Origin of the sequence: Bradyrhizobium sp. PUT101, assembly GCF_052043945.1 — a bacterium.
In the GTDB taxonomy this organism is placed as follows: domain Bacteria; phylum Pseudomonadota; class Alphaproteobacteria; order Rhizobiales; family Xanthobacteraceae; genus Bradyrhizobium.
In genome coordinates this window covers 6,001,476-6,113,963 of sequence record NZ_CP197207.1, presented here as the reverse complement: position 1 = coordinate 6,113,963, position 112,488 = coordinate 6,001,476, and the positions used below count along the sequence as shown (strand labels likewise).

Annotated in this window: 109 protein-coding genes, 1 tRNA gene, 2 pseudogenes and 1 riboswitch (1 of these 113 cut by a window edge); of the genes and pseudogenes, 55 read left to right on the top strand and 57 right to left on the bottom strand. The window is 64.7% G+C overall.

Annotation, left to right across the window (positions count from 1 at the left end):
- Positions 1–86: 86 nt before the first annotated feature.
- Positions 87–1,496, bottom strand: a complete 1,410-nt coding sequence (locus ACSHT2_RS29335; protein ID WP_440638256.1) for a Do family serine endopeptidase — start codon at positions 1,494–1,496, stop codon at positions 87–89.
- Positions 1,497–2,420: 924 nt separating this feature from the next.
- On the opposite strand from ACSHT2_RS29335, the gene ACSHT2_RS29330 reads away from it, so the two are divergent.
- The 4 genes from ACSHT2_RS29330 to ACSHT2_RS29315 are packed head-to-tail and all read left to right on the top strand — an operon-like array spanning position 2,421 to position 6,735.
- Entirely contained in the window at positions 2,421–3,668 is a 1,248-nt protein-coding gene (locus ACSHT2_RS29330; protein ID WP_440638254.1) for an efflux RND transporter periplasmic adaptor subunit, read from the top strand.
- Positions 3,665–4,396 (top strand): ABC transporter ATP-binding protein, encoded by a 732-nt coding sequence (locus tag ACSHT2_RS29325; protein WP_440638252.1) that lies wholly within the window; start codon positions 3,665–3,667, stop codon positions 4,394–4,396. Before ACSHT2_RS29330 ends, ACSHT2_RS29325 begins: the two co-directional genes overlap by 4 nt.
- A gap of 9 nt (positions 4,397–4,405) precedes the next feature.
- Positions 4,406–5,566 (top strand): ABC transporter permease, encoded by a 1,161-nt coding sequence (locus ACSHT2_RS29320; protein WP_440638251.1) that lies wholly within the window; start codon positions 4,406–4,408, stop codon positions 5,564–5,566.
- A gap of 2 nt (positions 5,567–5,568) precedes the next feature.
- Positions 5,569–6,735 (top strand): ABC transporter permease, encoded by a 1,167-nt coding sequence (locus tag ACSHT2_RS29315; protein WP_440638250.1) that lies wholly within the window; start codon positions 5,569–5,571, stop codon positions 6,733–6,735.
- 54 nt (positions 6,736–6,789) lie between these two features.
- Here the strand turns inward: ACSHT2_RS29315 and ACSHT2_RS29310 are convergent, their stop codons facing one another.
- The 6 genes from ACSHT2_RS29310 to ACSHT2_RS29285 form a co-directional block, all read right to left on the bottom strand.
- The gene (locus ACSHT2_RS29310) at positions 6,790–8,169 is read right to left on the bottom strand and encodes a hypothetical protein (protein ID WP_440638249.1); all 1,380 of its coding nucleotides are present in this window, start codon (positions 8,167–8,169) and stop codon (positions 6,790–6,792) included.
- Positions 8,170–8,278: 109 nt separating this feature from the next.
- Positions 8,279–9,667, bottom strand: coding sequence for a hypothetical protein (locus tag ACSHT2_RS29305; protein WP_440638248.1), 1,389 nt, complete (start codon positions 9,665–9,667; stop codon positions 8,279–8,281).
- Positions 9,660–11,054, bottom strand: a complete 1,395-nt coding sequence (locus ACSHT2_RS29300) for a hypothetical protein (RefSeq protein ID WP_440638246.1) — start codon at positions 11,052–11,054, stop codon at positions 9,660–9,662. The genes ACSHT2_RS29305 and ACSHT2_RS29300 overlap by 8 nt, the downstream gene beginning before the upstream one ends.
- Complete coding sequence (locus tag ACSHT2_RS29295; RefSeq protein ID WP_440638244.1) at positions 11,051–12,469, bottom strand: condensation domain-containing protein; 1,419 nt, start codon at positions 12,467–12,469, stop codon at positions 11,051–11,053. The genes ACSHT2_RS29300 and ACSHT2_RS29295 overlap by 4 nt, the downstream gene beginning before the upstream one ends.
- Positions 12,462–18,737, bottom strand: a complete 6,276-nt coding sequence (pks2, locus tag ACSHT2_RS29290; protein ID WP_440638242.1) for a sulfolipid-1 biosynthesis phthioceranic/hydroxyphthioceranic acid synthase — start codon at positions 18,735–18,737, stop codon at positions 12,462–12,464. Before pks2 ends, ACSHT2_RS29295 begins: the two co-directional genes overlap by 8 nt.
- A gap of 361 nt (positions 18,738–19,098) precedes the next feature.
- Positions 19,099–19,317 (bottom strand): hypothetical protein, encoded by a 219-nt coding sequence (locus tag ACSHT2_RS29285; protein ID WP_440638241.1) that lies wholly within the window; start codon positions 19,315–19,317, stop codon positions 19,099–19,101.
- An 80-nt stretch (positions 19,318–19,397) separates the two neighbouring features.
- Here ACSHT2_RS29285 and ACSHT2_RS29280 point away from each other — a divergent pair, with 80 nt between their 5' ends.
- Positions 19,398–19,580: a hypothetical protein gene (locus ACSHT2_RS29280; RefSeq protein ID WP_440638239.1), complete on the top strand. Its 183-nt coding sequence runs from the start codon at positions 19,398–19,400 to the stop codon at positions 19,578–19,580.
- 136 nt (positions 19,581–19,716) lie between these two features.
- On the opposite strand, the gene ACSHT2_RS29275 is transcribed toward ACSHT2_RS29280, so the two are convergent.
- A tRNA-Gln gene (locus tag ACSHT2_RS29275) sits at positions 19,717–19,791 on the bottom strand.
- A gap of 262 nt (positions 19,792–20,053) precedes the next feature.
- Here ACSHT2_RS29275 and ACSHT2_RS29270 point away from each other — a divergent pair.
- Positions 20,054–21,832 carry an acyl-CoA dehydrogenase gene (locus ACSHT2_RS29270; protein ID WP_440638238.1) on the top strand — a complete coding sequence of 593 codons (1,779 nt, stop codon included), beginning with the start codon at positions 20,054–20,056 and terminating at the stop codon, positions 21,830–21,832.
- Between the two features lie 48 nt (positions 21,833–21,880).
- Here ACSHT2_RS29270 and ACSHT2_RS29265 read toward each other — a convergent pair whose 3' ends face one another.
- Positions 21,881–23,122 (bottom strand): MFS transporter, encoded by a 1,242-nt coding sequence (locus tag ACSHT2_RS29265; protein ID WP_440638237.1) that lies wholly within the window; start codon positions 23,120–23,122, stop codon positions 21,881–21,883.
- Between the two features lie 332 nt (positions 23,123–23,454).
- On the opposite strand from ACSHT2_RS29265, the gene ACSHT2_RS29260 reads away from it, so the two are divergent.
- From ACSHT2_RS29260 to ACSHT2_RS29225, 8 genes are all read left to right on the top strand, one after another.
- Complete coding sequence (locus ACSHT2_RS29260; RefSeq protein WP_440642955.1) at positions 23,455–25,110, top strand: bifunctional metallophosphatase/5'-nucleotidase; 1,656 nt, start codon at positions 23,455–23,457, stop codon at positions 25,108–25,110.
- Between the two features lie 121 nt (positions 25,111–25,231).
- Entirely contained in the window at positions 25,232–26,161 is a 930-nt protein-coding gene (locus ACSHT2_RS29255; protein ID WP_440638235.1) for a histone deacetylase family protein, read from the top strand.
- Positions 26,162–26,235: 74 nt separating this feature from the next.
- The gene (locus tag ACSHT2_RS29250) at positions 26,236–26,487 is read left to right on the top strand and encodes an exodeoxyribonuclease VII small subunit (protein ID WP_008132970.1); all 252 of its coding nucleotides are present in this window, start codon (positions 26,236–26,238) and stop codon (positions 26,485–26,487) included.
- A gap of 586 nt (positions 26,488–27,073) precedes the next feature.
- On the top strand, positions 27,074–29,002 hold the full coding sequence (gene dxs, locus ACSHT2_RS29245) for a 1-deoxy-D-xylulose-5-phosphate synthase (RefSeq protein WP_440638232.1): 1,929 nt from the start codon (positions 27,074–27,076) through the stop codon (positions 29,000–29,002).
- Positions 29,003–29,190: 188 nt separating this feature from the next.
- Positions 29,191–29,745 carry a nucleoside 2-deoxyribosyltransferase gene (locus ACSHT2_RS29240; RefSeq protein ID WP_440638231.1) on the top strand — a complete coding sequence of 185 codons (555 nt, stop codon included), beginning with the start codon at positions 29,191–29,193 and terminating at the stop codon, positions 29,743–29,745.
- Between the two features lie 27 nt (positions 29,746–29,772).
- Complete coding sequence (locus ACSHT2_RS29235; protein WP_440638229.1) at positions 29,773–30,507, top strand: TlyA family RNA methyltransferase; 735 nt, start codon at positions 29,773–29,775, stop codon at positions 30,505–30,507.
- Positions 30,500–31,747, top strand: coding sequence for a class I SAM-dependent RNA methyltransferase (locus ACSHT2_RS29230; protein ID WP_440642954.1), 1,248 nt, complete (start codon positions 30,500–30,502; stop codon positions 31,745–31,747). Before ACSHT2_RS29235 ends, ACSHT2_RS29230 begins: the two co-directional genes overlap by 8 nt.
- Positions 31,748–32,004: 257 nt before the next feature.
- Positions 32,005–32,931 carry an Acg family FMN-binding oxidoreductase gene (locus tag ACSHT2_RS29225; RefSeq protein ID WP_440638227.1) on the top strand — a complete coding sequence of 309 codons (927 nt, stop codon included), beginning with the start codon at positions 32,005–32,007 and terminating at the stop codon, positions 32,929–32,931.
- Here ACSHT2_RS29225 and ACSHT2_RS29220 read toward each other — a convergent pair.
- Complete coding sequence (locus ACSHT2_RS29220; protein WP_440638226.1) at positions 32,928–33,527, bottom strand: hypothetical protein; 600 nt, start codon at positions 33,525–33,527, stop codon at positions 32,928–32,930. The two genes, ACSHT2_RS29225 and ACSHT2_RS29220, sit on opposite strands and share 4 nt — an antisense overlap.
- 125 nt (positions 33,528–33,652) lie before the next feature.
- On the opposite strand from ACSHT2_RS29220, the gene ACSHT2_RS29215 reads away from it, so the two are divergent.
- Entirely contained in the window at positions 33,653–34,483 is an 831-nt protein-coding gene (locus ACSHT2_RS29215) for a nucleotidyltransferase domain-containing protein (RefSeq protein ID WP_440638224.1), read from the top strand.
- Between the two features lie 4 nt (positions 34,484–34,487).
- Here the strand turns inward: ACSHT2_RS29215 and ACSHT2_RS29210 are convergent, their stop codons facing one another.
- Positions 34,488–35,123 (bottom strand): hypothetical protein, encoded by a 636-nt coding sequence (locus tag ACSHT2_RS29210; RefSeq protein ID WP_440638223.1) that lies wholly within the window; start codon positions 35,121–35,123, stop codon positions 34,488–34,490.
- A gap of 165 nt (positions 35,124–35,288) precedes the next feature.
- Entirely contained in the window at positions 35,289–36,158 is an 870-nt protein-coding gene (locus ACSHT2_RS29205; RefSeq protein ID WP_440638221.1) for a DUF1194 domain-containing protein, read from the bottom strand.
- 255 nt (positions 36,159–36,413) lie between these two features.
- Positions 36,414–36,491: riboswitch (Fluoride riboswitch) on the top strand.
- A 122-nt stretch (positions 36,492–36,613) separates the two neighbouring features.
- On the opposite strand from ACSHT2_RS29205, the gene ACSHT2_RS29200 reads away from it, so the two are divergent.
- The 6 genes from ACSHT2_RS29200 (at position 36,614) to ACSHT2_RS29175 (ending at position 40,193) form a co-directional block, all read left to right on the top strand.
- The gene (locus tag ACSHT2_RS29200) at positions 36,614–37,819 is read left to right on the top strand and encodes an MFS transporter (protein WP_440642953.1); all 1,206 of its coding nucleotides are present in this window, start codon (positions 36,614–36,616) and stop codon (positions 37,817–37,819) included.
- 16 nt (positions 37,820–37,835) lie between these two features.
- Positions 37,836–38,225, top strand: coding sequence for a fluoride efflux transporter CrcB (crcB, locus tag ACSHT2_RS29195; RefSeq protein WP_440638219.1), 390 nt, complete (start codon positions 37,836–37,838; stop codon positions 38,223–38,225).
- Positions 38,226–38,231: 6 nt separating this feature from the next.
- Positions 38,232–38,660 carry a fluoride efflux transporter CrcB gene (gene crcB / locus ACSHT2_RS29190; protein ID WP_440638218.1) on the top strand — a complete coding sequence of 143 codons (429 nt, stop codon included), beginning with the start codon at positions 38,232–38,234 and terminating at the stop codon, positions 38,658–38,660.
- Between the two features lie 2 nt (positions 38,661–38,662).
- On the top strand, positions 38,663–39,004 hold the full coding sequence (locus ACSHT2_RS29185; RefSeq protein ID WP_440638216.1) for a DUF190 domain-containing protein: 342 nt from the start codon (positions 38,663–38,665) through the stop codon (positions 39,002–39,004).
- A gap of 44 nt (positions 39,005–39,048) precedes the next feature.
- On the top strand, positions 39,049–39,354 hold the full coding sequence (gene clpS, locus ACSHT2_RS29180) for an ATP-dependent Clp protease adapter ClpS (protein WP_440638214.1): 306 nt from the start codon (positions 39,049–39,051) through the stop codon (positions 39,352–39,354).
- A 77-nt stretch (positions 39,355–39,431) separates the two neighbouring features.
- Entirely contained in the window at positions 39,432–40,193 is a 762-nt protein-coding gene (locus ACSHT2_RS29175; RefSeq protein WP_440638212.1) for a hypothetical protein, read from the top strand.
- Between the two features lie 21 nt (positions 40,194–40,214).
- Here ACSHT2_RS29175 and ACSHT2_RS29170 read toward each other — a convergent pair whose 3' ends face one another.
- The 4 genes from ACSHT2_RS29170 to fabI all read right to left on the bottom strand — a co-directional run bounded on the left by ACSHT2_RS29170 (position 40,215) and on the right by fabI (position 44,180).
- Positions 40,215–41,405 (bottom strand): adenylate/guanylate cyclase domain-containing protein, encoded by a 1,191-nt coding sequence (locus ACSHT2_RS29170; protein WP_440638210.1) that lies wholly within the window; start codon positions 41,403–41,405, stop codon positions 40,215–40,217.
- A gap of 62 nt (positions 41,406–41,467) precedes the next feature.
- Positions 41,468–42,556 (bottom strand): chorismate synthase, encoded by a 1,089-nt coding sequence (gene aroC, locus ACSHT2_RS29165; RefSeq protein WP_440638208.1) that lies wholly within the window; start codon positions 42,554–42,556, stop codon positions 41,468–41,470.
- Between the two features lie 195 nt (positions 42,557–42,751).
- Positions 42,752–43,351, bottom strand: a complete 600-nt coding sequence (locus tag ACSHT2_RS29160; RefSeq protein WP_440638207.1) for a histidine phosphatase family protein — start codon at positions 43,349–43,351, stop codon at positions 42,752–42,754.
- 13 nt (positions 43,352–43,364) lie between these two features.
- A complete protein-coding gene (gene fabI, locus ACSHT2_RS29155; RefSeq protein ID WP_124159677.1) occupies positions 43,365–44,180 on the bottom strand; it encodes an enoyl-ACP reductase FabI in 816 nt (271 codons plus the stop codon).
- Positions 44,181–44,352: 172 nt separating this feature from the next.
- On the opposite strand from fabI, the gene ACSHT2_RS29150 reads away from it, so the two are divergent.
- The gene (locus ACSHT2_RS29150; protein WP_124159678.1) at positions 44,353–44,841 is read left to right on the top strand and encodes an RNA polymerase sigma factor; all 489 of its coding nucleotides are present in this window, start codon (positions 44,353–44,355) and stop codon (positions 44,839–44,841) included.
- Positions 44,842–44,946: 105 nt separating this feature from the next.
- Complete coding sequence (locus tag ACSHT2_RS29145) at positions 44,947–45,717, top strand: anti-sigma factor family protein (protein WP_440638204.1); 771 nt, start codon at positions 44,947–44,949, stop codon at positions 45,715–45,717.
- A 314-nt stretch (positions 45,718–46,031) separates the two neighbouring features.
- Here the strand turns inward: ACSHT2_RS29145 and ACSHT2_RS29140 are convergent, their stop codons facing one another.
- Both ACSHT2_RS29140 and ACSHT2_RS29135 read right to left on the bottom strand, forming a co-directional pair.
- Entirely contained in the window at positions 46,032–46,997 is a 966-nt protein-coding gene (locus tag ACSHT2_RS29140; RefSeq protein WP_440638202.1) for a DnaJ C-terminal domain-containing protein, read from the bottom strand.
- Between the two features lie 106 nt (positions 46,998–47,103).
- On the bottom strand, positions 47,104–47,511 hold the full coding sequence (locus tag ACSHT2_RS29135; RefSeq protein ID WP_440638200.1) for an RT0821/Lpp0805 family surface protein: 408 nt from the start codon (positions 47,509–47,511) through the stop codon (positions 47,104–47,106).
- 113 nt (positions 47,512–47,624) lie between these two features.
- On the opposite strand from ACSHT2_RS29135, the gene pdxH reads away from it, so the two are divergent.
- Positions 47,625–48,266, top strand: coding sequence for a pyridoxamine 5'-phosphate oxidase (gene pdxH, locus ACSHT2_RS29130; protein WP_440638199.1), 642 nt, complete (start codon positions 47,625–47,627; stop codon positions 48,264–48,266).
- Positions 48,267–48,316: 50 nt separating this feature from the next.
- Entirely contained in the window at positions 48,317–49,069 is a 753-nt protein-coding gene (locus ACSHT2_RS29125) for an SDR family NAD(P)-dependent oxidoreductase (RefSeq protein WP_440638198.1), read from the top strand.
- A 608-nt stretch (positions 49,070–49,677) separates the two neighbouring features.
- Here ACSHT2_RS29125 and ACSHT2_RS29120 read toward each other — a convergent pair.
- Positions 49,678–50,655, bottom strand: coding sequence for a magnesium transporter CorA family protein (locus ACSHT2_RS29120; RefSeq protein ID WP_440638196.1), 978 nt, complete (start codon positions 50,653–50,655; stop codon positions 49,678–49,680).
- Positions 50,656–50,987: 332 nt separating this feature from the next.
- Between ACSHT2_RS29120 and ACSHT2_RS29115 the strand changes: the two genes are divergently transcribed.
- On the top strand, positions 50,988–51,674 hold the full coding sequence (locus ACSHT2_RS29115) for a L,D-transpeptidase (protein ID WP_271530197.1): 687 nt from the start codon (positions 50,988–50,990) through the stop codon (positions 51,672–51,674).
- A gap of 36 nt (positions 51,675–51,710) precedes the next feature.
- On the opposite strand, the gene ACSHT2_RS29110 is transcribed toward ACSHT2_RS29115, so the two are convergent.
- Positions 51,711–52,793: an extensin family protein gene (locus ACSHT2_RS29110; protein ID WP_440638194.1), complete on the bottom strand. Its 1,083-nt coding sequence runs from the start codon at positions 52,791–52,793 to the stop codon at positions 51,711–51,713.
- Between the two features lie 65 nt (positions 52,794–52,858).
- Here ACSHT2_RS29110 and ACSHT2_RS29105 point away from each other — a divergent pair, with 65 nt between their 5' ends.
- Together ACSHT2_RS29105 and ACSHT2_RS29100 are read left to right on the top strand one after the other, a co-directional pair.
- Positions 52,859–54,487, top strand: a complete 1,629-nt coding sequence (locus tag ACSHT2_RS29105) for a fatty-acid--CoA ligase (RefSeq protein WP_440638192.1) — start codon at positions 52,859–52,861, stop codon at positions 54,485–54,487.
- Positions 54,488–54,771: 284 nt separating this feature from the next.
- Positions 54,772–55,626 carry a DUF1499 domain-containing protein gene (locus ACSHT2_RS29100; RefSeq protein WP_440638190.1) on the top strand — a complete coding sequence of 285 codons (855 nt, stop codon included), beginning with the start codon at positions 54,772–54,774 and terminating at the stop codon, positions 55,624–55,626.
- Positions 55,627–55,699: 73 nt separating this feature from the next.
- Here the strand turns inward: ACSHT2_RS29100 and ACSHT2_RS29095 are convergent, their stop codons facing one another.
- The 4 genes from ACSHT2_RS29095 to ACSHT2_RS29080 all read right to left on the bottom strand — a co-directional run bounded on the left by ACSHT2_RS29095 (position 55,700) and on the right by ACSHT2_RS29080 (position 61,097).
- Complete coding sequence (locus ACSHT2_RS29095; protein WP_440638188.1) at positions 55,700–56,617, bottom strand: MBL fold metallo-hydrolase; 918 nt, start codon at positions 56,615–56,617, stop codon at positions 55,700–55,702.
- Positions 56,618–56,756: 139 nt separating this feature from the next.
- Positions 56,757–57,971: an acyl-CoA dehydrogenase gene (locus tag ACSHT2_RS29090; RefSeq protein ID WP_440638186.1), complete on the bottom strand. Its 1,215-nt coding sequence runs from the start codon at positions 57,969–57,971 to the stop codon at positions 56,757–56,759.
- Positions 57,972–58,102: 131 nt separating this feature from the next.
- A complete protein-coding gene (gene ribB / locus ACSHT2_RS29085) occupies positions 58,103–59,179 on the bottom strand; it encodes a 3,4-dihydroxy-2-butanone-4-phosphate synthase (RefSeq protein ID WP_124159691.1) in 1,077 nt (358 codons plus the stop codon).
- Positions 59,180–59,369: 190 nt separating this feature from the next.
- A complete protein-coding gene (locus ACSHT2_RS29080; RefSeq protein ID WP_319331782.1) occupies positions 59,370–61,097 on the bottom strand; it encodes a cation:proton antiporter in 1,728 nt (575 codons plus the stop codon).
- Positions 61,098–61,164: 67 nt separating this feature from the next.
- Between ACSHT2_RS29080 and ACSHT2_RS29075 the strand changes: the two genes are divergently transcribed.
- The gene (locus ACSHT2_RS29075) at positions 61,165–61,692 is read left to right on the top strand and encodes a DUF3124 domain-containing protein (protein ID WP_440638184.1); all 528 of its coding nucleotides are present in this window, start codon (positions 61,165–61,167) and stop codon (positions 61,690–61,692) included.
- Positions 61,693–61,744: 52 nt separating this feature from the next.
- Positions 61,745–62,977 carry a PLP-dependent aminotransferase family protein gene (locus tag ACSHT2_RS29070; RefSeq protein ID WP_440638182.1) on the top strand — a complete coding sequence of 411 codons (1,233 nt, stop codon included), beginning with the start codon at positions 61,745–61,747 and terminating at the stop codon, positions 62,975–62,977.
- Between the two features lie 10 nt (positions 62,978–62,987).
- Here the strand turns inward: ACSHT2_RS29070 and hpaD are convergent, their stop codons facing one another.
- Entirely contained in the window at positions 62,988–63,842 is an 855-nt protein-coding gene (hpaD, locus tag ACSHT2_RS29065; RefSeq protein WP_440638181.1) for a 3,4-dihydroxyphenylacetate 2,3-dioxygenase, read from the bottom strand.
- Between the two features lie 18 nt (positions 63,843–63,860).
- Positions 63,861–64,133, bottom strand: a complete 273-nt coding sequence (locus ACSHT2_RS29060) for a helix-turn-helix domain-containing protein (RefSeq protein ID WP_239621971.1) — start codon at positions 64,131–64,133, stop codon at positions 63,861–63,863.
- A 158-nt stretch (positions 64,134–64,291) separates the two neighbouring features.
- Here ACSHT2_RS29060 and ACSHT2_RS29055 point away from each other — a divergent pair, with 158 nt between their 5' ends.
- Complete coding sequence (locus ACSHT2_RS29055) at positions 64,292–64,744, top strand: hypothetical protein (protein WP_440638179.1); 453 nt, start codon at positions 64,292–64,294, stop codon at positions 64,742–64,744.
- 174 nt (positions 64,745–64,918) lie between these two features.
- Positions 64,919–65,149, top strand: a complete 231-nt coding sequence (locus ACSHT2_RS29050) for a hypothetical protein (RefSeq protein ID WP_028176979.1) — start codon at positions 64,919–64,921, stop codon at positions 65,147–65,149.
- 66 nt (positions 65,150–65,215) lie between these two features.
- Here ACSHT2_RS29050 and ACSHT2_RS29045 read toward each other — a convergent pair whose 3' ends face one another.
- From ACSHT2_RS29045 to ACSHT2_RS29025, 5 genes are all read right to left on the bottom strand, one after another.
- Positions 65,216–66,034, bottom strand: a complete 819-nt coding sequence (locus ACSHT2_RS29045) for an aldo/keto reductase (RefSeq protein ID WP_440638177.1) — start codon at positions 66,032–66,034, stop codon at positions 65,216–65,218.
- Positions 66,035–66,181: 147 nt separating this feature from the next.
- Positions 66,182–67,747 (bottom strand): alkaline phosphatase D family protein, encoded by a 1,566-nt coding sequence (locus ACSHT2_RS29040; RefSeq protein WP_440638175.1) that lies wholly within the window; start codon positions 67,745–67,747, stop codon positions 66,182–66,184.
- A 118-nt stretch (positions 67,748–67,865) separates the two neighbouring features.
- Positions 67,866–68,285, bottom strand: a complete 420-nt coding sequence (locus tag ACSHT2_RS29035; protein WP_440638174.1) for a hypothetical protein — start codon at positions 68,283–68,285, stop codon at positions 67,866–67,868.
- 109 nt (positions 68,286–68,394) lie between these two features.
- Entirely contained in the window at positions 68,395–69,396 is a 1,002-nt protein-coding gene (locus ACSHT2_RS29030; RefSeq protein WP_440638172.1) for an NAD(P)H-dependent flavin oxidoreductase, read from the bottom strand.
- 62 nt (positions 69,397–69,458) lie between these two features.
- On the bottom strand, positions 69,459–70,196 hold the full coding sequence (locus tag ACSHT2_RS29025; RefSeq protein ID WP_440638170.1) for an SDR family oxidoreductase: 738 nt from the start codon (positions 70,194–70,196) through the stop codon (positions 69,459–69,461).
- Between the two features lie 172 nt (positions 70,197–70,368).
- On the opposite strand from ACSHT2_RS29025, the gene ACSHT2_RS29020 reads away from it, so the two are divergent.
- The gene (locus ACSHT2_RS29020; RefSeq protein WP_440638168.1) at positions 70,369–70,827 is read left to right on the top strand and encodes a winged helix-turn-helix transcriptional regulator; all 459 of its coding nucleotides are present in this window, start codon (positions 70,369–70,371) and stop codon (positions 70,825–70,827) included.
- Positions 70,828–70,974: 147 nt separating this feature from the next.
- On the opposite strand, the gene ACSHT2_RS29015 is transcribed toward ACSHT2_RS29020, so the two are convergent.
- Positions 70,975–71,133, bottom strand: a complete 159-nt coding sequence (locus tag ACSHT2_RS29015) for a hypothetical protein (protein WP_018321727.1) — start codon at positions 71,131–71,133, stop codon at positions 70,975–70,977.
- Positions 71,134–71,154: 21 nt separating this feature from the next.
- A complete protein-coding gene (locus tag ACSHT2_RS29010) occupies positions 71,155–71,529 on the bottom strand; it encodes a PRC-barrel domain-containing protein (protein WP_440638166.1) in 375 nt (124 codons plus the stop codon).
- Positions 71,530–71,693: 164 nt separating this feature from the next.
- On the opposite strand from ACSHT2_RS29010, the pseudogene ACSHT2_RS29005 reads away from it, so the two are divergent.
- The 8 genes and pseudogenes from ACSHT2_RS29005 to ACSHT2_RS28970 form a co-directional block, all read left to right on the top strand.
- Positions 71,694–71,939, top strand: a pseudogene (locus ACSHT2_RS29005) (thiamine pyrophosphate-requiring protein); the annotation flags it as partial.
- A gap of 8 nt (positions 71,940–71,947) precedes the next feature.
- Positions 71,948–72,175, top strand: a complete 228-nt coding sequence (locus tag ACSHT2_RS29000; RefSeq protein ID WP_440638164.1) for a hypothetical protein — start codon at positions 71,948–71,950, stop codon at positions 72,173–72,175.
- Positions 72,176–72,261: 86 nt separating this feature from the next.
- A complete protein-coding gene (locus ACSHT2_RS28995) occupies positions 72,262–72,813 on the top strand; it encodes a DUF4142 domain-containing protein (protein ID WP_440638163.1) in 552 nt (183 codons plus the stop codon).
- A gap of 243 nt (positions 72,814–73,056) precedes the next feature.
- Positions 73,057–73,205 (top strand): annotated as a pseudogene (locus tag ACSHT2_RS28990) (SDR family oxidoreductase); the annotation flags it as partial.
- Between the two features lie 98 nt (positions 73,206–73,303).
- Complete coding sequence (locus ACSHT2_RS28985; RefSeq protein WP_440638161.1) at positions 73,304–73,891, top strand: phosphatase PAP2 family protein; 588 nt, start codon at positions 73,304–73,306, stop codon at positions 73,889–73,891.
- Positions 73,888–74,235 (top strand): DUF3147 family protein, encoded by a 348-nt coding sequence (locus tag ACSHT2_RS28980; protein WP_028176968.1) that lies wholly within the window; start codon positions 73,888–73,890, stop codon positions 74,233–74,235. The genes ACSHT2_RS28985 and ACSHT2_RS28980 overlap by 4 nt, the downstream gene beginning before the upstream one ends.
- Complete coding sequence (locus ACSHT2_RS28975) at positions 74,235–74,708, top strand: hypothetical protein (RefSeq protein ID WP_440638159.1); 474 nt, start codon at positions 74,235–74,237, stop codon at positions 74,706–74,708. The genes ACSHT2_RS28980 and ACSHT2_RS28975 overlap by 1 nt, the downstream gene beginning before the upstream one ends.
- 336 nt (positions 74,709–75,044) lie before the next feature.
- On the top strand, positions 75,045–75,293 hold the full coding sequence (locus ACSHT2_RS28970; protein ID WP_440638157.1) for a hypothetical protein: 249 nt from the start codon (positions 75,045–75,047) through the stop codon (positions 75,291–75,293).
- Positions 75,294–75,426: 133 nt separating this feature from the next.
- On the opposite strand, the gene ACSHT2_RS28965 is transcribed toward ACSHT2_RS28970, so the two are convergent.
- From ACSHT2_RS28965 to ACSHT2_RS28955, 3 genes are all read right to left on the bottom strand, one after another.
- On the bottom strand, positions 75,427–75,630 hold the full coding sequence (locus tag ACSHT2_RS28965) for a hypothetical protein (RefSeq protein ID WP_440638156.1): 204 nt from the start codon (positions 75,628–75,630) through the stop codon (positions 75,427–75,429).
- A 72-nt stretch (positions 75,631–75,702) separates the two neighbouring features.
- A complete protein-coding gene (locus ACSHT2_RS28960; protein ID WP_256439311.1) occupies positions 75,703–75,834 on the bottom strand; it encodes a hypothetical protein in 132 nt (43 codons plus the stop codon).
- Positions 75,835–75,952: 118 nt separating this feature from the next.
- On the bottom strand, positions 75,953–76,147 hold the full coding sequence (locus ACSHT2_RS28955; protein ID WP_440638155.1) for a hypothetical protein: 195 nt from the start codon (positions 76,145–76,147) through the stop codon (positions 75,953–75,955).
- A gap of 93 nt (positions 76,148–76,240) precedes the next feature.
- Here ACSHT2_RS28955 and ACSHT2_RS28950 point away from each other — a divergent pair, with 93 nt between their 5' ends.
- Complete coding sequence (locus ACSHT2_RS28950) at positions 76,241–76,753, top strand: DUF4142 domain-containing protein (protein ID WP_440638153.1); 513 nt, start codon at positions 76,241–76,243, stop codon at positions 76,751–76,753.
- 6 nt (positions 76,754–76,759) lie between these two features.
- On the opposite strand, the gene ACSHT2_RS28945 is transcribed toward ACSHT2_RS28950, so the two are convergent.
- Positions 76,760–76,966, bottom strand: coding sequence for a hypothetical protein (locus ACSHT2_RS28945; RefSeq protein ID WP_440638152.1), 207 nt, complete (start codon positions 76,964–76,966; stop codon positions 76,760–76,762).
- Between the two features lie 381 nt (positions 76,967–77,347).
- Between ACSHT2_RS28945 and ACSHT2_RS28940 the strand changes: the two genes are divergently transcribed.
- Entirely contained in the window at positions 77,348–83,644 is a 6,297-nt protein-coding gene (locus tag ACSHT2_RS28940) for a HAMP domain-containing protein (RefSeq protein ID WP_440638150.1), read from the top strand.
- A gap of 13 nt (positions 83,645–83,657) precedes the next feature.
- Positions 83,658–85,145 (top strand): HWE histidine kinase domain-containing protein, encoded by a 1,488-nt coding sequence (locus tag ACSHT2_RS28935; protein ID WP_440638149.1) that lies wholly within the window; start codon positions 83,658–83,660, stop codon positions 85,143–85,145.
- On the opposite strand, the gene ACSHT2_RS28930 is transcribed toward ACSHT2_RS28935, so the two are convergent.
- On the bottom strand, positions 85,142–85,363 hold the full coding sequence (locus ACSHT2_RS28930; RefSeq protein ID WP_440638147.1) for a hypothetical protein: 222 nt from the start codon (positions 85,361–85,363) through the stop codon (positions 85,142–85,144). The genes ACSHT2_RS28935 and ACSHT2_RS28930 overlap by 4 nt on opposite strands.
- Positions 85,364–85,504: 141 nt before the next feature.
- Here ACSHT2_RS28930 and ACSHT2_RS28925 point away from each other — a divergent pair, with 141 nt between their 5' ends.
- Both ACSHT2_RS28925 and ACSHT2_RS28920 read left to right on the top strand, forming a co-directional pair.
- Positions 85,505–85,762, top strand: a complete 258-nt coding sequence (locus tag ACSHT2_RS28925; RefSeq protein ID WP_440638146.1) for a hypothetical protein — start codon at positions 85,505–85,507, stop codon at positions 85,760–85,762.
- A gap of 95 nt (positions 85,763–85,857) precedes the next feature.
- Positions 85,858–86,100, top strand: coding sequence for a hypothetical protein (locus ACSHT2_RS28920; RefSeq protein WP_440638145.1), 243 nt, complete (start codon positions 85,858–85,860; stop codon positions 86,098–86,100).
- 119 nt (positions 86,101–86,219) lie between these two features.
- On the opposite strand, the gene ACSHT2_RS28915 is transcribed toward ACSHT2_RS28920, so the two are convergent.
- Positions 86,220–86,492, bottom strand: coding sequence for a hypothetical protein (locus ACSHT2_RS28915; protein WP_440643046.1), 273 nt, complete (start codon positions 86,490–86,492; stop codon positions 86,220–86,222).
- 113 nt (positions 86,493–86,605) lie between these two features.
- Between ACSHT2_RS28915 and ACSHT2_RS28910 the strand changes: the two genes are divergently transcribed.
- Positions 86,606–86,800, top strand: a complete 195-nt coding sequence (locus tag ACSHT2_RS28910; protein WP_440638144.1) for a DUF3072 domain-containing protein — start codon at positions 86,606–86,608, stop codon at positions 86,798–86,800.
- A gap of 91 nt (positions 86,801–86,891) precedes the next feature.
- On the top strand, positions 86,892–87,164 hold the full coding sequence (locus tag ACSHT2_RS28905; RefSeq protein WP_124159724.1) for a DUF6496 domain-containing protein: 273 nt from the start codon (positions 86,892–86,894) through the stop codon (positions 87,162–87,164).
- A 12-nt stretch (positions 87,165–87,176) separates the two neighbouring features.
- Here ACSHT2_RS28905 and ACSHT2_RS28900 read toward each other — a convergent pair whose 3' ends face one another.
- Positions 87,177–87,539 carry a hypothetical protein gene (locus tag ACSHT2_RS28900; RefSeq protein ID WP_440638143.1) on the bottom strand — a complete coding sequence of 121 codons (363 nt, stop codon included), beginning with the start codon at positions 87,537–87,539 and terminating at the stop codon, positions 87,177–87,179.
- Between the two features lie 268 nt (positions 87,540–87,807).
- The gene (locus tag ACSHT2_RS28895; RefSeq protein ID WP_440638141.1) at positions 87,808–89,355 is read right to left on the bottom strand and encodes a Do family serine endopeptidase; all 1,548 of its coding nucleotides are present in this window, start codon (positions 89,353–89,355) and stop codon (positions 87,808–87,810) included.
- A gap of 206 nt (positions 89,356–89,561) precedes the next feature.
- On the opposite strand from ACSHT2_RS28895, the gene ACSHT2_RS28890 reads away from it, so the two are divergent.
- Complete coding sequence (locus ACSHT2_RS28890) at positions 89,562–90,398, top strand: universal stress protein (RefSeq protein WP_440638139.1); 837 nt, start codon at positions 89,562–89,564, stop codon at positions 90,396–90,398.
- A 20-nt stretch (positions 90,399–90,418) separates the two neighbouring features.
- Here ACSHT2_RS28890 and ACSHT2_RS28885 read toward each other — a convergent pair whose 3' ends face one another.
- From ACSHT2_RS28885 to ACSHT2_RS28845, 9 genes are all read right to left on the bottom strand, one after another.
- A complete protein-coding gene (locus ACSHT2_RS28885) occupies positions 90,419–90,631 on the bottom strand; it encodes a hypothetical protein (protein ID WP_440638138.1) in 213 nt (70 codons plus the stop codon).
- A gap of 176 nt (positions 90,632–90,807) precedes the next feature.
- Positions 90,808–91,545, bottom strand: coding sequence for a ribulose-phosphate 3-epimerase (gene rpe / locus ACSHT2_RS28880; protein ID WP_440638137.1), 738 nt, complete (start codon positions 91,543–91,545; stop codon positions 90,808–90,810).
- The gene (gene cbbX / locus ACSHT2_RS28875; protein WP_440638136.1) at positions 91,542–92,474 is read right to left on the bottom strand and encodes a CbbX protein; all 933 of its coding nucleotides are present in this window, start codon (positions 92,472–92,474) and stop codon (positions 91,542–91,544) included. Before cbbX ends, rpe begins: the two co-directional genes overlap by 4 nt.
- Positions 92,475–92,570: 96 nt before the next feature.
- Positions 92,571–92,978, bottom strand: a complete 408-nt coding sequence (locus tag ACSHT2_RS28870; RefSeq protein WP_440638135.1) for a ribulose bisphosphate carboxylase small subunit — start codon at positions 92,976–92,978, stop codon at positions 92,571–92,573.
- Positions 92,979–92,989: 11 nt separating this feature from the next.
- Complete coding sequence (locus ACSHT2_RS28865; protein WP_440638133.1) at positions 92,990–94,450, bottom strand: form I ribulose bisphosphate carboxylase large subunit; 1,461 nt, start codon at positions 94,448–94,450, stop codon at positions 92,990–92,992.
- Between the two features lie 38 nt (positions 94,451–94,488).
- Positions 94,489–95,574: a class II fructose-bisphosphate aldolase gene (fba, locus tag ACSHT2_RS28860; protein WP_440638132.1), complete on the bottom strand. Its 1,086-nt coding sequence runs from the start codon at positions 95,572–95,574 to the stop codon at positions 94,489–94,491.
- A 12-nt stretch (positions 95,575–95,586) separates the two neighbouring features.
- A complete protein-coding gene (tkt, locus tag ACSHT2_RS28855) occupies positions 95,587–97,605 on the bottom strand; it encodes a transketolase (protein WP_440638131.1) in 2,019 nt (672 codons plus the stop codon).
- Positions 97,606–97,621: 16 nt separating this feature from the next.
- Positions 97,622–98,497 (bottom strand): phosphoribulokinase, encoded by an 876-nt coding sequence (locus tag ACSHT2_RS28850; protein ID WP_440638129.1) that lies wholly within the window; start codon positions 98,495–98,497, stop codon positions 97,622–97,624.
- 12 nt (positions 98,498–98,509) lie between these two features.
- Positions 98,510–99,547, bottom strand: a complete 1,038-nt coding sequence (locus ACSHT2_RS28845; RefSeq protein ID WP_440638128.1) for a class 1 fructose-bisphosphatase — start codon at positions 99,545–99,547, stop codon at positions 98,510–98,512.
- A 118-nt stretch (positions 99,548–99,665) separates the two neighbouring features.
- On the opposite strand from ACSHT2_RS28845, the gene ACSHT2_RS28840 reads away from it, so the two are divergent.
- Complete coding sequence (locus ACSHT2_RS28840) at positions 99,666–100,643, top strand: LysR family transcriptional regulator (protein WP_440638126.1); 978 nt, start codon at positions 99,666–99,668, stop codon at positions 100,641–100,643.
- 242 nt (positions 100,644–100,885) lie between these two features.
- Here ACSHT2_RS28840 and ACSHT2_RS28835 read toward each other — a convergent pair whose 3' ends face one another.
- The 5 genes from ACSHT2_RS28835 to ACSHT2_RS28815 all read right to left on the bottom strand — a co-directional run bounded on the left by ACSHT2_RS28835 (position 100,886) and on the right by ACSHT2_RS28815 (position 105,106).
- Positions 100,886–101,083 carry a hypothetical protein gene (locus tag ACSHT2_RS28835; RefSeq protein ID WP_027570913.1) on the bottom strand — a complete coding sequence of 66 codons (198 nt, stop codon included), beginning with the start codon at positions 101,081–101,083 and terminating at the stop codon, positions 100,886–100,888.
- Positions 101,084–101,221: 138 nt separating this feature from the next.
- Entirely contained in the window at positions 101,222–101,641 is a 420-nt protein-coding gene (locus ACSHT2_RS28830; RefSeq protein WP_440638125.1) for a DUF4118 domain-containing protein, read from the bottom strand.
- 159 nt (positions 101,642–101,800) lie between these two features.
- Positions 101,801–102,994, bottom strand: coding sequence for an MFS transporter (locus ACSHT2_RS28825; protein WP_440638124.1), 1,194 nt, complete (start codon positions 102,992–102,994; stop codon positions 101,801–101,803).
- A 56-nt stretch (positions 102,995–103,050) separates the two neighbouring features.
- Positions 103,051–103,605: a TetR/AcrR family transcriptional regulator gene (locus ACSHT2_RS28820; RefSeq protein ID WP_440638123.1), complete on the bottom strand. Its 555-nt coding sequence runs from the start codon at positions 103,603–103,605 to the stop codon at positions 103,051–103,053.
- Positions 103,606–104,701: 1,096 nt separating this feature from the next.
- The gene (locus ACSHT2_RS28815) at positions 104,702–105,106 is read right to left on the bottom strand and encodes a hypothetical protein (protein WP_440638121.1); all 405 of its coding nucleotides are present in this window, start codon (positions 105,104–105,106) and stop codon (positions 104,702–104,704) included.
- Positions 105,107–105,399: 293 nt separating this feature from the next.
- On the opposite strand from ACSHT2_RS28815, the gene ACSHT2_RS28810 reads away from it, so the two are divergent.
- Positions 105,400–105,651: a DUF2798 domain-containing protein gene (locus ACSHT2_RS28810; protein ID WP_008565736.1), complete on the top strand. Its 252-nt coding sequence runs from the start codon at positions 105,400–105,402 to the stop codon at positions 105,649–105,651.
- A gap of 7 nt (positions 105,652–105,658) precedes the next feature.
- Here ACSHT2_RS28810 and ACSHT2_RS28805 read toward each other — a convergent pair whose 3' ends face one another.
- Both ACSHT2_RS28805 and ACSHT2_RS28800 read right to left on the bottom strand, forming a co-directional pair.
- A complete protein-coding gene (locus ACSHT2_RS28805; protein ID WP_440638119.1) occupies positions 105,659–107,446 on the bottom strand; it encodes a chloride channel protein in 1,788 nt (595 codons plus the stop codon).
- Between the two features lie 13 nt (positions 107,447–107,459).
- Positions 107,460–108,113: an L-fuculose-phosphate aldolase gene (locus ACSHT2_RS28800; RefSeq protein ID WP_440638118.1), complete on the bottom strand. Its 654-nt coding sequence runs from the start codon at positions 108,111–108,113 to the stop codon at positions 107,460–107,462.
- Positions 108,114–108,776: 663 nt separating this feature from the next.
- On the opposite strand from ACSHT2_RS28800, the gene ACSHT2_RS28795 reads away from it, so the two are divergent.
- The 4 genes from ACSHT2_RS28795 to lon form a co-directional block, all read left to right on the top strand.
- Positions 108,777–108,983 (top strand): hypothetical protein, encoded by a 207-nt coding sequence (locus ACSHT2_RS28795; protein ID WP_440638117.1) that lies wholly within the window; start codon positions 108,777–108,779, stop codon positions 108,981–108,983.
- A gap of 110 nt (positions 108,984–109,093) precedes the next feature.
- Positions 109,094–109,660, top strand: a complete 567-nt coding sequence (locus ACSHT2_RS28790; RefSeq protein WP_440638115.1) for a YciE/YciF ferroxidase family protein — start codon at positions 109,094–109,096, stop codon at positions 109,658–109,660.
- A 155-nt stretch (positions 109,661–109,815) separates the two neighbouring features.
- On the top strand, positions 109,816–110,199 hold the full coding sequence (locus ACSHT2_RS28785; protein WP_028180878.1) for an Hsp20/alpha crystallin family protein: 384 nt from the start codon (positions 109,816–109,818) through the stop codon (positions 110,197–110,199).
- 8 nt (positions 110,200–110,207) lie between these two features.
- Positions 110,208–112,488, top strand: the 5' portion of a protein-coding gene (gene lon, locus ACSHT2_RS28780; RefSeq protein ID WP_440638113.1) for an endopeptidase La. It continues 101 nt past the right edge of the window; the window shows 2,281 of its 2,382 coding nt (coding positions 1–2,281); the start codon lies at positions 110,208–110,210; the stop codon falls past the right edge of the window.

The window sequence follows — 112,488 nt, the reverse complement described above, 5'->3', positions numbered from 1 at the left end:
GGGCGAATGGCGCCTGGCGGGCTGGCGAACGGCTATGCCGATTGCGGTGTCGGGCGCGTGTCCTGCAGAAGTGACCCGCGTACCAATCAGGTGATCGGAACGGCCACGAAGCTCATCGTTCCGGCGCGCTTGATGCGGACCAGGATCGTGCGCTTGGCTCGCGCTCGCGCTTCGTCAACCATGCTGTTCAGGTCAGCTGCGGTACTGATGCCCCGACCACTGACGGCGAGAATGATGTCACCGACCTGAAGGCCGCCATCCAGCGCACCGCGGCCCGGTTTGACGTCGAGAATCACCACACCTTCGTCACCGGCGCCTGAGATGGAGCGTGCCGGTGCAAGCGTAAGCCCGAGCGCGGACTTCTCTCCCGGCTCCGGCTGCTTTTCCGAGCGAGCGCTCGCGGTGCGTGACTGTTCACCCACGGTCACATCAATCGACATCTCCTGCGCATTTCTCAGGAGGCGAAGATTGATGACGGTACCGGGAGCGATCGCCGCCACCGTCCTGGCGAAATCGCGGGGATTCTTGAGCTCATGATCGTTCACGAATGTGATCACGTCACCAGCCTCGACACCCTGCCTGGCTGCCGGTCCTTCGTCCAGCTGCGCAACGAGGGCACCCCGGGTGTTCTTCAGATCCAGCGCGTCAGCAATCCCTGGCGTGACCTCCTGGAGGTAGACGCCAACCCAGCCTCGCGTGACGTGACCTTTCTCTCGAAGCTGGTGAACGACGGACCTCACGGTTTCCGCCGGAACATCGAACGCCACCCCCATTGAGCCGCCCGAAGACGAGTAAATGGCGGTGTTGACCCCGATGACCTCCCCCCTCACGTTGAACGTTGGCCCGCCGGAATTGCCCTTGTTGACCGGAGCGTCGATCTGAATGAAATCGTTGTAGGGTTCTTCGCCGATGTCGCGACCGCGTGCCGAGACAATCCCGGCGGTGACCGTGCCGCCCAGCCCGAATGGATTTCCGATCGCCAGCACCCATTCGCCTATCCGGGGCTCCGCCGCGGCGAAACGCACGTAAGGCAAATCGTCCGGCGCGGAGATTCTGATGAGCGCGAGATCGGTCTGCGGATCCCCGCCGATGAGCTTGGCGGAATGGACCTTGCCATCGTCCATCGTCACCTCGATGTCGATGCCACCCGCAATCACATGCTCGTTCGTGACGATATAGCCGTCCCCGGAAACGAGAAAGCCCGACCCAACGGTCACGTCGGACCCGGGAGCAGGATCTCCGGGAATTTGTACGCCGAACTGCTTGAAGAACCGATCCAGCAGCGATCCCGGCGGGATCGATTGCCGGCGCTCGACATCAAGCCCCCTCTGATCGGTCTTCACACGGATGCCGACGACGGCCGGCCTCACCCGTTCGATGACCTCGGCAAATCCGACCGGAGCGCTGGCGCCGACCGCATCGACCTCGGCGGCGAGCGCTCGCTTCGTTCCCACCGGCGCGAGCGACGCTCCGATGATTGCGGTGAACAGGGCCAAGACCATCGCTCTACCGGCGCGAGCGGCCATAACACGCGCGCCAAGGGGTCCAGGGATCACTCTCGCACCTCATCCTCGTAAGCAAATGCTTGAGGAACTTGACCGGCTTTCACATCATCATCTTGATTTGCGTCAATCGCTGAGCTTGCGGACGATCAGCTCGAGGTCGGCCGTTGGGGCTCCTTTCGCACCTACGGGCGAGCAGGCCCCTCGCATCGGGACTGCCATATGCGAACGTTCGACCCGGCGCTTCGCGCCGTGGACGCGCATGCTGATGATGCAAAGCGCACTTTCACGCCATACGTACCGGGTAAGCGAAACCGGACCGCACGGAGGCCCGCCACGCGGCTTTGCGCGACACCTGCTGCGACATATGCCTCCCGCAAAAGCCCTGGTCCGAGCGTCAGGAGCAACTGACCGGGCACGATCGCCGTACCTCCGTCCAGTACGCGGCTGGCGCGCTCCGCAGCAGTCGCTCGGACCTTGAACCAGTCGTGGAAAACCTCCGCCTCCGGTTGCTGCTGGGAGTCCGGGCCGTAAGAATTCAAGGGAAATAAACTAGCCGACTCGGCGAACCGACGAGATTGGGAGGCACGGCCATACCGGCTTCAAGACCGCGGCGCGGCAACTCGCGTGCAGCGCAGCCGCAGGTTCGATGTCCTCCTCGTGTCCCGTGCACTGCGACGGTGAACTTTATGCTCCCGCTCCGGTTTTAGCGGCCTCAAAGCTATGGCAATCGCTTTGGTGTGGGTGCCGTCGGCTTTATTTCAGAGTTTGGATAAGATTGGAGAATACGAAATCGTGGATGTCAAGAGTCGCCTTTAATGCTAATTGACAGTCCTCAAGTGCATGGCTTACGGCTTTCGCAACGAGATATTTACTTCAAGATTTGCGCTGCATTGCTCGGAAATTCATGATGAAACTATGACTCTGCCCCAAGCCCTGAGCGATGGCGTACCCGCCACTTCCGATCTATCTGCGCTTGCGATCGACCGTAGCGCTGACTCGCGGCGTCGTAGACAATTGCGCCGCGTCCTGGTGCGGGTCCTTTTGCTCACCATGATCGTCGGCATCGGAGGCGCAGCGTGGGTGTGGCGTCGGCATGCGCAGATCGTCGTCGAGACGGCGGTCGTCTACTCTGTCTATCCGTCTCAGGCGCTGACACTGCTGAATGCGACCGGGTACGTCGTTGCGCAACGCAAGGCGTCCGTTGCCTCGAAGGCGACAGGCCGTCTCGAATGGCTGGGTGTACTCGAAGGCAGCAAGGTGCATGAGGGTGAGGTGATCGCCCGGCTTGAGAGCAACGACACGCAGGCAATGCGCGACCAGGCTGCCGCTAACGTGCAGGTTGCGGAAGCCAATCTCGCCCAGGGGCGGGCGGAGCTCACGCAAGCGGAAATCGCGTTCAGGCGCTCAGAGGCCCTCGGCGAGAAGAACATCATAAGCGATTCGATGCGCGAATCTGCCGAGGCACGCCTCGCCAAGGCGCGAGCGGCGTTTGCTGGATACGGGGCTGCAATCGCCGCTGCACAGGCTAATCTCCGCGTGTCCGAAGTTGCCGTCGGCCAGACACTTATCCGAGCGCCCTTCGACGGAGTTGTCCTCACGCGGCACGCCAACGTAGGCGACACGATCACACCGTTCTCGCAGGCGGTCGACACCAAGGGGGCGGTCGTCACCATCGCCGACATGGACTCGCTGGAAGTGGAAGCCGACGTGGCGGAGTCGTCGTACCTGAGCATCCACCTGGGACAACCGGTGGAGATCCAGCTGGACGCGATCCCTGGCGAGCGCTTCGAGGGTGTGGTTAGCCGAATGGTACCGACCGTGGATCGCGCCAAGGCGTCTACCCTCGTGAAAATCCGGTTCGCGCAACGCGACGCGCGGATGCTTCCGGACATGAGCTCCAAGGTGGCCTTCCTCGAGCGTGAGGTAGCTGAATCAGAGCGCAAGCCGGTTCTTGCAGTGCCGATGGCGGCCGTCTTCGACGTGGGTGGACAGCAGCACGTCTACGTCGTCGAGAATGGCAAAGCTCGTCTGCGGCCAGTGGATCTCGGCGCGAAGGTGGGCGACCAGATCGAGGTACGCGACCTCAAAGCCGGCACGCGCGTGGTGATCCGGCCGCCGGAAGATCTTGCTGACGGGCACGCTGTCAAGCAGGCCGCGAAGTGACCGTGCTTCGCCTCTCCGACGCGCCGACCGGGGAAGACGTGCTTATCGCGCTGAGCGACGTGAGCAAGAGTTACCGACGCGGCGCGCAGATCGTCCCAGTCCTTTCCAAACTCACCTTCGACATCCGTCGTAAGGAGTTCCTCGCGCTGATGGGCCCGTCGGGGTCGGGCAAGTCGACCCTGCTCAACCTGATCGCCGGCATCGATAGCCCAGATCACGGCTCCATCAAGGTGGGCGGCGAAGACATCACGCGCCTCACGGAAGCCGATCTTGCCGACTGGCGCGCAGCGAATGTGGGCTTCATATTCCAGTTCTACAATCTGATGCCCGTGCTCACGGCGCTGGAGAACGTGGAGCTGCCTCTCACGCTCACGAGCCTCAAGCGCCGCGAACGCCGGGACCGCGCGCAACTCGCGCTCAGTCTCGTTGGCCTGAGCGATCGCGTCAAACACCTGCCTTCGGAGCTCTCCGGCGGACAGCAGCAACGCGTGGCGATCGCGCGGGCGATCGTCACCGACCCGACGATGCTGGTGGCCGACGAGCCGACGGGCGACCTCGACCGGCAGTCCGCGGAGGAGGTGCTCGAGATCATGCAGCGGTTGAACCGCGACATGGGCAAGACGATCGTGATGGTGACACATGATCGCCGCGCGGCGGCGCGTGCGAAGCGCATCATGCATCTGGAGAAAGGCGATCTTTCCTATCTGGTGGAGCAGCGCCCTGAGTGAGTGCCCGTCATGAGCCAATGGCTGACGCTCGTGGCGCGCAACGTCTTACGCCAACGGCTCCGCACGTCTCTGACGCTGGTCGGCCTCGTTGTTTCAATCCTGGCCTTCGGTGTGCTCCAGACCGTGGTCAAAACGTGGTACGCGGGGGTGGATGGCGCCGTACCTTCGCGACTGCTCACCCGCAACGCCGTCTCTTTCACGCTGCCGCTGCCGCAGGCATATTACAAGCGCATCGGCGCTGTCGAAGGCGTGCGGCGTGTCACCTACATGACGTGGTTCGGCGGAGTCTACAAGGATCCGAAGAATTTCTTTCCCCAGTTCGCGATCGATGCCGCGAGCTATCTCGACATCTTCCCCGAGATCCTCGTTTCGGACGAGGTGCGGCGCGCCTTCCTGCGCGACCGCCGCGGCGCGATAGTCGGGCGCAGACTCGCCAAACGCTTTGGCTTCAAGCCAGGCGATGTCGTTCAACTGCGCGGGACAATTTTTCCGGGCAACTGGGACTTCGTGATCTGCGGCGTGTTCGACGGCCGCGACGCCAAAACCGATACCTCGCAGCTTTTCTTCCGCTGGGACTACTTGAACGAAACATTGCGTGTGCGCTCCAAGGCACAAGCTGACCAGGTTGGCTTCTACGCCGTGGACGTTGGCAGCATCAATCAGGTCGCGGAAGTCAGTCAGGCAATCGACGAGGTGTTCCGAAATTCGCGCGCCGAGACACTCACCGAGACTGAGCGCGCGTTCCAGATCGGTTTCGTGAAGCAGACCGAAGCGATCCTCATTTCCATTCGCGTGGTCTCGTTTGTGGTCATCTTCATCATCCTGGCGGTCATGGCCAACACCATGGCGATGACGGCACGCGAACGACTCCGCGAATATGCCACGCTGAAGGCCATCGGCTTCAGCCCGGGCTACGTAGCACGATTGATCCTGGGAGAGTCCGTCGCGATCGCATCGATCGGGGGTGCCATCGCCATCGGGCTCACCCCCCCGGTTGCCGCGCGACTTGCCGAGCTCTCCGCGACGCTGTTCCCGTCGCTGATCGTGAGCGTCAACACTGTGTTGCTGCAGGCACTTTCGGCGTTGGCGGTCGGGATCCTCGCCGCGGTCTTGCCGATGCGCCAGGCCGCCCGTGTCAGCATCGTCAATGGTCTTCGGGCGTTGGGCTGACCATGCCGTTGCTGCTCGCCTACAGCCTGCGTAACCTGTACGTGCGCAAACTCACCAATTTGCTCACCGCGACAGGCATGGCCCTCGTGGTGTTCGTCTACGCTGCCGTGCTCATGCTCGACTCCGGACTCAAGCAGACGCTCGTGGCAACCGGCGAGGAAACGAACGTCATCTTCGTACGCCGCTCTGCGGAAGTCGAGATCCAGAGCCTGATCGACCGTCGGCAGGCCAGGATCATCGAAAGCCAGCCCGAGGTCGTTATTGGGGCGGAAGGCGCGCCGCTTGTATCGAAGGAAGCGGCCGTGCTCATCGCGCAGCCAAGACGCAAGACCAAGCAGGCGAGCAACCTCTTGATCCGCGGCGTTGGTCCAGCCGCTCTGGCCGTGCGTCCGCGGGTGCGGCTGGCCGAGGGGCGCATGTTTCGCCCGGGATCGAACGAGATCGTCATCGGCCGAGCGCTCGCGGGGCGTTTCGAAGACATCGAGATTGGATCCAGCCTGAGGTTTGCGCACCGGGAGTGGAAGATCGTGGGCCGGTTCGACGCGGGCGGCAGCGGGTTCGATTCCGAGATCTGGGCCGATAGCGAGCAGCTCATGCAGTCGTTCCGGCGAGACTTTTTCTCTTCCGTCACGGTGCGGCTCGCTGATCGCTCCGGCTTTGACGCGCTCAAGGCGCGCCTCGAAGCGGACCCCCGGCTTACCATCGAGGCCAAGCGCGAGCGCGTCTTCTACGAGGAGCAATCGCGCCTGCTCTCCGGGTTCATTCAGATCCTGGGCATCACGCTCTCGGTGATGTTCTCGCTCGGCGCGGTGATCGGCGCGACGATAACCATGTACGCGGCGGTGGCCAGCCGCATGATGGAGGTGGGGGTCCTGCGCGCGCTCGGATTTCGGCGCTCGCGGATCCTCGGTGCTTTCCTCGTCGAGGCGCTGCTGCTCGCGCTCGTCGGCTGGGTCATCGGGCTTTTGTTCGCATCGCTCATGACGCAGGTGAAGATCACCACGCTGAACTGGACCTCGCTCTCCGAGCTCGCATTCCGGTTCGTGCTGACGCCCGGGATCATGCTGCAATCGCTCGTCTTCGCGCTGGTGATGGGCCTGCTCGGCGGTTTTCTGCCTGCTGTGCGTGCTGCCCGCATGAAGATCGTCGACGCGCTACGCGTCGCTTGAGCGTTCGACAGCCGTCTTGGCCGGCGCCCCGTGCGCCGTGCCGGTCGGTTCTCGTCAACTGACCGCCCCGCAAAGACCCATATCCACGAGTGCGTCGCGCACGATTGGTGTCAACTCGGCGCGGGTCGTCACGCGATCTGGCACGTAGCCGGACACAGTAGCGAACAGCCGTTCGCCGACACGGTAGCACAAGATGAATAGCAGGCCGTCCAACCGTTCGAGCTCTGCGGCTGTATAGCGCTCCAGAGGGGAGATCTGTAGAAGCGACGCCTCGCCGCAAGGGCGGTTCACGTCCAGCGGCAATTCGCCGGCGAGGCTGCATCCAACGGGCAGGTCCGCCCCGAGCGCCGTCCGCTCCAGATGACGCGCCAGCCACAGCGGCACATACGGAATCAGCGGCAGCATCGGCGACAAGTCATCGCCGTGACGGATCAGCGAGGCCAGCGCAGCCTTGATATCTCGCTGTAAAGCGTGCGGATGGTTGCGGCAGGCATCGGGATCCGCCATCACCGCAATCGACCGCAGCGCGTTGCCGCGGCGGTCGCCTGAACGGCGATCGCTGACCGGCAACACCAGCTTCACGCGCCCCGAAGCGTCCACGCGGCCCATCCGGAGAGCGAGCCGTGCTGTGAACGCCATGATCAGCGTGTTGCTTGCCACACCCAGATCCGACGCACGCCGTTGGCACGCTCCTGCGTCCATGACCACCCGCACGAGCGGCACATCCACTGCCGGCTCGAGCCGGTCGCGGCTGCTTCGAGCGCGGGGACTCGAACGCGACACGCCCGCCCTCCCCTTGCGCGACCGCCGCACGAGAGCCACCAGAGCGCGCCACACGTCAGGCAGAGCGCGCCAGCTCTCGACGCTGTCGCGCGCCAGCATCACTGGAGACCATCGCCAGGATGGGGCCGGGAATCCATGGTCAAGACATCGACCAGCCACGGCGTCAGCGATGGCCTGACTTGTGGCTTGCGTGTCAGCGATCGTGTGCGAGACCAGCATCGTCAGCGCGCAGCCGCCGCCCTCCAGCGGCTGGACTGCCAGCCGCCAGCCTGGTCCGTGCTCGGGATCGACAGGTAGATCGAGCAGCTCACGTCGCAATTGGGGCAGACACTCATCCGGGAGCGGGTCGCGAAACCACGTCACTGGCCCCGGCACAGGATTGGCCACCCAACGGTGCCGCCCCCATGGCAACGGCGAACGCTGCAAGAGACGTCCCAGCAATCCCCCTGTTAGGCGCTCGCTGAACTGTCTCACGGCGGCTTCATCGAGAGCGTGCGGATACAACCAGGTCAGATGCAGCGCTGGCCCCCGGCCGAGCGCGCGCAATCCGACGAATGAGCCTTGGTCCAGATAGCACAACACGTCGTCTGCGCCGGGGTCGCTCGCCCCGGCGCGGCGTCGGTGCAGTTTGTTGGCAGACGAAGGGCTCACCGCTCAAGCTCCCAGGATCTTTGCTACGCGATGCGACCGCCGTCCATCGCCGCTCGCGACCCGCAGACGAATGTGGGGACGACGGCGAGCGTCGCCCGTTCCGTTGAGATCAGGCGTCAATGATCGCGTCCAGTCCGAAGTCGGCGAGTGTTCGCGAGACCAACAGGCGAAGATTGTCAGGCGTGGTTGGTGTGGGTCCCAGCTGGCAGGCCTCGATGCAGAGGGAAATCGTCTGGCCGTAGCGGGAGGCTACGACCACGAGATGGCCGTGGGAGCGCTCCAGGTCCTGGCGCGTGACGTTGACATCCACAGCTCGTGTCAGCACCTGGCGGCACGGCGCGCCGTCAATGCGCGCGAACCCATCCGGCAGCATACCAAGGTCGGAACAACTCGCTGGCAGCTCACCGGCATAATTGAACAGCCGGTCCACGAGCGTCTTCGCGGCGGAGCGCGGCATCCAGGCGATGGCAGGCAGGAACGAAGCCAGTGGACCGGTCTGATTTTTCCTCGCACCGCGAACCAGTGCCTCCAGCGACGCATTCACGGGGCGCAGGTTCGTGTCCAAGCCTGCAGGCGCGACATTCATCGTGTGGAATTCAATCGCCAGCGCCCGTTCGTCATCCAGCCCACGCCTCCGGTTTATTGGGACAAGCAGGCTGATAGCGCCATCGGAGAGACGGCGGCGGCCCAGGCGCGATGCGAGGGACGCGACGAAGCCTGGCAGCAGCGTATTCGAGCCACCACCAAGCCGCTGCTGGCAGGCGAGCCAGGCATGCGATTCAACAGTGGCCGCAACAGCCGGAAGCTCCACGATCGTTGATGGCTCGTGGCCTGCTTCGGCGGCTGTAGCGGCCGACCTCGGCACTGGGACGGCGGGCTTGTACCAGTTCGCGTTCGCGATCCGGGCGAGCGCGGCGACCGTACGTGGAGCGTCGGCGAGGACCTGCCACGCGTCCGACACGCACCCGGACAGCCGCCCTCGGGCGCCTTTAACCGCGTATGGACTCGGGACGCCGGTGCCGTTTACGGCCGCCGCGATGGCGCGCACGGCTCCCAGCCCGTCGAGCAGCAGATGCGACCCAACCAGGCTCACGGCTGTGCTGCCATCGTCGAACGGCTGGATGGCCATTCGCACGGCCGGACCGATGACAGGGTCGACGGGCGCGCGCGCGTGCTGGTTAGCCCAGTGCAGCAGCCGCGATCGTGGCAGCAGGTCCGCACTCTGCTCAAGCGGAATGGCTGTCACGGCTGGCGTCACCCAACGAGGCCTTCCCCACGGCAGGGGCGACGGCTCGATGAGCCGATTGAAGGACAGCGCGGCGAATCGCTCCTTTGTTTGCACCAGCGCGGCGAGGTTCAGGTCACGGTCATAGAGCCAGAGGCATTGCATCAACTGGCTCCGACCCGTGACCCTGAACAATTCGTAAGCCAGTTGGTCCAGCCAGGCGAGGCGGTGCCGCGCGTATGCAGGGGCTCCGGGCGTGCTCGTCTCAGGCATCGAAAAACTCGCCAACGAGTTCGTAGTCAGCCAAGAGCCGTTCGACGAGCGCGCGAAGATGCTGAGGCTCCGTCACCACGCCAGGCTGATAGGTCACGAAGCTCAGGTTCAGAAAACCGGGTACGGCGCCGGCGAAGAGAGTGGCCACACCTTGACGCGCCTCGATCGCGCGACGCGCGACCGGGCGGTCGATGCCGCGAAAGCAGATTCGATCAGCAGCGCCGCCTTCGATCTGGAGCACGTCCTTCGGCAAGTCGCCCAAACTCGAACAGGTGACCGGCAGGTCAGCGAGCGCACCAAGCGCCAGATGGCCGGCAGCCGAAAATGCGCGCTTGGGCACAAAGGGTACCAGGGGCAGCAGTGTGGCAAGTCGATTGGGTTCTCGTCTCGTCCGCAGCAGCGTGGCCCGCAGACGCCGCTGCAACGTATGCAGGCGCCCGCGCGGTTCGTCGACACGCACCTTCAATGTGGTAAGCGCGACGCCGTTCCCGCCGGTGTGCGACAGACCCTCCCGCTGATTCACGGGAATCAACAAGGTCACATCATCGTCACGGACGCGGCCGAGCGCCTCGGCAAACGCCGCGGTTACCGCGGTCAGGAGCGTGAGACGGCTTGCGCCGAGGCTCCGTGCTCTGGCGTCCCAGACCGACGTGGGCACGCGTATGAAGGCCGACGGAAACACGACCGTCCGGTCATCTGCGATTGTCGCGACTGGTGATGCGGCGGGTGTGTTGCACCTGGCGCGCGAGGCGTATGCTGTACGGGCCAATTGGGCGAGCGCCCGGAGCGTCGCTGGCGCGTCCCGCACAATGCATTGGAGCTCGGCCCTCAGCGTCGTCGCGGCGCGGTGCGCTGACCAGACTGACCATGCGGGAGAGACTGGGGGCCGCCGCTCTCCACGCACGGCTTCCCTCACGGCGATTGCGGTCGTCAGTCCGTCCGCGATGCAATGCGACACCACGAGCGAGACCACCGTGGAGCCGTCGGTGAAGGTTTGGACCGTCAAGGTCCATGCTGGTCCGCGCACAGGATCCAATGGAAGCTCCACCTGAGCGTCGGCCCACGCCCGCATCGCCTCAGGAGCAAGCGGCGCCTCCGCGACTGCTAGAGCCGCCGTCGGGGGTGGCGCGCTGACCCATTGGTGCCGTCCGAACGGAAGCAGCGCCGGCCGGATCAGCCGCGCCAGATGACCGTGCGCGAGATTGTCACGGAACCGTGTCAGCGCGTCCAGGTCTACAGGCCGCAGATAGCGCCACAGCACCTGAATGACCGCATGCTGCCCAAGTGAAGTATGCGCAAGGTATATGCTTTGATCGGCGAAGGACACGAAGGGCGGCGACATGCTCGACGCGTTCTCCGGGTGAGACATCGCATGCGTCATCGTCAACGACCGACATCGGAGTAGATCGGCATCAAAGCGTCGGCGGCGCGGCGGCATGCGCCCGCAAGCGCGTTGACATAGCGGTGCATCGAGGCGCGGGCTGTCCCGTTTGCCGGATAAGCCGCCGTAACCGAGAGCCCGCGTTGCGTACGGAACAACCAGAGCGCAACCTGCGCAGCGACGCCCTGGTTGATATAGACCCGCCCATTCCCCTGATGCCATTCGCGCGCGATCTGCGCACTGAGCGGAGGAACGTTCACGTCCATATAGGATAGCATGACGCCACCCGTGGCGACGGATCGAATGGTCGGCAGCCCGGCGGCCAGTTCAAGTACGAGCTCGATTGGCACGTTGGCAAGGCATAGCCGTTCGTCAAAGTTACGTTGGGCGGTGAAGGCGAGCTCGGGAAAGGTTCGTTCTTGGACGTCGAAGTCGATCGGCACCACTCCCACGCACCAGCCGCTCGTCCTGAAAGCCTGTGGCGATCCTCGCGTCGTCGTGGGGGTGACGACACTGTAGCGCGAGCGACCGGCCAATTCCCGTTCGGTCAGGGCCGCGCAGGCCAGCAGGCCGCCGATGACCCGCGCGCCGGAAGCATGGCACGCGGACTCGAACGCGGCCATGACGGCATCATCGAGGATATCCGCGTGCACATACTCGGCGTGATATCGATCCTCCAGCACACCGAGCGGCAGCGCGAAAGAGGGTATCCTCCCGTTGTTGCGGTGCAGGAACCCGATCCACTGCTTCACCTCAGGATCCGCCAACGTTGTCACGGCTGCCCGCTGGCGCTGACTGGTGCAGTAATCCAGATAGCTCCCCGGCCATCCGAGTCGAAGCGGCGTCTCGCCGTCGAGCACAGCGCGGTACGCTGAGCGGATCTCTGCCATCAGGAACGCGATGACGGTCGCGTCGGCGTGCAAGTGGTCAATGCTTGCGAAGCAAGTGAACCCAGTCGCGCGCTGGAGAACGCCAAACCGAAAGCAATCCCATGCGAACGGTGTAGGTGTTGCCATGACATGTTCTTGCCAATCCTCCGCGCTCACCTCGCCGAGCGTCGAAGACTCCATCTGGATGGCCGCAGGGTCGGCAAGTACGTGCCGTACGATTGCTTCGCCGCGCTCCTCGAACCAGCTGTGATAAGTGTCGTGCCTGCGTAAATGCGCGTTCACCACATGAGTCATGGCCCTGAGGTCACACCGCCCGGGTTCGTCCCACACGACGACAAGCAGCCGCGCCATCGCCTCGTGCCGTTGCTCACACGCGCGGAAGGCGCGCAGGTGCTGTTCCTGTTCGTAGCTCGGTAACGCGGGCGACACCGGTGCGCGTTTCGCGCTTTCTATCGACGCTGGGGATGGACGCCAGAGAGTCAGCGTCGCGGGAGGCCCTGACCAGTCGTGCAGCGGACGCAGATCAGTCAAGGGCATCTGCTCCGGCTGGCTGCAATTCCTGCATCGCCCCACTCAGTGTGTCGGCCAGTGCACGCACAGTCGTCACGTCCACGGCGCGGAGCCGGATGCCGGTCTCGGCTTCGAGCGCGATCAGCAGTTGGAGCGTCCCGAGTGAGTCGAGGCCGTAATCGAAAAATGAGCGGTCTGGATTGACTGTGCGGCGCAAAATGACACCGAGATGCTCGATGATCAGACGCCGCAACAGGGCCGGCCGCTCGTCGGGCGGCGTGCGTCTGAACTCCACCCGCAGGCGGCGCGCCGGGTCGCCCGCGGCCTCCGGAGCCTGCGCCATGGCCGCTCCGAACGGACTCCGCGCGGACAGCGCCGTCAGCCACGGTGCGCCGTCGAGATGGGCGTATGCGGCAAAACCGCGGTCGTGCCGCAGCAGCGTCTCGAATGCGTAGACACCCTCGCGTGGCTCGATCATTCGTGCATCGCCGCGTGCCGAGAGATGCGCGCCGGCGCCGATGTCCGCCCACGCGGCCCAGGCGATTGCCGAGGACGGCAGCCCCTGCGCGCGCCGCCACTGCGTGAACGTGTCGAGCCAGCTGTTGGCGGCGGCGTACGCGGACTGCCCAGGCGAACCAAAGAGCGCCGCGACCGAAGAGAAACAGCAGAACCAGTCGAGTTGCTGCTTCAGCGTCGCCCTATGCAAATGCCAGGCGCCTTCCGCCTTGGGTGCCCAGTTCCGATGTAGCCTCTCCTCGGTGACCGAGGGGAGGATGCCGTCCTCGACGACGGCTGCGCCGTGCAGGACACCGCGCAACGGAAGGCCCGTCGCCGTGGCCGCTTCGACAAGGCGCCGCGCGGTCGATGGCTCCGCGATATCCGCGCTTATCACTTCGACCTCTGTGCCCCGCGCTCTCATCGCGACCAGCATGCTCGTGGCCGCGTCGGTGGGCTTGGAGCGCGCGTTGAGGATCACACGGCCGGCCCCCGCGGCGGACATCGCATCGGCGAGGAACAGGCCGAGGCCGCCGAGGCCGCCGGTGACGATGTACGCGCCATCGCGCCTGAACGGCGTGAAGCGCTCCGGCGCCTCCGGCACGCGGTATTGGCCGGTCCTCGGAACGGTGAGCACGAGCTTGCCGGTGTGACCGGCGCCGCTGACAACGCGGATGGCGCAAGCCGCGTCGTCGAGGGGATAGCTGGCGATGTCTGGCAGGGTCAGCCGCTCCTCATCGGCAAGGCGCATGACGCGCGACAGCAGCGCCTGCACGCGCGTCGGAGCGGTAACACACATCTGCGCCAGGTCGACGGCGAAGAACGAAAGGTTACGCTTGAACGGAGACAGCCCCAGCCACGTGCCCCCATAGATGTCTTTCTTGCCGATCTCAATGAACCGCCCGCCCGTCGCGAGGAGCCCCAGGCCGGCGCGCTGCGACGCGCCCGTGAGCGAGTTGAGGATGATGTCCACGCCGTAACCCGCCGTGTCCCGCCGGATCTGCTCGGCGAATGCCACGCTCCGAGAGTCGTACACGTGGCTGATTCCGTCGGCGCGCAGCAGCTCTCGCCGCGCCTCGGAGCCCGCTGTTGCAAATATCTCTGCACCGGCCGCGCGCGCAATGGCCACAGCCGCCTGCCCGACGCCGCCGGTCGCCGAGTGGATGAGCACCTTGTCGCCGGGGCCGATCCGCGCCAGATCCGCGAGGCTGTACCACGCCGTGGCAGTCGTCGTGAGAATGGCGGCCGCTTCGGTATCCGCGAGCGTGCGGGGTATCGCGACAAGCAGGCGTGCATCGCAAGTGAGATACGTGCCCCAAGCGCCCCCACAGCAGAGCCCGGCCACGCGGTCGCCGACGCGAAACGGCGAGAGGCCCGGCCCGACCGCGGTGACAATGCCGGCAAAGTCCAGGCCAAGCTCCTGCGCACGGCCATCAAATGAGGGATAACGGCCAAGGGCAACGAGCACGTCGGCGAAATTGATACTCGTGGCATGGACGGCCACCTCCACCTCGCCCGCCTCCGGCGCGCGCCGCTCGAACGCCGCCATCTCCAGGCTCTGCAGGTCACCGGGCACGCGGATTGCTACGCGAAGACCATCGCGCGCCACGTCGCGGTCCACCGTACGGCGATCTGCGTGACCAAGGGGGCTTCGCTGCAGTCGTGCGACATACGCGTTCGCTCCGCGCAGCGCCGTTTCGTCTTCGTCCGAGCCGCTCAGCAGCTGACGCTGAAGCAACGGCACGTCCGCCTTTGGGTTCACGTCGATCTGGGTGGGGTGGAGTGCGGGAAACTCGGCGCCGATGGCGCGCAGCCACCCGCGCACACCGGCGTGCGCGAGCTGAACGGTGTCGTCCGGCAGTACGCATTGGGCCATGCAGGTGACGACGAAGAGGCGGGGCCGCCGCTCGCAGTCCGCCAGCGCGTTGGTCACGTGCAGCAGGCTATTTATGTTCGCCCGAGTTGCGTCCGGGGTCGCTGGCTCGTTGCTGCGCGGCAATACCACCACCACAGCCCCGGGACGTTGCTGATGCAGAACGTCTTCGATCTGTTCACGCCATACGCCCCCCTCTCCGGCCCCGGCGCTGCTGAGGATGCGCGTCTTGAACCCTTGCTCGCGCAGGCTTCCCTCCAACTCCATCATCAGCCGGTGCCCCGCATCATCGGCGTCGAGCAGCAACCAGGCGCCGTCGCCCGGCTTGACCGTGGCACGCGGGATGTCCCATGCCTCCCAGGCTACGTCGAGCAGGCGCGCGTTGCACGCGACGGCATCGGCATGCTGTCCGGCCGCACCGCTACCCATCGTCAACCCATCGACACTGAGCAGCACGCGGCCGGATGCGTCGAGCAGATCAATGTCCACCTCAACGTGCAGTGCGTCCATCGCGACAAAGCGGGTAATGCAATGCGCGGCGTCAGCGTCTGCGCGGTGAAGACGGAGGCTTCTCACCGAGAGTGGCAGCAGCAGGCGCCCATTTGTCCCCGAAACGACCTGGGCGAAAGCGCCAACGGATTGGAAGCACGCGTCAAGCAGCACGGGATGCACTGTATAGCCACGCGCGCCCGTTCGGAGCGACGCCGGGAGCCGAAAATCTGCAAAGAGCGAGGCGCCGTCACTAGACAAGGCCAAGGTAGGGGCCAGTGCGCGAAATGATTGTCCGAACTGGATGCCTTGCGAGTCGAACCACCGCCACACCTCATCCGCGGCAACAGGCGTAGCGTGAGCGGCGCGTAGCGCGGTTATGTCGTACGCGGCAGGCGGCTTCGCAGAGGCAGCCGCAGAGAGCCGAGCGCTTGCATGGACCTGCGCCTCGCTTTCTGCCTGGCTCTCGAGCCTGAAGTTCAGCTCACCCGGTCGGTCCAGCACTGCGGTGCAGACGATCGGCATCGTCGGTTCCAACCGGAGCGCATGGTCGAACGTCATCGCCTGCACTTCGACGAGCGATGTACCAAGGGCCGTGCGCGCGGCAGCAAGCGCCATTTCGCAGAAGCCGGCGCCCGGGAAAAGCGGCATTCCGTTCACCCGGTGGTCCGCAAGCCACGGGTGGGCGTCGAGGCCAACCTCCGACGCCCAGACGTGGCGTTCCGGCTCCTCGTGCAGTGCGCGGTGGACATTCAAGAGCGGGTGCGTCGACAGAACGTGATGCGCACCTGCGGCTGGCGTAGCCGGCGCAAGGAACAGGGGATAGTGCGTCCAGGCCGGCAAAGGGAGGTCAAGCAGCGGGCCATCCGGATACAGGACACTGAAATCGATCGCCGCGCCGGCGACATAGATGGCGCCAACCAAGTCCAGAAGCCCGCTGTGCATGGGCTCGCCGCGCGTCATCGACGGAAGCGCGCGGACGCCAAAGTCCATCGCTGCAGCATTCTGCAACACCGCGGGGGTCACGATCGGATGCGGCGAAAGCTCGACAAATACGCGGTGCCCGTCTTCGAGCGCCGCCTGCACGGCGGGACGGAAGCGAACCGAGTGTCGAAGGTTATCGACCCAGTAAGCGCCATCGCAAACGGGAGATTCACGCGGATCAAGCAGGACGGTGGAGTAGATCGGCGTGTGCGGCGTGTGCGCAGTCACTCCTCCGAGTCGCTCCGACAGCTGCGCGAGGATCGGCTCGACTTGGGAAGTGTGCGAGGCCACATCGACCGCGACCTCGCGGGCGAACAGACCTTCAGCCTGCCAGGCCGCGACGAGGCGTTGCACGGCCTCGACAGGGCCCCCGACGACCGTTGATGCCGGGGCCGCCAGTACGGCAATCTCCACGTCGTCAATCAGTCGGCGCGTGAGATCTTCGCGGAGCGCCGCCGGCGCCATCCCGACAACTGCCATTGCACCGGAACCAGCGAGCGTCTGGCACAGCATGGCGCGATGACAGATCACCCGTACGCCATCTTCGAGCGAGAGTGCGCCGGCCACAACCGCCGCCGACACTTCGCCCATCGAATGGCCGATCACCGCCGACGGCACCACACCCTGGGCCTTCAGGGACGCCGCCAACGCGACCTGTACGGTGAAAATGGCGGGCTGGACACGTTCGATGCCGTTGAGCTGTTCGGGCTGACGCAGGGTATCGGTCACCGAGAAGCCGCTGAGGGTCTGAATCAGAGGCTCTATGGCGGCAACCACCTCGGCGAAGACCGCGTCGATGTCGAGCAGCGCCGCTCCCATCGACTCCCACTGCGAACCGTGGCCAGAGAATACGAAGACGGGCCCGCGGCCATTGTCGTCGGCCCAATCTGCATCGATCGACGCATCGGCTGCGAGCCCCCGCAATTGCGCAGTCAAATCCTGGAGCGTTTTCGCAATGAGCGCGTGCCGGACTGGCCGGTGCCCGCGTCTACAGGCGAGGGTCCGCGCTACGTCGCTCGGGCGATGACTGCCGGCGGTCGCGTCCAGCCAGGACGCAAGGCGCCCGGCCGAGGCGCGAAGCGCCTCTGGCGAGGTGGAAGAAACTGGAAACAGCCACGGCGGTTCGTGTGTTCCGGTGCTCGCCCGCGGAAGACGTGGGGCAGGCGCCTGAGGAGCCTGTTCGAGCACGACATGCGCGTTCGTGCCGGACATGCCGTAGGACGATACGGCTGCACGGCGGAGTCCGTCCGCGCCGGTCGAGGGCCAGGGCAAGGTATCGGTCGGGACGAAGAGTCGCGTCTCGATTGTCTGGAGATGCGCAGGCAGCCGATGGAAGTGGAGTGATCGCGGTACCACGCCGTGCGCGAGTGCGAGCGTCGCCTTGATCAGACCAAGGACGCCCGCCGCCGATTCCGCGTGGCCTAAATTGCTTTTGAGCGAGCCGAGGGCGCAGGGCGACCGTCGTCCATACTGCGTCGAGAGGCTGTGGAACTCCTCAGTGTCGCCCACCGGCGTACCGGTGCCGTGCGCCTCGATCATGCCGACGGACGAGGGGTCAACCTGCGCTTCGGAAAGGGCACGATCGATCACCCCGATCTGCGCCGCGCGGGAAGGTGCCAGTATGTTGTGCGTGCGTCCGTCCTGGTTGACGGCGCTACCGCGGATAACGGCGAGCACTCGGTCGTCGTCGCGCAGGGCGTCGCTCAGCAGCTTGAGCATCACTACGCCGCAGCCTTCGGCCCGCACGAAGCCATCGGCACGCTCGTCAAACGCATGACACCGCCCCGTAGGCGACAGCATGCCGAGCCCCGACGCCGAGGCGAATGTCGTGGGCGAGAACATCAACATTGCCCCGCCGGCGAATGCAATGTTGCACTCGCGCGCAAGCAGGCTTCGCCGAGCCGCATGCACGGCGACGAGGCTGGACGAGCAGGCCGTGTCCATGGTGATAGCTGGACCCGTGAGGCCCATCGCATGAGCAACCCGCCCTGACGCCATGCTGAAGGGCGTTCCCGTGAAAGTGTAGGCCTGGCTCATCGCGCCCGCGTCACGCGTGACCTGCATGTAGTCCTGATGCGAAAGGCCGAAGAACACGCCGGCGTCGGACCCGAACAGGCATCGCGGATCGCGACCGGAATGCTCGGCGGCTTCCCAAGTGACCTCGAGCAACAGCCGGTGCTGCGGGTCCATGGCGCGGGCCTCGGGTTCGCCGATGCCGAAAAAGCGGTGGTCGAAGCCCGATGGGTCGTTAAGGAACGCGCCCCAGCGTGAGACCGAGCTGCCCGGCGCGCCCGCCACGGGCACGTAGGAGTCGTCGGCATTCCAGCGCTGCTGCGGGATATCCGTAACGAAGTCGATGCCTGCCAGCAGCGCGCCCCACAAGGCTTCCGGCGAATCGATATCTCCCGGTAGTCTGCAGCCAATGCCGACAACAGCAATCGCAGTCACAATGGAGACCTTCTTTTGGGAGAATACTTTCGATCCAAATGCAATACTAAACTATTGATCCTCTGATCAAACGTCCAGCACGCTGGTTGCTGGAGGTCAGAAGGCAGGACGACGAGCACGGCGCGGATGGTCGCTTGGCCGCCTCTTGCGATCTGGCGTTCCGCGGCCTCGCGACTGCCCTGTGCACGCTCGGGCGCGATAAGCCCTTGGCGCGGTGCCTCTGCACTATCGCTCCCTTCAGGTGGCACGAGGTCGGCGATCATTGTTGACGCTCATTGGACCTTGCGTCGGTGCCGCTCCTCGAAGCTCGTACCGGCGGACCTGCGTAGCCAACGGCGGCTCCTCAAAGCTGCCATCGCAGTCAAGTCGTCACCGTCGATCTCGCCCGGATGCAAGGTGACGATTGAGGGTGTCGCCGGCGATGCCGCGATCCTTCGGATCGCGCGCGCGTAGCGTTAGCGCGCAGCTTGCCGTCGTTTTTGGAGAGCTCCGATCGCATCAAATCGACGAAGTTGCCGACATAGTGCTGGTCCAGCGTGTTCAAGTCGTCGACATGCAGGTCCTGCAGCATGAACTTCATGAACACGTTCGAGATGCTCCAACGGCGCGGCTGCCGCCATAGCGGTCGGTCTCGGCCAAGTGCAAGCTTGATTCCCGGAAATGCGTTCCCTGCGCCAGGTCAATGTTCATCGCGGTCGGGGCGGCGCCTACTGCGCCGATCATCCGCCCGAGGATATGCTGATTGATCGGGACAATGTCCTGGAAGCGGAGCGTCGTCAGATGATGCACGGCGTCGAGATCGGCATCTTGGCAAGCGCACGCGGCGGTCGAGGGCGCCAGTAGGACACGGCATCCCGGCGAAAAATGTGGACAGCCATTGCAAGGCACACCCTGTGCAACAGCAGTAGGTCGCAGCGCTGTGCAGCAGCGCCGCAGCCAGGCCGGTTTCGTGAGGCAATTCAGGCGGAGCGGGCAAATCTGGCTGGGGCGGGAGGGATCGAACCTCCGAATGGCGGAATCAAAATCCGCTGCCTTACCGCTTGGCTACGCCCCATCAGGTCCTCGGGGAACGGCGGAGGCACGGGCTACCGCAAATTCCCTCGGGTGGTGCCGGTCTATAGGGAGAGGCGCGGCATTTCAACCGCCTGCAGAGGCAAAATACCACGGGTGCCGGCTTGGGGCGGCATCGCGCTCCATCAGGCCCGGCATTGGACGCCGGCGAACGCACCGTTTCGGACGCTCCCAATCGCACCCAGTTGAGACCGCCCCCGTTTCGTGAGAATACGGCGCCAATATCTGTCCCCCGGGAGTGAGCCATGACCTACCGCGCGCCGATTTCTGACATGCTGCTGTCGCTCAACCATGGCGCGGGCCTCAAGGCCGCCGTCGAGGCTGGCCATTATGGCGATTTCGACGCCGACCTCGCGGCCGCCGTGCTGGAGGAAGCCGGCAAGTTCGCAGCCGACGTGCTGGCGCCGCTCAACAAGGTCGGCGACGAGCACGGCATCAAGCTCGACGACGGCAAGGTCACGACCGCGCCGGGCTGGCCGGACGCCTACAAGCGCTGGACCGAGGGCGGCTGGAACGCGGTGTCCGGCCCGGAAGATTTCGGCGGCCAGGGCCTGCCGATCGCGATCAACGCCGCCTGCACCGAGATCTGGAGCGCCGCCAACGTCGCCTTCGGCCTCTGCCCGCTGCTGACGGCCTCTGCGATCGAGGCGCTGGACGCCCATGGCAGCGCCGAGCTGAAGAGGATCTATCTCGAAAAGCTCGTCTCCGGCGAATGGACCGGCACGATGCAGCTGACCGAGCCGCAGGCCGGCTCCGACGTCGGCGCGCTGCGCACCCGGGCCGACCGGCAGGCCGACGGCACCTATCGCATCAAGGGGACGAAGATCTTCATCACCTATGGCGAGCACGACATGACCGACAACATCGTGCATTTCGTGCTGGCGCGTCTGCCGGATGCGCCCGCCGGCACCAAGGGCATCTCGCTCTTTCTCGTTCCCAAGTTCATGGTCAATGCAGACGGCTCGCTGGGTGAGCGCAACGACATCTATGCCTCCGGCGTCGAGCACAAGCTCGGCATGCACGCCTCCCCGACCTGCACCATGACCATGGGCGACCATGGCGGCGCGATCGGCTTCCTCATCGGCGAAGAGAACCAGGGCATGCGCTGCATGTTCACGATGATGAACCAGGCCCGCCTCGGCGTCGGCCTGGAGGGCGTCGGCGTTGCCGACCGCGCCTACCAGCAGGCCTTGTCGTATGCGCAGGAGCGCAAGCAGGGCCGCGCGGTCGGCAAGAAGGGCGACGGCTCCGATGCGATCTTCGTGCATCCCGACGTCAAGCGCATGCTGATGCGGATGCGGGCGCAGACTGCGGCCGCGCGCACCATCTGCTATGCGACCGCCGTCGCGATCGACGTCTCGACGCGCGCCAAGGACGCGAAGGTGCGCACTGAAGCGGCCGCACGCGCGGCGCTGCTCACGCCGATGGCCAAGGCCTATTCCACCGATATCGGCAACGAGGTCGCCTATCTCGGCGTGCAGGTGCATGGCGGCATGGGCTTCATCGAGGAGACCGGCGCGGCTCAGCACTACCGCGATGCCCGCATCACCGCGATCTACGAGGGCACCAACGGCATCCAGGCGATCGATCTCGTCACGCGCAAGCTCGCGGCCAATGGCGGCGCGTCGGTGTGGTCGCTGCTCAACGAGCTCGCAGCAACCGTCAGCCAGGTCGAGGCCTCCAACGATCCCGGCTTCGGCACCACGGGTGCAAAGCTGCGCGAGGCGATTGAGTCGCTCACGCGCACCAGCAAATGGCTCCTGGAGCGCGTTGCCTCCGCACCGAACGAGGCGCTTGCGGGCGCTACGCCCTATCTGCAGCAGTTCGGCGCCACGCTCGGCGGCTGCCTGCTCGCCTCCGAGGCGCTCGCCGCCAAGACCGAAGGCAATGCAGGCGCTGCGCGCTACGTCGCGCTAGCGCGCTTCTTTGCCGAGAACATCACGGTGCAGGCGCCCGCACTCGAACGCACGGTCACGGAAAGCGCAGAGTCGGTCGCGGCGGCGGATGCGGTGCTGCTGGGATAAGTCGGATCTGCTCGCCAAGATATCGAATATCTTGCGCGGGCTTTCTCCCTAGCTTGCGGAGATTCGGGCTACGCTCTTCCCCGGCCGCCACAGCACGATGCCCGCCGCGACGAGATCGAGCACGACGCACAGCGCGAACGCCGTGCTGTAATTGCCCGTAAAGCTCCGCACGACCCCGACGATGCCGGGGCCGAAGGCGCTGACGACGCCGCTGATCGATGTGCCCAACCCCATCGCGGCGGCGAAGGCGGTAGGGCCAATCTCGCGCTGGATGATCAAGGGCGGAAACGTGATCATGTTGCCGATCGAGAAGCCGTAGACGGCGCAGCATGCCAGCAGCACCGTCGGGTTCGTGCTTTGGAGAAGCACGAACAGCGCCGCCGCCTGGCTCGTCATCGACGCCGCGCAGGCGAGCCGCGGATCGAGCCGGTCGACGAACAGGCCAAGCGACAGGCGCCCGACCACAGCCATCGCCGCCATGATGGTGACCGCGAGCCCTGCCGCGGAGCGGCCGACCAGCGGCTCGAGAAACGTCACCTGGTGGATGATGAAGCCCATCTGCGCCAGCAGCGCCATCGCGATCGGAAGCACCATGGTCCAGAACGCCGCATTGGCGAGCAGCGCCTTGCGGGACTGGCTTGGCGCGACCGCACCGCCAGCGGCCGGACGTCCGCCCGATGCCGGTGACATCCCGGCGGGCCAGCCGATGAAGGTCACGACCACCGGAAGCACCAGCACCATCATCGCGAGCGTGGCCGCCAGCATGGCGGAACGGAAGCCAATGCTGCCGGTCAGCAACAGCAGCAGCGGGACGAGGATGATGCCGCCGCAGGTCGCGCCGTTGAAGGCAAGGCTGAGCGCGAGCCCGCGGCGTCGCTCGAACCAGGAATTCAGCACGGTCGCGATCACCACGGTCCCCATGCCGGTCCAGCCGACCGACATCAGTGCATAGGCGAGATAAAGCTGCCAAGGCGTCTGCATCAACGCCAGCAGCACGGTCGAAGCGCCGAGCGCCGTCAACCCGCACAGGATCAGCGAGCGCAGCCCGATACGGGCAAGCAGATCATCGGTGAAGATGACGAGGACGGAAGTCAGGAGAAACGAGAAGGTACTGGCCGCGGAGACCAGCGTGCCGGGCCAGCCGTGGGCGCGCTGAAGCTCGGCGAGATAAACGCTCTGGCCGTAGAGACCGAAGCCAAACATGAAGAAGGCCATCAGGAAGCAGGCCAGCACGACACGCCAGCCACGATAATGCAGCGAGGATTCGTCGATAGCGGTTGCGGCAATCATCAATCGGGCGGTCGGCCATGGAACGGCGCGAGATCATGCACCACAACCAAAGGTAATTCAAATGAAACATTGTAGCTAATTGTTGCGACGCGTGACGGCATCGGGTGCCATGCATCACACTTATGGGAAGTCGGCGCCGAAATGGTCGAGCGAGAAAGAGGCGGTGAGGCGCTGGCCGGCGCCAAGCCATTCGCTGACATTCCGGGCGCGACGAAGTCGCGAGCCGTGAATTCATCAGGCCGTAGAGTCTTTGGACGAATGGCCTCCGGCGCCGCGGAATGACGGCGAGAACTTTCGTGAAATTTTCGCGGGGAGCGACTAGTCTTGGTTCCATGCGATACCGATCCATCCTTGCCGCACTCGCGCTGACCTGTGCCCTCCCTGCCTCGGCCCAGACCGCCGCTCCAGTCGAACTGCGCGTGCTCGCGATCAACGATTTCCACGGCAATCTGCGGCCGCCACCGGGCGGCATCCGCATCAATGACCCTGAAGACAAGAGCAAGAAGGTGATGGTGGCGGCCGGTGGAGCCGAGTACTTGGCGACGCTGGTGAAGCAGTTGCGGGAGGGGCGCAAGAACACCATCTTCGTCGCCGCCGGCGATCTGATCGGCGCGAGCCCCTTCCTGTCGGCGATGTTCCACGACGAGCCCTCGATCGAGTCGCTCTCGATGATGGGCCTTGCGATCAGCTCGGTCGGCAATCACGAATTCGACGAGGGCAAAACCGAGCTCCTGCGAATGCAGAACGGCGGCTGTCATCCCGTCGACGGCTGCCAGGGCCCGCATCCCTTCACGGGCGCCAAATTCCGCTATCTCGCGGCCTCCACAATCGAGACCGCGACCGGCAAGAGCGTGCTGCCGCCCTACGAGATCAGGGAATTCAACGGCGTTCCCGTCGCCTTCATCGGCCTGACCTTGAGGGAGACCGCCGGCATCGTCTCGCCATCGGGCATTGCCGGGCTCGAATTCCGCGACGAGGCCGAGACGGTGAACGCGCTCGTGCCGCAGCTGAAGGCGCGTGGCGTCGAAGCGATCGTGGTGTTGATCCACCAGGGCGGCGAGCCCGCCGGCGACTACAATGAATGCCCGGGCATTGCAGGGCCAATCGTCGACATCGTCAACAAATTCGATCGTGCCGTCGACGTCGTGGTCAGCGGCCACACCCACCGCGCCTATGTCTGCGATATCGACGGGCGGCTCGTCACCAGCGGCGACAAATACGGCACGCTGGTCACCGCGATCGACCTCAAGCTCGATCCCGCAACGCGCGACATCATCAGTGCCAAAGCCGAGAATGTGATCGTCGCCAATGCTTCGCTGGCCAGGGATCCCGAGCAGACCGCATTGATCGACGCCTACGACAAGCTATCTGCGCCGATCGCCAACCGGCCGGCCGGCTCGGTGACGCAGACGCTGTCGCGCGTGCCGAACGAGGCCGGCGAGAGCGCGCTGGGCAATGTCATTGCCGACGCGCAATTGCTCGCAACCCGGTCCGCGAAGGATGGCAGCGCTGTCATCGCGCTCACCAATCCCGGCGGTATCCGCACCGACATCGTTCCGAAGGAGAACGGCGCGATCACGTTCGGCGATGTCTTCGCCAGCCAGCCGTTCCGCAACCGGCTGGTCACGATGACGCTGACGGGCAGCCAGCTCAAGGACATGCTCGAGCAGCAATGGCTCGATCCGAAGCGCCCGCGAATTCTCCAGGTCTCGAACGGGTTCAGCTATACTTGGGATGCATCAAAGCCATTCGGCGAGCGCGTCGTTCCCGCGAAGATGACGCTCAATGGCAGGCTGATCGAACCTGGAAACGGCTACCGCGTCACGCTCAACGATTACCTCGCCGTCGGCGGAGACGGCTTTAGCATCGCAAAACAGGGCACGGCGCCGCAATATGGCGGCTACGACGCGGACGCGCTGTTCGCGTTCTTCCGGGCGCACGGGCCGGTCGGTCCGCTGCCGCCCATCCGCATCCTGCGCGTGAATTGATCCGGATCAAACAGCCGGCACTTTGCCATTCCCGGCCAAGCGCTTAGATTGGTTTTGCATTGCGTTTTGGCGCTGGATGCGCCAACGACGTCAAAAGTCCGCATCCGATGAGGCCGACCTGATGAGCACGCTTCTCCTTTCCCACAAGGCCTGCCTCGACCATGTCACGCCGCCGGGACACCCTGAGAGGCCGGATCGTCTGCGCGCGGTGGAAGAAGCCCTGTCGCATGAGCGTTTCCAGTTCCTGGTGCGCGAGGAGGCGCCGGAGGGCGATCTCGACCTCGTCACGCTATGCCACAACGAGCATTACGTCACCGAGCTGCGCCACATCGTCCCGTCCAGCGGGCAGATCTATATCGACGGCGACACCTCGATGTCGCCGGGCACGTGGGAAGCGGTGATGCGCGGTGTCGGCGGCGCAGTCGCGGCGACCGAGGCGGTGATGGCGGGCGAGCACCGCAACGCCTTCGTCGCGATCCGGCCGCCCGGTCATCACGCCGAGATCGGCAAGCCGATGGGCTTCTGCTTCTTCGATAACGTCGCGATCGCAGCGCGCCACGCGCAGCGTAAATACGGCATCAAGCGCGCGGCCATCGTCGATTTCGACGTGCATCACGGCAACGGCACGCAGGACATCTTCTGGTCGGACCCGACCGTGATGTACTGCTCGACGCACCAGATGCCGCTGTTTCCAGGCACCGGCGCGACGAGCGAGCGCGGCGATCACGACACCATCGTCAATGCGCCTCTCGCTTCCGAAGACGGCGGGCCGGAATTCCGCTCCGCGTTCGAGAACTTGATCCTGCCGCAGCTGACGACATTCGGCCCCGAGCTTCTGATCATCTCCGCCGGCTTCGACGCGCATTACCGCGATCCGCTGGCTTCACTGAACTTGCGCGCAGAGGACTATGCCTGGGTGACGCGCAAGCTGATGGACCTCGCCGACAAGACCGCCGGTGGCCGCATTGTTTCCGTGCTCGAGGGCGGCTATGACCTGCAAGGACTGAAAGAATCTGTTACGGCGCATGTCGGCGCCCTGATGGGCGCCTGATGGCGCCCGCCACATTAAGCCCGCAAAACCCGCCTTCACTGTAGAGCAAGCGAATCGGGCAATCGGAAACGGATATGGCCGAAAATACTCAAGTCGACGTCTCCAGGCTCACCTTCGAGCGCGCGATCGAGGAACTCGAAACGATCGTGAAGCGGCTCGAAGACGGCAAGGTCCCGCTCGAGGAATCCGTGACGATCTATGAACGCGGCGAGGCCCTGAAGCGGCGCTGCGAGGAGTTGCTGCGCCAGGCCGAGGCGCGCGTCGACAAGATCACCACCGATGCCAGCGGCCAGGCCACCGGCACTGCGCCGCTCGACGTCCAGTAAGTTAAGCCGGGAACTATCCCGCTCGGTCCCCTGACGACGCACGGGCCCGCATCGCTTTCATGATCGCACGGGGCTGTTCCACCAAGCACCGCGGTTTTGTGCGGGCGGGCCGATGCCATCCCCGTCCCAGCTTCGGCCGCCAAGGGCGAAAAAGCTCTCATTCAGGCGAAAAAAGCCTGCCGCGGACCGAGCGAGGCCGGAACTCATCCTCCCGGGCCAAGGTTAACCAATCCGGCCCGCCAGTTGCACCTGCATACCCCTCATCGGTCCGCCGGGTTGGCTTTGGCCCAAGCTTTGGTGTAAAGCTGCGCGGAGTGTGGCTTTTTGCAAGCCTTGCGGGGGCACCGATTGCCGACGACAAGCGCTTCAAACTGCTAATGAAATTGGCTGGGACGGACGAAGCCGATCTAAGTGACAGGGATCACAGAGACTGAACCGGAGCGCACCTAAGCTTACCTAAGCTTGAAGACGGGGCCTTGCCCCATGCAGGTGGCTCCGACGGTTTGAGGACTCGCGCTGCGCCGATATTGTGCAAACCCATCGCGCGCCGGAATGACCTTCCGGCGCTGACAAATTGGAAATCGCCGTGAACGCATACAGTAAGACGCCGCTTCTCGACACCATCCGGACGCCGGAAGACCTGCGCAAGCTCAAGGTCGAGCAGGTTCGCCAGGTCGCCGACGAGCTGCGGCAGGAGACCATCGATGCCGTTTCGGTGACCGGCGGTCATTTCGGCGCTGGCCTCGGCGTGGTCGAGCTCACCACCGCGATCCACTACGTCTTTGACACGCCGCGCGACCGGCTGATCTGGGACGTCGGCCACCAGGCCTATCCGCACAAGATCCTCACCGGCCGGCGCGACCGCATCCGCACGCTGCGCACCGGCGGCGGCCTGTCCGGCTTCACCAAGCGCAGCGAGAGCGACTACGATCCGTTCGGGGCGGCGCATTCCTCAACCTCGATCTCCGCCGGCCTCGGCATGGCAGTGGCGCGCGACCTCTCCGGCGGCACCAACAACGTTATCGCCGTGATCGGTGACGGCGCGATGTCGGCCGGCATGGCCTATGAGGCCATGAACAATGCGGGTGCGATGAACTCGCGCCTGATCGTCATCCTCAACGACAACGACATGTCGATCGCGCCGCCGGTCGGCGCCATGAGCGCCTATCTGTCGCGCCTCTACTCCGGCAAAACCTATCGCACGCTCCGCGATGCGGCCAAGCAGATCAACAAGCGCCTGCCCAAGATCCTCGCCAATCGCGCCAACCGCGTCGAGGAATATTCCCGCGGCTTCATGATGGACGGCGGCACGCTGTTCGAGGAGCTCGGCTTCTACTATGTCGGCCCGATCGACGGCCACAACCTCGACCATCTTCTGCCGGTGCTCAAGAACGTCCGCGACATGGAAGAAGGCCCCATCCTGGTCCACGTCGTGACGCAGAAGGGCAAGGGCTACGGCCCGGCGGAAGCTTCCGCCGACAAGTACCACGCCGTCGTCAAGTTCGACGTCGCGACCGGCACCCAGGCCAAAGCCAAGCCGAATGCGCCGGCCTACCAGAACGTGTTCGGCCAGAGCCTCGTCAAGGAAGCGCAGAAGGACGACAAGATCGTCGCCATCACCGCGGCGATGCCGTCGGGCACCGGCGTCGACATCTTCAACAAGGCCTTCCCCGACCGCACCTTCGACGTTGGCATCGCCGAGCAGCACGCGGTGACCTTTGCCGCCGGTCTTGCGACCGAAGGCTACAAGCCGTTCTGCGCGATCTACTCGACCTTCCTGCAACGCGGCTACGACCAGATCGTGCATGACGTCGCGATCCAGAGCCTGCCCGTCCGCTTCGCGATCGACCGCGCCGGCCTCGTCGGCGCCGACGGCGCGACCCATGCCGGCTCGTTCGACAACGCCTATCTCGGCTGCCTGCCCAACATGGTGATCATGGCGGCGGCGGATGAGGCCGAACTCGTGCACATGGTGGCGACCCAGGTCGCGATCGACGACCGTCCGAGCTCGCTGCGCTATCCGCGCGGCGAAGGCCGCGGCGTCGAGATGCCCGATGTCGGCGTTCCGCTCGAGATCGGCAAGGGCCGCATGATCCGTCAGGGCAGCAAGATCGCCCTGCTCTCCTTCGGCACGCGTCTCGCCGAATGCGAGAAGGCCGCCGACGAGCTTGCCGCCCTCGGGCTGTCGACCACGATCGCGGATGCGCGATTCATGAAGCCGCTGGATACCGAGCTGGTGCTCAAGCTGGCGCGCGACCATGAGATCCTGATCACGATCGAGGAAGGCTCGATCGGTGGCTTCGGCTCGCATGTCGCGCAGTACCTGACCGATCAGGGCGCGCTCGACACCGGCATGCTCAAGTTCCGCGCGATGGTGCTGCCCGACGTGTTCCAGGACCACGACACGCCCGCCGCGATGTACGCCCGCGCCGGTCTCGATGCCAAGGGCATCGTCGCCAAGGTGTTCGAGGCGCTCGGCAAGGACGTCAAGGCCGAGACGGTCAAGCTGGCTTGATCGGCTTCACCTCTCCCGCTTGTGCTTGCGGGAGAGGTCGGATCGCGAAGCGATCCCGGTGAGGACTTCTTCCTCCGGGGTTTCTCGATTGCGGAGACACCTCTCCCCGCCCTCCCCCGCAGGCGGGGAGGCAGCGCAGTCTTCGCCGCGGCTTGCAGCTCGTCCGATTACATCAGAGCAGTCACGTCATGAAAATCTACCTGGCAGGCCCCGACGTGTTCCTGCCGGACGCGGCCGAGATCGGCCGGCAGAAGGTCGCGATCTGCGCCGCGCACGGGCTCACCGGCCTCTATCCCCTCGACAATGAGATCGACCTTTCCGCGCCCGACGTTTCACGCCAGATCTTTTGCGGCAACGAGGCAATGATGGAGGCGGCCGACGCCATCATCGCCAATCTCACGCCGTTCCGGGGCGCCGGCGCCGATCCCGGTACCGTCTACGAGCTCGGCTACATGGCCGGGCGCCACAAATTCTGCCTCGCCTATTCCAACGACGGTGCCGTCTATTCCGACCGCGTCGGCCGCTTCATGGCCGTGACGTCCGAGGACGGACAGCTGGTCGATGCACAGGGGCTGATCGTGGAGGACTTTGGCCTCGTCGACAACCTGATGATGATCCATGCGCTGGAGCTGCGCGGCTGCCCGCTGGTAACACCGGCCACGATGCCGATCGACGTCTGGCACGATCTCGCCGCGTTCGAGGCTTGCGTCCGGATGGCGGCCGCGCGATTGATCGCTACATAAGCTCTTCAGTCGTCGTTCGGAGATCCGATGTCCCCTCCCCGCAAGCGCGCGGATGTCCTGCTGGTCGAGCGCGGCTTGTTCGAGAGCCGGGCGAGGGCACGCGCGGCCATCGAAGCCGGGCTCGTCACGGCCGACGACAAGCAGGTTTCAAAGCCATCGGAGGCGATCGCCGAGGATGCGGTGATCCAGGCCGAGCCTGCGCATCCCTACGTCTCCCGCGGCGGCGTCAAGCTCGCCGGGGCGCTGGAGCGTTACCCGATCGAAATCGAGGACCATGTCTGCCTCGACGTCGGCGCCTCCACCGGAGGCTTCACCGAGGTGCTGCTGGCGAACGGTGCGAGCCTGGTGTTCGCGATCGATGTCGGCAGCAGCCAGCTGCACCCCTCGCTGCGCGATCATCCCAGGATCGTGTCGATGGAAGAGACCGATATCCGCAGCTATGAGGGCAAGCGCCTGCCGGCGCGGCCCGACGTCGTCGTGATCGACGTCAGCTTCATCTCGCTGAAGGCGGTGCTGCCGGTGGCGCTGTCGCTGGCGGCCGCACCGATGAACCTGCTGGCGCTGATCAAGCCGCAATTCGAGGCGGACCGGAAGCACAACAAGAAGGGGATCATCCGCGACGCCGCCGTGCACCAGGAGATCTGCGACGACATCGCGGCCTTTGCCGCTTCGCTCGGCTGCACCGACATTGAGATATTCCCCTCGCCGATCACCGGCGGCGACGGCAATGTCGAATTCTTTCTGGGCGCGCGCCGTGGTTGAGCGCCTGACCATCGACCATGTCGGCCATCGCGGCGACGGTGTCTCGCTCGCGACAGGCGAGGCGATCTATGTGCCCTACACGCTTGGCGGCGAGACCGTCGAGGTCGATCATGTCGTGGGCCACCATCCCGACCGCCGCAAGCTGCTCGCGGTGGACGTGGCAAGCTCCGAACGGATCGAGCCGTTCTGTCCGCATTTCGGCGTCTGTGGCGGCTGCGCCATTCAGCATTGGGCGACTGAGCCGTATCGCGCCTGGAAACGCAACATCGTGGTGGAATCGCTGGCGCAGGCCGGCATTGATTGCAAGGTGGCGCCGCTGGTCGACGCCCATGGTGCCGGGCGCAGGCGCATCACGCTGCACGGCCGGTTCGGCACGCATGACATCCTCAAGGTCGGTTTCGCCGCCACGAGCTCGCACGACGTCATCCCGATTCATCGTTGCCCGATCCTTGATCCCGGGCTCGAGGGTGCGCTCGATGCGGCCTGGGCGCTGGCCGAGCCGCTGACTTCCAGGATGCCGGTGACGAAGCCATTGGACATCCAGGTCACCGCGACCGCCAACGGCCTCGATGTCGACGTGCGCGGCTCCGGCCCGCTGCCGACGCCGCTGGTGACTGTGCTGTCGCGTGTCGCCGAGCAGCACCGCCTGGCGCGGCTGACGCGGCACGGCGAATTGGTGCTGCAGCGCCTGCCGCCGACGGTGAAGATGGGCCGCGCGGAGGTGACGCTGCCGCCCGGCTCGTTCCTGCAGGCGACGGTGGCGGGCGAAGAAGCGCTCGCCAGACTGGTCGCCGAGCGCATCGGCAAGGCCAAGGAGGTCGCCGATCTCTTCTGCGGTGTCGGCCCATTCGCCCTGCGGCTTGCCGAGAAGGCCCGCGTCACGGCCTATGACAGCGACGCCGGCGCCATCGCGGCCCTCGCGAAGGCCGCGCGCATACCGGGCCTGAAACCGATCAAGGCCGAGCCGCGCGACCTGTTCCGCCGCCCCCTGGTGCCGCCGGAGCTGCGCGACTTCGACACCGTGGTGTTCGACCCGCCGCGCCAGGGCGCGCAGGCTCAGGCACTCAAGCTCGCCGCGAGCAAGGTGCCCGTCGTGATCGCGGTGTCCTGCAACGCCGCGACCTTCGCCCGCGACGCGCGGCTGCTGATCGACGGCGGCTATCGGCTGGAGGCGGTGGTGCCGGTCGATCAGTTCCGCCACACGCCGCATGTGGAGCTGGTGGCGCGGTTCGCGCGATAGGCCGCGAACTCCCAATCGAGCCGGCAATCTTGATACCAGTCAATCGCTCTGCCGTCCGCTGACGCTAAAAGCGTCCTGTGCAATTGAATGCGGAGCGGACGTTCGTGCTTGACCGACGACAATTCATCGCGACTGCGCTCGGGCTTTCCGCGACGGCCGTCACAGGCCCTTCTGCCGCGGCGGCGGCAAAAACCTATGACGAAGCGGTAAAGTCGTCACGGGTTCCGCTGCAAGCTGTGCCGAGGGATCGCGAGCTCGTGCGCTTTGCCACCCTCGCAGCCAACAGCCACAACACCCAGCCGTGGATCTTCTCGGTCCGCAGCAACGTCATCGCGATTGCGCCTGACTTCAAGCGCCGCTGTCCGGCCGTCGATCCGGACGATCATCATCTCTTCGTCAGTCTCGGCTGTGCCGCCGAAAACCTCATCCTCGCCGCGTCCACGCTGGGCTGGCACGCCGATGCGGCCGTCGACGGCGACCGCATCGTGATCACGCTCGACGAGGCCCCACAGGACACATCGGCATTGGCGGCCGCGATTCCGATCAGGCAATGCACCCGCGCTGCGTTCGACGGCAGGCCGGCCGCACCGGAGACATTGCGTCGGCTCGAAGATGCCTGTCGCGAACCGAACGTCGCTGCGATCCTGATGACCGAACGCACCGCGATCGCTAGGGTTACCGACTACGTACTCGAAGGAAACTCGGCGCAAATGCGCGACAAGGCGTTCATGCGCGAGCTCGTCAGCTGGATTCGCTTCAACGAGGCGGAGGCACTCGCGACCATGGACGGGCTGTTCTCGCCCGCGTCCGGAAACCCCTCGCTGCCCTCGTGGGCGGCGCGGCCGCTTCTCAAGCTCTTCTTCACCGAGAGCGGGGAGAACAAGAAATACCGCGAAGAACTCGACAGCTCTGCGGGCGTCGTCGTGCTCGCTGCCGATCGCAGCGACAAGTCGCACTGGATCGCAGTCGGCCGCGCCTGCCAGCGCTTCGGATTGCAGGCGACCGCACTGGGACTCAAATATTCCTTCATCAACCAGCCGGTCGAGGTGGCGGCGCTGAGGCAGCAATTCGGGGCCTCACTCGGCCTCGGCGAACGGCGTCCCGATATCGTGATGCGTTTCGGAACCGGTCCAGACCTGCCGAGATCGCTGCGGCGTCCGCCGGAGCTGGTGATGCAATCCTAGCGCCGAAGGCCGCCCAGCGCAGGAGACTCGCCGGGCAGCATCGACGAGTTGATGTCACTGTCCATGAGTCCCGATTGCTGCTGGATGAACCCGGCCCCGAACGACAGGCTGAGGTTGGAGGTCGGCTTGAATTCGACACCCGCAAACCCGCCATAGCCGGGCGCAGCGCTGGAGGTGAGCGGCGCCAGCGAGCTGCCGATACCGTTGCCGAACTTCAGCGTGTTGAATCCGGCGAAGAACGTGACGGGCATGCCACCCGCAGTCTTCATGTTATAGCCGAACTGCGTGCTGTCATAAGAGAGCGCGCTGAAATTGCCGATCGAGCCCGCCTGACTGAAGCCGCTCAGACCAAGATTGCCGTGTTGGCTGCCGACGAAGAAACCGTTCGCAGAACTGCTGCGCCAATCGGCATCGCCGGCGTTGAAGCTCGCGAAGTTGCCGTAGGTGTCGGAACTCTGGCCGGCACCACCACTGAGGCCGAAAGGTCCGCCGGGAATCCAGTATCTCAGCGGCGCGACTTGCGCATGAACCGGCTCTCCGCCGAGGCAGAGCACTGCGAGAGCTGCAAGAGCACATGAAAGTGCAAGCTTGAACATTCAGATTACCGTCAACAATCTTACAAATTATACTCCTCGAACATCGTCAATGCCAGCGGAGTGACGGCGCCGGATGTCGCGGCTGCAGGCCTCCCGGGGAACTGCACCTGATGCCGCACGATCCGTTGCTCGCCCGCCTGATATCCGTTCTTGCCGAGGTACCGGGCGTTCAGGCCGTCGCGCTCGGCGGCTCACGCGCGCGGGGCAGCGCGCATCCCTCGTCCGACTACGACATCGGGCTGTATAGTTCGAGCGCGGGCCCGCTCGATACGGATCGACTCCTGACCGTCGTGAAGGAAATCGCCGACGATCCCGGCGCTGCGACCGTAACGAGATATGGCGAATGGGGTCCATGGATCGTCGGCGGCGCATGGCTGTCGGTCGAGCGACAGAAGGTCGATCTGCTCTACCGTCACGCCGACGATGTCGAGCGAGTCATGATGGACTGCCGAAACGGTACAGTCCTCATGGCCTACCAGCCCGGCCATCCACATGGCTTCTGCTCGGCAATCTGGATGGGCGAGATCGCATATTGTCAGCCTCTGCACGATCCGAAAGGCCTGATCGCGCGGCTCAAGACAATCGCGCTCCCCTATCCGGAGGATCTGGGCCGCGCCTTGTTGCGGCGCTTTCAGTGGGAAATCCTGTTCAGCATCGAAAATGCGGAACTTGCGACAGCTCGCAACGAGCGAACCCACGTCGCGGGCTGCGTCTACAGAGCGCTCGCGTGCATCGCGCAGGTGCTATTTGCACTGAACCGTCGATATCTCATCAACGAAAAGGGCGCACTCCTGGAGACGGCCCGCTTGCCCCTGACGATTCCCCATCTGGTGGAACAGTCCGACGAAATCTGGCGGCTGATCGGGGATGGCGGTTTGGCACAGGCCTGCGCGATCCTGCGGCAGGTCGACCTGCAATTGAAGGCGCTGACACGATCCGGCGGGACGCCGCTGTGAACGGCTATGCCGTCTTGTCGAGGGAGGACGACGAATCCGCTGGCGGATATTTCGTCACCGGCACCGCGAATGATTTCGTGCCGACCTGGTAGATGACCTTGCCGTTCTTGCCGTCGTCGGTCGCGATCTGCGTCTGTCCGAACATGATGACGTTCTTATAGACGATGCCGGTGCCCTGGCGGGTGATGCCGTCGGTGGTGACGCTGACCTGGGCTTCCTTGCCGTTGACCGAGAGCACCTTGAAGCTCGCGCTCTTGCCGTTGTCGCTCGAATAGCCGCCCCAGCTTCCCATGAGGCGGCTGTCGGAGGCCGGCGGCTCCTGCTTCTCGAGATTCGCGGTCTGCTTGCCAGCGCCCCCTACTGAGAACAGCAGCACCATACTCTTCCCGTCCTTGGTGCCGACAGTGACCCCGCCAAAGGTGATAAGCGTGCCATTGACCTCGCCAAAGCCGCGCTCGGTGCGACCGTTATGGGTGTACTCGACCTGCGCCCGGGCACCGCGGATGTTCACGACCTTGAAGCCGACGGGCTGGTTGTTGCCCACCCAATTGCCCTTCCAGTCACCGACCAGAGCACTCTGGCGATACATCCGCTCGTTGGCGGGCGAAATCTGGTTGGTGCTCGAGGTGACGATGGCCATGGTTTGCTCAAAGGCAGGTCGGACAACCCGCTTTCGTTCGTTCCAGCAATGTCGGGACGCTCGCTGGAAATGGAAGGAAACAGTCTGATTAGGGCCATGCACCAGTTAACGAGCAGTTAATTCAACTGCCGGTTGGGATGGGCAAAAGGTCTCAGCGCGGAGACGTTAACGTCCCCAGCGGTCGGACCAGATCTTCTCGCCAATCAGGCAGTTGACGCGCGGCTCCTTGTCGGCAACGCGCATCACGGGGCGCTCCGGCGTGCGGCCGGCGACCTCCATCAGCAGCTTGGTGCGGATCGCTTCCTTGAACTTGTCGCGATCCTTGATCGTGATGACGAAGGAGCCGGGACCTCCGATGACGCAATCCTCGTAGTAGAAATCGAGATTATCGATATCCATGGTCGAATAGGACGGCTCCTTGACCATGATCGGCAGGCCATTGATGACGATGCCCTTCTCCAGGGCGGCATCGCGCGCGATCGTGACCGGACCGCCATTGTTGTTGGGACCGTCGCCGGAAATGTCGATGACGCGGCGCAAGCCCCGATAGGGATCCTCGTCGAACAGCGGCATCGCGAACGCGATTGCACCGGAGATCGAGGTCCGCGAGGCGCGCCGGATCGGCGTTTTCATGATCTCGGCGGCGACCGCGTCCGCCGTCTCCGGTCCGTCGACCAGGCGCCAGGGGATGATGATCTTCTGGTCGCTGGAGGCAGCCCACTCGAAATAGGTCACCGCGATCCGGCCATTCGGGCCTAACTTCAGCGCCTGCAGAAACTCCTTCGACTGGATTGCCTGCGCATAGCCCTCGCGCTGGACCGCGAGCTCGTCAATGTCCATGGAGTAGGACACGTCGACCGCGAGGATCAGCTCGACATCGACCGTCTGCGCGTCCTTGTCGGCGGCAAGCCGCTGCGATTGAGCTCGACTCTTGGGCGATTCGAATTTGGGTCCTGGTGCCGCGATGCCCGCGACGTCCCCTCCGGCAAACATGCCGGCCACCAGCACAGCCCCGATCGAGAACAGCAAACGCATCGCGGTCTCCCGTCGTATGACGCGATGGTGACATGCAATTGCCTTGCCGCAAAGGCCGAAGATCGCTTGCGCTTCACATTCGAGTTAGGAATTTGCGTGCCGGCGCGAAACCGCCGCCGTGTTGCCGCGCCCGCGCCGCAGGAACACGGCCGATGCCGCGCAGCCTCGGGCTCGCGACGCGAGAACCGAAAACGACCGGTCGCGGGACAGAGCGCCCCGCCCACTTGTCCGGCACGATTTCCATGCTAGGTTGGTCGCAGAGATGGGGATGGAGTCCCCCGACAACCGCCCGGCGGTCGATGACCGTGGTGGGCTGATGACTCCTGCTCGAGGAGAGGCAATCTCAAGGCCTCTGCCTTTGGCGGGAGCATGGACATACCCGCCGATGGCGGGTTTTTTGTTGCCTTGTGACGAACGCCAGCCGGCGAAGGCCAGGAGAAGACGAAGACGTGACGATGCCGACACCGAATGCTGCGCGCACGCCGCTGCCCAGAGGAATCTGGGTGCTCGGATTCGTCTCGATGCTGATGGACGTCTCTTCCGAGATGATCCATGCGCTGCTGCCGATCTATCTCGTCACCGTGCTCGGCGCCTCCACACTCACCGTCGGATTCATCGAGGGCATTGCGGAGGCCACCGCCTCGATCACCAAGATCTTCTCCGGCGCACTGTCGGACTGGCTCGGCCGCCGCAAGCTGCTCGCCGCGCTCGGCTATGGGTTGGCCGCCTTCACCAAGCCGCTGTTTCCGCTCGCGCCCAGCGTCGGATGGCTGGTGGCCGCGCGCTTCATCGACCGCGTCGGCAAGGGGATTCGCGGCGCGCCGCGCGATGCGCTGATTGCCGATATCGCCCCGGTCGGCCTGCGCGGCGCGAGCTTTGGCCTGCGGCAGTCGCTCGACACCATCGGCGCCTTCGTCGGGCCGCTCGCGGCGATCGGCCTGATGTGGTGGACGGCGGACAATTTTACGATCGTGTTCTGGGTGGCGGTGCTGCCGGCGTTCTTGTCGTTTGGACTGATCGCCTTCGCTGTGAACGAGCCAGAGCCGGACCCGAGCCGGGAGCCTGCGAAGAATCCGCTCAATCTTGCCGCAATGCGGCAACTCGGAACGGTGTACTGGCGCGTCGTCGCGGTCGGCATCGTCTTCACGCTCGCGCGCTTCAGTGAGGCCTTCCTGATCCTGCGCGCACAGAACATCGGACTCAACGCGATGTGGGTGCCGGCGGTGCTGGTGCTGATGAACATCGTCTATGCCCTGTCGGCCTATCCGGCCGGCGTGCTGTCGGACCGCATCAACCGGACCGGCCTGCTCGCGCTTGGTCTGGTCTTCCTCGCCTGCGCCGACCTCGCGCTGGCGCTGCTGCCGAATCTGGCTGGCCTCGCGCTCGGGGTCGCGCTGTGGGGGCTGCATATGGGATTAACGCAAGGACTGCTCTCCGCCCTCGTCGCCGACGCAGCGCCACCGAGCCTGCGCGGCACCGCATTCGGCTATTTCAACCTGTTCACCGGGCTTGCCCTTCTGGCGGCGAGCGTGATCGCGGGCGCCTTGTGGGACGCCTATGGCCCGACAGGCACGTTCCTGGCTGGGCTCGGCTTCGCGCTTGTGTCGCTCGCGGGGCTGCTTGGCATCGGCAACGGACTGGCAACGGAGGACAACCGATGACGGGAGGCGGTTCATCGTGCTGAGCGGAGTGCTTGCGATCGTGATCGGCAGTGCCCTGGGCGGCTGCGCGCGCTATTTTGTCTCCGGTGCGATCGCGCGGCGGCTGGGCGAGACGTTTCCGTGGGGCACCATGACCATCAACGTCACGGGCGCCTTCCTGATCGGCGTTTTGGGCGCGCTGGCGACCCATCCGGGCTCGGTCTTCGCCTCACCCAATCCCTGGCTGTTCGCGGTGACCGGGTTTCTCGGCTGCTACACCACCGTGTCCTCGTTCAGCCTGCAAACGCTGACACTCGCGCGGAGCGGCGAGCCGCTCTCGGCGCTCGGCAATGTCGTATTCTCGGTCGGGCTGGGCCTCGCTGCCGTCAGCTGCGGCTTCCTCGTCGCCGACAGCTTTGGAGGGTAGAGGCGAATGAACGCTCCGTCCTCCGCCGATCGCTGGCGTAGCGCGATGCTCTACGCCTGGGTTGCCGCCGGCAGCGTCGTCGGCGGGCTGACGCGCTATCTGGTCGGGCTCGCGCTCGACACCGGGCCGGGCTTTCCCTTCGCAACCCTGTTCATCAATGCGACGGGCTCGCTGATCATCGGCTTCTACGCGACCCTGACAGGGCCCGACGGCCGCATGCTGGCGCGGCCCGAGCACCGACAATTCGTCATGACGGGGTTCTGCGGCGGCTACACTACGTTCTCGACCTTCAGCCTGGAGACCTTCCGCCTGCTCCACGGCGGCCTGAAGTACACGGCGCTCGTCTATGTCGCGGCGTCCGTCATCTGCTGGCTGGTATCGGTATGGGCAGGGCATATGATGGCGAGCCGCTACAATCGGTTGACAAGGAGCTGAGCATGCAAATCCCCAATCAGGCAGTATCGCTCCGGATCTTCATCGGCGAGAGCGACCATTTCGACGGCAAGCCGCTCTATGAGGCGATCGTAATGACGGCGCGCGAGCGACATCTGGCCGGCGCCACGGTGTTGCGCGGACCGATGGGCTTCGGCAAGTCGAGCCGGCTGCACACCTCGAAGATCCTGCGACTGTCGGAAGACCTGCCGCTGCTGATCGAGATCGTCGACAGCGAGGACAACATCAATGCATTCCTGCCCATCCTCGATGGCATGATGTCGAGCGGGCTGATCACCTTGGAGAAGGTGCGGGTCCTGCAATATGGTGCGAAGGCCACGAGCTGATCACTCGGGCAGGGAACCCAAGCCCGCCGTGTCCAGGAGGCGGAATGAACGACACCGTCGCCAAGCCGAAAACCAGGACCAGGACCAAGGTCGAGCGGCCGCGGCTGCACAAGGTCATCCTGATCAACGACGACTACACGCCGCGCGAGTTCGTCACCTTGGTGCTGAAGGCCGAATTCCGCATGACCGAGGATCAGGCCTATAAGGTGATGATTACCGCCCACAAGCTCGGCGCCTGCGTCGTCGCCGTATTCACCAAGGATGTCGCCGAGACCAAGGCCACGCGCGCCACCGACGCCGGCCGCGCCAAGGGCTATCCGTTGCTGTTCACGACGGAGCCGGAGGAATAGGCGCCGCCTGCCGGCTTCGGGGCAATTTTAGCGATCCGCGCTACCGCAGGTTTAATCTCCTGTGTCACCACAATGCGATGACAGTCGCATTGCGCAAACAGCTCGAGCTCAAGCCGGCCCGCCCCGAAACCTCGTTCGGTCCGTTCAGGCTCCTGCACGCCCTGCCCTGGCTGATTCTGGCGGCCGCGATGCGGGTGATCGCGTTTGGCGGCGGCGCCGTGGCCTTGCCGGCAATTGTCGTTGCCGACATTTCGGTGCTGCTGGCGTTCTTTGCCACCGCACACCAATCGATCGAGGCGGCCGGGGGCCAATCCTCTCTCGGTGAGTTGAAACTGGGCGAGCAATTCAAGCTCTCCTTCTCGATCCTGTGGCGGATCATGCTCGTGATGATCGTCGCGGCGCTCGGCGCCGCAGCGATCGGCTATGAGGCTTCGTATCATCTGATGGCGGGCCTCGACGGCATGGCGTTCGACCAGTTCACCCATCCCGGGCGATTCTGGAGCGCATGGATCGCCGCGCTCGTGCTGCTCATGATCGTCCGCGCCGCGCGCGACGACGGCAAGGTCGCCCTGTTTGCGGCGATCGGCGAATTCGCGCGACGCGGGCTGTGGCTCGGCGCCGCCGTCATCCTACTCGGCACCATCAACGTCGTCCTCGCCTATGGCCAGGAAGCGGTGCGCACCGCGATCTGGACTTTCTGGCAGACTTCGTCGGCGACGCAGTTCACCAAGAACCTGATCTATTTCGTGTTCATCTTCAGCTTCGCCATGCTGCGGCTGTGGATCACCCTGAGGATCATAACGCTGGGCCTGAAGCAGTCCTATGTTCGCGGCGGCTAGCGCCGCCGACCGCACCTTCCGCTAGGCGATTGCGGCCGGCGTTTCTTCGGCGAGCCCGTACACGCGTTGCGCCTTGGAAAATCCCGCAATCGGGAATTCACCGAGCTTCTGCCAATCGTATTGGCAGACATTGGCAAAACCTTCCGAGGCGACGACGGTGCGCCCCAGGCGGCCCGTGATCTTCTCCAGCCGCGCGGCGAGGTTGACGGCCGGGCCGATGCAGGTGAAGTCGAGCCGGTTGCCGCCGCCGATATTGCCGTAGAGGATGTTTCCGACATGCAGCGCGACGCCGAAGCGGAAGCGTTCGACGACGTCGCCGACTGGAAAGGCGAGCGCCTCGACGCTGGCGCGGGATTCGCGCGCAGCCTCCAGCACGCGCGCGCAGACTTGGGTGGCATCGCCGACATACTCGTCGATCGGAAACACCGCGAGCAGTCCGTCGCCCATGAACTTCAGCACCTCGCCGCCGTGGTTGCGGATCGCGGCGACCTGACAGTCGAAATAGTGATTGAGGATCTCGACCACGGTCTCGGCCGGCAGCCGGTCCGACAGCGCGGTGAAGCCGCGTAGATCCGAGAGCCAGATTGCGGCCTGCATGGTGTCGTTGTGGCCGCGCCGGATCTGGCCGCCGAGGATACGCGCGCCGGCGCGATTGCCGACATAGGTATCGAGCAGCATCTCGGCAGTGCGACGCAGGCTGATGATCTCGCTGACGCGCGCGAGCGGCGCTGTGATGGTTCGGATCGCCGCGATGTCGTCGTCGCCGAAGCCGCCGGGATGGCGCGTGGTCCAGCTCGTCGCGTGGGTCGAGCCGTCGAGAAACGGCATCGGCATCGCGACATAGTCGGTCACGCCTTCGGCGCGCATGTCGTCGAGGAACGGAAACCGCCTGCTGTCGGGATCGTCCATGCGCCCCCTGACCTCCAGCCCTTGCTCGAAAACGACTCGCAGCGGACTTCTGGCGAATTCAGGCGTGTCGAGGACTTCGAAATCGACGCTGCCGATTTCGACCTGCCCGCCTTGCCGCCAGATGAAATTGCGGCCGAATATCTCGGGATGCAGCGTGCGAATGAAGATGCCGAACCGCCACAACGGCAGGCCGGCCGCGACCAGACGCTCGCAGAAATCGGCGATCATTTCGTCCGGCTCGATCGACGCCCATGCGCCGTCGATCAGCCAGTTGGAGACGCGCTGAAGCTCGGAGCTGTTCATGGCCGCATTTGCGGATGAAGTTATGGGCTCGTCAAGCTGCGCGGTGGGCTCGTACCGCGGCGTCAGCGTCCAACCTGCCCGCGATCGCGCAGGAAGTGATCGGCCAGCACGCAGGCCATCATGGCTTCGCCCACGGGAACTGCGCGGATGCCCACGCAGGGGTCGTGGCGGCCCTTGGTGAAGATCTCGGTATCAGTGCCCCTGCGATCGACAGTGAGACGCGGCTGCAGGATCGACGAGGTCGGCTTTACCGCGAAGCGAACCACCACCGGCTGTCCGGTGGAGATGCCGCCCAGCACGCCGCCGGCATGGTTGGACAGGAAGCGCGTGCCGTCATTGCCGGTGCGCATCTCGTCCGCGTTCTCCTCGCCGGTGAGTTCTGCCGCGCCAAAGCCGGCACCGATCTCGACGCCCTTCACCGCGTTGATACTCATCATCGCGGCCGCGAGATCGGAATCGAGCTTGGCGTAGATCGGCGCGCCTAGCCCTGCCGGCACGCCTTCGGCGACGACCTCGATCACCGCGCCGATGGAGGATCCGCTCTTGCGGATGCCGTCGAGATAGGTCTCGAAGAATGCGGCCTTGTCCTTGTCGGGACAGAAGAACGGATTCTTGGCGACCTCGTCCCAGTCCCACTTGCCGCGATCGATCTTGTACGGGCCGATCTGCACCAGCGCGCCGCGCACCTTCACGTCGGGCAGGACTTTTCGCGCGATCGCGCCGGCGGCAACGCGCATCGCGGTCTCGCGCGCGGAGGAGCGACCGCCGCCGCGATAGTCGCGCAGGCCGTATTTGGCTTCATACGTGAAGTCGGCATGGCCCGGACGAAACTTGTCCTTGATCTCGGAATAATCCTTGGAGCGCTGGTCGGTGTTCTCGATCAGGAGCCCGATCGGCGTGCCCGTCGTCACCTGCGCGCCGGTTTCCGGATGCGCCATCACGCCGGACAGGATTTTCACCTGATCCGGCTCCTGGCGTTGGGTGGTGAAGCGCGACTGTCCTGGCCGGCGGCGGTCGAGGTCCTTCTGGATGTCGGCCTCGGTGAGCGGGATCATGGGCGGGCAGCCGTCGACCACGCAGCCGATCGCCACCCCGTGGCTCTCGCCGAAGGTGGTGACGCGGAACATGTGGCCGAAGGTGTTGAAGGACATGCCGAACTGCCGCCTAATGTTGACTTGCAACGCCTATGAAAATTGTCAACGTGACGTAACGCGATCTGAATGGGGGGTCAAATGGCCCCCAATCGTCATGGCCGGGCTTGTCCCGGCCATCCACGTCCCTGGGTGCTGCGAGCAAGTCCATAGCCGCCCGGGCATGACGGCGGAGGGGCATGGTGACCCGTCGGACTAGCTAAACTTCTCGAGTCGCCCATCGCGGAACACATAGACGGCGCCCTGCTCGATAAAGAGTTCGGCGGCGCTGGCAGGGGTCTCGATGCCCAGGGCCACCATCAATGCCCTGCAGGTGCCACCATGGGCGACCGCAACGGTGTCGACCAGGAGCGACTCGTACCAGTCCAGCATGCGCAGCTGCACCGCCGCGTAGGTCTCGCCACCTGCGGGCGCGACCGTCCATTTGTCGGCGAGACGCCTCGCATAGACATCGGGATCGGAGGCCTCGCTCTCGGCAAGCGTCAGACCTTCCCAGGTGCCGTAGCCGATCTCGCGCAGGCGATCATCGAGCGAATAGTCCGAAGGAGGCAATTCGAGCTTGGCGCGCGCGAGTTCCATGGTTTGGCGCGCGCGGCCGAGCGGGCTCGATACGTAAGGCAGCGCCGCCCTGTCCCTTCCCTCACGCTTGAACAGATCGGCCAGAATGCTGGCCGCCTGCGCGGCCTGGGCCCGGCCACGCGCATTCAGCGGGACGTCCCTGGTGCCCTGGAGTCGCCCGAGCGCGTTCCATTCGGTCTCGCCATGGCGCAGGAAGTAGATCGTGGGCACGGCCATTCCAAATTCGAGGCTAGTCCTTCCCGCCCAGCGAGATGTCCGGCGCGTCGGGCCGCTTCATGCCGAGCACGTGATAACCGGAATCGACATGATGCACCTCGCCGGTGACGCCGCGCGAGAGGTCAGAGAGGAAATACAGCGCGCTGTTGCCGACGTCCTCAGTGGAGACGTTGCGCCGCATCGGCGCGTTGTATTCGTTCCACTTCAGGATATAGCGGAAGTCGCCAATGCCGGACGCGGCGAGCGTCTTGATCGGACCTGCCGAGATGGCGTTGACGCGGATGTTCTTCTCGCCGAGATCGGCGGCGAGATAGCGCACGCTGGCCTCCAGCGCCGCCTTCGCCACGCCCATGACGTTGTAGTGCGGCATCCACTTCTCGGCGCCGTAATAGCTGAGCGTGATCAGCGAGCCGCCATCCGTCATCAGCTTCTCGGCGCGCTGCGCCACGGCCGTGAAAGAGTAGCAGGAGATCAACATCGACTTCGAGAAATTCTCCTGCGTGGTGTCGACGTAGCGGCCGTCGAGCTGCTCGCCATAGGCGATCGCGTGCACCAGGAAGTCGATCTTGCCCCACTTCTCCTTCAGCACGGCAAAGGCGGCATCGATGGTCGCGGCATCCGTCACGTCGCAATGGCCGAGCACGAGACCACCGATCTCGGCGGCAAGCGGCTCGACGCGCTTCTTCAGCGCATCGCCCTGATAGGTGAAGGCGAGCTCGGCACCGGCCGCGTGGCATGCCTTGGCGATGCCCCAGGCGATCGAGCGGTTGTTGGCAACGCCGAGGATCACCCCGCGCTTGCCTTGCATCAGACCTGAATTCTGCGCCATTTTTGAACGTCCCGTCGAACTCTCGTTGAGGTCTGGAGGTACACCAGCCCTCCCCTGCGGTACAGCCCTAATACGCGGCGTTAACGCTGTTTCAAGTGCCGGAATAGCCGTTCCGCTCGGGTGTTATGATCGTTGAGGCGCTCGCGCCGAACGTTGGGACTTCAAGACCGCAATGAATGCGTTTCGCCAGAGTGTGGAAGTCATGATCCCGGCGTTGCGCCGCTACGCCCGCGGGCTCACGCGCGATGCGGATGCGGCCGACGATCTGGTGCAGGATACATTGGTGCGCGCGCTGCGTTCGGAACGCCTGTTTCTCGGAGGCGATGTCAGGAGCTGGCTCTATACGATCCTGACCAACCTCAACAAGAACCGGCGGCGCTCACTGGCAAGGCGGCCGCAATTCATGCCGCTGACGGAGAACAACCCGGATGCCAGCGGGACCGAGGCCGAAGGACGTGACATCGAGAGGGCGCTGGCCACCCTCGTCGAGGAACAGCGTTCGGTGCTGCTCCTGGTGATGCTGGAAGGCATGAGCTATCGCGAAGTCGCCGACATCCAGGGCGTGCCGATCGGCACCGTGATGTCGCGCCTGGCACGCGCAAGGGCCCACGTTAAAGCCTCGCTGGAGGGTGAGCGCCCGGCGCTCAGGCGGGTGAAATGAGGACAGCGTGATGCATCTCACATCGTGCGCCCGCAGCCTGCCGAGGGCGCGAGCGAAGTTGAGCCACGAACGATTTTTTGGGCCGCAGAGCCAGAGACGACCGATATGAACGACCGCAACATTCCAATCACCGAAGACGAGCTGCACGCCTATGTCGACGGCGAACTGCCGGCGGAACGTCGCGCCGACGTCGAGGCCTGGCTCGCCGCCCACCCTGACGATGCCGAGCGGGTCCAATCCTGGCGGACCATGGCCGAGATGCTGCACGCCCGCTACGATTCCGTCGCGCAGGAGCCGGTGCCGGCGCGGCTGGAACTGGAGCGGCTGGAACGCCGCCCGCGGCAATGGCTCTATGGCGCCGCCGCGGCGGCGTTGGTGGCCTTCGTCGCCGGCGGCACGGCCGGCTGGGTGGCACATGGCGCCGCCAACGCGCCCTCCACGTTCCAGAGCCTTACGGCAGACGCGCTCGATGCCCACCGCCTCTATGTCGTCGAGGTCCGCCATCCCGTCGAAGTCGGCGGCAACGAGCGTGACCATCTTCAGGCCTGGCTGACCCGGCGCTGCGGCTGGACGGTGTTCGCTCCGAACCTGGAGGCGAGCGGTCTGAAGCTCGTCGGCGGCCGGCTTCTGCCCGGGCCAAACGGTCCGGCGTCGTTCCTGATGTATGAGGGCGCCTCGGGTGAGCGGTACACGATCTACACCGCCAAGACCGACAATGGCGCGACGCAGATGCACTACGCCAAAACGGACAAGGATGGAGCGCTGTTCTGGGCCGAACGCGGCGTTGGCTACGTCGTCAGCGGCGGCGGTGATCGCGAGCGGCTGACCAAGGTGGCGCAGGCCGTGTACGACCAGGCAGAGAAAAACGGCACCTGACAGCAGCGCCATGGCCGAAGCTACGCCTTGGGCGTGCTCGAAACGCATGCCTCGATTCCGACATTGAAAATTTGGAATCAAGACATCGGCGCGTCTCATTATCGCACCGGATGATCACGCGAAAATGAGCAGCGTTCGATCCGCCGATCGACGCGGGCGGCCTCGATTGGGGCTTTTGGTACCGCGCTGGTCCCCCTCTCGAGGCCGCACCTTATTCTCGGCTGCCCGCCGGACAGCCGATACGCCTTGAAGTCAGCATCGACGCGCGATGCGCGCTTCATGCTCCGATCGTCGAGGTGGCCCCGGATAGCGCGCTAGCCGAGCCCGCTCCGCGGATTGTAGGGGTGGTGGTCCCGCCACTTCTCCATCAATGCTTCGAGCTCGGCGTCGTTCCCGTCCGGTAGCACAATCCTGATGGTCACGAAGAGATCTCCGGTTCCACCAGCTTTCGACAAGCCCTTGCCCTTGAGGCGGAAGGTCCGGCCGCTGGAGGTGTTCTTCGGAACCGAAAGCTCCACGGCATTGCCCAGGGTGGGCACGCGCACCTTACCGCCAAGCACAGCCTCATACAGCGTCACCGGCAGGTCGATCCTGAGGTCAGCGCCCTCGACCTTGAAGAACGGGTGCGGCGCGATGTTGATGGTGATCAGGAGATCGCCGGGCGGATGGCCCTGTGCGCTCTCGCCCTGCCCCCGGAGCCGAATCTGCTGGCCCTCGGTGACGCCGGCCGGAATCTTGACGTTGAGCTCCTTGCCCGTCGGCAGCCGGACGCGCTTCTCGCCACCCTTGGCCGACTCTTCGAGCGAGACGGACATGGCGACATTCACATCGAGATCGAGCCCGATGCCGCCGGTATCGAATTCGAACTGGGCTCCGCCGCCGGCCCCAGGGCGGGCGCCGCGCGCCCCGCCGCCGAACATGCTGTTGAGGATATCCTCGAACGCGCCGGCGCCCGCGCCGCCACCTGCCCCGCCGCTCCGGAACGTATAGCTTTCGAACCCGCCGGGACCCGCGCGGCCGCGCGGCCCCCCGCCGCCAGGAAAACCCTGGAAGCGCGGCTTGCCCTCGGCATCGATCTCGCCGCGGTCAAACTGCTTGCGCTTGTCCTCGTCGCCGAGGATCTCGTTGGCCGAGTTGATCTCGGCGAAGCGCTCGGCAGCATTCGGATCACCCTTGTTGCTGTCCGGATGGTGCTTCTTGGCCAGCTTGCGATAGGCGCTCTTGATCGCGGCAGCGCTGGCGCCCCGCGGCACCCCCAAGACCTCATAGGGGTCGCGCATTCGTCACGTCTCCTTCAAGAAATCGAATTGTTCAAAGGGCTCCCCGCCCCGCCTGCGGATCATGTGGGAAGAGAGTGGCATTTTTGCAACTAGGAGCGCAGTGAACCTAGCTCCGCCACGGCTTTAGCGTATGAATCTGCCAACGGCCACGGCTGCTTTGGCAGCCGGCGCCCTGGAGCCAGCTTTCGGTGCTGCCGTTGACGTAGCTCGCCAGGAAGTCGCGGCATCTGCGTCCGTCCTCGGCGGCATAGGACTGGGCGATCGGCGTCACCGAGCCGCGCGCCCCGGTCTCGGGATTCTCCCAGTGCTGGCTGGAATCCTTGTCGCCCTTGCTGAGGACGTCGGAGGCGGCATTGCGCGCGAAGGCGAGATCGGTCTCGGTGGGCGCCGCGTCTCTCGCCGGCCCCGCGATCGAGCCGGTGAGATCGCTGTCGTCAGTCTTGGCGTAGGCACTCGTGTCGTTGCGGGAGAAGCTGCAGCCGCCGGTGCCGAGCCCGATCAGAATCATCGTCATGACGAGGCCGGAGGGCCGGATCGCCGATAGGCCAACGCGTTCCCATGCCCTATATAGGGCGGTAGCGGACAACAACGTATTTTGGGCCGCGGGACGCAACTCGGACTCCAGACATGACCGACACGACCTCGATGAAACACCAGACACCCTTAACATCCGGTGATTTCACCGCCGCCGACGAGCCATTTGCGCTGTTCGAGGCCTGGTTGAACGAAGCGATCAAGAGCGAGCCGAACGATCCGAATGCCATGGCGCTCGCAACCGTCGACCCTGACGGGCTGCCTGACGTCCGTATGGTGCTGATGAAGGGCTTCGATACCGAGGGTTTCGTCTTCTACAGCCACATCGCCAGCCAGAAGGGCCGCGAACTCGCCGCAAATCCTAAGGCAGCGTTACTGTTTCACTGGAAGTCGCTGCGCCGTCAGGTCCGCATCCGCGGCAACGTGACGCCGGTGACCGACGCTGAAGCCGACGCCTATTTCGCCACCCGCCCCAAGCAGGCCCAGATCGGTGCCTGGGCGAGCAAGCAGTCGCAGGAGCTGGAGAGCCGCTTCGCCTTCGAGCAGGCCATCGCCAAGGTCGCGGCCAGATATGTCATCGGCGAAGTGCCGCGGCCGCCGGGCTGGAGCGGCTGGCGCATCACGCCGCTGCGCATCGAATTCTGGCACGACCGCCCCTTCCGTCTGCACGACCGCATCGAATTTCGCCGTGACGCCGCCGACCAGAAATGGTCCAAGACGCGGATGTACCCTTGATCCCCATCTTGAATCTTGCCTCGAGCTTTGGGCCGACCTGAAAGATGTCCATGCCGCATTCGTCCAACGCGCCGCGTCGTACGCTGCTCCTGACCGGAGCAAGCCGCGGCATCGGCCACGCCACCGTGATCCGCTTTTCCTCGGCGGGATGGCGCGTCATCACCTGCTCGCGGCATCCCTTCCCGGAGGACTGCCCGTGGGACGCGGGGCCCGAGGACCACATCCAGGTTGACCTTGGCAATCCCCAGGACACTGCGCGCGCGATCTCCGAAATCCGCAACCGGCTCGAGGGCGGCACGCTGCATGCGCTGGTCAACAACGCTGCGATCTCGCCGAAGGGCCCGGGCGGCTCCCGACTCGGCTCCGTCGACACCGACCTCGACACCTGGACGCATGTCTTCCATGTCAACTTCTTCGCGCCGATCATGATGGCACGCGGGCTGATCGAGGAATTGAAGGCGGCCAGGGGCTCGGTCGTCAACGTCACCTCGATCGCCGGCTCGCGCGTGCACCCCTTCGCGGGCGCCGCCTACGCCACCTCGAAGGCGGCGCTCGCCTCGCTGACGCGCGAGATGGCCTCCGACTTCGGCCGCGTCGGCGTGCGAGTCAACGCAATCGCCCCGGGCGAGATCGACACCTCGATCCTGTCGCCAGGCACCGAGAAGATCGTCGAGCAGCAGATCCCGATGCACCGCCTCGGCACGCCCGACGAAGTGGCAAAAATCATCTACGTGCTGTGCACGGACACCAGCTCTTACGTCAACGGCGCCGAAATCCACATCAACGGCGGCCAGCACGTGTAGCGGCCCGGTCATTCCGGGGCGACGCAAAGCATCGGGCCCGGAATCCCGAGCTTCGGGTTCGATTGCGGACCGCCCGGAACGACGAACGCAATTGCACAGTTGAGCTTGGTCGCAGCTTACGGCCGGAAGTAGGCGATCCAGACAACGCCGCCGCAAGGCCTGGATCGCCCTTACCTTCCGTTCCTCAATCGAGTCGAATCCGACGCGACCTCTCGCGCGGCCGCGGAGCGGCCGTGCTGAATGCAGTCGAGCAGTCGTCGTCGTTCTCACCATCGAGCAGCGGAGCACCACAGTGCCGGCACATGCGTGCCGACATCGACGGCGCCTTGCCGCTCGCCACGACCTGACGATAGTTCGCCAGATCGATGACGTTGCGGGGCGACGTTATGTGTTTTTCAACCATGGCTGTTCCTCGCGGCTACGCACTGCTTATCGCAGACAAATTTCGCGCAAACGTTCAGCCCACCGCTCAAATTTTACCGGAGGAATTGCGGCACGATGCGGACATCACCGCGCCGCCTCAATCCCGATCTATTCTGCGACACGATCTACCGTGTCTCTGCGAGCGGCGTAAGGTCTCGGTAGGGATCTTTGCTCGAGCACGACTCCTACAGCCACTTCTTCCACTTGAAGATCCAGTACGGGACGATGGCGGCGATCAGCATCATCACCAGCGCCATCGGATAGCCGTGCACCCATTCGAGTTCCGGCATCGCCTTGAAGTTCATGCCGTAGACCGAGGCGATCAGCGTCGGCGGCATCAGGACGACGGCCATCACCGAGAACAGCTTGATGATGTTGTTCTGCTCGAGATTGACGACGCCGAGCATGGCGTCGAGCACGAAGGTGATCTTGTTGGAGAGATAGGAGGCATGGTCGGTCAGCGAGGCGACGTCGCGCTGCATGGTCTTGAGCTGCTCGCGCATGTCCTTCGACCATTTCACGCCCTCGACCACCGCGGACAGGAACGTCACGACGCGACCGATCGACACCAGACTCTCGCGAACCTTCGAGGTCAAATCGCCTTTGCGGCCGATCGAGATCAGGATCTGGGAGTACCTCTTCGCCTGCCCATGGCGCTCGCTCTCGGGCTCGAAGATGTCATGCGAGACCTGATCGATCTCGGCGCCGCAACGCTCCAGAATATCGGCGCAGCGGTCGATCACCGCATCCAGCAGCTCCATCAGCACCATCTCGCCCGTCACGGAAGGCGTGCAGGAGCGGGAGAGCTTGGCCTCGACCAGCGCGAACGGCTTCGGCTGGTCATACCGCACCGTCACCAGGCGGTGGTCGCCGAGGATGAACGTCACCGCCGTGGTCCTGGGCATGTCGGTATCGGAGTGGCACATCAGCGTCGCAGTCATGTAGCGCGCGCCGTTCTCCATATAGAGGCGGCTGGAGATCTCGATCTCCTGCATGTCTTCCCGGGTCGGGATGGCGATGCCCGCGAGCCGCTCCACCGCCTTGTCCTCAGCCGCGCTCGGATTGACCAGGTCGATCCAGACGGCGTTCTCCGGCACGGCCGCAAGATCCTCGATGACAGCCTTCTTGAGGGCGGACTCGGAGGGAACAAACACCGAAAACATGAAAAGCTCCAGAGATCCTGCGACAGCCAGCCCCTTAGCGCGATTCTGGCAGGTTCACGATGACAACAACAATAACGGAGCGTTTGGACTTGTGGCGATCCGAGGCTCAACTGTGGCACGGAATCGACAGTTCGGCGTATCCAGCCGAAAAACCCGCACAACACCGCAAAATTTGCGGCAGAAAAGCCACAGCTGGGCTCTCGTAGCGCGGGAAAAGCCCTTCAGAGCTGGAATTGTGGCGGATTTCAGCGATAATGGGATTAACGGGTTCGAGGAACTTGAGCGCCAAGCCCAAGCCTTCCGTGCGGTATTGTTTTGATTGGAACCAAACCATGTCGTCGCTGAAAGTTATGTTGGGGATTTTGGCCGCCGGCCTGATGCTGTCGGGCTGCATGCAGGCCACTCACTATGAGGCGACCGACACCAAGGCCTTCAAGCCGAAGGACAAGGAACTCCTCGCCAAGGTCAAATACGAGAACACCCCGGTCGCAGAGCCGTTCCGCCGCGCCATCGTCGAATACCACCGCAAGGAATCGCCGGGCTCGATCGTGGTCGATTCCGACAACCATTACCTCTATTACGTGCTCGAGGGCGGCAAGGCGATCCGCTACGGCATCACCGTTGGCGAAGAGGCCATGGCCTGGTCGGGCATTGCCAAGGTGGGCAGCAAGACCGAGTGGCCGGCTTGGCACCCCACCCCCGGTGAAATTTCGCGTCTGGGCGTGCCGACCTATGTCGCCCCCGGCCCGGACAATCCGATGGGCTCCCGCGCGCTGTACCTCTATTCGGGCGGCAAGGACACGCTGTTCCGCATCCACGGCACCAACCAGCCGGAATATATCGGCGCCTCGATCTCGTCAGGCTGCATCCGCCTGACCAACGAGGACGCGATCGATCTCTATGATCGCGTCAAGGTTGGCACCCTGGTCGTGGTGCTCGAGCCCAAGCACGGCGACTCGCCGTACAATTCGCGGTTGGCGCTCGGCAACAGCCAAACCGGCCAGGCGGCCAGCTACTGATCGCCTCCGACCTCTGGACAACAAAAGGCGCCGGTTTTACCGGCGCTTTTTTGTTGCCTGCTTGGACGATTGAGACTTCTTGGCGGGGAGCGATTTCTCTTCAGGTGAAGACGATTTCTCCGCCGGCTCGTCGTCAGCACCTTCCTTCGCCTCAGGCTTGGCCGCGACCTCGCGCGGCGGCGCCTCCTCGGGACGTTCCGCCGGCAGCAGCGGGGCGACCTGCGGCAGAGGATCCCAGACGTTCCACTGGCAGATGCGGTAGTCGTTGCGGCGCTGCGCCAGATCGAGATGGATGTGGTCCTCATGGTACCAGTCCGACCCAGGACCGAGCACGGTGGAAAAGCGCGCGCAGACCGAGTGCAGCACGCGCTCGCGAACGTCGCGCGACAGGGTGCGGTCGGTAAGGCCGATCGACTGCCCATTGGCGAGCTTGATGGCGCGGATGTCGATGGCATTGGCCTTGCCGTGCTCGGACAGCAGCGCGCCAGCGACGCGGTTGCGACCGCGGCACTCGAAGGAATCGAAATTGTCGAGGTCGCTGATGGGCGAGCCGAGGCTGGTGGCCAGCGGCACCACGTCCTTGCGCAGCCAATCGGCGATCGCAGACGCCATGGTGCAGCGAAGGATGGCCGCCGGCTTGACCGTCACCTTGCGCTTGTCCGGCAGCACGACGGCTTCCAGCCGCACCAGATCCTCGCCGCCGCAGGCGCCGGGGCCGCTGATATCCGGGATCGAGGGCGCGATCGCAATGTCCTCGGTCAGCGCGAGGCGGCAGGCTGAGGCCTGTTTCTGGGGGGGCGATGCAGCCTCGGCAGGTTTTCCGGCGCTCGGCTGATCGGAAGACGGCTTTCCCGCTGCCTCCGCCGGAGCCTCGTCCGGAGCTGTCGGCGCCTCCTCGGGACGGGGTCTCGGTAATGGGATCTTGACGGAATGAACCACCGCACGCGGCCGTGGTGCGATAATGCCAAAGATGTCCAGCGGCGGAGCATGTTTTCGCGCCTCTGCCCTCTCGGCGGGCACAAGCAACAGCCCGAGCGCGGCGGTAACCATTGCCGCGCCAGCAGACATATAGCCGCGACAAGACCATTTGCGGCGAAAGTCCGGCACGCTAATAGTCATGACAAGTCTTTGGCCCAATGCTGAGAGCGACAACGCGCCCAGCGACTTTTCGGAGGAACGTCGGAATGCTCGGTTTGATGCAAGATTGGCCCCTGCTCTGCCACCGGATCATCGAACACGCCGCCAGGATTCATGGCAAGCAGGAGGTGGTCACACGCTCGGTCGAGGGACCGATCCACCGCACCAACTACGCCGAGATCCACAAGCGCGCCCTCAAGGTCTCGCAGATGCTGGAACGCGACGGCATCAAGTTCGGCGACCGTGTCGCAACGATCGCCTGGAACACCTGGCGCCATCTCGAGGTCTGGTACGGCATCATGGGGATCGGTGCCATCTGCCACACGGTCAATCCGCGCCTTTTCCCGGAGCAGATCGCCTGGATCATCAATCATGCGCAGGATCGCATCGTGATGACCGACATCACCTTCGTTCCGATCCTGGAGAAGATCGCCGACAAGCTGCCAAGCGTGGAGCGCTACATCGTGCTCACCGACAAGGCGCATATGCCTGAGACCACGCTGAAGAATGTGGTCGCCTACGAGGACTGGATCGCCGAGGCCGACGGCAAATTCAAATGGAAGGAGTTTGACGAGAACACGGCAGCGGCAATGTGTTACACCTCCGGCACGACCGGCGATCCCAAGGGTGTGCTGTACTCGCATCGCTCCAACGTGTTGCACGCGCTGATGGCCAACAATGTCGACGCGCTCGGCACGAGCGCGTCCGAGACAATGCTGCCGGTGGTTCCGCTGTTCCATGCCAACAGCTGGGGCATCGCCTTTTCCGCGCCCTCGCAGGGCACCAAGCTGGTCATGCCCGGCGCCAAGCTCGACGGCGCCTCGGTCTATGAGCTGCTCTCGACCGAGAAGGTGACGCACACCGCCGGCGTGCCGACCGTGTGGCTGATGCTGCTCCAGCACATGGCTGCCAATAATCTCAAGCTGCCGGATCTGAAGATGGTGATCTGCGGCGGATCGGCGATGCCGCGCTCGATGATCAAGGCCTTCCTCGACATGGGCTCGAGCGTCCGTCACGCCTGGGGCATGACCGAGATGAGCCCGATCGGCAGCGTCGCGGCGCTGAAGCCTCCGTTCCACAATGCGACGGGCGATGCCAAGCTCGACGTGCTCCAGATGCAGGGTTATGCGCCCTTCGCCGTGCAGATGAAGATCACCGACGATGCCGGCAAGGAGCTGCCCTGGGACGGCAAGACCTTCGGTCGCCTCAAGGTCTCCGGCCCTGCCGTGGCCAAGGCCTATTACCGGGTCGACACCAACATCCTCGACGAGGAAGGCTTCTTCGACACAGGCGACGTCTCGACCATCGACGAGGACGGCTACATGCGGATCACCGACCGCTCCAAGGACGTGATCAAGTCCGGCGGCGAGTGGATCTCCTCGATCGACCTCGAAAACCTCGCAGTCGGCCATCCGGCCGTGGCCGAGGCCGCCGTGATCGGCGTATTCCACCCCAAATGGGACGAGCGGCCGCTTTTGATCGTGCAGCTCAAGCAGGGCCAGCAGGCCACCCGCGAGGACATCCTCAAATACATGGAGGGCAAGATCGCCAAATGGTGGATGCCCGACGACGTCGCCTTCGTCGAAGGTATTCCGCATACGGCCACCGGCAAGATCCTGAAGACGGCGCTGCGCGACCAGTTCAAGGATTATCGCTTCCCGAACGCGGCCGCGTAACGGGCTGGCTGCCACCCTCCCCTGGAGGGGGAGGGTCGGCTCACATGGAGCGAAGCGCAATGTGAGACGGGGTGGGGTGATCTCTCCACACGGGCAGCGCCTTGACGGAGAGACTGTCACCCCGCTCGCGCTCCGCGCGATCGACCACGGGCGAGCTACGCTCGTCCCGGCCCCCTCCAGGGGAGGGTGAGTCCCTTGAATTTGCTCTCAGGCCGTGGTCTCAACGGCGCATCGTCGCGCCAAACCGGCCGGCGCCGCCCTCAACATCCGGCAGAGCTCACCCGATGGCCCGCAGGTTTTCCGCTCCCTATCAATCGGAGCCCGTGTCCAGCCTCGCGAACTGGGCGCGCAATCTGGCCGTGTTCGCGGTGGTGGCGGTGGTGGTGTCGGTCATCGTCGTGCGCTTCGATTTCCTGGAGCCGAAGCCGGCACTCGCGACTTTCTTCGGCGGGCTCGCGATCACCGGCCTGTCGATCTTGTTCGGGCTCGCGGGCTTTGCCGCGATCTGGCAGAACGGCTCGCGGGGCTTGGCGCGCATCCTGCTCGCCTTCCTGATCGACGGGGCGATCCTCGCCTACCCCGCCTATCTCGGCCTGCAATATCGCAAGCTGCCGTCGATCTACGACATCACCACCGACCCGATCGATCCGCCGCGCTTCGACGCGCTGGCGCGCCTGCGCACCGGCGAGGGCACCAACCCCGCGGTCTATGCCGGCCTCTACTCGGCGGAGCAGCAGCGCCACTTCTATCCCGAAATCGAGCCCGTCGAGCTCGAGATTTCCGCCGACCGCGCCTACGCAATCGCGCTACAGCTCGTGCACAAGCGCAAATGGCTCGTCATCGACGAGCGCGCGCCGCAGCCGCCGCGCCGCATCGGCCGCATCGAGGCGGTGGCGCGCACGCCGATCATGGGTTTTCGCGAGGACGTTTCGATAAGGGTCGTGCCGGATGGCGATGATTCCCGGGTCGATATGCGCTCTGCTTCGCGCAATTTCGACAGCGATCTCGGCAGCAACGCCGCGCGCATCAAGAAATTCATCGACGATCTCAACGCCGCCGCCGATGCCGACGCGCTCAAGCCCGTGAAGAAGACGCCGGTTGCGCCGCCCAAGGCGCCGGCGAAGACGGTGAAGAAGTGAGAATGGCGAATAGGGAGTAGCGAATGGCGAATGGAAGACGCTCTATTCGCTACTCGCCATTCACTGTTCGCTCTCAAGCCATCCGGTACGTCCCGCCGATCACGGGATCGCCATCCGTGGCGACCACCCCTCGCGCAACCAGGTCTTCGAGGTGCGCCAGCACGGAGTAGCCGGCGGCCGTCGTCAGCCTCGGATCGATACCAATATAGATCGCGCGGACCATGGTCGGGATGTCGGCCTCGCCTTTGGCGAGGCGGTGCAGGATCGAGGCCTCACGCGCCTTGCGGTGACGGATCAGGAAGCGCACGAAGCGCTGGCCCTCGGAGATCTCGGGGCCGTGGCCTGAGAAATAGAGATCCTCCTCGCGTGCCGCGAGCCGGTCCAGCGAGTCCATGTAGTCGATCATCGAGCCGTCGGGCGGCGCCACGATAGAGGTCGACCAGCCCATCACGTGATCGCCGACGAAGTTGAACTTTCGCTCGGGCCAGGCGAATGCCAGATGATTGGCCGTGTGGCCGGGCGTCGCCACGGCCTCGAGCCGCCAGCCGTCGCCTTCAACGACGTCGCCGTGTGCGAGGTTGACGTCTGGCGCAAAATCGCGGTCGGCGCCGGATTCCGGATTGTGCTTCTCGCTCTCGAAACGCGGGCGCGAGGCGCGATGCGGGCCTTCGGCATAGACCGGCGCACCTGTCGCCTGCTTGATGCGCGCGGTGTTCGGCGAATGGTCGCGATGGGTGTGGGTGACGAAGATATGGCTCACCGTCTCGCCGCGCACGGCATCGAGCAGCGCAGCCGCATGCGCCTCATCGTCCGGACCGGGATCGATGATCGCAACGTTGCCCCTGCCGACGATGTAGCTGACCGTGCCGGTGAAGGTGAACGGGCTCGGATTGTTGCAGAGCACGCGCCGCACGCCGGGGCGGACCTCCTCGACGATGCCGGGCTTCAGCAGAAAGTTGCGGTTGAACGGCACGTCGTCATTGTCGGACATGGCTTGCTCATACCTTGCTGACTTCGTCATGCCCGGCCTTGTGCCGGGCATCCACGCTCTTCGCGCGGCCCAAGACGTGGATGGCCGGGACAAGCCCGGCCATGAGGAGGAGAGTTTTCTCGCCTCGCCCCCTGGGCGTCTAGAAAAACGCCTGAATGCCCGTGATCGCGCGGCCCAGGATCAGGGCGTGGACGTCGTGGGTGCCCTCGTAGGTGTTGACCGTCTCGAGGTTTTGGACGTGGCGCATCACGTGATATTCGATCGAGATGCCGTTGCCGCCGTGCATGTCGCGGGCGGTGCGGGCGATATCGAGGGCCTTGCCGCAATTGTTGCGCTTGACGATCGAGATCATCTCGGGCGCGAACTTGCCCTCGTCCATCAGGCGGCCGACGCGCAACGAGGCTTGCAGGCCCAGCGCGATCTCGGTCTCCATGTCGGCGAGCTTCTTCTGCACGAGCTGGGTCGCGGCGAGCGGCTTGCCGAACTGCTTGCGGTCGAGCGTGTACTGGCGGGCCCGATGCATGCAGTCCTCGGCGGCCCCTAACGCGCCCCAGGAGATGCCGTAACGGGCGCGGTTGAGGCAGCCGAACGGGCCCTTCAGGCCTGAGACGTTGGGCAGCAGGGCGTCTTCCGGAACCACGACGCCGTCCATCACGACCTCGCCGGTGATCGAGGCGCGCAAGGACAGCTTGCCGCCGATCTTCGGCGCCGACAGGCCCTTCATGCCCTTCTCCAGCACGAAGCCGCGGATCTGGTTGTCGTGCGCGGCCGACTTGGCCCAGACCACGAATACGTCGGCGATCGGCGCGTTCGATATCCACATCTTGCTGCCGGTGAGGCGATAGCCGTCCGAAACCTTCTCCGCGCGGGTCTTCATGCCGGCGGGATCGGAGCCGGCGTCAGGCTCCGTCAGGCCGAAGCAGCCGACCCACTCGCCGCTGGCGAGCTTCGGCAGGTACTTCTTGCGCTGGTTCTCGTCGCCATAGGCGTAGATCGGGTACATCACCAGCGAGGACTGCACCGAGTTCATCGAGCGATAGCCGGAATCGACCCGCTCGATCTCGCGCGCGACGAGGCCGTAGGCGACGTAGCTCGCATTCGCGCAGCCATATTCTTCGGGCAGCGTGATGCCGATCAGGCCGAGCTCGCCCATCTCATTGAAGATCTCGCGATCGGTCTTCTCTTCGAGATAGGCCTTGGAGACCCGCGGCAGCAGCTTGTCCTGGGCGTAGGCGCGGGCGGTGTCGCGCACCATGCGCTCGTCTTCGGTCAGCTGCTCGTCGAGCAGGAACGGATCGTCCCACTGGAAAGAAGCCGCAGCCGGCTTGTCCTTGGCCTGAGGGCGCACGCTCATGAAACGTCCTTTCGCGTCTGGTTCCGTCAATAATTGCCCGACAAACTAAAGCGCCGCGGCAACAAGTTCAATTGCATCCTGGTTTCGATCGTTCCCGCTCGCGCCACGGCGTGAACCTGGAAACGTCTTGGTCAGCTTTCGAGCTGCTCGTTGGCGACAATCTCGATGCCGAAGCCGGACAAACCCTTGTAGTCGTGCACCGAGGAGGTGAGATGCCGGATCGAGGTGACGCCGAGATCGCGCAGGATCTGCGCGCCGACGCCAACCTCGCGCCACTGGCGGTTGCGGTCGGCTTCCGTCAATGACTCGTCCGGCAGCGGCGCCACGGGGACACCGGCCGCGCCATCGCGCAAGTAAACCAGCACGCCACGGCCCGATTTCTTGAAATGCTCGAGCACGACCGCCATGCGCTTGTGACCGGTGAAGGTATCCTTGACGATGTTCGGCTTGTGGAAGCGCGTCAGCACGTTCTTGCCGTCGCCGACGCCGTTATAGACGAAGGCGACGTGAGCGATGGAATCGAACGGCGAGCGGTAGGCATAGCCCTGCAAGGGACCGATCGGGCTCTCGGTGACGAAGGTCGAGACCCGCTCGATCAGCTTTTCGCGCGCCTGGCGGTAGGCGATCATATCCGCGATGGTGACGTGCTTGAGCTTGTGCTGGGCGGCGAAGCGGGCCACCTGCTCGCCCTTCATCACACTGCCGTCGTCGTTCATCAACTCGCTGATGACGCCGACCGGGGGCAGGCCGGAAAGCTTGCAGAGGTCGACGGCGGCCTCGGTGTGGCCTGAGCGCAAAAGCACGCCGCCGTCCTTGGCGATCAGCGGGAAGATGTGGCCGGGCCGGGCGAAGTCGTTGGCGCCGACATTGGGATTGGCGAGCGCGCGGCAGCACGAGGCGCGCTCCTCGGCGGAGATGCCGGTGCCGCCATCGGGCTTGTAGTCGATCGAGACCGTGAACGCGGTGGTGTGCGCGGAATCGTTGTGCGCGACCATCGGATCGAGCCGCAGGCGGCGCGCGTCCTCGGTCGTCACGGGCGCGCAGACGATGCCGGAGGTATGGCGGATGATGAAGGCCATCTTCTCGGCGGTGCAGAGCGAGGCTGCGACGATCAGATCGCCCTCGCCCTCACGATCCTCGTCGTCGGTGACGACGACGAGCTCACCCCGGGCAAAGGCCTGCAAGACTTCCTGGACGGTATCGGGCATTCCCAATCTCTATCGGTTATGGGCCGGAGGCTTAGCCGGACGCCTTAGCTGGACTTGGCCCGGGACGCTAGTGTCCTGGACGCAACCGCATATGCCCGGGGCAGGCCTGTCCCAAGCGGTTTTCAGGCTTGCACCGAAGATACCAGGGATATAGGCGCACAGGGCCCACAAGGAAGGCGGCCGGACGCCGTCAGGGCAGCACCTCGCGCCGCTCACCGAGCCGCAGATCGAGTTCGGCACGCTTGTCGGCGAGCAGTCCGGCCTGGGCGGCTTCGATCACGGTAAACAGCTCATGGGCATCGCTGAGCCGGGTCACGGTGACGTAGCTGGCGCCGGCCTCGTAGAGCGCGCCGACGTCGGCCAGGAGGTCGGCCGTGGCGACGATCAGCGCGGTCGGATTAAGCGCGCGGACGTGGCGGACCAGCTTCTCGTTGGTGGCGCCCTTCAGCAGCGAATCCGGCACGCTGAGGATGATCATCTCGGACTTGCCGATGCCGGCATGGAGCAGCGTATCGACATTGCTGATGTCGCCATAGATCACATGCAAGCCGCGCGAAAGCAGGGTCTGGTACACATTTGGGTTGAAATCGACCACGGTGATCTGCTCGAGCAACACCGGCGTCTGCCGTTCTATCTCCGCCAGGAGCGCGCTCGCCGCGCGGAAAAAGCCGAGGATGACGATACGGCGAGCTTCGCCATGGCCGCCCTCGTGCTCCTCGGCATGGCCGTTGCCATGGTCGAGGTCCCGCAGGCCGATCCGCTTCAAGGGGCCGATCGCCCAGCGGGTGATCTCGTCGCTGCGGGTCATCACGAAGGTCGAGAGCACCGCCAGCACCACGAAGGCGAAGGAGGTGGCATTTGCCGTCTCCGCTGCGATATGGTGGTCGGCGACACCGGTCTGGATCACCACCAGCGAGAACTCGGAGATCTGCGCGAGGTTCAGCGCCGGCAACAGGCTGGCGCGCAGGCCCTGCTTCATCAGATAGAGCGGCATGAACGTGGTGACGAGGCGGCTCACCACCGTGAACGCCGCGATCATCAGGGCAAGGCCAATCACCGAGAGGCCGGGCACGGGGATGGTCATGCCCAGCGCGACGAAGAACAGCGTGATGAAGAAGTCGCGCAGCGTGGTGACCTTGGCGGTCACGTCGAGCGCGTAAGGGAAGGTCGAGAGCGAGACGCCGGCAATCAGCGCGCCCATTTCGCGCGACAGCGAGAGCCGCTCGGCAGTCTCGGCGACGAGGAAGCACCAGGCGAGCGCTCCGAGCAGGATCAGCTCGGGCCGCCGGGCGATCTGGTGGAACAGGCGCGGCAGTACGTAGCGGCTGACCAGAAGCGCGGCGGCGACCAGCACCGCGACGCGGCCGATCGAGAGCAGGATGACGCTGACCTGCAGATTGGCCAGGCTCGGCTGTACCGCCAGGAACAGGATCGCGAAGATGTCCTGGAGCACCAGGATGCCGAGGGTAATGCGGCCCGGCAGCGTATCGAGCTCGCGTTTCTCGTAGAGCACCTTGACGATGATGACGGTGCTCGACAGCGCGCAGGCGACACAGAGATAGACCACATCGAAATGCCCGCCGCCGAGCGACAGGCCGATGCCGACGAAGAACAGTACTCCGAGCAGACAGCCGCCGAGCAGCTGGCTGCCCGCAGCGAACAGGATCACCCGCCCTGCCCGCACGATCTTCTTCAGGTCGATCTCGAGCCCGATCATGAACAACATGAAGATCAGGCCAAGCTCGGAGATGACGCTGATCGATTCCTGCGAATGGACCCAGCCGGCGCCGAATGGACCTATGCAGAAGCCGGCGATAAGGTAGGCCAGGATCAGCGGCTGCCGGGAGAAATGGGCGAGCAGGCCCAGCATCCAGGCAAACAGGATAGAGAGAGTGATGTCGCGAATGAGCTCGTGCATGCCAAATTGGTCCGTTTTGCCGCACCCTAGAGGCGGGTTGCGGTGCGGCAAGCGAGCAATTCGTCACATGCGGAGAGGGCTCGTCGCAGCCATGCTGCTAGGTCCCCCCGCCTTTGCCGTGCCCGCCACCGCGCAATCCAAGGTCAATATCGAACAAAGCTTTGCCGATTCGCTCACTGCGCTGCCGAAGGAGGACCTCGCCGTTTCCGGGGGGTTTTACGTGCCCGCCTATTCCAGCGTCGCGATGAGCCAGGGCAAGCTGCGTGTCGATTTCTCGGTGACGCTGAGCGTGCACAACGCCTCCGAGACCCAGCCGCTGGTCGTCAAACGCATCGCCTATTTCGACACCGCAGGCAAGCAGGTTGAGAGCTATCTGAAGGCGCCGGTGGCGTTGAAGCCGCTCGCCACCGTCTCGATCTTCATTCCGACCGATGACGTGCGCGGCGGGACCGGGGCCAACTTCCTCGTCGACTGGGCCGCCACGGGCGAGATCGCCGAGCCGGTGATCGAGGCCCTGATGGTTGGCGGCATCGCCAATGCGCATTACGCTTTCATCAGCCAGGGCCGTCCGACTCGGACGGCCGGCAGGAAGTAAGGCGGCCGGTGCAAAGCCGCCGCTCAACAAGAACAAAACGAGGAACGCTCCCATGACGTCCAGCTTCGATTTCGCGCCCCTGTTTCCGGCAGGGCTGCCGGCCCCCTCTGCGCGCTGGGCGGGTCTTGCAAAATACAGCTTCGTCGGTGGCAACAATGATTCCGAACAGGTGCCGCTCGACGAACTGATCGAAGCGACCAACACGGTGCTGCGGCGCGAGGGCCGCTCGCTCGCCACTTACGGTCTTGCGCATGGTCCGCAGGGCTACCTGCCCCTGCGCGAATTCCTGGTGACAAAACTCAAGCGCGATGCCGGTATCACCTGCACGGTGGACGATCTGCTGATCGTCTCGGGCTCCCTCCAGGCGCTCGATCTCGTCAACGCCACGCTGCTGGCGCGCGGCGACACCGTGCTCTTCGAGCAGGAGAGCTATCAGGGCTCGTTGAACCGCCTGGCGCGGCTCGGTGTCAATGTCGTCGGCATTCCCCTCGACAAGGACGGCATGCGCATGGACGCGCTGGCGACGACGCTGGCCGACCTGAAGAGCCGCGGCATCCGCCCGAAATACATCTACACCATTCCGACGGTGCAGAACCCGACCGGCAGCATCATGCCCGAGAGCCGGCGCGCCGAGCTGGTGCGGCTCGCGACCGAATATGGCGTGCCCATCTTCGAGGACGATTGCTATGCCGACCTCGTGTGGTCAGGACAGCGGCCCCCGGCGATCTACGCGATGAGCCCGAACGGCGGCGTAATCCATATCGGCTCGTTCTCGAAATCGATCGCGCCGGCGCTGCGCGTCGGCTTCGTCGTCGCGCCCTGGGACGTGATGTCGCGAATGCTGGCGCTGAAGACGGATGCCGGGTCCGGCGCGCTGGAGCAGATGGTGCTGGCGACCTATTGCAAGCCGCATTTTTCGACCCACGTGCCGGCCTTGACAAAGGCGCTGCGCACCAAGCTCGACACGCTGATGGAGGCGCTCAACGAGCAGTTCGGGACGGCCGCCGAGTTCGAGGAGCCGAAGGGCGGCATCTTCCTCTGGGTGAAGCTGCCCGACCAGGTCGATACGCTGAAACTGTATCAGGCGGCACTCGCCGCCGGCGTCTCGATCAATCCGGGACCGGAATGGTCGACCAACAAGGGCCATTCCAGCTCGCGGCTGCGGCTCTGCTTTGCAAGCCCCACGCATCAGCAGATCCGCGAGGGGATCGCCCTGCTGGCCGAGGTCTGCCGCAAGGAATTCGGGGTGCCGGCCCGCAGCGCCAATGTGGAGAAGCGGGCCTGAGGCTGCGGCCTCACGCCTCGACGTGAAATTCCACGTTGATCTGGCCACTGCCTGAGGACGGAAAATAGTCGCAAAGCTGCTCGGCGGTGCCGCGGTAGTCATACCAGCCCAGCGCGGCGAACAGCATGATGGTGTCGGCCATGCCGCCTTCGCCGTTGCACTTGGTGGCATAGTCCGGAAGCATGTCGAGGAATTCTCGGTAGCGGCGGTCCTGCCACAGCTCGAGCACGCGCAGGTCGACCTGACGATTGAACTCGCTGGCGACCGACGTCCACGCCTCGGGGCCGAGCTTCTTGTTCGGCCAGAGCCGGTGCGAGAGCGACCCGCTGGCGAGGACCGCAACCCGTTCCTCGGATTCGTCGATCGCGCGGCGGGTGGCCTCACCGAGGATCCGGCTCTCGTCGAACGAGGTGAAAAGCGGAGAGGCGACCGAGACCACCTTCGCAAAGCCGTCGGGGTTCATATAGTGCATCGGCACGATGGTGCCGTATTCGAGCCCGAGGCTGGCCACCTGGTGGGCGATGACGTTGAGACCTGCATCGGCCGCCCTGCCCGCGATTGCCTCGGCGAGGCGCGTATCACCCGGGAGATCGTAGCGCAGATCCTGGATCATCTGCGGCGCCTCGTGGCTCGTGAACGAGCCGCGATGCCGCGCATTGGCATTGACGTGGTAGCCGAAATTGGAGAGCCAGTGGGTGTCGAACACCACGAAGCTGGTGACGCCGCGCTCCTTCGCCCGTCGCCCAAGCTCGCGCAGAGACTCGACGGCGGCCTTGCGCGCGTCGCGCAACGGGCTACCGGGCTGCTCCGACAACATCAACGATGGAACGTGAGTCACCTTGGCCGCGAGTACGAGCTGCCCCATGGCCGTCGCCTCGAAGCGTCAGGCCGCCTGCGGCTGACTGCTATGGATCGCGGAGGCGAGCCTCAGCAGCAGGACGATCGAGACGTTGCCCTTGCCGGCCTCGATCTGGGCGATGTAGCGCTCGGAAATCCCGGAGCGGCGGGCCAGCTCGCGGCGCGACAGGTCGCAGCGCATGCGCGAGGACCGTAAGCGATCGCCCAGCTCGGTCAGAAACGCCGCCTCGGAATAAGGCGGTACGGCACAGCTCCCCGGCAGCACTTCGCCCGCAAAATCCACGACTTGATTCAGCATTGGTCTATCCACGTTCGCCTTCGGGAATGCCATCCTACCCTGCAAATGCCATGGCTCATTGACGCGGATCAAATTCGCGAGCGATCACCGGCCGCCGTGGAACGGCCGCGAGCGCGATGCTACACTTTGGAAGTCTTCGAGGCGGGGTTTTTCAGGACATGATGCGACGTTTGAACCGCTGGATCGCGGCCGTGGTGCTGTGGGTTGCGTTCACCTCCATGGCCGGTGCCGAGACGCTGGCCGCGACCGTCGAGCAATGGGGCCTGCTCGGCTCGTGGGCGGTCGATTGCGCGGCCCGGCCAGACCGCGACAAGGGGGCGCTCCTGACCTACGAGATCAGGAAGGACGGACGGGTGATGTACCGGCGCAATTTCGGCGAAGCCAAAGACGAGAACGAGGTGGTGTCGGCCACGGTCAATGCCGAGGGCCTGCTCGACTTGATGGTGTTCTTCCCCTCGCTGCATCAGACGCGCGAATTCGGACTCCTGTTGCGGAAGGACGGCAGCCTGCGCGCGATCTACAATCGCAGCGAGCGCGGCGAGTACACGATCAAGGACGGCAAATACGTCGCCACCGGCGCACCAACGCCCGTACAGCAACGCTGCGACTAGCCGTCATTCCCAAGCATGATCTAATCGGACAACCGCCGCACACTTTGCGCTGGCGAGGCCCTTTGAGTCCGGATCGTGCTCACCTGAACATCCATTCAGAATTCTCTCCCCGTTGCTCCGGAACGTTCGCGCCGATCTGCGGTTTAGATGTGCATTCGTTTGGAGAAGGACATCATGAAGAAACTTGGTTATGTGGTTGCGGCTCTGGGTGCGCTCGTGATCGCGGCGCCGACGCTGGCAAGCGCAGAGACGGTGGTGATCAAGCGCGGTCATCATCATCACGGTCCGTACGGCGCCCGCGCCGAATATCGCATGCACCATCAGGACCGCGGCTGGCACCGCCACCATCGCGGAGACCGAGTGGTCGTGATCAAGCGCAGCCACCGCCACCATCACTGGGACTAAATGCGCAACGCAAATGAAAATGGCCCCTCACGGGGCCATTTCTTTTCTATTGCCTGAGCAGTCGAGCTAATCCCACGCCGGTGCGAAGCCGGGATTGACGCAGCGCCTGTCCTTCGACAGCGCGGCGATTTTCTTGCGGTCGGAATCGTCGAGCGTGATCTTCAGCGCGTCGAGATTGGCCTGTTGGCTCTCGCGGCGCGAGGCCTTCGGGATTGCGGCGACGCCGTCCTGATCGAGCAGCCATTTCAACGCGACCTGCGCGGCGGTCGCGCCGTGCCTGGCGCCGATCTCGGCCAGCACCGGATCCGAGGCGATGCGCCCCTGCGCCAGAGGACAATAAGCGACGAGCGGGATCGACTTGGCCTGGAGATAGCCCAGCACCTTCGATTGATCGAGCATGGCGTGATATTCCACCTGGTTGCAGGCGATCGGCGCCTTGATGTCCTCGACCGCGACCTTGAGCAGCGCCGTGGTGAAATTGGCGACGCCAATGGCCCGCGTGCGCCCCTCCTCCTGTAGTTTCATCAAGGTCTCGAACACCGCGCCCCAGTTCGCAGCCTTCGACGGCCAGTGCACGAGATAGAGATCGACATGGTCGAGCCCGAGCTTCTTCAGGCTGGCATCGAAGGCACGCCGGATCGCGTCCGGGGCGAGGTTCTCGTGCCAGACTTTTGTGGTGACGTGCAGCTCTTCCCGCGGCACGCGGGACGACGCGATGGCCGAGCCGATCGGCTCCTCATTGGCATACATCTCGGCAGTATCGAGGTGGCGATAACCGATCGACAGCGCGCTCTCGACTGCGGCGCGGCAGGCATCGCCCTGCATGCGGAAGGTACCGAGGCCGAGCTTGGGCAAGCTGATGCCCTGTGTTTTCAGATGGTCCATGAAACAGGCTCCTGAGATATCGCAGCCGCCGAGTGCCCGCGGCAACGCCGCGTGAGCAGACTCTTCGGTGATGGAAACGAGGCGGCGAGACTAACGACTATAGCGCGCGAGTCGCTGGCCAGCCAATCATCAAGATCGGGTTCGCGGCTAGGAATGCTGCGCCACCACGGCCGGAGGCACCTGCGGCTGCGGCACGATATCGACCGACCAGAGGTGACGATTGTCCGCATCCTTCAAGGTCACGGTCATCACACCGCTGCGGCCATCAATGTCGACCCTGCCGAAGAACTGCAGTCCGAAGCAAGGCGCGAGGTTCTCGCCCTGCGCTGCGCTGCAGCCCCGCTGATACATCGCGACCGGACCAAAGGTGTCGTCGAGCTCGCCAGGCCCCCAGGTGCCGGCATGCAACGGGCCGGAGACGAACTCCCAGAACGGCTCGAAATCCTGGAATCGCGCCTTGTTCGGATCGTAGTAATGCGCGGCGGTGTAGTGCATGTCGGCGGTGAGCCAGACCACGTTGCGGACGCCGGTGCGCTTGATGGAGGAGAGCAGATCGGCGATCTCGTGCTCGCGCCGGTCGGGCGGCCCATCGCCGATCGCGACGGCATCCAGGCTGATCAGACCGATCGGCAAATCAGCCGCGATCACCTTCCAGGTCGCGCGCGAGGCGGCGAGCTCGCGCTTCAGCCAGGCGAGCTGCTCGGCGCCCAGGATCCAGCCGCGGTGATCATCGCCCTTGTTCCAGGTCTCATCGCGAAAGCTGCGCATGTCTATCATGAAGACGTCGAGCAGCGGGCCGTAGGCGATCTTGCGATAGACCCGGCCCTGCCGCACGCCGATGTCGCGGATCGGCATGAAGTCGAAGAAGGCACGGCGGGCGCGCGCGACCAGGCGCGGGGTGCCGTCATCGGCGTAACCGGCATCATCATAGCTTCCGATCGGTGACCAGTCGTTGGTGACCTCATGATCGTCCCATTGCGCGAACATCGGCACCTCAGCGTGGAAGGCACGGAAGTGCTCGTCGAGGTGGTTGTATTTGTAGTTGCCGCGGAACTGCGCCAGCGTGTGCGCGACTTCGGACTTTTCCTCGGTCACGACATTGCGCCAGGTCTCGCCGTTCGGCAGTTTCAACTCGGAAGGAATCGGGCAGTCGGCATAGATGTGGTCGCCGGAGTGGATGAAGAAGTCCGGACGGTTGTCGAGCATCGTCCGATAGCTGCGATAGCCGCCGCGCGAGACGTCGATGCCCCAGCCCTGCCCCGCGGTATCGCCGGACCACAGGAACGAAATCGACTGGCCGGCAACCGGTGCAGTGCGGAAATGGCCGAGGCGGCTTTCGCCGGCAAGACCAGTGGCGACGTCGTCGAAGCGCACGCGGTAGAAGACATCCTGGCCCGGTGGCAGATCCGTCAGCAGCAGCTTCGAGGTGAAATCAGCGTCGGGCAATGCATCGCCGGAAGCCGACGCAATGATCGTTTTGAAGCTCTCGACGGTCGAGCACTCCACCTGCATCCGCGCGGGCCGGTCGGCGCGCGCCCAGATCACGGCCGAGCCGTCCGAGACGTCGCCGGACTGGATTCCGCCCGCGATCTGGGGGCGGTCGGCGCCACGACTGATGGAGGGCTCCGCAAGCGAGGTGATCGCGAGGCTGGAGGCGGAGCGGACCAGGAACTGCCGCCGGGTCCATGCGCGCGCAGCGCGGAGCGTTGCCATTCAGAAAACCTTCGTCGAATCACGACGGAAGGTGCCTGCGCTCCTTGACTGCCAGCTTACGGTTTCTTGACTCCGCGCCTACGGTTTTACGACGCGGCAATGACGGCTTTGGCCTGGACTAACGCTTCCAGTTGCAGATACCGCCGGAGCGGCATGGCCAGGTCTGGATGCGGGTATCCATTGCCTGCGCGTCGAGCGGATTGCCGTGGCGGCGTGCAAGCTTCGCACGGGCTGCGCCGCGCGCCTGTGCGCTCCTGGCATGCGCGGACTTCGGCTCGGCCACATGAACGCGCTTGGCCGCAACCTTCTTCGGCACGTCGACAGGCTCAGCGCGAGCCTGCGCCTCGACGCCCCCGCGCGCTTCGAGTGCGAGCGGCGCGAAGCGCGTCTCCGGCCCGAGACGCTTCGGCGACAGAACGGCCTTGGAGAGATCGAGGCCGAGATATTCATCGGGCTTGTAGTCGTCAGCGCGCGCAATGCCCCCCCCTGCGATCACGAGGGCAAGAGCCATTGCGAAGGGAACGGTTTTCAGGACCACGGACGCCTCCTGAAATTGATTTATTAAAGGGGTAATTTACCCCTATTTAGGAGGCGTCACGCGCAATTCCAGCGGCCAAATGCCGCCGTGGTTAAGAAGTTTGACGGTGTCAGGCGACCTTTCGTGTCGCACCCGTCCCGTCCAGGAACCCCATCAGACGGCTGCGTATGATGGTCTCCGCCTCGCCCATGATGCGATCAATGAGCTCCTTACAGGATGGGATGTCGTGGATCAGGCCTGCGACCATGCCGCAGCTCCAGGCGCCCGCGTCCATCTGGCCGTCCAGCATGATCCTGGGATAGACGCCCGCGACCTGGTCGTGGATATCGTCGATCGTGAGCTTGTCGCCCTTCTCGCGCTCGATCTCGAGCAGGCGGTCGACATTGGCGTTCTTCAGGACACGCTCCGTGTTGCGCAAGCTCCGCATGATCAGGCGGGTGTCGAGCTCGGTCGCTGCGACGAGCGCATTCTTCACGTTCTGATGCACCGGAGCTTCCTTAGTGGCGATGAAGCGCGTGCCCATGTTCATGCCGGCTGCGCCGAGCGACAGTGCCGCGACCAGGCTGCGTCCATCGGCCATGCCGCCGGAGGCGACGAACGGGATCTTCAGCTCTTCCGCCGCGCGCGGCAGCAGGATCATGTTGGGAATGTCGTCTTCGCCGGGATGTCCGCCACACTCGAAACCGTCGACGCTGACGGCATCGCAGCCGATGCGTTCGGCTTTCAGGGAGTGGCGCACCGAGGTGCATTTGTGGATGACCCTGATGCCGGCCGCCTTCAGGGCCGGCATGTAGGCTTCCGGGCTGCGGCCTGCGGTCTCCACCGCCTTGATGCCACCTTCGACGATGGCCGCAATGTATTCGGGATAGGGCGGCGCCGAGAAGGTCGGCAGGAAGGTGAGGTTCACGCCGAACGGCTTGTCGGTCATGTCGCGGCAGCGCGCGATCTCCTTCGCGAGCAATTCCGGCGTCTTCTGCGTGAGACCGGTGATGATGCCGAGCCCGCCGGCATTGGAGACGGCGGCGGCCAGCTCGGCAAAGCCGACGAAATGCATGCCGCCCTGGATGATGGGGTGCTCGATGCCGAACAGTTCGGTAATCGCGGTCTTCACTTAAATACCTCCCGGAATTTGCTTGATGTTGAGATCAGTCTAGCCGGACTTTTGCGCTGCGGTCACCATTTCTCTCCGAACGGGCGGATCTCCATCTCGAAGGTCCAGGCGCTCTTCGGCTGCTGGTAGAGCTGCCAATAGGCGTTCGCGACCGACGACGGCGGCATCAGGAGGTCGGGATCGTCCAGTGCATTCGGCCCGAGCGCCTCGAGCCGGCGCTGCCGCACCCATTCGGTATCGACCCCGGAATCGATGATGAGATGGGCGACGTGGATCTTCTTCGGCCCGAGCTCGCGCGCCATCGCCTGCGCCACCGCGCGCAAGCCGAACTTGGCGCTGGCAAAGGCGGCAAAGCCGCTGCCGCCGCGCAAAGAGGCCGTGGCGCCAGTGAAGAAGATGTTGCCGCCGCCGCGTGCCAGCATCAGCCGCGCCGCCTCGCGCCCCGCAAGGAAGCCGGAATAGCAGGCCATCTCCCACACTTTCCGGAAGACGCGCTCGGTGGTGTCGAGGATCGGAAAATTGACGTTGGCGCCGACATTGAAGATGCAGACTTCCAGCGGCGCGTGCTTGTCGGCGTCGTTGAGGAAGGCGATGACCTCATCCTCCTTCCGCGCATCGAGCGAGCGCGCGTGGATGTCACCGCCGGCAGCTTCGATATCTTGCACCAACGGCGCGAGCTTGTCGCCATTGCGGCGGCCGGCGAAGATCGAGAACCCCTCGGCGGCAAACTTCTTGGCGATTTCGGAGCCGATGAAATCGCCGGCCCCGATGACGGCCGCTGTGGCGTTTCGCTTGGGCAAGGTCGCCTCCTCCGGTGAGCCGCGATAGGCGTGCGGCGGGCAGTTTACCGAAGACTATAGTTCCGAAATAGAACTGTCAAACTCAGGGGGAGAGTGGTAGCCTTGCTACGAAATAGCGCTGGCTATTCATGTTAGTTCCTTTTTCAGACTGACTGTCGCTGGAGACCGCACCATGAAATGGGACACGCTGGACGAGGAGCCCTGCTCGCTCTCCCGCACCGTCGCCGTTGTCGGCGACCGCTGGACGCTTCTGATCCTGCGCGAGTGCTTCTTGCGGGTGCGCCGGTTCGAGGCGTTCCAGTCCTCGCTCCAGATCACGCGTCATCTGCTTTCCGAGCGGCTGAAGAAGCTGGTCCGCTTCGGCATCCTGCGCCGCGTCCCGTATTCCGAAGCACCGAAGCGCTACGAATACATCCTCACTCAGAAGGGGCTCGACCTCTACATCATGGCGATGGTGCATTGGGGTGACACCCATATGGGCGACGAGCGCGGCCGCCCGCTGCTGCACGAGCACAAGATTTGCGGCAAGCTGTTCGATCCCGTGATGGTGTGCTCGGAATGCGGCGAGCCGCTGCACGCCAAGCAGGTACACGTGCATGCGGGGCCGGGGCGGGACCAGGCGGTGGGGTGAGCAGGCGGCTCTGGTGAAATTGCTGGCGCTGCGCCGGAATGGTCTGCGCCAGCGCGCGCTGTCATTCGTGATCGCATGGCTCAAAAAGAGCAGCCCGGCACCCTGGACGCCCGCGCTTGCCTCAGTAGCCTGCAGTGGGGCATACCTTCAGTGCGTCTTCGTCTCGTGCCACTTCTCGAGATCGGGCTTCTCCTCGTCCGATCCCTGCTCCTTCTCGGGATTGCCCTTCCAGGGCTTGTCCGTCTGGCGATGCGAACCCCAGTCGTTCTGCTGCCGGGGATCGTCATTGGGCCGTTCCTTGCTCATCGAGCTTCCTTTCCTGAAACTTCAAGCGAAGGGGACGCCGTAATAGGAGTTGATGCCACGCACGGCGGCGTCATCACCCCAGTTCCAATCGCTTCGTGAGCCATATTTGGGCGCGCCTTCCAGCTCCTTGGTGGTGAGACCGGTGACATAACCGCCAAGCTCGGTGTCGTATTTCAGCGACTGCCAAGGCAACGGATAGTGGTCGTTGCCCAGTCCCAGGAATCCACCAAAACCGAGCACGGCGTAGGACACCTGGCCACTGATCTTGTCGATCATCACGCGTTCGATCGAACCGATCCGGTTGCGATCGGCGCCGTAGACCGATGTTCCCTCGACCTTGTCGCTGCCGATCAAACGGCCCGTCTCACTGCGATCCAGTTCGCCTTGGTTCAACATCGCAATTCTCCACTCGGCCACGTGCAAAACCAACCGGATGGGCACGGGATCGTTCCGGCGCATGTTCCGTGAGCGGTCAGGAACATCGCACCAAACGAGCAGTTCTCTGAGTTTCATGCACCTGACAAACCAAGGGCCACACGCAATGTCCCAGACCGTCTCCGACCGGTATCTTCGTCGACAGCCCACAGCTGCTCGGCTCCGCCTGGGAGCAGGCGCTTGCGAGCGAGATGCCGGTCGTGCTGGAGGTGAAAACCGATCCGGAGGTGCCGTCGCTGCCGCCGCACATCACGCTCCAGCAGGCGAAGAATTTCTCGCTCGCCCTGATGAAGGGCGATCCGAACGAAAGCGGGATGATCAAGGGAGCGGCGCGCCAGATGTTCGAATCGATCCTGCCCGGGAAACAATGAGGTGAACAATGAGTGACTTCCGCGACATCCAGCACGGCGTCAACGATCCGGTCGGAGGCCTCGACGTCAAGCGGCAGATCAACGACAACCGCACGCCGCATGAGCGGGCGCAGCACCACGCGGACGTACGCGCTGATGCGACCCCCACGGCGACGGAGCCTTTCCTTCCGGAGCGGCTGCGGCGAAAGGCGACCGATCCGATCAATCCTCGCAGCGGCAGAAGGCCTACAGACTAACCGTTTGGAACCTCGGGCCTGGCGGCGTGTTGGTCGGCGCAACGTCGCCGGCAAGCCGCCGCGCGATCCATCGGAGGGATTCGACCATGAAACGCACTATCATCGCCCTTGCCTGCATCTTTTTCGCAAGCCCCGCGCTCGCCCAGTCGCTTGGCGAAAAGACCGGCGTTAATTCGGCGCTCGGCGTTGCGCCTACGACCGCCGATTTTGTGAAGCAGGTCGCGATCAGCGACATGTTCGAGATCGAATCAAGCAAGCTCGCCGAGCAAAAGGGCAATGCGGAGGAGAAAACCTTCGCGAAGCAGATGATCACCGATCACACCAAGACCAGCAGCGAGCTCAAAGGTCTGGTCGGCAATGGCAAGGTGCAAGCCACGCTGCCGACGGCACTCGACAGCTCGCATCAGAGCAAGCTCGACAAGCTCAAGAGTGCGAACGGCAAGGACTTCAGCTCGGACTATAATTCCTATCAGGTCAGCGCGCATGAAGATGCAGTGTCGCTGTTCGAGCGTTACGCCAAGGGCGGAGATAATGCCCAACTGAAGGATTGGGCCGGCAAGACGCTCCCCGCGTTGAAGCATCACCTCGATATGGCCAAGAACCTCGGCAAGGCACCGAGCGTCGGTCAATCCAGGTAACGCATTGCTGAAGGACGCCGGCCGGCCTGGCGTCCTTCGCTTGGCAACGACAAGCGTCTCCGCGCATTGAGCCTCGACCATCGCGGAGAGCATGATGTCGAACCACAGCAAGAACTGTCCCGCCGGCACGTCGTTCACGCCGCGAGCGGAACGCTCGCGTCGGCTTCGCTGTCGTCCTCGCCAGCGAAAGGAAACGCGCCCATGGCGGATACCGACTTGACCAATCCCGTAACCCGCTGTCCGAAGCTCGAAAGATTCGGCGGCATAGCACCGCTCGGCCGTCCGGCCAGCCCGTCGAGCTCGCCTCGATTTACGTGCAGCTTGCCGCCGCCGACGCAAGCTATGCGACGGGACAAGTCTATGGCGCCGCCGGCGGCTCCGGGCAACCGTAGTTGCGGCGCCGCGGCCTGAGGCCCCGGTAGAACTCAGGAACCTTCTATGTCTCCGGGCTTTACAAAATTGTCATGGAGGAAAACTCGCCGGCGGACCGATGGCGCTCGTAACAGTGAAACCCACTCGGATCGATACGGCGATCGCCAACGAGATCGCACGCAATACCAACTCAGGCCTCGAGCATGCCGCCCGGGCGATGACCTGGGGCGCCGATGAGCATGTGCTGCTCGTGCTCGCTGCGGCGGGATGGCTCTACACCTGCATCCGGCATCCGCAGCGGCGTCCCGTTGCCGATCACGTCCTGGTGGTATCGCTGGTGACGGCGATAGTGCCGCATGTCTTGAAATCCGTATTCGACCAGACGAGGCCTGACCGGTTGACGGTGAGCGGCCACCGGCACGGTATTCCTTATTCGGGACGCCCCAACGACGCGCTTCCCTCGGGTCACGCCGTGCATATGGGCGCCCTCGCCTCGGCGGCCGGCCTGTTGCCGCCGGCCTCGCGCCGCTTGGCACGCTCACTCGCCGTGGCGTTGTCGCTGACGCGAGTGGCGCTGCTGGCGCACTGGATCAGCGACGTGGTGGCAGGCTTCACGCTCGGCATCGTCGTCGAGCGACTGTTCAGGCGGTTCACACTGGCGAAATCACCGCGGCAACGGCCCGAAGCCTCGCGGGTACGGCCATGACGGAATATCTGGTGCGCTTCGTCGCCGGCGGGCTGATCGTATCCGTCTTCGCTATCTTCGCTGACATGCTGCGGCCAAAGAGCTTTGCCGGGCTTCTCGGCGCGGCGCCGTCGGTCGCGCTGGCCACCCTCGGCATCGCCGTGGTCCAGCACGGCCCGCAATATGCTGCGGCCGGAAGCTGGACGATGATCTATGGCGCTATCGCGCTCGCCTGCTACTGCCTCGTCGTCTGCCATCTCCTGATGAGGATCCGTCTCGGCGCGCTCCCCGCGACGATCCTTGCCTTTGCCGTATGGCTCGGGGTCGCCTTCGGTCTGCTCGCCGGTTTGGGAGGTGCCGCCTGATGCTGGTGAAGCTGTCGTCATCGGCATTGAAACAGACGCGGTGGTACGAGTACGCCGTTCGCTTCGCGCTCGGCGGCTGCGCGACGGTGCTCGCGGGAGTCATCGGCTCGCATTTCGGCGTCTCTGTCGGCGGGCTCTTTCTTGCACTTCCGGCCATCTTCTGTGCCAGCGCGACCCTGATCGAAAGCCACGAACGTCACGCCAAGGAGAAGGCCGGGCTGAGCGGGCGGCGTCGCGGACAGAAGGCCGCAGCGCTCGATGCGGCAGGTGCAGCACTCGGCAGCATCGGCCTCGCGGCGTTCGCTGCCGTCTTCCATGCCACCGTCGGTGCAAGCGTCGCGCTCGGTTTCATCGCCGCGTTGACGGTCTGGGCCACCGTTTCCGTGACGGCCTGGTGGCTCAGGCGCAAGCTTCGCATCGTCTCGCACAGTCGCCGTACCCACTCGCCATCGGCGAAGGCTCCCGCTTCGTGACTAAACCAGCTCGCTTTCGCCGTCGTCGAAATCTGCGATTGCGGCGGCTGGAGCCCCGGGCTGTTGGCCCAGCGCTCGACCTGTCGATGATTTGCTGGTGGCTTGGCCGCACTGGCTTGGATGCTTCCGGGAAAACTTGCGAGGTAACCTGACTTCATCCGTCATGGACTCTCCTCCCTTTCGAGAAAAATGCACCATGGCAGGATACGCTTCAAAATTAATCCGCTGATTTTATTGTGTATTTTTACTCATTGAGAGACTTCATCGACTCTTGCGGAACTCTCGCCAGCTTTGTTGGTTGAGTAAACTACTCAACTTACTCAATGCGTGATCGCCATGAACGACCCTCGCGCCGAGCGCCTTCAGGTCATGCTCTCGCCGGAAGAGTTGGCCGCCATCGACGATTTCCGGTTCAAGCACCGAATGCCGACGCGGGCGGCCGCAGTCCGCGAACTCCTCAGGGTTGGACTGACCGCCGTCGGCGTCGATGCCGCTGTGGGCGTGAAGTCGAGCAGCTTTGGCGTGTTCGGCCGCGGACCTGTCGGACATACTCAGGGGGATCCAGAGAGCGGCACCGGCGGCTGACGCACAATAAGCAGACGGCCCCGGCACGCTGGGCGCCAGGGCCGTCCTTGGAGATTGCTTCCGGCGCACCGGGGGCATGACAACCGGAAGCAATCCGTCGACTCTTCCCGCGGGGATTCGTTCCTCGTGAGAATTAACCTGTCGCGTCGCTCGAGCCGTCCGGCATCGCGCCGGAGCCTGGCGTCTTGCTATTGACGTTCAGCTTGGGATCGCGCGTCGCTTCACGCGAAGGCGAGCCTTTCGGGTTTGTCTTGTGCACGGACTGTGCACGCTCCTTGTCGCGCGGCTGCTCCTCCCCGCGCTTGTCCTTGACGATGCCTTGGTCGGAATGGGCCATGATGGGGCTCTCGCTTGTTCTGGTGTCTCGGGAACGCTTACGCACCGCGGCGTCGAATGTTCCGGTGCAGTGCTAACTGCGCACCGCGTGGACCGCGGCAGATGCGTTCTCGAGATGCACCTGCCGCAACGTCGTCACCGTCGCGAACGCGACCGAGACGCCAAAGGCGAGAATGAGGGAAAGAAGAGCCAGACGTGGAGCCATCGCCAAAACCTCCTTCTGAAACTGGAAATCGACGCGATCGAATGTTCCCGGATGATCCCAAATCAGTCGCTTGCCTTCCGTGAGCGGTCTCACACGCAGATTCACGAGAACGAGCGACTCATACGTTTCGCTTTGGAGGAGCGTGGACCGCAACGGGCGGGACTTCGCCGTCGAGCCAATCCTGTTCGTTGGCGAGCGCCGTCCACGCGTCGGCCATGCGCGAATAGCGCTTGTGGGCGGGTTGTCCGTCGGCTCGCTCGGCAAGCTGAAGACAATTGTCGGCGTTATCCCTGAAGATGTCGGACTGTTTCATATCGAGGACGTGGGGACGGAACTCTCGTGCTGCAAGCCGCTTACCGGATCGTAATGGTCAGGGAACTTCGCACTCCCTTCAACATTGGTATCGATGCGAGTTCTTGCCGCGATCATCCTGGCATTCATCAGCACTGCGGCGTTTGCCGACAGTACCGGTGAGCGAAAGCCCGGCGAACGGCCACCGACTGCGATTGAGGTAATCAGCGGCGTCTACGACTTCAGCCGATTTCAACAGGGTCTTCTTGAGAATACCGACCTCAAGGGCAATGCGGAGGTCAAGAACCTAGCCGCCCTGCGCGCCGAGGAAGCGGCCAAGCGCGACAAGACCCTGAAGAAGATCCAGGAGGCAATTGGCGCGGAACCGCGCGTCGGCAAGGCAACATCTTCGACTGCGAGCCTCGTGGAGCCCGAGATGTCGGATGGTCCGACCTACGTCAGAAGCTTCTATGCCGCGCAGATTCCCGAGTATGAATCGATCATCGATCTGCTCGATCGCTATCTGAAGGCGCCCGACAATGCAGCGCTTGCAGCGTTCGCGCGCGAACAACTCCCGATGTTGCGCTCGCAGGTCAGGGACGCCGAGCGTACCATGGCGGACAAGTAGTCGTTTCTACTTGTCGTTAGGGTGATATTGCTGGCTCTGCGGCCGCACGGTACGATCGCTCTCCGGCATCTTGTCCCGGCCCGCATCGTCATTGTCGTCCTTGCCGCCCGAAGACGACTTGCCGCTGCCGCTCGAATTCGACCGGCTGGCCGTTCCGGTGGTCGGTGTTTCCGCCCGCGGGCTGGCGGAGCTCGCGGCGGGATCGCCAGTCACAGCGCCGCGCCCGCTGGGCGCACCGCCCTGCGCCAAGCCGATCCCGCGGCAGACACCGTGATAGCGATGGCGGCAAATTTTGCTTTCATTATCCGTTCTCCCTGTCTTTCTGCGGGCTAACCATCAGGCTCGGCGCTCCGTTCCGAATGACGAATGCCGGGCACGGGACGAGCAGAGCGGCGGCCCCACGACGGCACTCCTCTCTGAGTAGCGTGGAACCAATTCGGCCGATCATGGTTAGTTCGGCCGGGCTGAGCAAAGCGGGTTCCAATTCCTCGCGTCGCACCTTGGCGCTTGATTTCGAATTTGGCTGACGCTCTATTTCATTTCGACCAAACGCGTCGTGCCGCAGATTCGGCCGACGCCTGCGGGGGAATCAGTATGAGCGACCTCGATCCCGGAACTACATCACGCTCCGGTCGTCGCGTCCCAAAGCCAAAACCCAACGGTACGTCGGAGCCGGATTCCCGGGCGGAACTGTTGCTCGCCTTGCAGGCGATGCGCAGCGGTGACTTCTCGGTGCGCATGAGCGGCGACTATCTCGGCATCGACGGCAAGATTGCCGACACTCTCAACGAAATCATCGCCGCCAACCAACGCATGGCGCAGCAACTCGAACTGGTCGGCCAGGTGGTGGGCCGCGAAGGCAAGACCCGCCAGCGCGTCAAGTTCGGCCTCGCCTCGGGCTCCTGGGCCGACATGGAAGGTTCCGTCAACACGCTGATCGACGACCTGCTGTGGCCGACGCGCGAGGTGACGCGCGCGGTCGCCGCCGTCGCACAAGGAGACCTGCTCCAGACCGTCAAGCTCGACGTCGATGGCCGTCCGCTCGGCGGCGAGTTTTTGCAGTCGGCGAACATCGTCAACACCATGATCAAGCAGCTCGGCGTGTTCACCTCCGAGGTGACGCGCGTGGCGCGCGAGGTCGGCACCGAGGGCAAGCTCGGTGGTCAGGCCCAGGTGCCTGAGGTGACCGGCGTCTGGAAGGACCTGACCGAGAGCGTCAACTCGATGGCGAACAACCTGACCAACCAGGTTCGCAACATCGCCGAGGTGACGATCGCGGTCGCCAACGGCGATTTGTCGAAGAAGATCACGGTCGACGTCCGCGGCGAGATCCTGCAGCTCAAGGAAGCCATCAACACGATGGTGGACCAGCTCCGCTCGTTCGCCTCGGAAGTGACGCGCGTCGCGCGCGAGGTCGGCACCGACGGCAAGCTCGGCGGCCAGGCGATCGTGCCGGGCGTCGCCGGCACCTGGAAGGACCTCACCGACTCCGTCAACGCGATGTGCGGCAACCTGACTGCACAAGTGCGCAACATCGCCAACGTCACCACCGCCGTGGCGCGCGGCGACCTCTCCCGCAAGATCACCGTGGACGTGCGCGGCGAGATCCTGGAGCTGAAGGACACCATCAACACGATGGTGGACCAGCTCAACTCGTTCGCCTCGGAAGTGACGCGCGTCGCGCGCGAGGTCGGCACCGAAGGCAAGCTCGGCGGCCAGGCCCAGGTGCCTGGTGTGGCCGGCACCTGGAAGGACCTCACCGACAACGTCAACTTCATGGCCTCGAACCTGACCGCGCAGGTCCGCAACATCGCCGACGTCGCCACCGCCATCGCCAGCGGCGATCTGTCGAAGAAGATCACGGTGAATGTCTCCGGCGAGATCCTTCAGCTGAAGGAGACGCTCAACACCATGGTCGACCAGCTCAACGCCTTCGCGGGCGAAGTGACGCGCGTCGCCCGCGAGGTCGGCACCGAGGGACGGCTCGGCGGCCAGGCCAACGTGCTCGGCGTCGCCGGCACCTGGAAGGACCTCACCGAGAGCGTCAACTCGATGGCCTCGAACCTGACCGCGCAGGTCCGCAACATCGCCGAGGTGACGACCGCGGTCGCCGGCGGCGACCTCTCCAAGAAGATCACCGTCGACGTGCGCGGCGAAATTCTGGAGCTGAAAGATACCATCAACACCATGGTGGACCAACTCAACGCCTTCGCCGGCGAAGTCACGCGCGTGGCGCGCGAGGTCGGCACCGAAGGCAAGCTTGGCGGTCAGGCGGTCGTGCGCGGCGTCGGCGGCACCTGGAAGGACCTCACCGACAGCGTCAACTCGATGGCCTCGAACCTTACCGGCCAGGTCCGCAACATCGCCGAGGTCGCAACTGCGGTCGCCAAGGGCGATCTGTCTAAGAAGATCACGGTGAACGTGTCGGGCGAAATCCTTCAGCTGAAGGAAACGCTCAACACCATGGTGGACCAGCTCAACGCCTTCGCCGGCGAAGTGACGCGCGTCGCGCGCGAGGTCGGCACCGACGGCAAGCTCGGCGGCCAGGCTGGCGTGCCGGGCGTCGCCGGCACCTGGAAGGATCTCACCGACAGCGTGAACTCGATGGCGGGCAACCTCACCGCCCAGGTCCGCAACATCGCCGAAGTGGCGACCGCGATCGCCGGCGGCGACCTGTCGCGCAAGATCACCGTGGACGTACGCGGCGAGATCCTTCAACTCAAGGACACGCTGAACACGATGGTCGACCAGCTCAACCGTTTCGCGGGCGAGGTGACGCGCGTGGCACGCGAGGTCGGCACCGAAGGCCGTCTCGGCGGTCAGGCCAACGTGCCCGGCGTCGCGGGCACCTGGAAGGATCTCACCGACAGCGTGAATTCGATGGCGGGCAACCTCACGGCCCAGGTCCGCAACATCGCCGAAGTGACGACCGCGGTGGCGCGTGGCGACTTGTCGCGCAAGATCACCGTCGACGTGAAGGGCGAAATCCTCGAGCTCAAGAACACCATCAACACCATGGTGGACCAGCTCAACGCCTTCGCCGGCGAAGTGACGCGCGTCGCCCGTGAGGTCGGCACCGAAGGCAAGCTCGGCGGACAGGCCGAAGTGCCCGGCGTTGCCGGCACATGGAAGGACCTCACCGACAACGTCAACTTCATGGCATCGAACCTGACGGCCCAGGTCCGCAACATCGCCGAGGTCGCGACCGCCATTGCCGGCGGCGATCTCTCGAAGAAGATCACGGTGGACGTGCGCGGCGAGATCCTTCTCCTGAAGGACACGCTGAACACCATGGTTGAGCAGCTGCGCTCCTTCGCCGCCGAAGTCACGCGCGTCGCCCGCGAGGTCGGCACCGAAGGCCGTCTCGGCGGTCAGGCCGTCGTGCCCGGCGTCGGCGGCACCTGGAAGGATCTCACCGACAACGTCAACCTCCTGGCGGCAAACCTCACCACGCAGGTCCGCAACATCGCCGAAGTGACGACCGCGGTGGCGCGTGGCGACCTGTCCCGCAAGATCACCGTCGACGTGAAGGGCGAAATCCTCGAGCTCAAGAACACCATCAACACCATGGTGGACCAGCTCAACGCCTTCGCCGGCGAAGTGACGCGCGTGGCGCGCGAGGTCGGCACCGAAGGCAAGCTCGGCGGCCAGGCGCAGGTGCCCGGCGTTGCCGGCACATGGAAGGATCTCACCGACACCGTGAACCTGATGGCTGCGAACCTGACCGAGCAGGTGCGCGGCATCGTCAAGGTGGTGACGGCGGTCGCCAACGGCGATCTCAAGCAGAACCTGACGATGAAATCGCGCGGCGAGGTCGCCGCTCTCGCCGACACCATCAACAACATGACCGAGACGCTCGCGACCTTCGCCGATCAGGTGACGTCGGTGGCACGCGAGGTCGGCGTCGAAGGCCGGCTCGGCGGCCAGGCCAACGTGCCGGGTGCTGCCGGCACCTGGAAAGATCTCACCGGCAACGTGAACCTACTGGCTGCCAACCTCACCTCGCAGGTGCGCGCGATCGCGGAAGTCGCGACCGCCGTGACCAAGGGCGACCTGACGCGGTCGATCCAGGTCGACGCCCGCGGTGAAGTCTCGGAGCTGAAGGACAATATCAACACGATGATCACGAATCTCCGTCTGACGACGGACGTGAACACCGAGCAGGACTGGCTGAAGACCAACCTCGCCAAATTCACCAACATGCTCCAGGGGCAGCGCGATCTCACCACCGTCGGCCGGCTGCTGCTCACCGAGCTGTCGCCGCTGGTGAATGCCCATACCGGCGTGATCTACCAGGTCGAGAACGAGGACAATTCCCAGCTGCTGCTGCTCGCGTCCTACGCCAGCGACGGCATCTATCCCTATCAGCGCGTGCTCCAGTTCGGCGAAGGACTGATCGGCCAGTGCGCCCTCGACAAGCGGCCGCGCATGGTTTCCGACATCCCGTCAGACGTTGTGCCGATCAACTCGGCGCTGTTCCGCGTCGCGCCGAAAAATCTCGTCGTGCTGCCCGTCCTGTTCGAAGGCCAGGTCAAGGCCGTGATCGAGCTCGCCTCCCTCGTCTCCTTCACGACCTCGCAGATGACGTTCCTGGAGCAGCTCACCGACTCCATCGGCATCGTTCTGAATTCGATCGAAGCGACGATGCAGACCGAAGGCCTGCTCAAGCAGTCGCAGCAGCTCGCCGGCGAGCTACAGACCCAGCAGCGCGAATTGCAGCAGACCAACGACCAGCTCGAGCAGAAGGCGCAGCAGCTCGCCGAGCGTAACGTCGAGGTGGAGCGCAAGAACCAGGAGATCGAGCAGGCCCGTCGCGCTCTGGAGGAAAAGGCCACCGAGCTTGCCCTGACCTCGAAGTACAAGTCCGAATTCCTAGCCAATATGAGCCACGAGTTGCGTACGCCGCTGAATTCGATCCTGATTCTCGGCCAGCAGCTCACCGACAATCCGGACGGCAATCTCTCGGCCAAGCAGGTCGAGTTCGCCCGCACCATCCACGGCGCCGGCACCGATCTGCTCAACCTCATCAGCGACATTCTCGATCTCTCCAAGATCGAGTCCGGCACGGTAACCGTCGACGCCGAGGAGATCCTGACCGCGAACCTGCTCGAGACCGTCGGGCGGCCTTTCCGGCACGAGGCGGACAACCGCAATCTGTCGTTCAAGATCGACGTCGATCCGAACCTGCCACGCAGCATCGTCACCGACTCCAAGCGCCTGCAACAGGTCCTCAAGAACCTGCTCTCCAACGCCTTCAAGTTCACCGCCGAAGGCGAAGTGCGCCTGAAGGTCACGGGCGCGATCGGCGGCTGGGGGACGGATCACCCGGTGCTGAACTCCGCGCCGGCCGTGATCGCGTTCGAAGTATCCGATACCGGCATCGGCATTCCGCTGGAGAAGCAGAAGCTGATCTTCGAGGCGTTCCAGCAGGCGGATGCTGGCACCAGCCGAAAATACGGCGGCACCGGACTCGGACTCGCGATCAGCCGCGAACTCGCGAGCCTGCTCGGAGGCGAGATCCATCTGCGCAGCGCGCCGGGCAAGGGCTCGTCCTTCACGATCTATCTGCCGTTGAAGTATTCCGGTCCGACGCTCGCGCCGCGGGCCGCGCCGGCGCCGCAGCAATACAGCCAGCCGCCCGCGCTGCAGCCGGCCGTGCCGGAGCAACAGCGCGCCATCGAGCAGCTTCCCGACGACCGGTTGAACCTCGAGCCTGGCGACAGCATCCTCCTGATCGTCGAGGACGACCCGCACTACGCGCGTGTGCTGGTCGACCTCGCGCGCGACAAGGGATTCAAGGTTCTGGTCACCGCGCGGGGCGCGGAGGCGCTCGAGCTCGCCAAGCAGTATCAGCCGGGAGCAGTCTCGCTCGACGTGTTCCTGCCCGACATGCTCGGCTGGACCGTGCTGAACCAGCTCAAGCACAATCCGTTGACCCGCCACATCCCCGTGCAGATCATCACGCTCGACGAGGACCGCCAGCATGCGCTGGCGCGTGGCGCGTTCTCATTCGTCAACAAGCCGACCACGCCTGAAGGCGTCGCGGCCGCGCTGACGCAAATCAAGGAATATGCCCGGCCGCGGCGCAAGCGGCTGCTGATCGTCGAGGACGACGAGGCCGAGCAGCTTTCGATCCGCGAGCTGCTGCACCACGACGACATCGAGATCGTGACAACGGCCACCGGCGCGGACGCACTTTCGACGTTGCGCGAGCAGCCGTGTGACTGCGTTGTGCTCGATCTCAGGCTCCCCGACATGAGCGGCCTCGAGGTGCTGGACCAAGTCCGCAACGACGAGCGACTGTCAAACATCCCGATCGTGGTCTTCACCGGCCGCGAGCTTTCGGCGGAGGAGGACGCGGAACTCCACACCATGGCGCGCAGCATCGTGGTCAAGGGCGTGGAATCGCCGGAGCGCCTGCTCGACGAGACCGCACTGTTCCTGCACCGCGTGATCACGGAGCTGCCGATCGAAAAGCAGCGTATGCTGGAGAAGCTGAACAGTTCCGACGAGGACTTGATCGGCAAGACCGCCCTGCTCGTCGACGACGACGCCCGCAACATATTCGCCCTGTCGAGTGTGCTGGAACGACGCGGCATGAAAGTGCTGACGGCGACGACCGGCAGCGAGGCTGTGACACTGGTCGACTCCAATCCGGAGATCGCGATCGTGCTGATGGACATCATGATGCCGCAGATGGATGGCTATCAGACCATCGGCGTGATCCGCGAAAATCCGGCCTTCGCCCGTCTTCCGATCATCGCGCTGACCGCCAAGGCGATGAAGGGCGACCGGGAGAAATGCCTCGAGGCCGGCGCGTCCGATTACCTCGCCAAACCGGTCAACACCGACCAATTGCTGCTTGCGATCCGCATGTGGCTGCACCGCTGAGTTGGGCCCGCGTATGGACCAGGAAAAGGTCAATATCCTGCTCGTCGACGATCAGCCGGCCAAGCTGCTCGCCTATGAGGTGATCCTGAAGGATCTCGGCGAGAACCTCGTGATCGCCTCATCGGGACGCGAGGCGCTGGAGGTGCTGCTCAAGACCGAGATCGCAGTGATCCTGGTCGATGTCTGCATGCCCGAGCTCGACGGCTTCGAACTCGCCGCAATGATCCGCGAGCATCCGCGTTTCCAGAAGACCGCCATGATCTTCATCTCTGCCATCCAGGTCAGCGACATCGACCGGTTGCGCGGCTACGAAATGGGCGCGGTCGATTACGTGCCGGTGCCGGTCGTGCCGGAGGTGCTGCGTGCCAAGATCAGGGTGTTTGCCGAGCTCTACCGCAAGACGCGCGAGCTCGAACGGCTGAACCACGAACTCGAGGACCGCGTCCGCGCACGCACCGCGGAACTGGAGAGCTCCACGGCGAAGCTGCGCGAGAGCGAGCAGCGGCGCAGCATGGCGATCGCTGCCGGCAAGATGGGATCCTGGGACTGGGACTGGATCAGCGGCGATTGGATGTGGGACGACGGGCAATACCGCATCTTCGGCGTCGGCCCGGAGAGCTTCGAGGTCAATCCGGCCAACGTCCAGGCGCTGTTGCATCCTGATGACGTCGATCAGTTGCGCAAGGCGATCGCCGAATTCAACAAGGGCACGCGCGCCTATGAAACGGAATTCCGCATTGTGCGGCCCGACGGCGAGGTGCGCTGGTGCGTCGGCACGGCGGCGGCGACAGTCGACGAGCGCGGGCGCGTGGTGCGCGTGAGCGGCGTCACCGTCGATATCACCGAACGCAAGCGCGCCGAGGAGCGGCAGAATCTCCTGGCGCGGGAAGTCGATCATCGCGCCAAGAACGCACTGGCGCTGGCCCAGTCGATCGTGCGTCTCACCCGGGCGGACGAGGTCAAGGACTATGTCAGCGCGGTCGAGGGACGCATCAATGCACTGGCGCGCGTGCACACCATCCTGTCGCTGTCGAGCTGGCAGGGCGCCGAGCTCTCCAGGCTGATCGACGAGGAGCTTGCGCCCTATTCGCTCGGCGACCAGATCAGGCTGGCCGGTCCCGAAGTTCAGTTGCTGCCCGCGACGGCCCAGACGCTGGCGCTCGCGCTGCACGAACTCTTCACCAACTCGGCCAAGTACGGCGCGCTCTCGACTCGATCGGGGCGGCTCGCGATCGATTGGCAGGTCGAGGACGAGCTGCTCACGCTGAGCTGGGAGGAATCCGGCGGTCCGCTGGTCATGACACCGAAATCTCGCGGCTTCGGCACGCGGAGCCTGCTTGCGAGCGTCGAGTCCCAGCTTGGCGGACAGGCGCAGTTCGATTGGCGCGCCGAGGGCCTGTTGTGCCGTCTTGAGGTTCCGCTGACGCGAAAGACGGCGACGGCCGGACTCGGCAAGTTCGACACCGGCGGCTCCGCCGAATTGCAGCGCGCATCCGGCTAACCGGACACTGCGCTCGTCATGCGCTGTACCGTCCGCGGTTCGCGCGCGACCCGCCCTTCCAGCCAGGCTTCCGTTCGGGCGAGATCGCGCAACGCCCTGGCGTAACGGCGCGCCGCACTTCGCTCTGCTCCGCGCGGTAGCCTGCGGGCCTTGCGCAGGATGTCCGCAGCCGCATTGCGATAGGCTAGCGAGCGGTAAAGGAAGACTACCTTACCCATATCGATGTTCCCGTTTTGATGGCACTCATCCTCGCAAGCCCGGCATGAACGTCGGATGAAGCGGACGATGACAATTATTTCAACCGAATGGAACCACAGAATCACGCGGGCGTTGGCATGCCGGTTCGGGAATGACCTCCCATGCGCACGAAGAAGTCGTCTGAGCTGATCTCTGCCAGCGGCCTCATCAAGCTGATGACGCACGCAATGATGGGCGCAGCCCTCGGCCTCACCTTCAGCCTCGCGCTCGTCCTATCCAATCCAACCGTGGCCAACCTGCTGAATAACGGCGGAAGCCAAGCCATTCTGGTGTTCGCCCTCACCTTGGTGACGACGTTCGCGATCGGCGCGACGCTCACCGGCGTCGTGTTCATCATTCATGAGGACAAGCAATCTTGAAGCGCGCGTGACCCGCGGGGGATGCTTTGTCGGGAACTCCTGCGGAGAATAGCGGTTGGCTGCCTGCGTCAAATTAACTCAGGGAGTTTCCCCGCATGAAGACGACCAAGCTCGCTCTCGCCGTAATGTTGGCAACCGGCCTTGCCGCCGCACCGTTCGCCGTGCAGGCCAAGTCACACAAGGCCAAGCATGGATCCTCGATGTCATCGTCGCAGACCACCGGCGCCAACACCAAGTCTTCCAAGGGCGCTGATCCTTCCGGCCAGGGCGGCTCCGGCCCCGGCTCCGATCAGGGCGGCACCATGTCGAACAAAGGCGCCATGACGCACACCAAATAGTTCACTCCCTGGCATCCATGGAGGGCTCCGCCATTGCGGGGCCCTTTCTCTTGGTGCTCGCCGTCACGAGATGCTCCGGCCGCGCCCGCGTGCACGCAATCAGAAGCTAGGCTGCGGCATCATCGAGGCCCTCGCGCTGCAGCTGCCGGATGGCTGAGCCCAGTTCGAATATCTCGGCGCCCGCTCGCGCGCACGGGATTGCCGACTGTCTTCGCGGGACGAAGGCGCGCCCGGTCGCGGACGTCGGGCAGAACGTCGCTGCCACCAGCTGCCTTCCATTCGGCGATCAGGAGGTTGATTCTCCGGCGCAGATCCATCTGCGCCAGGGCCCTTTCTGTGCAGTCGCAGTCGCGCTCGACGAGGTCGCGCACCGACGCTTCGACGTCGGCCATTTCGAGCCTCAAGGCTCTGATCTTACGTCGAATTTCATTAATTCTGTTGTCCATGGCTTGCTAGAACAAAATAAGAACATATAGTCAAGTCGATTTCAGAACGGAGAAGGCAGATGCAGGTTCAAGGTAAATACGACGCCAGGGCTTTTCTTGGAGAGCAGATGACGCGGACGCAGGGTCTCAGGCTGAGGCGGCTAAGCGAAGAGGCGTATCAACCGGCCCAATATGCACGGGACCTGTCCTCCAGCGAGGCCGCACGGCGCATCCAGGCGTTGGAGGCGGAGATCGAGTTGGCGAATTCCTTCTAATTAGCCTGCGTCGCACGCCTGCAACGTTGTGTACGCGCTGCCGGAACCATGGCTGTGCCGAACGGTTCTCCTCGGCCAAGGGAGAACATGCATGGCACGCAAGGCAAAGAAACGTCGCTACTCACGCAGTTCCGGCAGCGATGTCGAAAGCGAGATGCGGCGCTACAAGAAGGGCACCGCGAAGAGCGGGCGCGGGGGCCGCGTGAAGAGCCGCAAGCAGGCGATCGCGATCGGACTGTCGAAGGCGCGCAAGAAGGGCAAGAAGGTCCCGAAGAAGGCATCGAAGCGGAAGAGTGCCAAGAAGACGTCCAAAAGCAAAAGGTCGTCAAAGAAGTCGTCGAAGCGCAAATCCAGCAAGCGCTGACGCTAACCTGTCTCAGATCATGCTGCCCGGCATGAAGCATCGGATCGAAATCCCGAACGCAGTCTTCACCGGCCACACCATGGTGCGGCCGGCCCGGTTCGGCTCGGTGATGACGGCTTCGTCCGGCACCTCGATCCACTGTCCGTCCAGGCGCACGCGGTAACGCCCGTTGTAGGACTCCCAGTCGGGATCGGCGACGGCAAAGCCATCCGCATCCGAGCAACACGGACCGAGCTGGCTGCGCAGGCTGTCGAACCATGGTTTCAGGGGGGAATTCGCGTAGCGGCCGTCGTCACGCCCGAGCGCGTTTCCGCCCCAGAGGACCAATGGCCCGACGAGCAGTGCACTCCTCAGCGAGAGCTTCAATCGATCCATGTCGGCACCGATCAAATTCGAACCGCCGGCAGGTTCCACAAAGCGGCCGCAAGTTCGAAGTTCCGCGATTGCAACCCACCTTTGCGACTCCATTGCCGCAGCGGTGTTGGAACTGTGATGAACGAACACGGCTTTTTCGGACGAACTGCGTCATCATCCCTGCGGTTAACGAGAATGTTATCGCTAACCCAACGGAAATTTCGAGGATGAACAGGAAAGGCGGCCCGAGGGCCGCCTTTTTTAACCTGCGTTGCTCGATGCGCCCGACTCACGCGAGCGGAACTGCCACGAATCTTGTCGCCTCCGCGCTTCTGACCTGCAAGAGCACGCTGCGCTTGCCCGACGTTTTGGCCTGCGCCAGTTCCGAACGGACGTCGCCGACATTCGCGACGGCCTTGCCGCCGACATTGAGGATGACGTCGCCGGTCTGAATGCCGCGCTGTGCCGCCGGCCCTTGCGGATCGACCTCGGTGACGACGACGCCCTTCTGGCCCGCGCCCTGGACGTCACCGGCCGGCGCCAGGCTGAGGCCGAGGCGCGGCGTGCCGGCACTCGGCTGCCCCCTGCCCTCGTCGGCAGTGCCATTTCCCTTGGCTTGCCGCTCGTTCGGCAACTCGCCGAGTGCCAGGGTCACCGTTTTGCTGTCACCCTTGCGGAAGACATCGAGCTTCACCGACGTGCCCGGCGCCAAGGTGGCGATGGTGCGGGCGAGGTCGCGGGAGTCCTTGACCGTCGTGCCGTTGACGGCGGTGATGACGTCACCCGCCTCGATGCCGGCCTTCGCCGCCGGGCTGCCATCCTGCGGATTGTCGACGATCGCGCCGCGCGCCTCCTTGAGGCCGAGGCTGTCGGCAATATCCGAGGTCACGGGCTGCACCTGCACGCCGAGCCAGCCTCGGGTGACCACGCCCTTGTCCTTCAATTGCGCGATGACGAGCTTGGCGGTCGAGGCGGGAATATCGAAGCCGATGCCGACCGAGCCGCCCGAGGGCGAGAAGATCGCAGTGTTCACGCCGATCACGTTGCCGTTCATGTCGAAGGCCGGCCCGCCGGAATTGCCCTTGTTGATGGGCGCATCGATCTGGATGAAGTCGTCATAGGGGCCATTGCCGATATCCCGGCCGCTGGCCGAGACGATGCCGGCGGTAACAGTGCCGCCAAGACCGAAGGGATTGCCGACTGCGACCACCCAGTCGCCGATACGCGGCTTCTGGTCGGAGAATTTGACGAAAGGAAAGTCCTTCTTGCCATCGACCTTGATCAGCGCGAGATCGGTCTTCGGATCGGTGCCGACCACCTTCGCAGTGTAGGTCGTGCCGTCATCCATCGTCACCTGCACGGACTCGGCGTGGTCGACGACGTGGTTGTTGGTCACGGCATAGCCGTCGGGGGAAATGAAGAAGCCGGAGCCTTCGCCCGTGATCATCTGATGGCGCTGGCGCGGCATGCCGTTCATGCCGCCCGGGAAGCGGAAGCCGAACTGTCGGGAGAATTGGTCGAACGGCGTATTCTCGTCCGAATCCATCCGGTTCTGCTGCAGCATCGCGGTCTTGTCGTTATCCTGGTCGATCTTCACCCGCACCGAGATCACCGCGGGTTTGACCTTGCTGACAAGATCGCCGAAGCCGGGCGGCGTCGCGGCGGCTTCCGCGGCCTGAGCCGGCGCAATGAAGGAGTTCGTACCGAACGGCGCGGAGCCTGGCGCCATTGACAGGGCGGCCACGCCCAGCGCGGCCACGGTGCCGAGCAGCGCGAGCCGGCGCGGCCTCAAGATCTTGCGGGACGTGGTGGTGTCGGAATTGACGCGATCGTTCATGTCGAAATATCCATGTTGAGCTGGTGTCGCCTTGCCCTCAACATGGTCGCTGCCACCTTACGGCGTCCCGTCCGTCCGATTAAATCTCGGCAAAGAATGGGAGAGCGGGCACGGCAGGCAAATCGTCGCTGCCCATTTGATGCAGCTCAACACGGGCGCTTCGCGCAGTGAAAAACTGCACTCATGAGGTCCACCGGAGGCGTGCCATGTACAAAGACATTCTCGTCCACATTCCCACCGAACGTCCCATGCGTTCTGCGATCGAGGGCTCGATCTCGCTCGCGGCGCACCTCAACGCGCATCTCGACGCGGTCGCGGTCGGCTATGTCGCAACCAGTGCAGCTTACGTGATGGAGGGCGGCGCGGCGGTGGCGGCCGTGTTCGAACTGGAACGCGAGCGCGCCGTGGAGCGGGCCGAGGCCGCGCTCGCGGTGTTCAGGAGCGAAGCGGCGAACGCCGGCATCTCCTACACTTGCCACGCGCTCGGCGCGATTCCGGCGGATGCAGCCGTCTCGCTCGGCGAGATGGCGCGACTGCACGACCTCAGCATCGTGGTCCAGCCGGATCCGACGCAGGGCGCGTTTGACAACGACGTGCCGGGCGAGATCCTGTTTCAGGCGGGCGGCCCGGTGCTGTTCCTGCCCTACACCTTCCGCGGAGCCTTCAAGGCGAACCGGGTCGGCATCTGCTGGGACGGCAGCCGCCTCGCTGCCCGCGCCGTGCGCGACGCAGCGACGTTCCTGGCGCGCGCCGCAGAGATCGTGATCATCACCATCAACGAGGCCGACGCCGTCTCCGGTGAGGCTTCAGCGAGCAACTTGGCAAGACATCTCGGCCGGCGCGGACTGCCGACCCGCACGGTCAGCCTGTCGGCAACGCGCGCCGACATTCAGCCGACCATCCTCTCGCTTGCGGCCGACGAGAGCCTCGATCTCCTGGTGATGGGCGGCTACGGCCATTCGCGGTTGCAGGAGCGCGTTCTCGGGGGCGTCACCCGCGCCATGCTGGAGGCCATGACAGTCCCGACGCTGATGTCGCATTGAGCCGAACCGGCTTGGCGCCACTACGCCGCGACGGGAGTGTCCCATGTCGGGGGCGCGGCAGCGTCCTCGTCGCGTTGCACATTGCACGCGTTGAAGTGTGCCTTGAGTTCGACTTCGGCGAGATGTTCGAAATGTTCGGCCTGGCCGAGGAGTTCCCAGTTCTGGAGCGGCCGGTAGGCCGCCTGCTGACGACAGAGGGACGCCAACGCCCGGTAGCGACGTACGTTCTCCATGAGACCCTCCCTCGCATCTGCCCCCATCGTTATTGCCTCGATTTGCGTCAGGCCGATGGCGGTTCTGCAAAAGATTTGCTGCGCCAACCCTCGCCTGATCTCGGCTCGCTCTTGGGAAATGCGTATTCGGGTCAAAGTTCCAAATTGCCGCCAACAGGCGCTCGGCCTCCCGTAGTCTAGCGGATACGGCCGCCGTCGCTTACGCGTATGCGCTCCGCAGAACGGTTCTGCAGGTGCGGAACTCGGCCGGCCTCGGCGGCGATGCGAATAGCGGCAATATTGGCGGCATAGTCCGCAGCGCTGTTGCCGCGAAACACGGCGGAACCTGCGACGAGCGTATCGGCGCCCGCTGCGGCCACGGCAGCGGCATTGTCGCGCGTGATGCCGCCATCGACTTCGAGCCGGATCGGCCGCTCGCCGATCATGGTCCTAATCCGCTTGATCTTCTCGATCTGCGACCCGATGAATGATTGGCCGCCGAAGCCCGGATTGACCGTCATCAGCAGCACGAGATCGATGCGATCGAGCACGTACTCGATCGCCGCCTCCGGCGTCGACGGACAAAGGCTGACGCCAGCCTTCCTGCCGAGGGAGCGGATGGCCTGGAGCGAGCGGTCGAGATGCGGGCCGGCTTCGGCGTGCACCGTGATGAAGTCCGCTCCGGCTTTCGCGAACGCCTCGAGATAGGGATCGGTCGGCGCGATCATCAAATGCACGTCGAAGACCTTCTTCGTCAACGGCCGGATCGCCCTGATGACGTCAGCACCGAAACTGATGTTCGGCACGAAATGCCCGTCCATGACGTCGCAATGGATCCAGTCGGCCCCAGCCGAATCGATCGCCGCGATCTCCTCGCCGAGGCGTGCGAAATCCGCCGCCAGGATCGACGGAGCGATGAGAATGTCCTCGGTCATGGCGCTGCACTCCGCGCGTCGGCGCCGCCGCTGAACACGCGGCTCGCAAGGACGTCCAGGGGATCGATGGTCTCGAGGTCGGCGACATCGAGCATGCGATTGAGATCGGACACCAGACGATCGGCTTGCCGCAGGCGGATGCGGTCGACCGCGTTGCGGATCGACCGCGCGTTGGAGAAGAACGGTTGGGTCCGGCGCAGCGCGATGTATTTCTCGAAAGCCTCCCGCGCGGCCGCCGAGAAGCGATAGCCGCGCTCCTTCAGCATCAGCTCGGCGATCACGAGCAGCTCGGCTTCCGCATAGTCAGGAAATTCGATGTGGTGCGCGATGCGCGAACGGAAGCCGGGGTTGGACGCGAAGAAGCTCGTCATCCGCTCGCCATAGCCGGCGAGGATCACGACGAGGTCTTCGCGCTGGTTCTCCATCACCTGGAGCAGGATCTCGATCGATTCCTGGCCATAGTCGCGCTCGTTATCGGGACGATGCAGGTAATAGGCCTCGTCGATGAACAATACGCCACCCATCGCCTTCTTCAGGATCTCCTTGGTCTTCGGCGCGGTGTGGCCGATATACTGGCCGACGAGGTCGTCGCGCGTCACTGAGATCACCTGCCCGCGCCGCACGAAGCCGAGGCCGTGCAGGATCTTGGCCATGCGCAGCGCCACCGTGGTCTTGCCGGTGCCGGGATTGCCCGTGAACGACATGTGCAGCGTCGGCGGCGCGGAGGCCAGTCCGGCCCGCTGCCGGATACGTTCGACCAGCAGCAGCGAGGCGATCTGGCGCACGCGGTCCTTCACCGGCTTGAGCCCGATCAGCTCCTGATCGAGCTGTTGCAGCGTATCGGTGATCCCGGCCGCTTCGGCCTCCTTGCGAAGATCGAAACGGGGCTCGCTCTGTTCGGTCGTCGTTGCATGGGGAACATCAAGCATCGGCACCTCGAAGAAAAGAGCTTCGCCGCTGGAAGCGGCGAAGCAGTGGTCCGCCAAGGATGCGGAGCAGGGAGAGCTCCGCGCGGAGGAGAGTGGTTATTGAGAGGCGTGGGCGGCCGGCTTTCGCACCGCGGTGTAGCGGATCGCGCGTCCGGCCACTTCCTGCCGCACCAGTTCGAACTCCGCCTCTTGCTTCGGCCGGTTGACAAGGAAAGAGATCCGCACCGACTCCCAGCCATGACTGGCATCGAAGCCGCTGATGCGGATGTAGCTGTCGCCGTAAACCCTGCGGCACTCGGCGAGCTCCATCATCACGCCGGCGGCGTCCTGAAGATCGAACATCGGCAGGCCCCACATCTCCCAATAGGTGTTGCGGGGATGCGGATCATCGGTGAACTCGATGTTCACCGCCCAGCCGTTGGCGAGGCAGTACTGCACCTGGCCGGTGATCTGCTCGTCGGTCAGATCGGGCAGGAACGAGAAGCAGCCCTGGGTGATCTTCATCTCAATTCTCCTCAGACGGTTTCCAGCGCCGTCGGCACGAAGTCCGGCGTATCGGTGGATTGATAGTTGAAGGTGACGTCCTTCCAGACCTCGAGCGCGGCCTTCAGCGGCGTGCAGGTCTGGGCCGCCTTGGCGAGGATCTCCGGCCCTTCGTGGACGTAGTCGCGGCCCTCATTGCGGGCGAGGATCATCGCTTCCAGCGCCACGCGGTTGGCGGTCGCGCCGGCCGCAATGCCCATGGGATGGCCGATGGTGCCGCCGCCGAATTGCAGCACGACATCCTCACCCAGCAGATCCAGCAATTGGTGCATCTGGCCGGCGTGGATGCCGCCAGAGGCGACCGGCATCATCTTGTTGAGGCTCGCCCATGACTGGTCGAAGAACAGGCCGTGTTCGAGCTTGGTCGGGTTGAAGTCCTCGCGGCAGACATCGTAGTAGCCGCGCGTGGTGTTGGGGTCGCCTTCGAGCTTGCCGACCACGGTGCCGGCATGGATGTGGTCGACACCGGCGAGCCGCATCCATTTGGCGATGACGCGGAACGACACGCCATGGCTCTTCTGCCGCGTATAGGTCGAGTGACCGGCGCGGTGCAGATGCAGGATCATGTCGTTGCGCCGCGCCCATTTGGACATCGACTGGATCGCGGTGTAGCCGATCACGAGGTCGATCATGACGATGCACGACCCGAGTTGCTTCGCGAACTCCGCGCGTTCGTACATGTCCTCCATCGTGCCCGCGGTGATGTTCAGGTAGGTGCCCTTCACCTCGCCCGAGTCCGCCTGCGCCCGGTTCACCGCCTCCATGCAGTAGAGGAAACGGTCGCGCCAGTGCATGAAAGGCTGCGAGTTGATGTTCTCGTCGTCCTTGGTGAAGTCGAGCCCGCCCTTCAGCGCCTCGTAGACCACGCGGCCATAGTTGCGCCCGGATAGACCGAGCTTCGGCTTCACCGTTGCGCCCAGCAGCGGCCGACCGAACTTGTCGAGGCGCTCGCGCTCGACCACGATGCCGGTCGCGGGCCCCTGGAACGTCTTCACATAGGCGACCGGGAATCGCATGTCTTCGAGGCGCAGCGCCTTGAGCGGCTTGAAGCCGAACACGTTGCCGATGATCGAGGCCGAGAGGTTCGCGATCGAGCCCGGCTCGAACAGGTCGAGGTCATAGGCGATGTAGGCGAAGTACGAGCCCGGCGTGCCCGGCACCGGATCGACGCGGTAGCATTTGGCGCGATATTTCTCCGCAGCGGTGAGGCGATCGGTCCACACCACGGTCCAGGTCGCGGTCGAGGATTCGCCGGCCACCGCAGCAGAGGCCTCGATCGGATCGACGCCCTCCTGCGGGGTGACGCGAAACAGCGCGATGACGTCCGTGTCCTTTGGCGTGTAATCGGGCTCCCAATAGCCCATGCGCTTGTATTCCATCACGCCGGAGCGATAGCGCTCTTTGCCGCGGACCGTGCCTGCATGTGCGTTCATGTCTCTCTCCTGCTCTCTTCTCTGCTCTTTCTGATTGACTAGGCCGCTACGGACTCGCGGGCGTCGACGCGCGGATCGAGCTCACCGGCGCGATAGCGCCGCGCCATCTCGCTCATCGGGACCACCTTGATTCTGCTCGCATGGCCTGCGGTGCCGAACTGCTCGAAGCGCTCGCGGCAAAGCTCGCGCATCGCATCCATCGCCGGTTTGAGGAACTTGCGCGGGTCGAACTCACTGCGGCTTTGCGCCGCCACCTTGCGAAACACCGCGGTCATCGCCAGCCGACAATCGGTGTCGATATTGACCTTGCGCACGCCGCTCTTGATGCCGCGGACGATCTCGTCCACCGGTACGCCCCAGGTCTGCGGCATCTCGCCGCCGAACTGGTTGAACATGTCCTGAAGCGACTGCGGCACCGAGGAGGAGCCGTGCATGACCAGATGGGTGTTCGGCAGCCGGCGATGGATCTCCTCGACCACGCGCATCGCCAGGATGTCACCGTCGGGCTTGCGGCTGAACTTGTAGGCACCGTGCGAGGTACCCATCGCGATCGCAAGGGCGTCGACCTTCGTTGCGCGGACGAAATCGACGGCCTGGTCGGGATCGGTCAAGAGCTGATCGTGGCTGACCTTGCCCTCGACGCCGTGACCGTCCTCCTGCTCGCCGCCACCGTGCTCGAGCGAGCCGAGCACGCCGAGTTCGCCCTCGACCGACGCTCCGACCCAATGCGCGAGATCGACGACGCGGCGGGTGATCGCGACGTTGTAATCATAGTCGGCCGCCGTCTTTGCGTCGGCCTTCAGCGAGCCGTCCATCATGACCGACGTGAAACCGTGGGCGATGGCCGAGGCACAGGTCGCCTCGTCATTGCCGTGGTCCTGGTGCATGCAGATGGGGATGTCGGGATAAGTCCGCTCCAGCGCGTCGATCATGTGCGAGAGCATGAGATCGCCGGCATAGCTGCGCGCGCCGCGCGAGGCCTGGATGATGACGGGCGCATCGACCTCGGCCGCCGCCTGCATGATCGCAATGCCTTGCTCCATATTGTTGATGTTGAACGCCGGCACGGCATAACCGTGGCTGGCGGCATGATCGAGCAACTGGCGAAGTGTGATACGGGCCACGGGACGTCCTCCTTATTGTCTCTTGCGGGCAATCGCCCGGCGGGCGGCTTCCGCAATGCTTTGCGGCGTGATGCCGAACTCGCGGTACAGCACCGGCGCAGGCGCCGAGGCGCCGAAACCGCGCATGCCGACGAACTCGCCGTCGGCGCCGATCCAGCGCGGCCAGTCGCCCAGCACCGCCGCCTCGATCCCCACGTGCGGTGCTGTGCCGAGCACAGAGGCGCGGTAATCCTCCGGCTGCTCCTCGAACAGCGCAAAGCAGGGTGCGGAGACGACGGCCGCACGGACGTGCTCGGTGGCGAGCAGTCGGGCAGCATCCAGCGCGATCGAGACTTCCGAGCCGGTCGCCACCAATGTCACGTCGCGGCCGCCGTCCGGGGATACAACGAGGTAGGCACCGCGCGCGACGCGGTTTCTGCCGCGCACATCGCTGCGGAAGGTCGGCAAAGCCTGCCGCGACAGGCACAACACGGACGGACGATGCTCCGCCGCCAGCGCGCAGTCCCAGGCCTCCAGCGTCTCCACGGCATCAGCTGGCCGGAACACGAGCAGGTTGGGAATCACGCGCAGCGCCGCGAGATGCTCGACCGGCTGGTGCGTCGGGCCATCCTCTCCGAGTCCGATGGAGTCGTGCGTCATCACATGGATCACGCGCAGCCGCATCAGGGCCGCAAGTCGGATCGCAGGCCGGCTGTAGTCCGAGAACGCGAGGAATGTGCCGCCGTACGGGATGAAGCCGCCATGCAGCGCGAGGCCGTTCATCGCAGCTGCCATACCGTGCTCGCGAATGCCGTAGTGGATGTAGTCGCCGCCGAACGCACCGCTCCTGACCGGAGCCTGCGCCTTGGCATGCGTCAGGTTCGAATGTGTCAGGTCCGCCGAACCGCCGACCAGGCCGGGAATTGTCCCGGCGATGCCGTCGAGCACCTGTTGCGAGGCCTGCCGCGTCGCGAGCTTTGGCCGCTCGCTGGCAAAGCGCTCACGCAATTTCGCCGCGGCCAGCGCATAGTCGGCGGGCAGAGCCACGGCCTTGCCCTCGACGAACAGATCGCGCTGCTCGGGCGTTGCAGCTTCGTAGCGATCGAGCCAGGCGAGGCGATCGACCTGCCCGCGCTGCCCGATCATCCGCCAGGCCTTCTGAATCGGGATCGGCACCACGAAAGGCTGATAATCCCAACCAAGCGTCCGCCGCGCCGCTGCCGTCTGGTCGGTGCCGAGCGGCGCGCCATGCGCCTTTTCGGTGCCCTGCCGGTCCGGTGCGCCATAGCCGATGATGGTGCGGCACGCAATCAGCGAGGGTTTGGTCGTTTCACGCTCTTCCGCAATCGCCTGTGCAATGGCTTCGGAATCGTGGCCGTCGATGCGACGCACCGACCAGCCGGAAGCGGCGAAGCGCGCGAGCTGGTCGTCGGAGGTGGCAAGCGAGGTCGGGCCGTCGATGGAGATGCCGTTGTCATCGAACAGCACGATCAGCCGGCCGAGCCCGAGATGGCCGGCGAGCGAGATCGCCTCCTGGCTGATGCCCTCCATCAGGCAGCCGTCGCCCGCGATGACATAGGTGAAGTGATCGACAAGGCCGTCGCCATGCCGCGCATTGGCCATGCGCTCGGCGAGCGCCATGCCGACAGCCGTCGCAATCCCCTGCCCCAGCGGCCCCGTCGTGGTCTCGACACCAGGCGTGTGGCCATATTCGGGGTGACCCGGCGTCTTCGATCGCCACTGCCTGAAGGCCTTGATGTCGTCGAGGCTGACATCGCCGCCGGTCAGATGCAGCAGCGCATAGAGCAGCATCGATCCGTGGCCCGCCGACAGCACGAAGCGGTCGCGGTCGGGCCAGTTCGGATGCGCCGAGTCGAATTTGAGAAAGCGCGAGAACAGCACGGTCGCGACATCGGCCATGCCCATGGGCAGCCCGGGATGGCCGGACTGCGACGTCTCGATGGCGTCCACCGCGAGGAAGCGGACAGCGTTGGCGAGATCGTGGTGCGTGACCGCCGTGAGGTCGGCTTCGGCGTGGACGGAGATGTTCATCGGATTCTCTCCTCGTTCACTTCAGGTTTCGCTTGCGCTCGATGAGCTGCATGATCAGCGGCGTCAGGATCAGCTGCATCGCGAGGTCGAGCTTCGCGCCCGGACACACGATCGAGTTCGCGCGGGACATCCAGCTCTGCGGCAGCATCGAGAGCAGGTAGGGGAAGTCGATGCCGCGCGGGTTCTTGAAGCGGATCACGACCATCGATTCGTCCGGAGTCGGGATCCAGCGCGCGACGAACGGGTTGGAGGTGTCAACCGTCGGCACGCGCTGGAAGTTGATGTCGGTCTCGGTGAATTGCGGGCAGATGTAGTGGATGTAGTCCGGCATCCGCCGCAGGATGGTGTCGGTGACGGCCTCGGTCGAATAGCCGCGCGCGCTGCGATCTCGGTGCAGCTTCTGAATCCACTCGAGATTGATGACGGGCACGACGCCGATCTTCAGATCGGCATAGCGCGCGACATTCACCTTATCCGTGACCACGGCGCCGTGCAGGCCCTCGTAGAACAGGAGGTCGGAGCTCTCCGGCAGCTGCTTCCAGTCGGTGAAGGTGCCGGGTGCTGCGCCGTGCAGCGCCGATTCCTCGGCGTCGTGCACATAGTGCCGCGTCACCGCGGTGCCGGTCTCGCCATAATCTCGGAACGCACGCTCCAGCTCCTCGAACAAATTGGTCTCGGGGCTGAAATGGCTGAAATGCTTGTTGCCGCGCTCGGCCTCCTTCGCCATCTGGGCACGCATCTCGGCGCGGTCGTAGCGATGGAAGGCGTCGCCCTCGATGTAGACGGCGTTGACCTTCTCGCGGAAGAATATCTGCTCGAAGGTCTTCTTGACCGAGGTGGTGCCGGCGCCGGAGGAGCCGGTGATGGAGATGATCGGATGCTTCCTGGACATGGCGCGCCTCGCTCAGAGCCGGAAGAAGCCGCGCCGCGCGAACAGCGGCGCGGAGACGCTGGCGACCAGCAGCGGATCGCAATGCAGTTCCTCGACGCGCCGGACCTCGTTGCTCGAGCCCATGATTAGCGGGACGCGCTGGTGCAGGCTCTGCGCCGATAGTTCGAGGATGCGCTCGCGCCCGGTCGTGGCCGAGCCGCCGGCCTGCTCGATGATCATCGCCATCGGATGCGCCTCGTAGGTGAGGCGCAGGCGGCCGTCGCCGTAGCCGGGGCGCGCGTCCGAGGGATAGAGAAACACGCCGCCGCGGGTGAGGATGCGATAGGCCTCCGCGACCAGCGAGCCGATCCAGCGCATGTTGAAATCGTGGTTGGTAGGCCCCTCGACGCCGGCCAGGCATTCGTCGATGAAGGCGCGCACCGGCGGATCCCAGTGCCGGCGGTTCGACGCGTTGATCGCGAACTCCCCGCAGGCCTCGGGGATCTGCACGCCACTGCGTGCGAGGCGGAAGCAGCCGGATTTGCGGTCGAGCGTGAAGATGTCGACGCCGTCGCCGAGCGTCAGCACCAGCGAAGTCTGCGGACCGTAAGTGACGAAGCCCGCCGCGAGCTGCGCCGAGCCGCGCTGATGGAAGGCGAGTGAGAGATCATCCGGCGCCGGCAGGATCGAGAAGATCGTGCCGACGGTCATGTTGATGTCGATGTTGGAGGAGCCGTCGAGCGGATCGATCGCGATGCAGATGCGGCCTTCGCGGTCGACGATCTGGGCCTCGCGCATCTCCTCCGACGCCAGCGCCGCGATCGGCAGCCGGCCGAGGCAGCGGCGCAGGATCACATCGGCCTGGACGTCGAGATCGCGCTGGAGATCGCCGTCGCTGTTGCGGCCCGTGGTCAGGCCCGAGGCGTCGGCGAGATCACCGGAGGCGATGAGATCGGCGATCTCGATCGCCGCTGCCGCGATGGCATCGACGGCGCCCGCCACCGCCAGCGCGTGGGGTGCGGTCTCGGAGTACCGTTGAAGGTGGTCGTCCAGCCTGAGTTGCCCGGTCATCTGCGTCCATCCCCTCTTCGGCGCCGCATTCGTTTCCTCCCCACTGGAGGTCGGTGCGGTCAGTCCCGGCATCAGGAGATTGACAGGGGCGGCTTAATAAGGAAAATTTCTAATCATAATGAGCCTCAAAGAATTTTCTTATAATGGATCCGGCCATGCGGCGGCCCAGCTCCGGCATCTGACGATCCGGCAGCTTCGCTCGCTCGCGGCGCTTTCGGCCAAGGGCAGCGTGACGGCGGCGTCCAGCCATCTCGGGCTGACGCAGCCGGCCGTGACCCAGCAGCTCCGGCAGCTGCAGGACCTCGCCGGCCTGCCGCTGGTGCAGCGGACCGGTGACGGCATGCTGCTGACTGAAGCGGGCAAGGAGGTGCTCGCTCTGGCCGAGCGGGTCGAGGCCGCCATCACGGATTGCCAGGGCGCGCTCGACCTGCTCGCGGGGCGGACCGGCGGCACGGTGAAGCTCGGGGCGGTCTCGACCGCGAAATATTTCGTGCCGCATGCGATCGCGGCGTTCTCGAAGCGTTACCCCAAGATCGAGATCAAGCTGACCATCGGCAATCGCGAGGAGATCCGCGAGGCCATGCACGGCTACGACCTCGACTTCGCGGTGATGGGTCGGCCACCGGCCGACGTCACCGTCGACGTCCGCCAGCTCGGGCGCAATCCGCACATCATCGTCGCGCGCAAGGGACACTGGCTGGAGAAGGATTCCGGCCTCAACCTCACCGACCTCGTGCACGAGACCTTCCTCACCCGCGAGCCCGGCTCGGGCACGCGGACGCTGATGGAGGGCTTGTTCCAGAAGTCGGATCTCGAGCCGATCATCGGCATGGAGATGAGCAGCAACGAGACCATCAAGCAGGCGGTCATCGCCGGGCTGGGCATCGCCTTCATCTCGGCCCACACCGTGGCGCATGAGCTCGCCGAGGGCCGGCTCGTCGTGCTTGATGTCGCGGGCCTGCCGATCGTCCGGCAATGGTACGTGATCCGCCGCAGCGACAAGGTGCTGCTGCCGCCCGCGCAGGCGATGTTCGATTTTCTGGGCTCGGAAGGGTCGAATTATCTGCCCGACGTGCCGGAACTCGGCGGGCGATAGCCGGCCGGCGCTCAGCTCATCAGCTTCATGGCGATGGTCGCCGCCAGAATCACGATGATCTGGAGCAGACGCTCCGTCGTGAAGATGCGGTTGAAGGTGGTCATCGCGTGCCCCGGCCGACGTGAAGAATATCTCGATCGGCCAGTTGCTAGCACAGTGGGATGCGGAGACAACTCCGTAATTGCCCTGTGGGCGATCACGCCTTCGGCGAGCCGGTTCGCGGCCGCGCCGATGGCTGGCGATCAGGCCGCGAGCGGAGCGGTGCAGTCCGTGCGCGTCGCGAAATAGGCTTCCAGCTCCGACAGCGCCCGCGCTTCCCAATCCCTCGCCTGCTCCAGCAGCGACCAGCTCTGGCCCGGGCGGAATGCGGCGGTCTGGCGATAGAGCGATGCGATGCCGCGGTAGCGGCGCACGTTCTCCAAGATGGCGTGACCGTTCATGTCCGAAAACTCCCTCGTCAATCCCGCGGGAGAAACTGCGGCCAAATCTTTTTCGAAAAGTTAGCGGCACGCGGCAAGTTCGCGGATGGTTGCCGGACTGTTGCGCGTCCGCAACGCGCACGGTCCTGCCAAGCCGATCTATTGCGGATTCGTTGCCGCGCTCTCGTCCGAAGAATTCAGCCCGCTGCGGCTGACGATCGTCATCGTCTCGCGGCAGAGATCGGCAAGGCCGATCAGCAGCACGGCCACGAGGCAGAACAGGTTGATGGAATCGGCATTCGCGCTGGTCAGCGTGGTGAGCCGGAAGGCGGGTGGTATGAACGCCCACCACACCAGCGGAATCGTGAGCAGCGCGGCGAGTGCCGCCGCCGGTGCGCCCGCAACGAGCGCAAGCACGAACAGGCTGGGCAGGAACGCTGCGAAATAGAGCTTTGCGCCGAGCGCGACGCAGAGGCCCTGAAGCACGGCCGACATGGCGACGACGACAAATCCGAGCAGAAACGCCTGCCACGACCATGGCCGTATCCGCGGTACGCCAAACAGCCCCGCACGCCTCATCAGCCTCCCCCTGCCGCCCATTAACCAGGTGCGCTTGCGACGAAAGTACTACAACCGCCGGTAAACCGCGAGATGGAAATTGGAGCGCCCAAAACTTCATCAGGCGCCGGATGGCTTCTTGTCCGAGGCTTGGAAAACGCGCGCATCGTCCTCCAGCAACTACTCCGTCGCCGCATAGATCAGGCCCGCGACGGGCAGCGCGAGGCCAATGGCCGATGCCAGCGCCCAGCCGCCCTGCGCGAAGGCGAAGGCTCCGACCGCGGAGCCGGCCGCGCCGGCTGCGAAGAACGTCGCCATGTAGAGGCCGTTGAGGCGGCTGCGATGCTCGTGCCCGAGCGCGAAGATGGCACGGAAGCCGAGCACGACATTGCCCTGGACGCCGATGTCGATGGCGATCGCGGCCAGCACCAGACAGGCGAGGTTCAGCGTCGAGCCGGGCGCGCCGACATAGGTCACGAGGAAGCCGGCGGCCGCGAGCAGCATCGCGACCAGCGTCGCGATGCGGCTATGGCCGTGGTCGGCGAGGCGTCCGGCGATCGGTGCGGCGAACACGCCGGCGACACCGGCCAGCGCGAACAGCGCGATGCCGCGCTGGGAGAAGCCGAATTCGCCGGCGAGCTGGAGCGGCGCCACCGTCCAGAACAGGGTGAAGGCGCCGAACAGGCTCGCCTGATAGAGCGCGCGGCGCCGCAGCAGCGGCGTGGCCCGCACCAGATGCGGCATCGACAGCAGCAATTCGCCGTAGTGCATCCGCGTCACCGGCTTGCGCTTCGGCAGCGTCATCCGGAGCACGGCCGCGAGCACGATCATCAGCGCGGCAGAGCAGAAGAACACCGCGTGCCACGACAGGGCTGCGGTGACGAAGCTCGACACCGGACGCGCCAGCATGATGCCGAGCATCAGGCCGGTCGAGACGTTGCCGACGACGCGGCCGCGGATGGCTTCAGGCGCCAGATGCGCCGCATAGGGAATGATGATCTGCACGGCGACCGAGCCGAGGCCGATGAACAGCGCGGCGATCAGGAACGGCAGCGCATGGGTCGCGAACGCGGCGGCGAGCAGTGCCGCGGCGCCGAGCATGATCACCGAGCAGATCAGGGCGCGGTTCTCGACGAGATCGCCGAGCGGCACGATGAGCAGCAGCCCGGTGCCGTAGCCGATCTGCGTCATGGTGACGATCAGCCCCGCCGCTGCATGCGACAGGCCGAGCGCGGCGCTGATCGGGGCGATCAGCGGCTGGGCATAGTAGATGTTGGCGGCGACCATGCCACAGGCCGCGGCGAGCACGAAAGTCAGGCGCTGCGACACCGCATCCGGCCCGGGCGCGGTCTCAATCGTGGCATTCATCGTCATTCGCAGGGACTCCGGATAGATATAGGGAATGAATATTCCCTATTATGACAACAAATTCAGGCGAGCAGCTTCATCGCGACGTCGACGAGGCGCCCCCCGTCGAGCGGCAACCGCGCCTTGCCGACGACGCGCATCCCTTGCGTGATGCAGATCATCAGCCGCGCGGTGTCGTCGGCGGGGACATGGCGGGAAATCGATCCGTCGGCCTGCCCCCCGCGAATGAGGCCGGCGATGAACTTTTCGTTGGTCGCAAGCTGCGCGCTGACGCGGGCCGCGACCACCGGATCGTGCGCGGACAATTCGACGGCGCTGCCGACCACGAGGCAGCCCCGCCGTCCCTCGACGCCCCGGGAGTGCTCGACATAGGACAGCAGCACGTTGCGGATCTGCTCGCGGCCGTTTGCACCGCACTCGGCCGCGCTGCGGGTCTGCTCCTGGCGCAGCGCCGTGTAGCGCTCGAAGGCGGCGAGAAACACCGCATGCTTGTCGCGAAACGCCTTATACACGCTTCCGGTCGCCAGCCGCATCGCCGCGGTGAGATCGCCGATCGAGGTGGCATGATAGCCCCGCTCGCGAAACACGCGCACGGCGCGGTCGAGCGCGGTGTCCATGTCGAATTCCCGGGGGCGGCCGGGACGGCGGGCGGTCTTTTGCATTGCGGCATAATAGGGAATGAACGTTTCCGAATAAAGACACGTGGTTGTGAGCGGATCGAGGATGAGGAATCGATGGTTCTGAAGACGCGGCTCTCACTCGTATCCCGGACAAGCTGCAACGCGAAAGCGTTGCGGCGCAGAGCCGGGACCCAGAGCGGCAACACGGCACGACCACTGTCATTCCCCGCGAAAAACGGGGAATCCAGTACGCCGTGACCTTTCGGCCAGGCCACAACTGTCTCGGAGTACTGGATCGCCCGCCTTCGCGGGCGATGACAGCGAGTGAGTGGGGGTAGACACGCCTTCGCATTCTCGTGGCGCTTTTCGCCCGAGATTTGCTTGGTCTCGCCACCCTCATGAAGCCAAGAGGGCACAGGGAAGGCCGGGTGCCGGCGGCACCCGCGGTCCGCTGCGCGAAAGGCACACGCAGGAAGAACCGCACAGCAGCATACAGGTGAAGCCCAACACACGGCCTTCCCTGCGCGATGGTCGGACGGCTTATGCCGTGCTCTCCCGGGAGCCGAGTTCGTTCTGGCCTCCCTCACCCTGCGAAATTCACCGGCACCGCGCCGGTTGACGCGAGTGCCGCCTCCGCAAGAGCTTGACCGTAGCAACGACGGCCAGGACCACACGGTTTTGCCGTACGCGCGGTTCGTTGGCGCCACAGGGTCCGACGGCGTTGTGCACGTTGCCATCGGAATGCTGGCACGACGAACCTGACAGCGCCGCTCGTCTGCACGCAGTCTCGGGCTCACGGAGAGCAATCCGCCCTGCCTCGACCTCTCGTGCACGACGCTGCCGCGTCCACCGCAAAGCCCGGCTCGCGAAAATGACGACCTCATGATCGCCCCTCATGGATGAGCCGGGATGGGCAACACATACGACAAATCCGAATTTCGGTAAAGTGGAATATTTTCGCGACGGGCGATTGACAAGCCAGCGAAACAGCGCGGGCGACGGCTGCCCGCAAGCAACGAAAAGGGGCGGTGCAAGGCACCACCCCTCACGAATCCGGAAACCGCCTTCCGCAGATCAGGGCGAAAACGCCCGCCTAATATGGCTGGTAATAGTGCCGCGGGCCATAATAGGGACCGCCGCCGTAATACCCGGGGCCGCCGTAATAAGGACCCGGCCCATAATAATAGCGGTTCTCGTAGTAGTCGCGGCGCCGCTGCTCGGCGATCACCCCTCCGATGATGCCCGCCGCCGCGCCCATGAAGGCAAGGCCTGCCGCACTCGGTCCGCGTCGATGGTAGTGGCGACGACGGGCTGCGCTGAAATCGGTGACGTCGGCGGAGGCCTGACCTGCCGCGGCAGGCTTTGGGGACACCGCCTGGGCCTGACCGGAGGACGCCGCAGCCGAGGGCGACACCGAGGTAGCGAGCAGTGCCAAGCCTGCAAGCGCAGCCAGGACCGCGTTGCGGCCGGCTGCGGAAATCATCGGTCCATCACTCATCTTGATCTTCCTCTGTTTTCGCCCAAAACATACTCAAGCAAACAGTCTATAACACGTAAACCATTGAAATGGTTTCATGATCGCGGCCATCTTCCACGCTTTGGACGATTATAAACCGAACGATCAGGTCCAGCTTGAACCATCCAACCTGAGCGGTTAATGAACAGCCGCGCCGTTTATCGGTCGCCGTAAGCGTTTCACGTGAACCAACGCATCAACCGACGCCGTCGGGATCGATGCCATTGTCCAGGGTTCAACGTGATCGACGCGTCCTTTTCCTCGAAAGAAGTCAGATGATTGCGGTTCGCAAACTGCCGGCGCGCTATGCGCCGATCGTAATGCCATTCGTGCTGTCCATTCTCATGACGGCGGTGGTCTCGGTCATATCGACGCTGCGAAGCCTCGGCGCAACGCCGGCGTTCCTGGCGACCTGGCCGGGCGCCTGGGCGCTGTCCTGGCTCGTCGCGTTTCCGACGCTGCTCATGGTCCTGCCACTCGTCCGCCGGATCGTGGCCTGCCTCGTTGCAGCCCCACCCGGCCGATAGCCGACCGTTACGAGAGCGCCCCAAGCACGCCCCTCGTCGCCTTGTCGATCTCCTCGACATAGCGGCGGCGGGCGAAGCTCTCGGTGAGGAAGCCGACCACCTTGCGGCTGTCGGTGGAATCGACCACCGCCAGCATCTCGGCCTCGGCCTCGTCGAACACCGCCATCGCCGATTTCACGTTCATTTCCGGGATCAGCACGATGTCGATCAGGCGGGCGAGCTCGATCACCTGGATGTCGTCGGCGATGCTGTCGAGATCGTTGGAGAACAAGTCGGGCAGCATGACGAGCCCGACATATTCGTCCGCATTGTTGACGATCACGATTCCCGGCCGCGAGCCCAGCGCGAACTCCCGGCGGACCGCGGCGATCGTCGTGGTCGACGGCACCTTGCCGACGTCGGAGCGCATCAGCCGTTCGACCGTGAGGTTGCGCAGCCAGCCGACGTCGTTGGCGCTGCGGATGGTCTCGCCGCGCAGATGCAGCCGCCAGGTCGAGAAGGAGTGGCCGAACATGAAGCGGACGCAGATCGAGGTGACGATGCAGCCGGCGAGCACCACCGCGGTGACGTCGACATTGCGCGTCATCTCGAGCACGAGGAACGACATCGTCAGGGGACCGCCAACGATGGCGACACCGAGCGTCGCCATGCCCGTCAGCATCGCGACCAGCGGATCGATCGCGAAGTTCGGGCTGATCAGGAGCAGCACCGCGGCAAAGAACTTTCCGATCAGGCTGCCGACGAACAGCGAGGCGAAGAACAGGCCGCCGCGGAAACCCGAGGCGAGCGAGATCAGGCAGGCCGTCACCTTCAAGGCGATGACCAGCGCAATCAGGCCGATCGTCATCTCGTGAAAGAGATCGAGCACCATGGCACCGTGGCCGGCTGCCAGCACCTGCGGCGTGATGATCGCGAAGCCGCCGACGATGAGGCCACCGATCACCGGACGCAGCCAGACCGGCATCCAGACGAACAGGCGCTCGAACATCGGCGAGGAGCGCATCACGGCGATGCCGACGCCGCTGGTGACGAGGGCGAGCCCGATCAGGGCCAGGTACTGCTCGACGCCGACGGCGCTGACCTTCGGGATCTCCAGCGAATAGGGCGCGCCGCCCAGCCATTGCGCGGTCAGGGCGCCCGCCAGCGAGGCTGCCAGGATCGGCGCGGCGCTGCCGACCGAATAGACGCCGACGATCAGCTCGCAGGCGTAGAAGGCGCCGGTGATCGGCGCGCCGAACGCCGCCGCGATCGCGGCCGCCGCGCCGCAACCGACCATCAGACGCAGATCGTTGCGGCGAAGATTGAAGAACTTACCGAGCAGCGAAGCGATTCCCGAGCCGATCTGGGTATAACCTGCCTCGAGGCCGACCGAGGCGCCGCAGCCGTTGGAGATCAGCGTCTGGCTCGACACCACCACGCTGTCGCGCATCGACAGATTGCCGCCGCGCAGCGCATTGGCCTCGATCGGGTCCACCGCGTTCGAGATCTTCATGCGCCGCCGCGACCATTCCATGATTCCGAGCGACAGCCCACCGAGCGCAGGCGCGATCAGGGCCGCCCACGGACTGACGCTCTCGTGAGCCGACAGGTGAACATCAATGGGAATGCCGTAGATTACCACATGCGCGATCTGGGCAATCTGGGCCATCAACGTCACGACCGAGCCCGCGAGCGTGCCGATCACGAGCGCAAGCGGGATCAGGTAGAACTCGTTGCTGCGCAGCAGGGCGCGCAGCCGAACCATGGTACGGTTCGTCCCCTTGCGATCGACGAGATGCCTGATCCGCACGAACACCTTCTGCCCGCCCCTACCCTTCCGCCAGTCCGTAGCCGGCCATGCGCTGGCGGACCCGCTCGATCTCGTCGCTGGAGAGCAGCGGCGGCCGTCCGATCTGGAGGCAGCCGTGATATTGCCGCGCCAGCGTCTCGACCTCGACGGCGAGCCACATCGCCTTGTCCAGCGTCTTGCCGATCGCGATCATGCCATGGTGGTCGAGCAGGCAGGCAAGCCTGCCCTCGAGCGCCCGCACCGCATGATCGGACAGCTCCACCGTTCCGAATGTCGCATAGGGAGCGCAACGGATGCTGTCGCCGCCGGCGGCCGCGATCATGTAGTGCACGGGCGGGATCTCCATGCCCATGATCGCCAGGATGGTGCAATAGGTCGGATGGGCGTGCACCACGGCATTGACGTCGGGCCGCGACTTCAGGATGTCGCGATGGAAGCGCCACTCGCTGGACGGTTTCTGATCGGGCGCGTGTGCGCCGTCCATGGCCATGAAGACGATCTGGTCCGGCGACATGGCGTCATAGGGCACGCTGGTCGGGGTTACCAGGAGTCCGTCCACATGCCGGACACTGATATTGCCCGAGGTGCCCTGGTTGATGCCGAGCGCGTTCATGCGCCGGCAGGCGTCGATAATGGCCTGTCTCTTGGCGAGTTCGTCTGCTCTCATCGACATTGCGATTTCCTGACGAAGGGCTTGCTGGACCGGAAGTACGTCAAAGCAATATGGCAGCGCAAGCGAAAGAGTCCCGGATCCTCTCCGTCTCGGCGACGCCCCTGCCAAACCACGAAACGGACGGAAATATGAAAGAATCTACGGATTGTCGCGGCCCAATGGCAGGCTCGTCCGGGCCGCAGCAATCCCGGTGATCACGAACCACACTGAGGAGACCGCGAGCAGCATGCAAGAACGCGCGAGAGTACGGCACTTCCAGTGCGACCAAGGGTGCGCGCGATCACCGCCAGGATCGAGGCGACGATCAGCGGCGCGCGCAGCGCGATCTGGCTCCGTCGGCCTTGTCGCGTCTGGGCATCGAAGACGATATCCGGCATCTGAAGTCGATCCCCAAGAGCGGCACTTCGGCACATCTTCAGCTCGAATATTTCCGTAGCTCGAGGAAATTCGGCCGGTCGCCGCGGGAAGCGATCCGCGACGTGACGAAATGGCTGCGGACCTCGACCGAAGCCGGTGACCTCACCGCCCGGGGGCGGCGAGCCGAAGGCGCCTCCGGCGCGGCCACCGCTGGCGGATCGGGTCTGACGCCGCAGGTGCATGGAACGACGTTTCGGCCGCCGACTTGCTCAGCATGACCACAATGGACATCGGTGGAGACCAATCATGAGCGACAGCGGAATTGGCATGCTGCTGGGCCATGCCTCGGCCCAGATGCTTTGGCTCTGGTTCATCGGCGCGTTCGTGCTCGGCGGAGCCCTCGTTTACGGGGTGATGAAGGCCGGCCATCTGCGCGGCAGCGAGCGGGCAGGCCTCGATCGCGCGACGGAAGAGCGGCAGCGCCAGGAAGACCCGTACAAGCGCCCGACCTGAGCGATCCGCGAACGCGGGTCGCAGTTTGGAACTTTCGTTCTCCGAAGGTTTTGATCGCCCGAGGATTGAGGAAGGCGACGCCTTCCTGTGGCACCTCATGAGGAGGATGTATGGCTAAACGAACGAAGAAGCGCACGACCAGGAAGACCGCGGCGCGCCGACCGCGTCAGGCGCCGAAGATGCTCAGCGACCTGTTTCTGGCGACGCTGAAGGACATCTATTTTGCCGAGAACAAGATCATCAAGACCCTGCCCAAGATGGCGAAGGCAGCGCACTCGAAAGAGCTCTCAGCCGCCTTCAACAAGCACCTGCGTGAGACCCAGGGCCAGGTCAAGCGGCTGGATCAGATCTTCAAGATGCTGGGCAAGCCTGCGCGCGGCAAACCCTGCGAGGCCATCAACGGTATTGCCGACGAGGGCGCCGAGATCATGAAGGAGTTCAAGGGAGCGCCGGCGCTCGATGCGGGACTGCTCGCGGCCGCCCAGGCGGTCGAGCACTACGAGATCTCCCGCTACGGAACGCTCCGCACCTGGGCCGAGGAACTCGGCATGCAGGACGCAGCACGGTTGCTCCAGGAAACGCTGGACGAGGAAGAGGCGACCGATCACGCCCTGACCGAGCTCGCCACCTCCGTGATCAACCTCGAAGCGGAAGAAGAGTACCGGGCCGCGGCCTGACCCGCATCCCCTGCCAATGACGGAACGCCGCGGTCCATGCCGCGGCGTTCGTTTGCCTGGTCGCACGACGGCGCATATGGCACATCGGCGCCACCGCTCTGGATTTCCCCGGAACCAGCCCCATATGCAGGCTTTCCCACCCCCGAGCCCGCATCATGCAACCCAAAAATCCCCTCAACTGGATGCTGTCCGAAGCCCTGGACTCGCTGACCCGCGCCGACCGGCTGCGCCAGCAGTTCGGCCGCCAGGAAGCCTGCTGGGAGCCGCCGATCGACGTGCTCGAAACCGAGCGTGAGCTCCTGATCCTGGTGGCGCTTCCCGGCGTCAATCCGGACAATGTCGAGACGGTCATCCATGACGGCGTTCTCGTCATCTCCGGTCAGCGCACCCTCCCGCCGGAGCTTCGCAACGCCCGCATCCATCGGCTCGAGCTGCCGCAGGGCCGCTTCGAGCGGCGCATCGCGCTGCCCCTTGGCCGCTATGCCATCAGCCGCTTCGTGATGGACGGCTGCGTCGCGCTGCGCCTTGCCAAATCCTGAGGTCGATCATGGCCAACGAACAGATGAACAACGAACAGACCAATAACGACGTGAAGATCCCCGAGGACGCGCTGATCATCATCCCCGTGCGCGAGATGGTGCTGTTTCCCGGCGCCATCGCGCCCATCACGATCGGCCGGGCGAAGTCCATCGCCGCCGCGCAGCAGGCGCTGCGCGAGCAGCGCCCGATCGGCATCGTCCTGCAGCGCAGCCCCGAGACCGAGGAGCCCGGGCCGGACGACCTCTACAGGGTCGCCACCATCGCCAACATCGTGCGCTACATCACCGCGCCCGACGGCACCAACCACATCGTCTGCCAGGGCGTGCAGCGCGCGCGCATCCTCGACTTCCTGCCGGGGACGCCGTTCCCGGCCGCGCGCATCCAGCAGATCCCCGAGCCGACCACGACCTCGCCCGAGATCGAGGCGCGCGCGCTGAACCTGCAGCGCCAGGCGATCGAGGCGATCGAGCTGCTGCCGCAGGCGCCGCCCGAGCTGGCCGCGGTCTTCCAGGGCACCAGCGCGCCCGGCGCACTGGCGGATCTGGCGACCTCCTTCATGGACATCAAGCCGCAGGACAAGCAGGAGGTGCTGGAGACCATCGATCTCGCTCTTCGCGTGGAGAAGGTGTCGAAGCATCTGGCCGAGCGGCTGGAGGTGCTGCGCATCAGCAAGGAGATCGGCCAGCAGACCCGCGCCAGCTTCGACGAGCGGCAGCGCGAGGCGATCCTGCGCGAGCAGATGGCGACCATCCAGCGCCAGCTCGGCGAAGGCGACGGCAAGGCGGCGGAGGTCACCGAGCTGACGGCCGCGATCGCCAAGGCCAACATGCCGCCGGAGGCGGAGGCGCACGCCAAGAAGGAGCTGCGCCGCTACGAGCGCATGCCGGAAGCCGCCGGCGAAGCCGGCATGGTCCGCACCTATCTCGACTGGCTGATCGAGCTGCCCTGGGCGCTGCCCGAGGAGAAACCGATCGACATCAAGGAGGCGCGCCGCATCCTGGACGCGGATCATTTCGGCCTGGAGAAGATCAAGAGCCGGATCATCGAATATCTGGCGGTGCGCAAGCTCGCCCCGCAGGGCAAGGCCCCGATCCTGTGCTTCGTCGGCCCGCCCGGCGTCGGCAAGACTTCGCTCGGCCATTCCATCGCCCGGGCGATGAATCGTCCCTTCGTGCGGGTCAGCCTGGGTGGCGTGCATGACGAGGCCGAGATCCGCGGCCACCGACGCACCTACATCGGCGCGCTGCCCGGCAACATCATCCAGGGCATCAAGAAGGCCGGCGCGCGGAACTGCGTCATGATGCTGGACGAGATCGACAAGATGGGCCGTGGCGTGCAGGGCGACCCTTCCGCCGCCATGCTGGAGGTGCTCGACCCCGAGCAGAACGGGACGTTCCGGGACAATTACCTGGGCGTGCCCTTCGACCTGTCGCGCGTGGTGTTCATCGCGACCGCCAACATGCTGGACCAGATCCCGGGTCCGCTGCTGGATCGCATGGAGCTGATCAGCCTCGCCGGCTACACCGAGGACGAGAAGCTCGAGATCGCGCAGCGCTATCTGGTGCGGCGGCAGCTCGAGGCCAATGGCCTCTCGGCCGAGCAGGCCGAGATCGAGCCGGAAGCGCTGAAGCTGATCGTCAAAGGATACACCCGCGAGGCCGGCGTGCGCAATCTCGAGCGCGAGATCGGCAAGGTGTTCCGGCATGCCGCGGTGCAGGTCGCCGAAGGCACGGCCGCGAAGGTCGTCGTCACGCCGAACGACATCGCCACCGTGCTCGGCCAGCCTCGCTTCGAAGGCGAGATCGCACTGCGCACCAGCGTTCCCGGCGTGGCCACCGGCCTTGCCTGGACGCCGGTCGGCGGCGACATCCTGTTCATCGAGGCGACGCGTGTGCCCGGCAAGGGCGCTCTGATCCTGACCGGCCAGCTCGGCGACGTCATGCGCGAGAGCGTGCAGGCTGCGATGACGCTGGTGAAGAGCCGAGCCCTCCAACTCGGCATCGATCCCCAGCTGTTCGAGAAGAGCGACATCCACGTTCACGTCCCCGCGGGCGCAACCCCGAAGGACGGGCCGAGCGCCGGCGTCGCGATGTTCACGGCGCTGACGTCCCTGCTCAGCAATCGCACGGTGCGCAGCGACACCGCGATGACCGGCGAGATCTCGCTGCGCGGCCTGGTGCTGCCGGTCGGCGGCATCAAGGAGAAGGTGGTGGCTGCGGCCGCCGCCGGATTGAAGCGGGTGATGCTGCCGGCCCGCAACAAGCGGGATTATGACGACATCCCGAAAA

Coding starts and splice junctions, on each gene's coding strand:
- ACSHT2_RS29105 (WP_440638192.1), top strand. CDS start 52,859: ATGCTCGGTTTGATGCAAGATTGGCCCCTGCTCTGCCACCGGATCATC.
- ACSHT2_RS28920 (WP_440638145.1), top strand. CDS start 85,858: ATGAAGACGACCAAGCTCGCTCTCGCCGTAATGTTGGCAACCGGCCTT.
- ACSHT2_RS29255 (WP_440638235.1), top strand. CDS start 25,232: ATGAGCACGCTTCTCCTTTCCCACAAGGCCTGCCTCGACCATGTCACG.
- fabI (WP_124159677.1), bottom strand. CDS start 44,180: ATGGCGCAGAATTCAGGTCTGATGCAAGGCAAGCGCGGGGTGATCCTC.
- ACSHT2_RS29235 (WP_440638229.1), top strand. CDS start 29,773: ATGTCCCCTCCCCGCAAGCGCGCGGATGTCCTGCTGGTCGAGCGCGGC.
- ACSHT2_RS28835 (WP_027570913.1), bottom strand. CDS start 101,083: ATGAACGGTCACGCCATCTTGGAGAACGTGCGCCGCTACCGCGGCATC.
- ACSHT2_RS28960 (WP_256439311.1), bottom strand. CDS start 75,834: ATGGCTCCACGTCTGGCTCTTCTTTCCCTCATTCTCGCCTTTGGCGTC.
- ACSHT2_RS28935 (WP_440638149.1), top strand. CDS start 83,658: ATGGACCAGGAAAAGGTCAATATCCTGCTCGTCGACGATCAGCCGGCC.
- ACSHT2_RS29265 (WP_440638237.1), bottom strand. CDS start 23,122: ATGATTGCCGCAACCGCTATCGACGAATCCTCGCTGCATTATCGTGGC.
- ACSHT2_RS28845 (WP_440638128.1), bottom strand. CDS start 99,547: ATGACCGGGCAACTCAGGCTGGACGACCACCTTCAACGGTACTCCGAG.
- ACSHT2_RS29175 (WP_440638212.1), top strand. CDS start 39,432: ATGACAGTCGCATTGCGCAAACAGCTCGAGCTCAAGCCGGCCCGCCCC.
- ACSHT2_RS29140 (WP_440638202.1), bottom strand. CDS start 46,997: ATGCGCGACCCCTATGAGGTCTTGGGGGTGCCGCGGGGCGCCAGCGCT.
- ACSHT2_RS28980 (WP_028176968.1), top strand. CDS start 73,888: ATGACGGAATATCTGGTGCGCTTCGTCGCCGGCGGGCTGATCGTATCC.
- ACSHT2_RS28785 (WP_028180878.1), top strand. CDS start 109,816: ATGCAACCCAAAAATCCCCTCAACTGGATGCTGTCCGAAGCCCTGGAC.
- ACSHT2_RS29125 (WP_440638198.1), top strand. CDS start 48,317: ATGCCGCATTCGTCCAACGCGCCGCGTCGTACGCTGCTCCTGACCGGA.
- ACSHT2_RS29145 (WP_440638204.1), top strand. CDS start 44,947: ATGAACGACCGCAACATTCCAATCACCGAAGACGAGCTGCACGCCTAT.
- ACSHT2_RS28910 (WP_440638144.1), top strand. CDS start 86,606: ATGCAGGTTCAAGGTAAATACGACGCCAGGGCTTTTCTTGGAGAGCAG.
- ACSHT2_RS28870 (WP_440638135.1), bottom strand. CDS start 92,978: ATGAAGATCACCCAGGGCTGCTTCTCGTTCCTGCCCGATCTGACCGAC.
- ACSHT2_RS29260 (WP_440642955.1), top strand. CDS start 23,455: ATGCGATACCGATCCATCCTTGCCGCACTCGCGCTGACCTGTGCCCTC.
- ACSHT2_RS29045 (WP_440638177.1), bottom strand. CDS start 66,034: ATGGACCATCTGAAAACACAGGGCATCAGCTTGCCCAAGCTCGGCCTC.
- ACSHT2_RS29115 (WP_271530197.1), top strand. CDS start 50,988: ATGTCGTCGCTGAAAGTTATGTTGGGGATTTTGGCCGCCGGCCTGATG.
- ACSHT2_RS29100 (WP_440638190.1), top strand. CDS start 54,772: ATGGCCCGCAGGTTTTCCGCTCCCTATCAATCGGAGCCCGTGTCCAGC.
- ACSHT2_RS29210 (WP_440638223.1), bottom strand. CDS start 35,123: ATGGCCATCGTCACCTCGAGCACCAACCAGATTTCGCCCGCCAACGAG.
- ACSHT2_RS29285 (WP_440638241.1), bottom strand. CDS start 19,317: ATGAAGTTCATGCTGCAGGACCTGCATGTCGACGACTTGAACACGCTG.
- ACSHT2_RS29135 (WP_440638200.1), bottom strand. CDS start 47,511: ATGACGATGATTCTGATCGGGCTCGGCACCGGCGGCTGCAGCTTCTCC.
- ACSHT2_RS29070 (WP_440638182.1), top strand. CDS start 61,745: ATGACGTCCAGCTTCGATTTCGCGCCCCTGTTTCCGGCAGGGCTGCCG.
- ACSHT2_RS29060 (WP_239621971.1), bottom strand. CDS start 64,133: ATGCTGAATCAAGTCGTGGATTTTGCGGGCGAAGTGCTGCCGGGGAGC.
- aroC (WP_440638208.1), bottom strand. CDS start 42,556: ATGTCCTTCAACACCTTCGGCCACATGTTCCGCGTCACCACCTTCGGC.
- ACSHT2_RS28885 (WP_440638138.1), bottom strand. CDS start 90,631: ATGGAGAACGTACGTCGCTACCGGGCGTTGGCGTCCCTCTGTCGTCAG.
- ACSHT2_RS29040 (WP_440638175.1), bottom strand. CDS start 67,747: ATGGCAACGCTCCGCGCTGCGCGCGCATGGACCCGGCGGCAGTTCCTG.
- rpe (WP_440638137.1), bottom strand. CDS start 91,545: ATGACCGAGGACATTCTCATCGCTCCGTCGATCCTGGCGGCGGATTTC.
- ACSHT2_RS28825 (WP_440638124.1), bottom strand. CDS start 102,994: ATGACGATGAATGCCACGATTGAGACCGCGCCCGGGCCGGATGCGGTG.
- ACSHT2_RS29305 (WP_440638248.1), bottom strand. CDS start 9,667: ATGCCTGAGACGAGCACGCCCGGAGCCCCTGCATACGCGCGGCACCGC.
- ACSHT2_RS29320 (WP_440638251.1), top strand. CDS start 4,406: ATGAGCCAATGGCTGACGCTCGTGGCGCGCAACGTCTTACGCCAACGG.
- ACSHT2_RS29185 (WP_440638216.1), top strand. CDS start 38,663: ATGCAAATCCCCAATCAGGCAGTATCGCTCCGGATCTTCATCGGCGAG.
- tkt (WP_440638131.1), bottom strand. CDS start 97,605: ATGAACATCTCCGTCCACGCCGAAGCCGACCTCACGGCGGTCACGCAC.
- ACSHT2_RS29010 (WP_440638166.1), bottom strand. CDS start 71,529: ATGTTGAACCAAGGCGAACTGGATCGCAGTGAGACGGGCCGTTTGATC.
- ACSHT2_RS28895 (WP_440638141.1), bottom strand. CDS start 89,355: ATGAACGATCGCGTCAATTCCGACACCACCACGTCCCGCAAGATCTTG.
- ACSHT2_RS29200 (WP_440642953.1), top strand. CDS start 36,614: ATGCCGACACCGAATGCTGCGCGCACGCCGCTGCCCAGAGGAATCTGG.
- ACSHT2_RS28995 (WP_440638163.1), top strand. CDS start 72,262: ATGAAACGCACTATCATCGCCCTTGCCTGCATCTTTTTCGCAAGCCCC.
- ACSHT2_RS29075 (WP_440638184.1), top strand. CDS start 61,165: ATGCGGAGAGGGCTCGTCGCAGCCATGCTGCTAGGTCCCCCCGCCTTT.
- crcB (WP_440638218.1), top strand. CDS start 38,232: ATGAACGCTCCGTCCTCCGCCGATCGCTGGCGTAGCGCGATGCTCTAC.
- ACSHT2_RS29160 (WP_440638207.1), bottom strand. CDS start 43,351: ATGGCCGTGCCCACGATCTACTTCCTGCGCCATGGCGAGACCGAATGG.
- pdxH (WP_440638199.1), top strand. CDS start 47,625: ATGACCGACACGACCTCGATGAAACACCAGACACCCTTAACATCCGGT.
- ACSHT2_RS29090 (WP_440638186.1), bottom strand. CDS start 57,971: ATGAGCGTGCGCCCTCAGGCCAAGGACAAGCCGGCTGCGGCTTCTTTC.
- ACSHT2_RS29080 (WP_319331782.1), bottom strand. CDS start 61,097: ATGCACGAGCTCATTCGCGACATCACTCTCTCTATCCTGTTTGCCTGG.
- cbbX (WP_440638136.1), bottom strand. CDS start 92,474: ATGCTTGATGTTCCCCATGCAACGACGACCGAACAGAGCGAGCCCCGT.
- ACSHT2_RS29270 (WP_440638238.1), top strand. CDS start 20,054: ATGACCTACCGCGCGCCGATTTCTGACATGCTGCTGTCGCTCAACCAT.
- ACSHT2_RS28955 (WP_440638155.1), bottom strand. CDS start 76,147: ATGAAACAGTCCGACATCTTCAGGGATAACGCCGACAATTGTCTTCAG.
- ACSHT2_RS28865 (WP_440638133.1), bottom strand. CDS start 94,450: ATGAACGCACATGCAGGCACGGTCCGCGGCAAAGAGCGCTATCGCTCC.
- ACSHT2_RS29150 (WP_124159678.1), top strand. CDS start 44,353: ATGAATGCGTTTCGCCAGAGTGTGGAAGTCATGATCCCGGCGTTGCGC.
- ACSHT2_RS28905 (WP_124159724.1), top strand. CDS start 86,892: ATGGCACGCAAGGCAAAGAAACGTCGCTACTCACGCAGTTCCGGCAGC.
- ACSHT2_RS28815 (WP_440638121.1), bottom strand. CDS start 105,106: ATGAGTGATGGACCGATGATTTCCGCAGCCGGCCGCAACGCGGTCCTG.
- ACSHT2_RS28940 (WP_440638150.1), top strand. CDS start 77,348: ATGAGCGACCTCGATCCCGGAACTACATCACGCTCCGGTCGTCGCGTC.
- ACSHT2_RS28925 (WP_440638146.1), top strand. CDS start 85,505: ATGCGCACGAAGAAGTCGTCTGAGCTGATCTCTGCCAGCGGCCTCATC.
- ACSHT2_RS29280 (WP_440638239.1), top strand. CDS start 19,398: ATGCGTTCCCTGCGCCAGGTCAATGTTCATCGCGGTCGGGGCGGCGCC.
- ACSHT2_RS29095 (WP_440638188.1), bottom strand. CDS start 56,617: ATGTCCGACAATGACGACGTGCCGTTCAACCGCAACTTTCTGCTGAAG.
- ACSHT2_RS29120 (WP_440638196.1), bottom strand. CDS start 50,655: ATGTTTTCGGTGTTTGTTCCCTCCGAGTCCGCCCTCAAGAAGGCTGTC.
- ribB (WP_124159691.1), bottom strand. CDS start 59,179: ATGCCCGATACCGTCCAGGAAGTCTTGCAGGCCTTTGCCCGGGGTGAG.
- ACSHT2_RS28830 (WP_440638125.1), bottom strand. CDS start 101,641: ATGAGGCGTGCGGGGCTGTTTGGCGTACCGCGGATACGGCCATGGTCG.
- ACSHT2_RS29020 (WP_440638168.1), top strand. CDS start 70,369: ATGAAATGGGACACGCTGGACGAGGAGCCCTGCTCGCTCTCCCGCACC.
- ACSHT2_RS28930 (WP_440638147.1), bottom strand. CDS start 85,363: ATGGGTAAGGTAGTCTTCCTTTACCGCTCGCTAGCCTATCGCAATGCG.
- ACSHT2_RS28790 (WP_440638115.1), top strand. CDS start 109,094: ATGGCTAAACGAACGAAGAAGCGCACGACCAGGAAGACCGCGGCGCGC.
- ACSHT2_RS28890 (WP_440638139.1), top strand. CDS start 89,562: ATGTACAAAGACATTCTCGTCCACATTCCCACCGAACGTCCCATGCGT.
- ACSHT2_RS29170 (WP_440638210.1), bottom strand. CDS start 41,405: ATGAACAGCTCCGAGCTTCAGCGCGTCTCCAACTGGCTGATCGACGGC.
- hpaD (WP_440638181.1), bottom strand. CDS start 63,842: ATGGGGCAGCTCGTACTCGCGGCCAAGGTGACTCACGTTCCATCGTTG.
- ACSHT2_RS28970 (WP_440638157.1), top strand. CDS start 75,045: ATGAACGACCCTCGCGCCGAGCGCCTTCAGGTCATGCTCTCGCCGGAA.
- ACSHT2_RS29110 (WP_440638194.1), bottom strand. CDS start 52,793: ATGACTATTAGCGTGCCGGACTTTCGCCGCAAATGGTCTTGTCGCGGC.
- ACSHT2_RS28795 (WP_440638117.1), top strand. CDS start 108,777: ATGAGCGACAGCGGAATTGGCATGCTGCTGGGCCATGCCTCGGCCCAG.
- ACSHT2_RS28810 (WP_008565736.1), top strand. CDS start 105,400: ATGATTGCGGTTCGCAAACTGCCGGCGCGCTATGCGCCGATCGTAATG.
- ACSHT2_RS29015 (WP_018321727.1), bottom strand. CDS start 71,133: ATGAGCAAGGAACGGCCCAATGACGATCCCCGGCAGCAGAACGACTGG.
- ACSHT2_RS29330 (WP_440638254.1), top strand. CDS start 2,421: ATGACTCTGCCCCAAGCCCTGAGCGATGGCGTACCCGCCACTTCCGAT.
- ACSHT2_RS29050 (WP_028176979.1), top strand. CDS start 64,919: ATGAAGAAACTTGGTTATGTGGTTGCGGCTCTGGGTGCGCTCGTGATC.
- ACSHT2_RS29000 (WP_440638164.1), top strand. CDS start 71,948: ATGAGTGACTTCCGCGACATCCAGCACGGCGTCAACGATCCGGTCGGA.
- ACSHT2_RS29055 (WP_440638179.1), top strand. CDS start 64,292: ATGATGCGACGTTTGAACCGCTGGATCGCGGCCGTGGTGCTGTGGGTT.
- ACSHT2_RS29205 (WP_440638221.1), bottom strand. CDS start 36,158: ATGCGTTTGCTGTTCTCGATCGGGGCTGTGCTGGTGGCCGGCATGTTT.
- ACSHT2_RS29240 (WP_440638231.1), top strand. CDS start 29,191: ATGAAAATCTACCTGGCAGGCCCCGACGTGTTCCTGCCGGACGCGGCC.
- ACSHT2_RS28820 (WP_440638123.1), bottom strand. CDS start 103,605: ATGGACACCGCGCTCGACCGCGCCGTGCGCGTGTTTCGCGAGCGGGGC.
- ACSHT2_RS28850 (WP_440638129.1), bottom strand. CDS start 98,497: ATGTCCAGGAAGCATCCGATCATCTCCATCACCGGCTCCTCCGGCGCC.
- ACSHT2_RS29315 (WP_440638250.1), top strand. CDS start 5,569: ATGCCGTTGCTGCTCGCCTACAGCCTGCGTAACCTGTACGTGCGCAAA.
- ACSHT2_RS29220 (WP_440638226.1), bottom strand. CDS start 33,527: ATGTTCAAGCTTGCACTTTCATGTGCTCTTGCAGCTCTCGCAGTGCTC.
- ACSHT2_RS28975 (WP_440638159.1), top strand. CDS start 74,235: ATGCTGGTGAAGCTGTCGTCATCGGCATTGAAACAGACGCGGTGGTAC.
- ACSHT2_RS28985 (WP_440638161.1), top strand. CDS start 73,304: ATGGCGCTCGTAACAGTGAAACCCACTCGGATCGATACGGCGATCGCC.
- ACSHT2_RS28965 (WP_440638156.1), bottom strand. CDS start 75,630: ATGGCCCATTCCGACCAAGGCATCGTCAAGGACAAGCGCGGGGAGGAG.
- ACSHT2_RS28915 (WP_440643046.1), bottom strand. CDS start 86,492: ATGGCCGACGTCGAAGCGTCGGTGCGCGACCTCGTCGAGCGCGACTGC.
- ACSHT2_RS29250 (WP_008132970.1), top strand. CDS start 26,236: ATGGCCGAAAATACTCAAGTCGACGTCTCCAGGCTCACCTTCGAGCGC.
- ACSHT2_RS28900 (WP_440638143.1), bottom strand. CDS start 87,539: ATGGATCGATTGAAGCTCTCGCTGAGGAGTGCACTGCTCGTCGGGCCA.
- ACSHT2_RS28840 (WP_440638126.1), top strand. CDS start 99,666: ATGAGCCTCAAAGAATTTTCTTATAATGGATCCGGCCATGCGGCGGCC.
- clpS (WP_440638214.1), top strand. CDS start 39,049: ATGAACGACACCGTCGCCAAGCCGAAAACCAGGACCAGGACCAAGGTC.
- ACSHT2_RS28800 (WP_440638118.1), bottom strand. CDS start 108,113: ATGTCGATGAGAGCAGACGAACTCGCCAAGAGACAGGCCATTATCGAC.
- ACSHT2_RS28950 (WP_440638153.1), top strand. CDS start 76,241: ATGCGAGTTCTTGCCGCGATCATCCTGGCATTCATCAGCACTGCGGCG.